This window comes from Pseudomonas sp. RL_15y_Pfl2_60 (assembly GCF_963970595.1).
GTDB lineage: Bacteria > Pseudomonadota > Gammaproteobacteria > Pseudomonadales > Pseudomonadaceae > Aquipseudomonas.
Genome location: NZ_CAXAOE010000001.1, coordinates 113,984 through 228,465 on the forward strand (window position 1 = coordinate 113,984; position 114,482 = coordinate 228,465).

Annotated in this window: 111 protein-coding genes, 2 tRNA genes and 5 pseudogenes (2 of these 118 running past the window's edge); 47 read left to right on the top strand and 71 right to left on the bottom strand. The window is 54.8% G+C overall.

Annotated features, from left to right (window positions below):
* Together AACY26_RS00575 and AACY26_RS00580 are read right to left on the bottom strand one after the other, a co-directional pair.
* Nucleotides 1-812 carry the 5' portion of a radical SAM protein gene (locus tag AACY26_RS00575; protein WP_339509914.1) on the bottom strand. 82 nt of this gene lie to the left of the window's left edge, so 812 of the gene's 894 nt are visible here — the first part of the coding sequence; its start codon is at nt 810-812; its stop codon lies off the left edge, out of view.
* Between the two features lie 144 nt (nt 813-956).
* On the bottom strand, nt 957-1,595 hold the full coding sequence (locus tag AACY26_RS00580) for a TetR/AcrR family transcriptional regulator (RefSeq protein WP_339509915.1): 639 nt from the start codon (nt 1,593-1,595) through the stop codon (nt 957-959).
* 74 nt (nt 1,596-1,669) lie between these two features.
* On the opposite strand from AACY26_RS00580, the gene AACY26_RS00585 reads away from it, so the two are divergent.
* Nucleotides 1,670-2,803, top strand: a complete 1,134-nt coding sequence (locus AACY26_RS00585) for an aminotransferase class V-fold PLP-dependent enzyme (RefSeq protein WP_339509916.1) — start codon at nt 1,670-1,672, stop codon at nt 2,801-2,803.
* Nucleotides 2,804-3,034: 231 nt separating this feature from the next.
* Here AACY26_RS00585 and AACY26_RS00590 read toward each other — a convergent pair whose 3' ends face one another.
* The 13 genes from AACY26_RS00590 to AACY26_RS00650 form a co-directional block, all read right to left on the bottom strand.
* A complete protein-coding gene (locus AACY26_RS00590; RefSeq protein WP_339509919.1) occupies nt 3,035-3,820 on the bottom strand; it encodes a TatD family hydrolase in 786 nt (261 codons plus the stop codon).
* Nucleotides 3,821-3,910: 90 nt separating this feature from the next.
* Nucleotides 3,911-4,267 (bottom strand): PilZ domain-containing protein, encoded by a 357-nt coding sequence (locus tag AACY26_RS00595; protein WP_003245164.1) that lies wholly within the window; start codon nt 4,265-4,267, stop codon nt 3,911-3,913.
* Between the two features lie 37 nt (nt 4,268-4,304).
* Nucleotides 4,305-5,291: a DNA polymerase III subunit delta' gene (locus AACY26_RS00600; protein ID WP_339509999.1), complete on the bottom strand. Its 987-nt coding sequence runs from the start codon at nt 5,289-5,291 to the stop codon at nt 4,305-4,307.
* Nucleotides 5,284-5,916, bottom strand: a complete 633-nt coding sequence (tmk, locus tag AACY26_RS00605) for a dTMP kinase (RefSeq protein WP_339510001.1) — start codon at nt 5,914-5,916, stop codon at nt 5,284-5,286. Before tmk ends, AACY26_RS00600 begins: the two co-directional genes overlap by 8 nt.
* Entirely contained in the window at nt 5,913-6,977 is a 1,065-nt protein-coding gene (gene mltG, locus AACY26_RS00610; protein WP_339510003.1) for an endolytic transglycosylase MltG, read from the bottom strand. Before mltG ends, tmk begins: the two co-directional genes overlap by 4 nt.
* Before the next feature lie 3 nt (nt 6,978-6,980).
* Complete coding sequence (pabC, locus tag AACY26_RS00615; protein ID WP_339510005.1) at nt 6,981-7,796, bottom strand: aminodeoxychorismate lyase; 816 nt, start codon at nt 7,794-7,796, stop codon at nt 6,981-6,983.
* On the bottom strand, nt 7,796-9,040 hold the full coding sequence (gene fabF, locus AACY26_RS00620) for a beta-ketoacyl-ACP synthase II (RefSeq protein WP_339510007.1): 1,245 nt from the start codon (nt 9,038-9,040) through the stop codon (nt 7,796-7,798). Before fabF ends, pabC begins: the two co-directional genes overlap by 1 nt.
* Nucleotides 9,041-9,278: 238 nt before the next feature.
* A complete protein-coding gene (acpP, locus tag AACY26_RS00625) occupies nt 9,279-9,512 on the bottom strand; it encodes an acyl carrier protein (RefSeq protein WP_010488922.1) in 234 nt (77 codons plus the stop codon).
* Nucleotides 9,513-9,707: 195 nt separating this feature from the next.
* Nucleotides 9,708-10,451, bottom strand: coding sequence for a 3-oxoacyl-ACP reductase FabG (gene fabG, locus AACY26_RS00630; protein ID WP_339510009.1), 744 nt, complete (start codon nt 10,449-10,451; stop codon nt 9,708-9,710).
* A gap of 14 nt (nt 10,452-10,465) precedes the next feature.
* Nucleotides 10,466-11,404 carry an ACP S-malonyltransferase gene (gene fabD / locus AACY26_RS00635; protein WP_339510011.1) on the bottom strand — a complete coding sequence of 313 codons (939 nt, stop codon included), beginning with the start codon at nt 11,402-11,404 and terminating at the stop codon, nt 10,466-10,468.
* Between the two features lie 107 nt (nt 11,405-11,511).
* Nucleotides 11,512-12,522, bottom strand: a complete 1,011-nt coding sequence (gene plsX, locus AACY26_RS00640; protein ID WP_339510013.1) for a phosphate acyltransferase PlsX — start codon at nt 12,520-12,522, stop codon at nt 11,512-11,514.
* Nucleotides 12,523-12,524: 2 nt separating this feature from the next.
* Nucleotides 12,525-12,707 (bottom strand): 50S ribosomal protein L32, encoded by a 183-nt coding sequence (gene rpmF / locus AACY26_RS00645; RefSeq protein ID WP_010488930.1) that lies wholly within the window; start codon nt 12,705-12,707, stop codon nt 12,525-12,527.
* 12 nt (nt 12,708-12,719) lie between these two features.
* On the bottom strand, nt 12,720-13,247 hold the full coding sequence (locus AACY26_RS00650; RefSeq protein WP_010488932.1) for a YceD family protein: 528 nt from the start codon (nt 13,245-13,247) through the stop codon (nt 12,720-12,722).
* A 269-nt stretch (nt 13,248-13,516) separates the two neighbouring features.
* Here AACY26_RS00650 and AACY26_RS00655 point away from each other — a divergent pair, with 269 nt between their 5' ends.
* The gene (locus tag AACY26_RS00655; protein WP_339510016.1) at nt 13,517-14,095 is read left to right on the top strand and encodes a Maf family protein; all 579 of its coding nucleotides are present in this window, start codon (nt 13,517-13,519) and stop codon (nt 14,093-14,095) included.
* A 135-nt stretch (nt 14,096-14,230) separates the two neighbouring features.
* Here AACY26_RS00655 and sppA read toward each other — a convergent pair whose 3' ends face one another.
* Genes sppA through rluC form a run of 3 tightly spaced genes read right to left on the bottom strand, consistent with a single transcriptional unit; the run spans nt 14,231 to nt 16,857 of the window.
* Nucleotides 14,231-15,229, bottom strand: a complete 999-nt coding sequence (gene sppA / locus AACY26_RS00660; RefSeq protein ID WP_339510018.1) for a signal peptide peptidase SppA — start codon at nt 15,227-15,229, stop codon at nt 14,231-14,233.
* Nucleotides 15,219-15,911 (bottom strand): HAD-IA family hydrolase, encoded by a 693-nt coding sequence (locus AACY26_RS00665; RefSeq protein WP_339510021.1) that lies wholly within the window; start codon nt 15,909-15,911, stop codon nt 15,219-15,221. Before AACY26_RS00665 ends, sppA begins: the two co-directional genes overlap by 11 nt.
* On the bottom strand, nt 15,904-16,857 hold the full coding sequence (rluC, locus tag AACY26_RS00670) for a 23S rRNA pseudouridine(955/2504/2580) synthase RluC (RefSeq protein ID WP_339510023.1): 954 nt from the start codon (nt 16,855-16,857) through the stop codon (nt 15,904-15,906). Before rluC ends, AACY26_RS00665 begins: the two co-directional genes overlap by 8 nt.
* Before the next feature lie 848 nt (nt 16,858-17,705).
* Between rluC and rne the strand changes: the two genes are divergently transcribed.
* On the top strand, nt 17,706-20,759 hold the full coding sequence (gene rne / locus AACY26_RS00675) for a ribonuclease E (RefSeq protein WP_339510026.1): 3,054 nt from the start codon (nt 17,706-17,708) through the stop codon (nt 20,757-20,759).
* Nucleotides 20,760-20,995: 236 nt separating this feature from the next.
* On the opposite strand, the gene AACY26_RS00680 is transcribed toward rne, so the two are convergent.
* From AACY26_RS00680 to AACY26_RS00695, 4 genes are all read right to left on the bottom strand, one after another.
* Nucleotides 20,996-21,961 (bottom strand): CobW family GTP-binding protein, encoded by a 966-nt coding sequence (locus tag AACY26_RS00680; RefSeq protein WP_339510028.1) that lies wholly within the window; start codon nt 21,959-21,961, stop codon nt 20,996-20,998.
* 52 nt (nt 21,962-22,013) lie between these two features.
* Nucleotides 22,014-23,750: an amidohydrolase gene (locus AACY26_RS00685; RefSeq protein ID WP_339510030.1), complete on the bottom strand. Its 1,737-nt coding sequence runs from the start codon at nt 23,748-23,750 to the stop codon at nt 22,014-22,016.
* Between the two features lie 132 nt (nt 23,751-23,882).
* Nucleotides 23,883-25,271, bottom strand: a complete 1,389-nt coding sequence (locus AACY26_RS00690; protein ID WP_339510032.1) for a YjiH family protein — start codon at nt 25,269-25,271, stop codon at nt 23,883-23,885.
* A gap of 80 nt (nt 25,272-25,351) precedes the next feature.
* Nucleotides 25,352-26,095 (bottom strand): class II aldolase/adducin family protein, encoded by a 744-nt coding sequence (locus tag AACY26_RS00695; RefSeq protein ID WP_339510034.1) that lies wholly within the window; start codon nt 26,093-26,095, stop codon nt 25,352-25,354.
* Between the two features lie 173 nt (nt 26,096-26,268).
* Between AACY26_RS00695 and AACY26_RS00700 the strand changes: the two genes are divergently transcribed.
* The 4 genes from AACY26_RS00700 (at nt 26,269) to AACY26_RS00715 (ending at nt 30,137) form a co-directional block, all read left to right on the top strand.
* Complete coding sequence (locus tag AACY26_RS00700; RefSeq protein ID WP_339510037.1) at nt 26,269-27,168, top strand: LysR substrate-binding domain-containing protein; 900 nt, start codon at nt 26,269-26,271, stop codon at nt 27,166-27,168.
* Nucleotides 27,169-27,301: 133 nt separating this feature from the next.
* A complete protein-coding gene (locus AACY26_RS00705; RefSeq protein WP_339510039.1) occupies nt 27,302-28,078 on the top strand; it encodes a (Fe-S)-binding protein in 777 nt (258 codons plus the stop codon).
* A complete protein-coding gene (locus AACY26_RS00710) occupies nt 28,078-29,511 on the top strand; it encodes a lactate utilization protein B (RefSeq protein WP_339510041.1) in 1,434 nt (477 codons plus the stop codon). Before AACY26_RS00705 ends, AACY26_RS00710 begins: the two co-directional genes overlap by 1 nt.
* Complete coding sequence (locus AACY26_RS00715) at nt 29,508-30,137, top strand: LutC/YkgG family protein (RefSeq protein WP_339510043.1); 630 nt, start codon at nt 29,508-29,510, stop codon at nt 30,135-30,137. Before AACY26_RS00710 ends, AACY26_RS00715 begins: the two co-directional genes overlap by 4 nt.
* Here the strand turns inward: AACY26_RS00715 and AACY26_RS00720 are convergent.
* The 10 genes from AACY26_RS00720 to AACY26_RS00765 form a co-directional block, all read right to left on the bottom strand.
* Nucleotides 30,134-31,150: a LacI family DNA-binding transcriptional regulator gene (locus AACY26_RS00720; RefSeq protein ID WP_339510045.1), complete on the bottom strand. Its 1,017-nt coding sequence runs from the start codon at nt 31,148-31,150 to the stop codon at nt 30,134-30,136. The two genes, AACY26_RS00715 and AACY26_RS00720, sit on opposite strands and share 4 nt — an antisense overlap.
* A gap of 112 nt (nt 31,151-31,262) precedes the next feature.
* On the bottom strand, nt 31,263-32,876 hold the full coding sequence (locus AACY26_RS00725; protein WP_339510047.1) for a 5-guanidino-2-oxopentanoate decarboxylase: 1,614 nt from the start codon (nt 32,874-32,876) through the stop codon (nt 31,263-31,265).
* A 153-nt stretch (nt 32,877-33,029) separates the two neighbouring features.
* Nucleotides 33,030-34,049, bottom strand: a complete 1,020-nt coding sequence (murB, locus tag AACY26_RS00730; RefSeq protein ID WP_339510050.1) for a UDP-N-acetylmuramate dehydrogenase — start codon at nt 34,047-34,049, stop codon at nt 33,030-33,032.
* A complete protein-coding gene (locus tag AACY26_RS00735; protein ID WP_339510052.1) occupies nt 34,046-34,510 on the bottom strand; it encodes a low molecular weight protein-tyrosine-phosphatase in 465 nt (154 codons plus the stop codon). The genes murB and AACY26_RS00735 overlap by 4 nt, the downstream gene beginning before the upstream one ends.
* Nucleotides 34,510-35,274, bottom strand: a complete 765-nt coding sequence (gene kdsB / locus AACY26_RS00740; RefSeq protein ID WP_339510055.1) for a 3-deoxy-manno-octulosonate cytidylyltransferase — start codon at nt 35,272-35,274, stop codon at nt 34,510-34,512. Before kdsB ends, AACY26_RS00735 begins: the two co-directional genes overlap by 1 nt.
* Nucleotides 35,275-35,460 (bottom strand): Trm112 family protein, encoded by a 186-nt coding sequence (locus AACY26_RS00745; protein WP_339510057.1) that lies wholly within the window; start codon nt 35,458-35,460, stop codon nt 35,275-35,277.
* 49 nt (nt 35,461-35,509) lie between these two features.
* Nucleotides 35,510-36,511, bottom strand: coding sequence for a tetraacyldisaccharide 4'-kinase (gene lpxK / locus AACY26_RS00750; RefSeq protein ID WP_339510059.1), 1,002 nt, complete (start codon nt 36,509-36,511; stop codon nt 35,510-35,512).
* Between the two features lie 13 nt (nt 36,512-36,524).
* Nucleotides 36,525-36,953 (bottom strand): ExbD/TolR family protein, encoded by a 429-nt coding sequence (locus AACY26_RS00755; protein ID WP_339510061.1) that lies wholly within the window; start codon nt 36,951-36,953, stop codon nt 36,525-36,527.
* On the bottom strand, nt 36,950-37,582 hold the full coding sequence (locus AACY26_RS00760; RefSeq protein ID WP_010488974.1) for a MotA/TolQ/ExbB proton channel family protein: 633 nt from the start codon (nt 37,580-37,582) through the stop codon (nt 36,950-36,952). Before AACY26_RS00760 ends, AACY26_RS00755 begins: the two co-directional genes overlap by 4 nt.
* 72 nt (nt 37,583-37,654) lie before the next feature.
* Nucleotides 37,655-39,865 (bottom strand): DNA internalization-related competence protein ComEC/Rec2, encoded by a 2,211-nt coding sequence (locus AACY26_RS00765; RefSeq protein WP_339510063.1) that lies wholly within the window; start codon nt 39,863-39,865, stop codon nt 37,655-37,657.
* Nucleotides 39,866-40,013: 148 nt separating this feature from the next.
* Between AACY26_RS00765 and AACY26_RS00770 the strand changes: the two genes are divergently transcribed.
* A complete protein-coding gene (locus tag AACY26_RS00770) occupies nt 40,014-40,544 on the top strand; it encodes a DUF2062 domain-containing protein (protein ID WP_339510064.1) in 531 nt (176 codons plus the stop codon).
* A gap of 52 nt (nt 40,545-40,596) precedes the next feature.
* Here AACY26_RS00770 and AACY26_RS00775 read toward each other — a convergent pair whose 3' ends face one another.
* From AACY26_RS00775 to AACY26_RS00785, 3 genes are read right to left on the bottom strand one after another with little or no spacing between them, the layout of a single operon-like run.
* Entirely contained in the window at nt 40,597-41,841 is a 1,245-nt protein-coding gene (locus AACY26_RS00775; RefSeq protein ID WP_339510066.1) for a lipoprotein-releasing ABC transporter permease subunit, read from the bottom strand.
* Nucleotides 41,841-42,524, bottom strand: coding sequence for a lipoprotein-releasing ABC transporter ATP-binding protein LolD (lolD, locus tag AACY26_RS00780; RefSeq protein WP_339511652.1), 684 nt, complete (start codon nt 42,522-42,524; stop codon nt 41,841-41,843). Before lolD ends, AACY26_RS00775 begins: the two co-directional genes overlap by 1 nt.
* Before the next feature lie 22 nt (nt 42,525-42,546).
* Nucleotides 42,547-43,797 carry a lipoprotein-releasing ABC transporter permease subunit gene (locus AACY26_RS00785; RefSeq protein WP_339510068.1) on the bottom strand — a complete coding sequence of 417 codons (1,251 nt, stop codon included), beginning with the start codon at nt 43,795-43,797 and terminating at the stop codon, nt 42,547-42,549.
* Nucleotides 43,798-43,893: 96 nt separating this feature from the next.
* On the opposite strand from AACY26_RS00785, the gene AACY26_RS00790 reads away from it, so the two are divergent.
* From AACY26_RS00790 to AACY26_RS00815, 6 genes are all read left to right on the top strand, one after another.
* Nucleotides 43,894-44,475 (top strand): PilZ domain-containing protein, encoded by a 582-nt coding sequence (locus AACY26_RS00790; protein ID WP_339510070.1) that lies wholly within the window; start codon nt 43,894-43,896, stop codon nt 44,473-44,475.
* 23 nt (nt 44,476-44,498) lie between these two features.
* The gene (locus tag AACY26_RS00795) at nt 44,499-44,801 is read left to right on the top strand and encodes a phosphodiesterase (protein ID WP_339510072.1); all 303 of its coding nucleotides are present in this window, start codon (nt 44,499-44,501) and stop codon (nt 44,799-44,801) included.
* Nucleotides 44,802-44,888: 87 nt separating this feature from the next.
* Nucleotides 44,889-45,626 (top strand): glycerophosphodiester phosphodiesterase, encoded by a 738-nt coding sequence (locus AACY26_RS00800; protein ID WP_339510073.1) that lies wholly within the window; start codon nt 44,889-44,891, stop codon nt 45,624-45,626.
* 234 nt (nt 45,627-45,860) lie between these two features.
* Nucleotides 45,861-46,265 carry an RNA polymerase-binding protein DksA gene (dksA, locus tag AACY26_RS00805; RefSeq protein WP_339511654.1) on the top strand — a complete coding sequence of 135 codons (405 nt, stop codon included), beginning with the start codon at nt 45,861-45,863 and terminating at the stop codon, nt 46,263-46,265.
* A gap of 92 nt (nt 46,266-46,357) precedes the next feature.
* Nucleotides 46,358-47,272 carry a GTP cyclohydrolase FolE2 gene (gene folE2 / locus AACY26_RS00810; protein WP_445261248.1) on the top strand — a complete coding sequence of 305 codons (915 nt, stop codon included), beginning with the start codon at nt 46,358-46,360 and terminating at the stop codon, nt 47,270-47,272.
* Nucleotides 47,273-47,493: 221 nt separating this feature from the next.
* On the top strand, nt 47,494-48,585 hold the full coding sequence (locus AACY26_RS00815) for an SMP-30/gluconolactonase/LRE family protein (RefSeq protein ID WP_339510074.1): 1,092 nt from the start codon (nt 47,494-47,496) through the stop codon (nt 48,583-48,585).
* Between the two features lie 38 nt (nt 48,586-48,623).
* Here AACY26_RS00815 and AACY26_RS00820 read toward each other — a convergent pair whose 3' ends face one another.
* The 7 genes and pseudogenes from AACY26_RS00820 to AACY26_RS21285 all read right to left on the bottom strand — a co-directional run.
* Nucleotides 48,624-49,220 carry a LysE family translocator gene (locus AACY26_RS00820; RefSeq protein ID WP_339510075.1) on the bottom strand — a complete coding sequence of 199 codons (597 nt, stop codon included), beginning with the start codon at nt 49,218-49,220 and terminating at the stop codon, nt 48,624-48,626.
* Between the two features lie 51 nt (nt 49,221-49,271).
* Nucleotides 49,272-50,108 (bottom strand): AraC family transcriptional regulator, encoded by an 837-nt coding sequence (locus AACY26_RS00825; RefSeq protein WP_339510076.1) that lies wholly within the window; start codon nt 50,106-50,108, stop codon nt 49,272-49,274.
* Nucleotides 50,109-50,254: 146 nt separating this feature from the next.
* The gene (locus tag AACY26_RS00830) at nt 50,255-50,434 is read right to left on the bottom strand and encodes a hypothetical protein (RefSeq protein ID WP_339510077.1); all 180 of its coding nucleotides are present in this window, start codon (nt 50,432-50,434) and stop codon (nt 50,255-50,257) included.
* Nucleotides 50,431-51,582, bottom strand: a complete 1,152-nt coding sequence (locus tag AACY26_RS00835) for a PepSY-associated TM helix domain-containing protein (RefSeq protein ID WP_339510078.1) — start codon at nt 51,580-51,582, stop codon at nt 50,431-50,433. Before AACY26_RS00835 ends, AACY26_RS00830 begins: the two co-directional genes overlap by 4 nt.
* A 559-nt stretch (nt 51,583-52,141) precedes the next feature.
* A complete protein-coding gene (locus AACY26_RS21280; RefSeq protein WP_445261249.1) occupies nt 52,142-52,243 on the bottom strand; it encodes a Fic family protein in 102 nt (33 codons plus the stop codon).
* Between the two features lie 8 nt (nt 52,244-52,251).
* The gene (locus AACY26_RS00840) at nt 52,252-52,491 is read right to left on the bottom strand and encodes a hypothetical protein (protein ID WP_339510080.1); all 240 of its coding nucleotides are present in this window, start codon (nt 52,489-52,491) and stop codon (nt 52,252-52,254) included.
* A 21-nt stretch (nt 52,492-52,512) separates the two neighbouring features.
* A pseudogene (locus AACY26_RS21285) lies at nt 52,513-52,584 on the bottom strand (hypothetical protein); the annotation flags it as partial.
* Nucleotides 52,585-53,234: 650 nt separating this feature from the next.
* Here AACY26_RS21285 and AACY26_RS00845 point away from each other — a divergent pair.
* From AACY26_RS00845 to AACY26_RS00860, 4 genes are read left to right on the top strand one after another with little or no spacing between them, the layout of a single operon-like run.
* On the top strand, nt 53,235-54,194 hold the full coding sequence (locus AACY26_RS00845; RefSeq protein ID WP_339510082.1) for a cysteine synthase family protein: 960 nt from the start codon (nt 53,235-53,237) through the stop codon (nt 54,192-54,194).
* A 33-nt stretch (nt 54,195-54,227) separates the two neighbouring features.
* On the top strand, nt 54,228-54,797 hold the full coding sequence (locus tag AACY26_RS00850; RefSeq protein ID WP_339510084.1) for a phosphoribosyltransferase family protein: 570 nt from the start codon (nt 54,228-54,230) through the stop codon (nt 54,795-54,797).
* Entirely contained in the window at nt 54,790-55,455 is a 666-nt protein-coding gene (locus AACY26_RS00855) for a YggS family pyridoxal phosphate-dependent enzyme (protein WP_339510086.1), read from the top strand. Before AACY26_RS00850 ends, AACY26_RS00855 begins: the two co-directional genes overlap by 8 nt.
* A gap of 40 nt (nt 55,456-55,495) precedes the next feature.
* Nucleotides 55,496-56,389, top strand: coding sequence for a DMT family transporter (locus AACY26_RS00860; protein WP_339510088.1), 894 nt, complete (start codon nt 55,496-55,498; stop codon nt 56,387-56,389).
* 3 nt (nt 56,390-56,392) lie between these two features.
* Here the strand turns inward: AACY26_RS00860 and AACY26_RS00865 are convergent.
* A protein-coding gene (locus AACY26_RS00865) for an IS3 family transposase (protein WP_339510090.1) occupies nt 56,393-57,555 on the bottom strand; the annotation gives its coding sequence in 2 pieces (ribosomal slippage) (nt 56,393-57,300 and nt 57,300-57,555; 1,164 coding nt in all).
* 63 nt (nt 57,556-57,618) lie between these two features.
* On the opposite strand from AACY26_RS00865, the pseudogene AACY26_RS00870 reads away from it, so the two are divergent.
* A pseudogene (locus AACY26_RS00870) lies at nt 57,619-57,771 on the top strand (integrase); the annotation flags it as partial.
* 86 nt (nt 57,772-57,857) lie between these two features.
* Here the strand turns inward: AACY26_RS00870 and AACY26_RS00875 are convergent.
* The 9 genes from AACY26_RS00875 to thrS form a co-directional block, all read right to left on the bottom strand.
* Nucleotides 57,858-57,934 (bottom strand) — tRNA-Pro (locus AACY26_RS00875).
* Between the two features lie 91 nt (nt 57,935-58,025).
* Nucleotides 58,026-58,382 carry a MerR family transcriptional regulator gene (locus tag AACY26_RS00880; RefSeq protein WP_087517316.1) on the bottom strand — a complete coding sequence of 119 codons (357 nt, stop codon included), beginning with the start codon at nt 58,380-58,382 and terminating at the stop codon, nt 58,026-58,028.
* Complete coding sequence (gene ihfA, locus AACY26_RS00885; RefSeq protein WP_003243414.1) at nt 58,363-58,665, bottom strand: integration host factor subunit alpha; 303 nt, start codon at nt 58,663-58,665, stop codon at nt 58,363-58,365. Before ihfA ends, AACY26_RS00880 begins: the two co-directional genes overlap by 20 nt.
* A 3-nt stretch (nt 58,666-58,668) precedes the next feature.
* The gene (gene pheT, locus AACY26_RS00890; RefSeq protein ID WP_339510092.1) at nt 58,669-61,047 is read right to left on the bottom strand and encodes a phenylalanine--tRNA ligase subunit beta; all 2,379 of its coding nucleotides are present in this window, start codon (nt 61,045-61,047) and stop codon (nt 58,669-58,671) included.
* A gap of 44 nt (nt 61,048-61,091) precedes the next feature.
* A complete protein-coding gene (gene pheS, locus AACY26_RS00895; protein ID WP_010489093.1) occupies nt 61,092-62,108 on the bottom strand; it encodes a phenylalanine--tRNA ligase subunit alpha in 1,017 nt (338 codons plus the stop codon).
* Nucleotides 62,109-62,239: 131 nt separating this feature from the next.
* Nucleotides 62,240-62,596 carry a 50S ribosomal protein L20 gene (gene rplT / locus AACY26_RS00900; protein ID WP_010489095.1) on the bottom strand — a complete coding sequence of 119 codons (357 nt, stop codon included), beginning with the start codon at nt 62,594-62,596 and terminating at the stop codon, nt 62,240-62,242.
* 25 nt (nt 62,597-62,621) lie between these two features.
* Nucleotides 62,622-62,816 (bottom strand): 50S ribosomal protein L35, encoded by a 195-nt coding sequence (gene rpmI, locus AACY26_RS00905; protein ID WP_087517320.1) that lies wholly within the window; start codon nt 62,814-62,816, stop codon nt 62,622-62,624.
* A gap of 60 nt (nt 62,817-62,876) precedes the next feature.
* Nucleotides 62,877-63,428 carry a translation initiation factor IF-3 gene (gene infC / locus AACY26_RS00910; protein WP_177408727.1) on the bottom strand — a complete coding sequence of 184 codons (552 nt, stop codon included), beginning with the start codon at nt 63,426-63,428 and terminating at the stop codon, nt 62,877-62,879.
* Nucleotides 63,428-65,350 (bottom strand): threonine--tRNA ligase, encoded by a 1,923-nt coding sequence (gene thrS, locus AACY26_RS00915; protein WP_339510096.1) that lies wholly within the window; start codon nt 65,348-65,350, stop codon nt 63,428-63,430. The genes infC and thrS overlap by 1 nt, the downstream gene beginning before the upstream one ends.
* A gap of 586 nt (nt 65,351-65,936) precedes the next feature.
* Here thrS and AACY26_RS00920 point away from each other — a divergent pair.
* Nucleotides 65,937-66,809 (top strand): prohibitin family protein, encoded by an 873-nt coding sequence (locus AACY26_RS00920; RefSeq protein ID WP_339510098.1) that lies wholly within the window; start codon nt 65,937-65,939, stop codon nt 66,807-66,809.
* Between the two features lie 357 nt (nt 66,810-67,166).
* On the opposite strand, the gene AACY26_RS00925 is transcribed toward AACY26_RS00920, so the two are convergent.
* A tRNA-Val gene (locus AACY26_RS00925) sits at nt 67,167-67,243 on the bottom strand.
* 184 nt (nt 67,244-67,427) lie between these two features.
* On the opposite strand from AACY26_RS00925, the gene AACY26_RS00930 reads away from it, so the two are divergent.
* Nucleotides 67,428-68,711 (top strand): NAD(P)/FAD-dependent oxidoreductase, encoded by a 1,284-nt coding sequence (locus tag AACY26_RS00930; protein ID WP_339510100.1) that lies wholly within the window; start codon nt 67,428-67,430, stop codon nt 68,709-68,711.
* Nucleotides 68,712-68,767: 56 nt separating this feature from the next.
* Here the strand turns inward: AACY26_RS00930 and AACY26_RS00935 are convergent, their stop codons facing one another.
* The 3 genes from AACY26_RS00935 to AACY26_RS00945 form a co-directional block, all read right to left on the bottom strand.
* Nucleotides 68,768-69,736 carry a PA2778 family cysteine peptidase gene (locus AACY26_RS00935; protein WP_339510103.1) on the bottom strand — a complete coding sequence of 323 codons (969 nt, stop codon included), beginning with the start codon at nt 69,734-69,736 and terminating at the stop codon, nt 68,768-68,770.
* Entirely contained in the window at nt 69,721-70,122 is a 402-nt protein-coding gene (locus AACY26_RS00940) for a PA2779 family protein (RefSeq protein WP_010489108.1), read from the bottom strand. The genes AACY26_RS00935 and AACY26_RS00940 overlap by 16 nt, the downstream gene beginning before the upstream one ends.
* Nucleotides 70,123-70,341: 219 nt before the next feature.
* Nucleotides 70,342-71,253: a LysR family transcriptional regulator gene (locus tag AACY26_RS00945; RefSeq protein ID WP_339510107.1), complete on the bottom strand. Its 912-nt coding sequence runs from the start codon at nt 71,251-71,253 to the stop codon at nt 70,342-70,344.
* 124 nt (nt 71,254-71,377) lie between these two features.
* Here AACY26_RS00945 and AACY26_RS00950 point away from each other — a divergent pair, with 124 nt between their 5' ends.
* The 3 genes from AACY26_RS00950 to AACY26_RS00960 all read left to right on the top strand — a co-directional run bounded on the left by AACY26_RS00950 (nt 71,378) and on the right by AACY26_RS00960 (nt 74,114).
* Nucleotides 71,378-72,616 (top strand): D-amino acid dehydrogenase, encoded by a 1,239-nt coding sequence (locus AACY26_RS00950; protein ID WP_339510109.1) that lies wholly within the window; start codon nt 71,378-71,380, stop codon nt 72,614-72,616.
* A gap of 30 nt (nt 72,617-72,646) precedes the next feature.
* On the top strand, nt 72,647-73,003 hold the full coding sequence (locus AACY26_RS00955; protein ID WP_339510111.1) for a RidA family protein: 357 nt from the start codon (nt 72,647-72,649) through the stop codon (nt 73,001-73,003).
* Between the two features lie 142 nt (nt 73,004-73,145).
* Complete coding sequence (locus AACY26_RS00960; protein WP_339510114.1) at nt 73,146-74,114, top strand: TAXI family TRAP transporter solute-binding subunit; 969 nt, start codon at nt 73,146-73,148, stop codon at nt 74,112-74,114.
* 38 nt (nt 74,115-74,152) lie between these two features.
* On the opposite strand, the gene AACY26_RS00965 is transcribed toward AACY26_RS00960, so the two are convergent.
* Nucleotides 74,153-74,935 carry a pyrroline-5-carboxylate reductase family protein gene (locus tag AACY26_RS00965; RefSeq protein ID WP_339510117.1) on the bottom strand — a complete coding sequence of 261 codons (783 nt, stop codon included), beginning with the start codon at nt 74,933-74,935 and terminating at the stop codon, nt 74,153-74,155.
* A gap of 161 nt (nt 74,936-75,096) precedes the next feature.
* On the opposite strand from AACY26_RS00965, the gene ampC reads away from it, so the two are divergent.
* Nucleotides 75,097-76,269 (top strand): class C beta-lactamase, encoded by a 1,173-nt coding sequence (gene ampC, locus AACY26_RS00970; RefSeq protein ID WP_339510119.1) that lies wholly within the window; start codon nt 75,097-75,099, stop codon nt 76,267-76,269.
* Nucleotides 76,270-76,376: 107 nt separating this feature from the next.
* Nucleotides 76,377-76,538, top strand: a complete 162-nt coding sequence (locus AACY26_RS00975) for a DUF2986 domain-containing protein (protein ID WP_339510121.1) — start codon at nt 76,377-76,379, stop codon at nt 76,536-76,538.
* 213 nt (nt 76,539-76,751) lie between these two features.
* Here AACY26_RS00975 and AACY26_RS00980 read toward each other — a convergent pair whose 3' ends face one another.
* Nucleotides 76,752-78,212 carry a DUF1254 domain-containing protein gene (locus AACY26_RS00980; RefSeq protein ID WP_339510123.1) on the bottom strand — a complete coding sequence of 487 codons (1,461 nt, stop codon included), beginning with the start codon at nt 78,210-78,212 and terminating at the stop codon, nt 76,752-76,754.
* Nucleotides 78,213-79,075: 863 nt separating this feature from the next.
* On the opposite strand from AACY26_RS00980, the gene AACY26_RS00985 reads away from it, so the two are divergent.
* On the top strand, nt 79,076-80,746 hold the full coding sequence (locus tag AACY26_RS00985; RefSeq protein ID WP_339510125.1) for an arylsulfatase: 1,671 nt from the start codon (nt 79,076-79,078) through the stop codon (nt 80,744-80,746).
* 687 nt (nt 80,747-81,433) lie between these two features.
* On the opposite strand, the gene AACY26_RS00990 is transcribed toward AACY26_RS00985, so the two are convergent.
* Complete coding sequence (locus AACY26_RS00990) at nt 81,434-82,111, bottom strand: Crp/Fnr family transcriptional regulator (protein ID WP_339510127.1); 678 nt, start codon at nt 82,109-82,111, stop codon at nt 81,434-81,436.
* Between the two features lie 166 nt (nt 82,112-82,277).
* Here AACY26_RS00990 and AACY26_RS00995 point away from each other — a divergent pair, with 166 nt between their 5' ends.
* The 4 genes and pseudogenes from AACY26_RS00995 to AACY26_RS01010 form a co-directional block, all read left to right on the top strand.
* Nucleotides 82,278-83,276 (top strand): HAD family hydrolase, encoded by a 999-nt coding sequence (locus AACY26_RS00995; RefSeq protein WP_339510128.1) that lies wholly within the window; start codon nt 82,278-82,280, stop codon nt 83,274-83,276.
* Between the two features lie 132 nt (nt 83,277-83,408).
* Nucleotides 83,409-85,079, top strand: a complete 1,671-nt coding sequence (locus tag AACY26_RS01000; protein ID WP_339510129.1) for an arylsulfatase — start codon at nt 83,409-83,411, stop codon at nt 85,077-85,079.
* 709 nt (nt 85,080-85,788) lie between these two features.
* Entirely contained in the window at nt 85,789-89,856 is a 4,068-nt protein-coding gene (locus tag AACY26_RS01005) for an autotransporter outer membrane beta-barrel domain-containing protein (RefSeq protein WP_339510131.1), read from the top strand.
* A gap of 118 nt (nt 89,857-89,974) precedes the next feature.
* Nucleotides 89,975-90,423: pseudogene (locus AACY26_RS01010) on the top strand (integrase core domain-containing protein); the annotation flags it as partial.
* A 252-nt stretch (nt 90,424-90,675) separates the two neighbouring features.
* On the opposite strand, the gene AACY26_RS01015 reads toward AACY26_RS01010, so the two are convergent.
* From AACY26_RS01015 to AACY26_RS01025, 3 genes and pseudogenes are all read right to left on the bottom strand, one after another.
* Nucleotides 90,676-91,044: a lysozyme inhibitor LprI family protein gene (locus tag AACY26_RS01015; RefSeq protein ID WP_339510133.1), complete on the bottom strand. Its 369-nt coding sequence runs from the start codon at nt 91,042-91,044 to the stop codon at nt 90,676-90,678.
* A gap of 115 nt (nt 91,045-91,159) precedes the next feature.
* Nucleotides 91,160-91,279 (bottom strand): annotated as a pseudogene (locus AACY26_RS01020) (IS30 family transposase); the annotation flags it as partial.
* 40 nt (nt 91,280-91,319) lie between these two features.
* A pseudogene (locus AACY26_RS01025) lies at nt 91,320-91,681 on the bottom strand (DNA adenine methylase); the annotation flags it as partial.
* Between the two features lie 284 nt (nt 91,682-91,965).
* Between AACY26_RS01025 and dusA the strand changes: the two are divergent.
* Both dusA and tal read left to right on the top strand, forming a co-directional pair.
* Nucleotides 91,966-92,964, top strand: a complete 999-nt coding sequence (gene dusA, locus AACY26_RS01030; protein WP_339510135.1) for a tRNA dihydrouridine(20/20a) synthase DusA — start codon at nt 91,966-91,968, stop codon at nt 92,962-92,964.
* Between the two features lie 54 nt (nt 92,965-93,018).
* Nucleotides 93,019-93,939 (top strand): transaldolase, encoded by a 921-nt coding sequence (gene tal / locus AACY26_RS01035; RefSeq protein WP_339510137.1) that lies wholly within the window; start codon nt 93,019-93,021, stop codon nt 93,937-93,939.
* Between the two features lie 264 nt (nt 93,940-94,203).
* Here tal and rssC read toward each other — a convergent pair whose 3' ends face one another.
* Complete coding sequence (gene rssC / locus AACY26_RS01040) at nt 94,204-94,686, bottom strand: anti-sigma factor antagonist RssC (RefSeq protein WP_339511658.1); 483 nt, start codon at nt 94,684-94,686, stop codon at nt 94,204-94,206.
* A gap of 8 nt (nt 94,687-94,694) precedes the next feature.
* Complete coding sequence (gene rssB / locus AACY26_RS01045; RefSeq protein WP_339510140.1) at nt 94,695-95,858, bottom strand: two-component system response regulator RssB; 1,164 nt, start codon at nt 95,856-95,858, stop codon at nt 94,695-94,697.
* Between the two features lie 212 nt (nt 95,859-96,070).
* Between rssB and AACY26_RS01050 the strand changes: the two genes are divergently transcribed.
* A complete protein-coding gene (locus AACY26_RS01050; RefSeq protein WP_339510142.1) occupies nt 96,071-96,370 on the top strand; it encodes a PilZ domain-containing protein in 300 nt (99 codons plus the stop codon).
* 92 nt (nt 96,371-96,462) lie between these two features.
* Here the strand turns inward: AACY26_RS01050 and AACY26_RS01055 are convergent, their stop codons facing one another.
* The gene (locus tag AACY26_RS01055; protein WP_339510145.1) at nt 96,463-97,167 is read right to left on the bottom strand and encodes an MlaA family lipoprotein; all 705 of its coding nucleotides are present in this window, start codon (nt 97,165-97,167) and stop codon (nt 96,463-96,465) included.
* 104 nt (nt 97,168-97,271) lie between these two features.
* On the opposite strand from AACY26_RS01055, the gene AACY26_RS01060 reads away from it, so the two are divergent.
* The 4 genes from AACY26_RS01060 to AACY26_RS01075 all read left to right on the top strand — a co-directional run bounded on the left by AACY26_RS01060 (nt 97,272) and on the right by AACY26_RS01075 (nt 99,389).
* On the top strand, nt 97,272-97,703 hold the full coding sequence (locus tag AACY26_RS01060) for an acyl-CoA thioesterase (protein ID WP_339510147.1): 432 nt from the start codon (nt 97,272-97,274) through the stop codon (nt 97,701-97,703).
* Between the two features lie 76 nt (nt 97,704-97,779).
* Nucleotides 97,780-98,406 (top strand): HAD family phosphatase, encoded by a 627-nt coding sequence (locus AACY26_RS01065; protein ID WP_339510150.1) that lies wholly within the window; start codon nt 97,780-97,782, stop codon nt 98,404-98,406.
* The gene (locus AACY26_RS01070) at nt 98,403-98,957 is read left to right on the top strand and encodes a phosphonate degradation HD-domain oxygenase (protein WP_339510152.1); all 555 of its coding nucleotides are present in this window, start codon (nt 98,403-98,405) and stop codon (nt 98,955-98,957) included. The genes AACY26_RS01065 and AACY26_RS01070 overlap by 4 nt, the downstream gene beginning before the upstream one ends.
* Before the next feature lie 165 nt (nt 98,958-99,122).
* Nucleotides 99,123-99,389, top strand: a complete 267-nt coding sequence (locus tag AACY26_RS01075) for a DUF4404 family protein (protein ID WP_339510154.1) — start codon at nt 99,123-99,125, stop codon at nt 99,387-99,389.
* Between the two features lie 58 nt (nt 99,390-99,447).
* On the opposite strand, the gene queF is transcribed toward AACY26_RS01075, so the two are convergent.
* The 4 genes from queF to AACY26_RS01095 all read right to left on the bottom strand — a co-directional run bounded on the left by queF (nt 99,448) and on the right by AACY26_RS01095 (nt 102,658).
* A complete protein-coding gene (gene queF, locus AACY26_RS01080) occupies nt 99,448-100,278 on the bottom strand; it encodes an NADPH-dependent 7-cyano-7-deazaguanine reductase QueF (RefSeq protein ID WP_339510156.1) in 831 nt (276 codons plus the stop codon).
* A gap of 27 nt (nt 100,279-100,305) precedes the next feature.
* Nucleotides 100,306-101,004 carry an orotidine-5'-phosphate decarboxylase gene (gene pyrF, locus AACY26_RS01085; RefSeq protein ID WP_339511660.1) on the bottom strand — a complete coding sequence of 233 codons (699 nt, stop codon included), beginning with the start codon at nt 101,002-101,004 and terminating at the stop codon, nt 100,306-100,308.
* Nucleotides 101,005-101,088: 84 nt separating this feature from the next.
* Nucleotides 101,089-102,315 (bottom strand): winged helix-turn-helix domain-containing protein, encoded by a 1,227-nt coding sequence (locus AACY26_RS01090; protein WP_339510158.1) that lies wholly within the window; start codon nt 102,313-102,315, stop codon nt 101,089-101,091.
* A 103-nt stretch (nt 102,316-102,418) separates the two neighbouring features.
* Nucleotides 102,419-102,658, bottom strand: a complete 240-nt coding sequence (locus tag AACY26_RS01095) for a DUF1127 domain-containing protein (RefSeq protein WP_339510161.1) — start codon at nt 102,656-102,658, stop codon at nt 102,419-102,421.
* A gap of 96 nt (nt 102,659-102,754) precedes the next feature.
* Between AACY26_RS01095 and AACY26_RS01100 the strand changes: the two genes are divergently transcribed.
* Entirely contained in the window at nt 102,755-103,609 is an 855-nt protein-coding gene (locus AACY26_RS01100; protein WP_339510164.1) for a LysR substrate-binding domain-containing protein, read from the top strand.
* Here AACY26_RS01100 and AACY26_RS01105 read toward each other — a convergent pair.
* On the bottom strand, nt 103,599-104,354 hold the full coding sequence (locus AACY26_RS01105) for a sulfite exporter TauE/SafE family protein (RefSeq protein WP_339510166.1): 756 nt from the start codon (nt 104,352-104,354) through the stop codon (nt 103,599-103,601). The two genes, AACY26_RS01100 and AACY26_RS01105, sit on opposite strands and share 11 nt — an antisense overlap.
* Before the next feature lie 110 nt (nt 104,355-104,464).
* On the opposite strand from AACY26_RS01105, the gene AACY26_RS01110 reads away from it, so the two are divergent.
* Nucleotides 104,465-105,421, top strand: coding sequence for a LysR family transcriptional regulator (locus tag AACY26_RS01110; protein ID WP_339510168.1), 957 nt, complete (start codon nt 104,465-104,467; stop codon nt 105,419-105,421).
* A 36-nt stretch (nt 105,422-105,457) separates the two neighbouring features.
* Here AACY26_RS01110 and AACY26_RS01115 read toward each other — a convergent pair whose 3' ends face one another.
* A complete protein-coding gene (locus AACY26_RS01115; RefSeq protein WP_339510171.1) occupies nt 105,458-105,898 on the bottom strand; it encodes a GlcG/HbpS family heme-binding protein in 441 nt (146 codons plus the stop codon).
* A 320-nt stretch (nt 105,899-106,218) separates the two neighbouring features.
* Between AACY26_RS01115 and gcl the strand changes: the two genes are divergently transcribed.
* The 7 genes from gcl to AACY26_RS01150 form a co-directional block, all read left to right on the top strand.
* Nucleotides 106,219-107,994 (top strand): glyoxylate carboligase, encoded by a 1,776-nt coding sequence (gene gcl / locus AACY26_RS01120; RefSeq protein WP_339510173.1) that lies wholly within the window; start codon nt 106,219-106,221, stop codon nt 107,992-107,994.
* 55 nt (nt 107,995-108,049) lie between these two features.
* Nucleotides 108,050-108,832, top strand: a complete 783-nt coding sequence (hyi, locus tag AACY26_RS01125; RefSeq protein WP_339510175.1) for a hydroxypyruvate isomerase — start codon at nt 108,050-108,052, stop codon at nt 108,830-108,832.
* An 11-nt stretch (nt 108,833-108,843) separates the two neighbouring features.
* Nucleotides 108,844-109,734, top strand: coding sequence for a 2-hydroxy-3-oxopropionate reductase (locus AACY26_RS01130; RefSeq protein WP_339510177.1), 891 nt, complete (start codon nt 108,844-108,846; stop codon nt 109,732-109,734).
* 389 nt (nt 109,735-110,123) lie between these two features.
* Entirely contained in the window at nt 110,124-111,398 is a 1,275-nt protein-coding gene (locus AACY26_RS01135; RefSeq protein WP_339510179.1) for a glycerate kinase type-2 family protein, read from the top strand.
* Entirely contained in the window at nt 111,395-112,810 is a 1,416-nt protein-coding gene (pyk, locus tag AACY26_RS01140) for a pyruvate kinase (protein WP_339510181.1), read from the top strand. The genes AACY26_RS01135 and pyk overlap by 4 nt, the downstream gene beginning before the upstream one ends.
* A 170-nt stretch (nt 112,811-112,980) precedes the next feature.
* Entirely contained in the window at nt 112,981-113,940 is a 960-nt protein-coding gene (locus AACY26_RS01145; RefSeq protein ID WP_339510183.1) for an urea transporter, read from the top strand.
* 33 nt (nt 113,941-113,973) lie between these two features.
* A protein-coding gene (locus tag AACY26_RS01150; protein WP_339510185.1) for an ion transporter crosses the window boundary here: on the top strand, nt 113,974-114,482 show its 5' portion. 331 nt of this gene lie beyond the right edge of the window; 509 of the gene's 840 nt are visible here — the first part of the coding sequence; it begins with the start codon at nt 113,974-113,976; its stop codon lies beyond the right edge, outside the window.

Genomic DNA, 114,482 nt, shown 5'->3' on the forward strand with positions numbered 1-114,482 from the left:
TGCTTATCAGCCCCCAGGTTGCCTTTGAGCACCAGGTAGTTCGAGGCATGGTCACTGCGGAACACCGTGTTTTGCAGTTCAAGCCCCTGCAGCAGTCGCTCAATTTCAACAAAGAGTTGCGCTTGGCTGAGCGGCTCGAAATCGGCAAAGCCACTTCGCAACCGCGCTTCGCCTTGGGGAAAGCTCACCACCAAGGTCGACAGAAACTCAGGTTGCCCAGCATTCATCAAACGCGCTGAATTGTCGGCATGTTGCTCACTCAGCACGCTGCCGCCAAGACCGTTAAGAATCATCACCGAACGCGTGATGCCCGCTTCGCCCAGCTTATCAAGCGCACTCAGGCTCGACTCATAGGTTTCGCCCTTGTTGATCCGCGCCAGGACTTCGTCGTCGCCTGACTCACAGCCTACGTAAGCCATCCCCAACCCTGCGTCTGCTAGCTCCTTCAGCTCGGCCACTGACTTTTTACGCAGGTTACGCGGCAGGCAGTAACTCGATACCCGATTCACCTCGGGCATATGCTCGCGGATTGCTGTGAGAATATTCAACAAGCGCCGTGTAGGCAGCACCAAGGCATCGCCATCAGCCAGGAACACCCGCTGAACGATTAACTGCTCACCAGCCTTGCGGATTTCTTCGAGCACCTGCGTTTCATCACGAGCGCGAAACTTCTTCTGCTCCTGGGTATACATTTCGCAGAAGGTGCAATTGTTCCACGAGCAGCCGTTGGTAACCGGCAGGATCAGTGAGTGTGCCTCACTGGGCGGGCGGAAGACCGGCTCGATGTAGTCGATAGGAAATGCGGCAGCCATGGCAAATCACTCTGCAGGATCAGTAATCTTGCTTGCGCAACACGAGCCACTAAGCTCAATAAATTCAAGTACGGCTGAGTCGTTAAATATGCAGGACATATAAGCTGGCCTCGGACTTATGTCCCAGGCCAGCTAAATGACAGCTTAGCTGGTCGGGTTATCACCATCGCGCTTGCGCTTGTTGCCCATGCGCACGCCGATGTCCATCAGGAACTGGAAGAAGCCTTCCTGATCTTCCAGCACATTGCTCCAGAAGGGGGAGTGATACAGCGCCACAGCGCCGTGTACCAAAGCCCATGCAGCGCAATAGTGGAAATAAGGCGGCACATCTTCGAGCTTGCCTTCGGCGATCCGACCCTTGATCAACAAGGTCAGGCGCTCAAAATTCGAAGCACGAATCTTGTGCAACTGCTCGACCATTTCCGGGACTTGGTTACCCTTGACCACCTTTTCTTCAAGGCGATCAAACAGACGATAACGCTGCGGGTCGCGCATGCGGAACTCAAAGTAGGCACGAGACAGGGCTTCCTGGTCACGGTCGACATCGGCCGAATGCAGCAACTCGTTCAAATCACGCTCGTAGTCGAGCATCAGGCGCAGATAGATCTCAGCCTTGGATTTGAAATGTTTGTAGATGGTGCCTTTACCAATTCCTACTGCGTCGGCGATCATCTCGACAGTCACGCTGTCTTCGCCTTGCTCAAGGAATAGTTTTAGCGAAGTGTCGAGAATTTCTTGCTCACGGCGACGAAACTCACGGACCTTACGGGGTTCTTTCTGCATAAAGGGACTAAGTGGTCAAAAATCGAGCCGACTATTATGCCTCAATAGCGCCAAATTGCACGGATCATCGGACCATGAACGCACTTCGTTACGAGTTTGAGCAGCTTTCTGCAATCAATTACCTTAATCATGCCGCTATTTCGCCATGGCCGCAGCGCACTGTAGATGCGGTAAATCGCTTCTCAAACGAGAACGCCAGGCTCGGTGCGCGTCACTATTCTGACTGGCTGGCAACCGAACATTTATTGCGCGAACGCCTGGCCCGCATGGTCAACGCGCCGTCGAGTGACGATATCGCCCTGGTCAAGAACACCTCGCAAGCGCTGTCCTATGTTGCCTTTGGGCTGGATTGGCAACCGGGCGATCAGGTGGTGATCAGCGATGAAGAGTTCCCCTCAAATAAAATTGTCTGGCAGGCATTAAGTGCGCAAGGCGTTGAGGTCAAACAGGTCAATCTAGCCAACAATGACCCGGAAGCCGCCCTGCTCGACGCTTGCGGCCCGCGAACGCGTCTGCTCTCAATCAGCGCGGTGCAGTTTGCCAGTGGCTTGCGTCTCAACCTGCAACGCCTCGGCCACGGCTGCAAGGGCAAAGACGTGCTGTTTTGTGTAGATGCGATCCAGCAAATCGGCGCCCTGCCCTTTGATGTTCAAGCCTGTGAGTGCGACTTCGCCATGGCTGATGGCCACAAATGGATGCTCGGCCCGGAAGGCCTTGGCCTGTTTTATTGCCGCAGCGAATTACGCGAACAGCTCAAACTCCACGAATACGGCTGGCATATGCTCGAACACGCCGGTGATTACTCGCGTACGGACTGGCAGCCGGCGAAAAGTGCGGTGCGCTTTGAGTCAGGCAGTCCAAACATGCTCGGCACCATGGCCCTGGAAGCCAGCCTGTCGCTGCTGGAAGAAGTGGGTATGGTAGCCGTTGGCCAGGCGCTGGAAGAGCGCGTGCTAGCGCTGACCACTGAGCTGGGGCGGATTTCGGGGGTTAACCTGCACAGCCCACTGAACCCAGAACGCCGGGCCGGTATTATCAACTTCAGCCTCGACGGTTGGGATACCCAGGCGTTGTTTGAAAAGCTCAAGCAAAACAACGTGGTATGCGCCCAGCGTGGTAAGGGTATCCGCCTCTCGCCGCACTTTTACACTAAACCCGAGGTAATCGAGTCAACGCTGCGCCTGATACGCCAAGCCAGTAGCCGCTGAGAACTGAGCAGTAGCTCGGGTATTCCAAATCCGTTTAAGAACCCGCCAAATTGGGCTGGACGATCGGAAAAGTTGACCAATACTCATAAGTACTGGCGAGGCATCTCCCCCCAAGTGACTCGCCAGCCGAGGTACCGTGGACCGCGTACCTTGATTACTCCTAATGGTCTTAACCCGGATTCATCCCCCAGAACCCGGGTTTTTTTTTGCGCTCTGGCCTAGCTGGTCGTGCTACCCGCCCACACGGGCCAGCGGAAACAAGCGCTTGAAGTTGTTGCCGGTCTGCTCGGCCAGCTGCTCGTAGCTAACGCCGCGCAGCACAGCCAAATATTCAGCTACGTCTCGCACATATTCCGGCAAGTTAGGTTTGCCGCGATGCGGTACCGGCGCGAGATACGGCGAGTCAGTCTCAACCAGTAGACGATCAACCGGAACCTGGCGAGCAACTTCACGCAGCGCATCGGCATTGCGGAAAGTGACAATGCCCGACAGCGAGATATAAAACCCCAGATCCAGCGCGGCCTTGGCCATGTCCCAGTCTTCAGTGAAGCAATGCAGCACACCGGCTTGCGGCAGCGCAGCCTCACGCAAGAGCTGCAAGGTATCGGCACGAGCGCCGCGGGTATGCACTATGACCGGCTTGCCGGTGGCCTGGGCCGCTTGCAAGTGCAGGCGGAACGAGGCCTGTTGCAACTCGGCAGCCTCTGGTTCGTAGTGATAGTCAAGGCCGGTTTCGCCGATGGCAACCACGCGTGGGTGCTCAAGCTCACTGAGCAGCCAGTCCATTGCCGGCGTTGCACCCGGTTCCAGATCCAGCGGATGCACGCCGACCGAGCAATCGACATCCTCATAGCGATCAGCCAGACCTTTGACCGCAGCGGCGTTATCCGCGCTCACCCCTATACACAGGAAATGGCCAACTCCACGCGCCCGCGCGGCATCAAGTGCCGCATCGAGCGAGCCGTTGTGGGCGCCAAGATCCAGTCGGTCGAGATGGCAGTGCGAGTCAATCAACATAAAAAAACCAATAATCTTCAGCAAAAAAAGTGAATGCAAAAGGCCGCACTCAATGCGGCCTTTGCGTTAGAGCATCCGAGGCAAGTCAGGCTACATGGTGTGTGTCGGACGATCCGACTTCAGCGCACCGGCCAGATAGGTCTCGATCTTGTTGCGGGCGGTGTTGTCACCGTCATTGAACTGCACGCCAACACCTGCGGCGCGGTTGCCTTGTGCGCCTTTTGGCGTGATCCAGACCACTTTACCCGCAACCGGAATTTTTTCAGGCTCATCCATCAGGTTGAGCAACATGAACACTTCATCACCCAGCTTGTAGCTTTTGTTGGTCGGGATAAACAACCCGCCATTCTTGATGAAAGGCATGTAAGCGGCATAGAGCACGGACTTGTCTTTGATGGTTAGAGACAAGATTCCATTACGCGGGCCCAGGTTAGGTGGCAAGCTCATGCGGCATTCCTGATTTTTTAATACTTAGTGGGCGATTCTAGCCCGGTCCGGGCAAGCTTGCCCACTGTACCAACAAGGCTTCGAGAAGCAGAACACGGTTAAGGTTAGCTTTGGCAATGACTTTTTGTCGTTGCAGCATGATCCAGTCCTGCATTTTTATCACATTGGCCTGGCTGGCCTTGCCCGCCATGTACTGCACAACCTTGCGCATATCCGCCTGGCCAAGGCCTTCTTCATCTTGCGTCAGCTGGAAGCGCAGCATCAACTGCGACCAGTCATAAAACCAATCAAACAGTAACTGCAAGGATACTGAGTTCCAACTTTCGGCCAAGGGGCTGACTGCAATCTGTTGCTTGAGCAGTTTTTTCACGCCATCAACGACCTGAGCGCGCTGTTCGCGCACGCCCTGCTCCTGCATGCGCACAGCCACCAATGGCGATCCGGCGGCCAAACACAGTAGTTCAGCACGCTCTTCGGCACTGGTGTCCGGCAATGCGCTAGCCATCCATTGCAGACTCATGGCTTCGCTGGGCAACGGACACGCCTGTTGCACGCAGCGGCTCTTTACGGTCGGCAGCAAACGGCTTGGCTGATGGCTGATCATCAAGATCACCGTATCACCCGAAGGCTCTTCAAGGCTTTTGAGCAAGGCATTGGCGGCGTTGAGGTTCATCGACTCGGCCGGTTCAACCAGCACGACTTTGCGGCCAGCGAGCTGGGCGGTCTGCACCAGAAAGTTAACCAGGCTGCGCACCTGATCCACCTTGATCGGCTTGTCAAACTCGTCTGGCTCCAGCACAGCCGAGTCAGGGTGAGTGCCCGCCGCCAGCAGATGACACGACTTACACTGGCCGCAGGCATCAAGACCTTGTGGCTGCTGACAGAGCAAGCGTGCACGCAAGCGCTCGGCCAATGCCCTTTTGCCAATGCCTGGAGCGCCGTGCAACAGATAAGCATGGGCATGCTGGGTGCGACCGGCCAATTGCTGCCACAGCGACTCTTGCCAAGGATAAGCCTCAGCCACGGCTCAACTCCAAGATAGTGGGCAACAATGCATCCAGTGCGACCTGTACCTGCTCCAGGGTCTGTGCAGCGTCGACAATGCGATACCGTTCTGGTGCCGCCTGGGCGCGCTTGAGGTAGGTCTGGCGCACCGCATTGAAGAAGTTCGAGCCTTCTTGCTCGAAGCGGTCCAGCCGTCCACGCGCAGCTGCACGCGACAGGCCCACCTCGATCGGCAAATCAAAAACCAGGGTCAGGTCAGGGCGCAAATCACCCTGGACAAAGTTTTCCAACTGGCTGATGCGCGCCTCGGACAAACCACGACCACCGCCTTGGTAGGCATAGGTCGCATCAGTGAAACGGTCGCACAGCACCACGCAGCCACGGGCCAGTGCTGGTGCAATCACCTGAGCGATATGCTGCGCGCGCGCCGCGAATACCAGCAGCAACTCGGTGTCTGCAGACATCGGCTCATCATTGGGCGTCAGCAGCAACTCGCGTACTCGCTCGGCCAACGGCGTGCCGCCAGGCTCACGGCTTAATACAACCTCTAAACCTTGTGCTTCGAGCTTACGGGCCAAGTAGTCACGATTAGTACTCTTGCCCGCACCTTCAGGACCTTCCAGGGTGATAAACAGACCGCTCACTGATTGTCCTTTTGATCATTAGGTGGAACCGGCGCAGGGCTCGAGCGGTAATCCGCCCGACGCTTGAGCTGATATTCGCGTACCGCCCGGTTATGCGCCTCAAGGGAATTGGAGAATGTATGGCTACCGTCGCCACGGGCGACGAAATACAAGCTTTTACCAGGTGCCGGATGCAGCGCTGCATGAATGGCTTCACGCCCCACCAGCGATATAGGCGTCGGCGGCATGCCGGTAATAACATAGGTGTTGTAGGGCGTTGGCTCACGCAGGTCCGCGCGGGTGATGCGCCCGGTGTAGCGCTCGCCCATGCCATAGATAACCGTCGGGTCAGTTTGCAGGCGCATGCCCAGCGCCAGGCGGCGGATGAATACCCCGGCAATCTGGTCACGCTCTTGCGGCACGCCGGTTTCCTTTTCGATCATCGAGGCCATGATCAGCGCCTCATAAGGCTCCTTGTAGGGCAAGTCATCAGCGCGCCCCTGCCACTCTTCATCAAGCACTTGCTGCAAACGTGCATGAGCCTGCTTGAGCAGTTCGTAATCCGTCATGCCACGCACATAGCGATAGGTATCGGGGAAGAAGCGCCCTTCAGGATTCATCCCTGGCTCGCCCAGGCGCTCCATCAACTGCTCATCGGAGACATCGCTCAAGGTCAGTTGCAAGGCATCCTGACGGGCCAAGGCCTGACGAACCTGACGAAAGTTCCAGCCCTCGACCAAGGTCAGGCTGTACTGCACCACTTCGCCGCGACGCCACAGGCCCAGCATGTCACGCACGGTCTGACCGGGCATTAGCCGGTATTCGCCACTGTGCAAGGGTTCGCCGCGCAGGTTGAAGCGCCAGTACAGACGCAACCAAAAAGCCTTGTCGATAACCCCTTCGCGCTCCAGTTGATTGAGCACACCGCCCGGCGTAGCACCTTTTGGCACTTCAAGCAGACGTTCCTGACTCAACTGCAAGGGCTGCTGCAACGCAGTGTGTTGTTGCCAGGCAGCCACGGCAAACGTCAGGCCCGCCAGCACCACACAGACTTCAAGAAACAGCAGTATTTTGCGTATCACGAATTAACTATCCAATAAATCACGAGCAATTGCCTGCAGTCTACGGGTCATGGGCCCGGCCAGCCAGCGACTATCAAGCAGTTCGAGCACCGGCCAGACACCATAGACACTATTACAAACAAAGACCTCGTCAGCACTGCGCAGTTCGTTGAGGTTGATATCCGTCACCGCGCAGGGGATCGACAACTGCCCGGCCTGATCCAGCAGCTCGGCGCGCATCACCCCCGCCACGCCGCAGCGGCTCAAGTCAGGGGTGAACAATTGCCCATCCCTGACCATGAAAATATTGCTGTAGACGCCCTCGATTATGCGCCCGCCAACATCGCACATCAGGCCTTCAGCGTAAGCTGGATCATCCCACTCGGCACGCGCCAACACCTGTTCAAGGCGGTTGAGGTGTTTCAGCCCAGCCAGCAAGGGTTGCTCAGCCAAGGTTGTCTTGCAGGCAAACAGACGCACACCCTCTTGGGCATTTTCAGGCGCGTAGCTGGCCGGTGGCGAACCCAGCAGGATACGCCGCGACTGAGCCGCCACAGGCGGAGCATAACCGCGCAAACCATCGCCACGGGTGATAATCAGTTTGGCGATGCCGTTACCCAATACAGCACAAAAAGCCTGCAGCTCATTGCGCAGCAGGCGCTGATCAAGTGCAATTTTCAAGCGTGCGCAGCCCTGAGCCAAACGACTTAGGTGACGCTCAAGCAACACCGGAGTGCCGGCGGTTACGGCGATGGTCTCAAACAAACCATCGCCATAGGCCAAGCCGCGATCCTTGATCGACAGCAACGCTTCAGGGTGACCGTCGACCCAGCTCAACATCAATCGTTAAACCGGCGGAACACCAGCGAGCCATTGGTGCCACCAAACCCGAAGGAGTTGGAGAGCACTACATCAATCGGCTTTTCTTTGGCGGTGTGCGGCACCAGATCAAGATCACACCCTTCATCAGGCTGATCAAGGTTGATGGTCGGGGGCGCGACTTGATCACGTAGCGCAAGGACACTGAAGATAGCTTCGACAGCACCTGCAGCGCCCAGCAAGTGCCCAGTCATCGACTTGGTCGAACTGACGCTGAGCTTGTAGGCGTGATCGCCGAAAACCGACTTGACCGCAGCAATCTCAGCCTTGTCACCGGCCATTGTCGACGTGCCGTGGGCATTGATGTACTGCACCTGATCCGGACTCAAGCCAGCATCACGCAAGGCATTGGCCATGCAACGGGCTGCCCCTTCACCGTCTTCTGGTGGCGAAGTCATGTGGAAGGCATCGCCACTCATGCCGAAACCAATCAATTCGGCATAGATGTGCGCGCCACGGGCCTTGGCATGCTCCAGCTCTTCAAGCACCAAGGTGCCGGCGCCGTCGGACAAGACAAAACCATCACGGTCCACATCCCATGGGCGACTGGCCTTGGTTGGCTCATCGTTGCGCGTTGACAGGGCACGCGCTGCGGCGAAGCCACCCATGCCCAAGCCGCACGCTGCCATTTCCGCGCCGCCAGCCAGCATTACATCAGCTTCGCCGTAGGCAATATTGCGCGCGGCCATGCCGATACAATGGGTTCCTGTGGTACAGGCCGTTGCGATGGCATAGTTCGGTCCCTGTACACCTAAGTGGATCGACAGGAAACCTGAAATCATATTGATAATCGAGCCCGGCACGAAGAACGGCGATATACGCCGTGGGCCTTGCTCCTGAAGCGCTTTGCAGCTGTTCTCGATATTGGTCAAGCCACCAATACCCGAGCCCAGCGCGACACCAATGCGCTCACGATTAGCATCAGTAACGTCCAGGCCGGAATCACGCATTGCCTGAAAGCTGGCAGCCAAACCGTATTGAATGAATAAATCGAGCTTGCGCGCCTCTTTGGCAGACAAGTACTGCTCGACATCAAAGCCTTTGATCGAGCCACCAAAACGAGTGGTGTAAGCAGAAAGATCAATATGCTCGATCGGGCCGATACCGCTTTTTCCGGCCAAAATGCCCTGCCAACTGCTCGGCACATCGTTACCCAGCGGCGACAGCATGCCCATACCGGTAACTACGACGCGTCTACGCGACACAGCAATCTCCTTTACTCTGTTTTATAAAGCACGGTGCAGTCCACGCGAGTGCAACAAACGCTTATTCACGTTGCTGTTGTACAGTGCTGTGAAAGCTTCGCGTATTACCAGGCAGGTTAAGCCGAGCATTTGCGCGCTGCAATCCAAAAAGAACGGGCTAACAACAGCCACTTAAAGAAAAGCCGCACGGACATGAAGACCGTACGGCTTTTTCTAATCGGGTAACCGACGATAAACGTTAGGCGTTAGCGGTAACGTAATCGATCGCTTCCTGAACAGAGGTGATCTTTTCAGCTTGCTCGTCTGGGATCTCGGTTTCGAACTCTTCTTCCAGAGCCATCACCAGCTCAACGGTGTCAAGAGAGTCGGCACCCAGGTCTTCAACGAAGGAAGCGCTGTTGGTTACTTCTTCTTCTTTCACGCCCAGTTGCTCAGCAACGATTTTCTTGACGCGTTCTTCGATGGTGCTCATACCGTATTTTCACTCCTAGTTGGACAAATCCAGGCAGCTTGTCTGTGCGGCCAGTATATAAAGGGTTTTTAGCATTTCAAGCTGAATGCGGGGTGGCCCCAAAAACACTTCAACGATCTGTCTATAAACCTGTTGCAGCTTTATAACGGATTTTAGACAAAACCTATGACAGTTTTCTGAAGACCGCCGTCACATTTAGCTCATGTACATCCCGCCATTCACAGGGATAGTAGCCCCTGTGACGTATGCTGCGCCATCAGAAGCGAGGAAAGAGACAACATTTGCGATCTCTTGTGCCTGCCCCAAACGACCCAGCGGAATCTGTGTCAGTAACGCCTCACGCTGTGCTTCCGGCAATTCACGGGTCATATCAGTATCGATAAAGCCCGGTGCCACTGCGTTCACTGTAATCGAACGCGATCCTACTTCACGTGCCAGTGCGCGACCAAAACCTTCTAGCCCCGCTTTGGCGGCGGCGTAGTTTACCTGTCCGCCGTTGCCCATGGCACCCACTACCGAACCAATATTGATAATACGACCAAAACGCGCCTTGGTCATACCCCGCAAAACAGCTTTCGACAGGCGATACAGGCTGTTTAGGTTGGTATCGATGACATCAAACCATTCATCGTCTTTCATCCGCAACATTAAATTGTCACGGGTAATGCCGGCATTGTTGACCAAAACCAGCGGCTGGCCGAACTGTTTCTGGATATTTTCCAGTACCGTGCTGACCGATTCGTCACTGCAGACATCAAGCATCATGCCGACGCCTTCGATGCCATTGGACTTGAGTGTTTCAGTGATACGACCAGCGCCCGACTCAGATGTCGCAGTGCCGATCACAATTGCGCCCTGACGCCCCAATTCAAGGGCAATAGCCTGGCCAATACCACGGCTGGCGCCGGTTACCAGTGCAACCTTACCTTGCAAACTCATACTTATTTCCTCAATCAGGCCAACGCCGCACGTGCAGCAGCGAAAGCGTCTGGGGTTTCCAGATTGTAGGTGTTGATGCCTTTGACACAACGCTTGTTCAGACCCGAAAGCACTTTGCCTGGGCCACACTCAACCAAATCGGTAACACCTTGCTCAGATAGGCAAACCATAGACTCAACCCAGCGAACCGGGCTGTAGAGCTGCGCCAAGAGATCAGCCTTGAGCACATCAAGATCAGCAACCACGGCCGCACTGACGTTCTGCACCAATGGAATCTGCGGCGCTTGCCAGTCGATTGCCGATACTGCCGCGGCAAAACGCTCAGCCGCCGGGCGCATCAAGGCACAATGCGACGGCACGCTGACCGGCAATGCCATGGCGCGCTTGGCACCACGCGCCTTGCAGGCTTCGATAGCGCGGGTTACTGCCGCAGCACTACCGGCGATAACCACCTGGCCCGGTGCATTGAAGTTCACCGCGCTAACCACTTCACCCTGCGCAGCTTCATCACAAGCGGCCAGCACATCAGCGTCTTCAAGACCGAGAATCGCCGCCATGCCGCCTTGGCCAGCAGGTACGGCCTGCTGCATTAATTGACCACGGTGCTCAACCAGTTTCACCGCATCAGCCAGCGTAACGCTGCCAGCAGCAACCAGGGCTGAATACTCGCCCAAACTGTGACCCGCAACAAAGGCTGGCTTGGCGCCGCCCTCAGCCAACCACAAACGCCACAGAGCGATAGACGCGGTGAGAATCGCAGGCTGGGTTTTGTCGGTTTGATTAAGTTGCTCTTCCGGCCCCTGCTGGGTCAGCGCCCAGAGATCGTAACCGAGTACAGTGGAAGCCTCGGCAAAGGTATCGGTAATGATGGTTTGCTGGGCGCCAAGGTCAGCCAGCATGGCCAAAGACTGTGAGCCTTGACCAGGAAAGACGAATGCAAATGATGCAGACATTAAACAGATCCCTAGTGTTGTTTTAACCTCGGGTAAGTCGGCGCAGGACGTAACCTGTGCGCAACACGCTGTCGCTTGGATGTCCGAGCATCCAGTGCAGTCACATTCTAGCGCAACAGATCGTCAAGGCGACCCTGCAATCGTTGCGGTAAATTTTCTTCGATCTCCGCCAAAGCTCGGCGAATTGCACTCTGAAAACCTATTTGATCAGCCGCACCATGACTTTTAACAACAATACCCTGCAATCCCAACAAGCTTGCACCATTATGCTGCGCTGGCGCCAACTCACCTTGCAGTCGCTTTAAAAGAGGCAAAACCATCAGTCCCAACGCACGGGTTAACAGGTTAGCCTTGAACAGGTCCGCCAAGCGCCCAGAGATCATATTGGCCAAGCCTTCGCTCGACTTGAGTACGATATTTCCGACAAAACCATCGCACACAACCACATCAGCCACGCCGCGATAGAGACCATCACCCTCAACAAAGCCGACGTAATTGAGCCCGCTGTTTTGTTGCAGCAATGCAGCAGCAGCCCTCACCTGCTGATTACCCTTGATCAACTCAGTACCGACATTGAGCAAGGCCACACGCGGCGTGCGAATTCCCTGAGCCTCGGCGGCGACAGCACCCATTACAGCAAACTGCGACAGGTTTTCAGCAGAGCAATCAACATTGGCACCCAGGTCAAGCAGGTAACACTCGCCCCGCTCCGTTGGCACCGCGGTAATCATTGCAGGTCGATCAATGCCCGGCAGCGTCTTGAGCACGTAGCGCGACAGCGCCATCAATGCACCGGTATTGCCCGCACTGACACAGGCATCTGCCTGACCTGAACCAACCAAGTCCAGAGCAATGCGCATGGAGGCATCGGTTTTGTTTCGCAAGGCATGCGCAGGCGACTCATCCATCGCAATGGTTTCGCTGGCATGAACAATTTTCAGGCGCGAGCGATCAATGCCAGGATGCTGGTCAATCAGACGTTGAATAACTGGAGATTGGCCGACGAGGACCAGGTGCAGCGAGGGGTATTTCTGCAGGCAAGCGATACTTGCCGGAACAATGCAGTGAGGACCGAAGTCCCCACCCATTGCATCAATCGCGATGATTGGAGCGGACAAGATTACTCGTCAGCGCCCTTATCAATCACTTTGCGACCTTTGTATACGCCTTCTGGCGATACGTGGTGACGCAGGTGAACTTCACCGGTGCTCTTCTCTACGGACAGAGCGTTGCCTTCGAGGGCGTCGTGGGAACGGCGCATATCGCGGGCGGAACGGGATTTTTTGTTCTGCTGAACAGCCATACTAATTAACTCCTAAACGTTTGGGTCACGCTTTAACTGTGCTAATACACTGAACGGGTTGGACCGCGTTACCTCGTCCTCGCTCGGCTCAGGCTCATCGAGCCCACCGGGCTGCTGGCAATCATCGGGGTCATGAGCTGGGACAATGGGCAAGGCAAGCAAAAGCTCATCCTCAACCAGCGCAAGCAGATCCAAAGGATCTTCACCCAACTCCAGCACGTCATAGCCTTGCGGCACAGACTGGGTATTCGCACCTTCTTTCACCACAGCGTAATCACATGCGCTTTGGATCGGCAGAGCGACCAGTTCCAGACAACGCTGGCAAACCATTTTGACATCAACCTCAAGTTCGCTATGGAAAACCACAGCATTGCGCTCGTCGCGCTCGAAGAAAAACTTCGCACGCACCTTACCGTCGTTGGCGGCAAGCGGGCTGCAGAGCCTTTGTAAATCGGCAAGCGCAATCTCACCCTCAAGGGTGGCAGTGCGATCTGCTAACTTACGCGGATCAACGTGAGGTGGAATCGGTCCATTCGACATAGGCGCCGCATTCTAGGGATGAGACCCGTACCTGTCAAAGGAAATTAGGCTTATCGACAGCACAAACGACCATCGACCCACGGCAAAGTCAGTTTAGCGCCAATTTACGCCCTGACAGACCACGAATTAATCAGGTTCAGCCACCGCGACCCAGGCCAGCAGAGCAGGCATATAAAGCAGCGAATGATTCGGCCTTTATATTAGAATTTTCGGTATTTAGTGAACACCGACTTATTTATAGCTGCTTTCAAAGGACAAACAGGCCTCACATGCTGCCACTGATTCTAGCTTCAAGCTCACCCTATCGCCGCGAACTGTTGGGCCGGCTTAATCTTGCATTCAGTTGCAGCTCGCCCGATATCGACGAAAGCCGGCTCGCTGATGAAACACCCTGCGATATGGTCAAGCGCCTGGCCCTTGAAAAAGCCCGCGCCCTGAGCAGCACCTATACGCAACACCTGATCATCGGCTCTGATCAGGTTGCAGTGCTTGACCAGCAGGTCCTTGGCAAGCCGCATACCATGGAGCGCGCCTTTAGCCAACTGAGCGCCGCCAGCGGCAAGAGCGTGAGCTTTCTGACCGGCCTGGCATTGCTCAATAGCGCAACCGGCCAATACCAGGTCGATTGCGTCCCTTTTACCGTGCACTTTCGCAACCTCAGCCCAGAACAGATCCAGCGCTACCTGGAAGCGGAACAACCACTCGACTGCGCCGGCAGCTTCAAGGCCGAAGGCTTGGGCGTGAGCCTGTTTCGCAGCACCGAAGGCAGCGACGCCAACAGCCTGATTGGCTTACCGCTGATTCGCCTGGTCGATATGCTGCATGAGGAAGGCTGGCAAATCCCTTGATCCACCAGGGCCTGGCAATGCAAAGCCCGCCCATCAAAGCGCTATCCTCCCGACGGAACCAGCTTGCCGAACACCGCACCCAGACAGCAAAAAGCCCGGAAAACCGGGCCTTTTGACTGACATCAAGCAATTCGACTAGCGCAAGGCTGGGCCTTGAAAGCCCATCCATAGCGCAACATTCTCCGCCACGCTTGCGCCCAACTTCTTGGCAAAGCGATCCAGCGGCGAATCCTGCACAGTAAAATCGACCAACTCTTTCTGGCCAATCACATCACGAGCCACATAGCTGGTGCTACCCAGGCCATCAATCAAGCCAAGCTTCAGCGCCTGCTCGCCAGACCAGATCAAACCAGAAAACAACTCCGGATTTTCAGCGACCTTGAGACGATCGCCACGCCCTTTCTTCACGCTGTCGATGAATTGCTGGTGAGTGGTATCAAGTACGCCCTGCCAGAACTCAGTTTCCTCGGCCTTGGGCGGCTGAAACGGATCAAGGAAAGCCTTGTGCTCACCCGAGGTGTACACACGGCGATCCACACCGAGCTTGTCCATCAGGCCAACAAAACCGAAGCTGGCTGCAGTCACACCAATGGAACCGACCAGACTGGCCTTGTCGGCGTAGATTTGATCTGCGGCGCTGGCGATGTAATAGGCGCCCGAAGCGCCAATATCACTGATCACGGCGTACAGTTTAACGTCCGGATGCTCACCGCGCAGGCGCTTGATCTCGTCATAGATATAGCCCGACTGCACCGGACTGCCGCCCGGGCTGTTGATGCGCAGGATCACACCCTTGGTGTTTTCATCCTCGAATGCGGCGCGCAGGCTACCAACAATATTGTCAGCACTGGCAGCTTCTTTATCAGCGATAACGCCACGCACTTCGATTAGCGCCGTATGGGCACCACCTACATCCCCCGCCCCCTTGCCGAGCTTGAGCATGGGCGAGAACAGCGCCAAAGCGACAAACAGATAAATAAAGGTCAGCAACTTAAAGAAAATCCCCCAACGCCGCGAGCGACGCTGCTCTTGCACGCCCGCCAGCAGCGTTTTCTCTAGCAACTTCCAGCTTTTCGCATCTTCTTTGGATTCTTTTGCTTCGCCCGACTCAGGCAAATTCCACTCATCCGACATAACTGCCCACCTCAACTCGTTGACTATCTACACGCCCTTGCAGCCAGGTACGCAGCTCAATGAACTCTTCAATCGCCAGCGTCGGAGAACACCCACGCAAAACGTCTAAGGGCTGCGCGCCATAACCTACAGCCACGCAATCCATGCCAGCATTGTGCGCCATCTGCAAATCAAACGAAGAATCACCCACCATCAGCGCCTGATTCGCCTGCAGACCAAACTCAGCCAACAACTGTTCAAGCATTAATGGCTGCGGCTTGCTCGCCGTTTCATCCGCACAGCGGGTGGCATCAAAATATTCCGTCCAACCTCGCCCCTCAAGCACACGTTGCAGGCCGTGTCGCCCCTTGCCGGTTGCCACGGCAAGCAAATAACCCTGCTCGCGAAACGCCTCAAGCGACTCCTCAACCCCGGCGAACAAGGGTGAAGGCTCGGCCTCAAGCGCCAAATACTGAGCACTGTAGACACCACGAAAGATCTCAATGGCAGCAGTATCCAGCTGCGCATAGAGGGTCGCGATGGCTTCCGGCAAACCCAGGCCGATTATGCCCTTGACCTGATCATCCGTGCAGCGAACCAGGCCACAGGCATCAGATGCCCGATGCATGGCCTCGACGATACGACCAATCGAATCAACCAGAGTGCCATCCCAATCAAAGATCAGCAGACGATAATCAGGCACTCAAGCGCTCCACTGTCCGCGCCCAAACCTCATCCACCGGGGCCGAGAGCTTAAGCTCGCCACCATCAAGCAACGGCACGATAAGCTCATAGGCGTGCAGAAACAGACGCTTGCCGCCCAAATCGCGAATTTCACGACTGAAATCGTCATCACCGTATTTTGTGTCACCAGCGATACAGTGCCCAGCGTACTGCGCATGCACACGAATCTGATGGGTGCGACCGGTTACTGGCTTGGCCTCGACAATGGTGGCGAACTCACCGAAGCGACGCAGCACGCGAAAGCGCGTCAGCGCCTCCTTGCCCTCGTCACTGACCTCGACCATGCGCTCACCAGAACGCAGGTTGCTCTTTTGCAGCGGTGCATTGACCGACTTCTTCGCTGCTGGCCAGTTACCGCGAACCAAGGCCATGTAGCGCTTATCGACGCCATCACCGCGCAAGGCTTCGTGCAAATGGCGCAACATGCTGCGTTTTTTCGCAATCATCAACAACCCGGAAGTATCGCGATCAAGGCGATGCACCAACTCGAGCTCCTTGGCATCAGGACGCAGCTGGCGGAAGGCCTCGATTACCCCATAATTGAGACCGCTGCCACCATGCACGGCAATGCCTGCCGGCTTGTTGATCACCAGCAGCGCCTTATCCTCATAGACGATAGACGCCTCAAGGCGCTCCAACAGGCCCTGAGCCAAGGGTGCAGGCTCATCTCGCTCAGCAAGACGCAACGGCGGGACGCGGACGATATCGCCCGCCTGTATTTTGTATTCAGGCTTGATCCGACCTTTATTCACGCGCACTTCGCCTTTACGCAAGATGCGGTAAATCAATGTCTTTGGCACACCCTTTAACTGGGTGCGCAGGAAGTTATCAATGCGCTGGCCGGCAAGTTCCGGCGCAACCTCGATCAGCTGTACGCCGGAGGTTGGAGGGGAAGGATTTGTCATCAAGGATCTGTTCTCGTTTCGTTCACGGCCGCGCCGGAGCCTGCTTTAGCGCGAGACAAGGCACGAGACACGAAGTTTGGTTGTTCCAAATAAGTGTCGAAAAACGCAGTATCGCACTAAAACAGGCCCGCCCCTTCGGGTTGCGCGTAAAATCTCGCCATGCGGTGCTGGAGAACTTGGCAAGGGAACAACCATTACCAGCGTCCTCCGCCTAGCCTCGCGAGATTTTACACTGCAACGCGGCTCGCGATGAAACGGGAGCAGACCCTCGGTCAATGATAACAATTTTTATGGATTTGAAGCACTTAATCATTGCTGTTATAGTCGCGAATGCCGCCAAAAGCGGTCTGGTTCGGAGATGTTCGCTAAATTGCCATCCCAGCCAACGCAACCCATTTGGGACGCAAGGCCGTCCGACGGGTTCTTCAGAGCTAGCAAGGCCACATGGGCCCTCGAAGAATTCGGAAATAAAGCCTCGAACATAATGATGCGCAACTCTCCCCTTTTGGTGAGTTGCGGTAATAGCCAACCCGCTACGGATTTTGCGAGCGGCACAGGATTTTCAGCGATACGTGTAAGGTGGAGATGTACAGCAACTGGTTTGCGTAGCAATGAGCTTGCTCAAGACGCCTTATCTCGTCCGCTACCAGTTACCGATTCCTCCTCCTGACTTAGTGCTTACTGTCACATACAGCAAGCAGGAGACGTCCGTCGCGGCCCAGCACAATTGGCTGACCGTCGCTCGACAATGAAACGCCTTACAACCGTTTCTGACGCGCCTAACACCGACTCTGAACGTCGTGTTTGCCGAACGCCGCTTCCGATGCAACGGAAACCGACGGTACTACATGAAAAGAATGCTGATTAACGCAACTCAACCGGAAGAGTTGCGTGTTGCTCTGGTCGATGGCCAACGCCTCTATGACCTGGACATTGAATCCGGTGCTCGCGAACAGAAAAAGGCCAATATCTACAAAGGCCGCATTACCCGCGTTGAACCTAGCCTGGAAGCCGCTTTTGTCGACTTCGGCTCAGAGCGTCATGGTTTTCTCCCCCTCAAAGAAATCTCCCGCGAGTACTTCAAGAAAGCACCCGATGGCCGCGTCAACATCAAAGATGTGTTGAGCGAAGGCCAAGAAGTTATCGTTCAAGTTGAAAAAGAAGAACGCGGCAACAAGGGCGCAGCCCTGACCACCTTTATCAGCCTGGCCGGTCGTTACCTGGTACTGATGCCAAACAACCCTCGCGCAGGTGGCATCTCGCGCCGCATCGAAGGCGAAGAGCGCAACGAGTTGCGCGAAGCCCTCAACGGCCTCAACGCGCCAGTGGACATGGGCTTGATCGTTCGCACAGCAGGCCTGGGCCGTAGCAGCGAAGAAATGCAGTGGGACCTTGATTACCTGCTGCAACTGTGGAGCGCGATCAAAGAAGCCTCCCAAGACCGCGCCGCGCCATTCCTGATCTACCAGGAAAGCAATGTCATCATCCGCGCCATCCGCGACTACCTGCGCCAGGACATCGGCGAAGTATTGGTCGACAGCGTTGAAGCCCAGGAAGAAGCCCTGAGCTTCATCCGCCAGGTGATGCCGCAGTACGCCAGCAAGATCAAGCTGTACGAAGACAGCGTTCCGCTGTTCAACCGCTTCCAGATCGAAAGCCAGATCGAAACCGCTTTCCAGCGTGAAGTGAAACTGCCTTCCGGCGGCTCGATCTTCATCGACCCGACCGAAGCATTGGTGTCGATCGACATCAACTCGGCGCGCGCCACCAAAGGCAGCGACATCGAAGAAACCGCACTGCAGACCAACCTTGAAGCAGCCGAAGAGATCGCGCGCCAACTGCGCTTGCGTGACATCGGCGGCCTGATCGTTATCGACTTCATCGACATGACGCCGGCGAAAAACCAGCGCGCCGTTGAAGAGAAAGTCCGCGAAGCACTTGAAGCTGACCGTGCCCGCGTACAAGTCGGTCGCATTTCACGCTTTGGCCTGCTGGAAATGTCGCGTCAGCGCCTGCGTCCATCGCTGGGCGAGACCAGCGGCATTGTCTGCCCGCGCTGCAACGGCCAAGGCATCATCCGTGATGTTGAGTCGCTGTCGCTGGCAATCCTACGCCTGATCGAAGAAGAAGCCCTGAAAGACCGCACCGCTGAAGTTCGCGCCCAGGTGCCAATTCCAGTTGCAGCCTTCCTGCTCAACGAAAAACGCAACTCGATCACCAAGATCGAACTGCGCACCCGTGCACGCATTGTCATCCTGCCAAACGATCACCTTGAAACGCCGCACTTTGAAGTGCAGCGCCTGCGTGACGACAGCATGGAAGCGCAAACAACTCAGTCCAGCTATGAAATGGCGACCGCTGAAGTTGAAGAAGAGAAGCCAGCGACCGGCACCCGCACCCTGGTTCGCCAGGAAGCGGCAATCAAGGCAGCACCGCCTCGCTCAGCACCAACGCCAACCGAAACCCTTGCGCCTGCTGCAGCTCCTGAGCCGAGCCTGTTCAAAGGCCTGGTTAAGTCGCTGGTGAGCCTGTTTGCGACCAAGGAAGAAGAAAAACCAGTCGTCGTCATTGAGAAGAAATCCGAGCGCCCAGCGCGCAACGATGAACGCCGCAATGGCCGCCAGCAAAACCGCAACCGTGGTGGCCGTCGTGACGGTCGCGATGAAGAGCGCAAGCCACGCGAAGAACGCGCCCCTCGTGAAGAACGCCAACCACGCCAGCCGCGTGAAGAACGTGCGCCACGTGAGGAGCGTCAACCACGCGAAGTTGTAGAAGTTCGTGAACCACAGGAAAACCGCCAGTCGCGCCCTCCTCGCGAGCGTAAGCCACGTGAAGAGCGTCAAGTGCGCGAGCTGCGTGAGCCGCTGGACGCGCCAAGCAACAACGCCACTGAAGAAGCTGCCAACGAGCGCCCGCAACGCGAACCGCGCCAGCCGCGTCAGCCACGCGAAGAGCGTCAACCGCGCAAAGAGCAGACTGCTGCAGCGACTGAAGACGAAGAGCTCAACAGCAACGAAAATGCTCAGGACGACGATCAAGACAACAACGAGAACGAGCGCCCACGTCGCCGTTCACGCGGTCAGCGTCGTCGCAGCAATCGTCGTGAGCGTCAGCGTGATGCAAACGGCAATGTGATCGAAAATACCGAGGAAAACACGGCCGACACGCTAGCCGCTACAGCAGTTGCAACTGCTGCCGCAACGCAAGTCGATCAACCGGCTGCCGCAACTGAGGCCACTGCCACTGAAGAGGCTCAAGCACCAGCTCAAGCCCCACAGCGTCAGAGCCGCAAGCCAGAAGCCGAGCAAGCACCTGCAGTTGAAACCGAAGCCGCTCCGGCCGAGGCAAAAACTGAGGAAGCACCGGCACCTGCCGAGTCAGTTATCGTGCTGCCTGCTACTGAAGAGGTCGCAACACCCGAAGCGCCAAAAGCAGAGCCAGTGGTTGAGGCTGTCGAGCCAAGCGCACCAGTAGCCGTTGAGCCGACGGTTGAAGCCAAAACTGAACAGGTTGCCGAAGCAGTCGCTGAAGTTAAAGCTCCTGAACCAGCAGCTCCTGTTGCTGAGCCGGCCGCCGAACCTGTGGTAGAAGCTCCGGCTCCTGCTCCAGCGCCAGTGGCAAGCAACGGCCGTGCACCAAACGACCCGCGTGAAGTTCGCCGCCGCAAGCGCGAAGAAGAACGCCTGGCGCGTGAAGCAGCGCAAGCTGCCGAAGCGGCTCCGGTTGTTGTTGAAGCTCCAGTTGAAGCGCCTGCTCCTGTACAAGCGCCTGTTGAAGCCGCACCTGAAGCGCCGGCCCCGGCCAAAGCTGATGAGACGACTGAAACAGCCGAACCAGAAGCAAAAGAAACTGAAAAAGCTGAAGAGCAACAGACAGATGATGCGCCTAAACCGCAAGTCTGAGGTTACTCGGTAAAATAAAAAGGGACGCTTCGGCGTCCCTTTTTTATATCCTGTGACCCGTCCTGAATAAGGCATCACTCAAGCACAGGCAAATACCTCGTAGGGTGCGACAACGCGAAGCTTGTCCTCCGCAAACCTAGCGAGCAAAGAGTCAATTATAGTTAAGCAACCGGTTTTTCGCAGTGGCAGATCGTGACTGAAAAGCATCAGTCACTCTCTACCAGTCAAACAAATGGCTAAGCAATACACCTGTCAAATGCTGCTTGCAGGCTCGCCGGATTGATCGCGTCGCGCGTACCAATAACAATCAGTTGGCTATAAGGCTTGGCATCGCGCCAATCTTCAGCCAGCTTGATCTCACTTCGACTACCGACCAGATGCAGCACGCTGCGCTGCTGTGGCGCTTCTGCGATATTGCAGATGCCTTTGGCCCGATAGATGTTCGCAGGCAAAGCCGCAAGCGCCTGACGCAGCGCTTTCAGCGACAATGGCTGATCTGATTGCCAACTCCAGGTCGAAAAAACCGAGGAATGATCAGGCTCAGGCACGGTTCCCAGCACACTGGCCATAGTGACCGGCTTGAGCTTAGGCCCCGCACTCAGGCGCCCTACTCCCAGCACTAATTCCAGCGGCACCTCACAATGCTGCGCCTGCAGCAAACGAACATTGGGGTACAACCAGCGCGCACGCAAAGCTGCAACCTGCTCATCGCTGACCTGATCGATCTTGTTAAGCACGATAATGTCAGCTGCATCGAGCTGATCCATGGCCAGTTGCGCCATTTCCCCCTTGAGCCCCTCGAACTGAGCGGCGTCAACCACAGTCACTATGCTGTCGATATTCAAGGCATTGCGAAACTGCGGATAACGCAGGGTGTTGGCGATTTTCTGCGGATTGGATACGCCGCTGGCCTCAATCACAATGTACTCGGGTCGATTTTCCCGGCTATCGAGCATGCGGCTTAATTGCTCGATCAAATCACTTTCCACGGTGCAGCAAATGCAACCATTGGTGAGGCTGACAGTGGTTTGGGTCTGGCTGACGATCAGTTGGCTATCGATATTGATCGCACCAAAGTCATTGACCATCACCGCCATGCGCAGACCGTGATCGCTATTGAGGATGCGATTGAGCAACGTGGTTTTACCGGCACCCAAAAAACCGGAAACTATGGTGACCGGAATGCTTGGTCTTCTGTTCATAAGCCTGAACCTCAACGCATGTAAGCAGGGTCAAGTGCCCTGCTTACATTGATCAAAAATTAGGGAGCTCGCCCTGCCAGATGGCCGCATGGTCGGTGTCTTCGAATTCGCCTTGGCGGTCCCACATCACCTCACCTTCAAGCAAGGTCAACTGCACTTGGGTGTTATGGATATTGCCCTTCGGATGCTGTGCGAACAGGTCACGGTCGAGCACGATCAAATCAGCCGACTTACCCACTTCGATAGAACCTGCCTTGTCATCAATGCCCATGCACCAGGCGCCGTTGATGGTCATGACGCGAATCGCCTGCTCCAAAGTGATCGGATTGCCATAGAAGCAACCTTCCATGTCACCAAACGGATTCTCGCGGGTGATCATCGCCTCGAAGCCGATCCAAGGGTTGATGCTGGAAACCGGCCAATCGGTGCCCATTACCGCCACGCCGCCAGCGTCCAGGACGCCCTTGAAGTTGTAGGCGCGCTGCATACGGTCTTCACCAAACACTGCACGGGCGTTGGCAAAGGAAGACGGGAACCAGCCCACCGGGGAAAACTCAGCGGTAACCTGCAACTCAGCAAAACGCGGCAGGTTGGCGTCGAGCAAAGTGGTGCTGTGCGCACACTGGTGACGCACGCCGCTGTCGCCGTTGCGCCGACGCGCTTCGGCCACGGCATCGAGGAACAGGTCAGATGCACCATCACCTGTACAGTGGGCAATCACCCGTACGCCCTTGCGATCCATATCCACAACCATGTCGCTGATGTGTTCAGGCGTCAGGTTGAGGTGGCCGCGCCAACTGCTTTCGCCAGGCCAGGCGCTCGACAGGTAAGACGATCGTGACTCATGGGTGCCGTCAAAGTGGAACTTCACGGCATTGGCATTGAGCCGGGCGCTGCGGTAGAAATGCCGCTCACCGGCAAGCAACTCCCAGCGCCGCTTGACCGGGAAGATGTCGTCCTGCCAGCTAATTGCCGCCTCGACGCGCACCGTCAGTTCACCGGCCTGATCAATCGACTTCAGCGCATTGAGGCGATGCTCGCAAACATGCACATACTTGGTGCCGACCACGCCATGGCCACTCTGGAACTGCACGCCTTCGCGATAGGCACGCTTCAATGCATGTTGCGGGGTTGGGGGCATGGCCGCGTGAATCAGTGCGTAGGCACCGTCAACCAATATTCCGGTTGGTTCACCGGTAATGCTGTCGCGCTCGATATACCCGTGGCGCGGGTCCATGGTGTCGGCATCGATACCGGCCAGTTCCAGCGCCTTGGAGTTGACCATCATGCAACCCCAGGAGCGATCCAGAATCGCCACGGGACGGTCCGGCATAAAGCTATCGAGCCACTCACGATCCGCGACCAAGCCAGCTTGCTTGAATGTGTAGCGCACAAAATATTGGCCATACACCCAGCCATCACCGGGGTTGGCGGCGGCATAATCAAGTACCGACTGCTTGACCTGCTCGGGTGTCGGGTCATCCAGACCAATTGCCAGATCACCGGAATAACCCGGCGCCAGAGCCAGATCGGGATGGGTATGCATGTCATACAGACCGGGCATCACGAAACGCCCTTTCAGGTCCAGTACCCGGGTCTGCTCGCCGATATAGGGCGCCACGCTGTTGTAATCGCCAACAGCAACAAAACGACCATGCTTGATTGCGACCGCTTCAGCCCATGGCTGCTGGTCGTCGACGGTATAAATTCGGCCGTTGATCAGTACCAATTCAGCAGCGCCTATTGCACCGCGAATATTGGAAGAAAGGTAGTTGTCGGACTTCGCCATCGCATTCGCCTCGAAGCAATTTGCTCCGCGGCTCAGCCGAGCCAAATCGGAGCAGACAGATTAGTGTCAAAGAAATAAAAGGGTGCTCCAGCATGCGGGACTAACCGCTGGAGCACCGAAAACAAGCTTGAGTTACAGCACCAGGTGCGCCATCAGCGACAGCACCGGCAGGGAGATCAGCACCCGTAGCAGATAGATCATGAACAGGTCGCGCAAACGCAAACCGAAGTTTGCCCGAACCAGAATGATTGCCGCTTCAGTGAAGAAAATGATCTGGGTAACCGCAACACCGACCAGTACAAAACGGGTGATTTCACTTTCGATCCCCGAAGCCAGGATCGACGGCATGATGCTGTCGACAATCCCGGCCAGCAACGCAGGTGCAGCCTCGGCGGCCTGTGGAATTTGCAGCAACTCCAAATACGGCACGAGTGGCAACGACAATACGTGAAACACCGTGGTGTACTTGATCAATGACAGGCCAACACAGCCGATCAGCATCATTGCCGGGTAGACCGAAATCGCAATGTCGGCACTGATGTGCACGCCTTGCTTGATCAACTCAAATGGGCCGCTGGCTTTTTCTGCGCGCTGGATTGCACGACGCAGGCCCAAGGCAAACAAGCCTTGGCTCTTGTCGTCATCCGTTACCAACTGCTTGCCAACACTGGGCTCGTAGCTATCGAGCTTGCCACGCAGCGGCGGCAGCTTCGGCACGATAAGGGCGCAGATAACGCCGGTAACGGCAACCGACAGATACCACTGGATAAACACATGCTCCATACCAATCAGCTTGAGCAGCAGGTAGGCATAGGCAATGGATACGATCGAAAAGTTGGTCGAGATAACGCAGGCTTCACGGCTGGTATAGAAGCCACCCCGGTATTGCTGGGTTGTCAGCATGATGCCCACGCTGGACGCTGACAGCCAGGATGCTGCGCAGTCGACCGCAGCGCGTCCAGGCAAACCAAACAGCTTCTCGAACACACGGCTGACCAAGGTGCCGATAAATTCCATCAGGCCAAAGTCTGTCAGCAGTGGCAGCAAAATGGCTGAAAGCAGGTAAATCGCTAGTACCACCGGGCCAACGTCATACAACATCACCCCGCCGGTATCGCGGCTCCAGATCCATTCAGGCCCCACCTTGAAGAACACCATCAGCATCAGCACCGCACCGATCACCCGGACTACAGTCCAGGGCAGGCTCGGGTTGAACAGCTGAACAAAGCGGTTGGGGTTGTGCCTCAGCGGGCTAAACCGCACCAACAAGGTAATCAGGCTGGGAACAGTGGCCACGACAACGGTGGCCGGCACCAACATAGGTTTAAGCACATCGTTTACATAGTCGATGATGAACGCGATCATCACCGTGATACGCCCATCAACACTCACAGGCGTCAGAAACAGCAACACGCCAAACAGGGTTGGAATGATAAAACGCAGCAATTGCTTGGTGGTATAAGGCCCCAAGGGTGCTCCATCTCGACTTGATGAGGGTTGTGTCTCGGTTGATTCCAGCATGTTGTCACCTTTTTATAGTTGTGGTGCTGCTTGGTTTGCACGCAGTTCTAATAGTTGAAGTCGGACGGTTGTACTGGTGTTCAGTCTCTAAATGAGCGGTCAAGACGATCCAGGCGGCGCAACTCTGCCTGCCAGACCAGGTCGACACTTTCCTGGTGATAGGCTGGATGCTCAAATTGGCGAGCCGTCATTTCGCAGTCTTCAGCGGAGGGAAGAATCAGGGGGCGCCCGGCCTTCATCGCTTCAAGCTGAATCTCACAGGCTTTGTTCAGGTAGAACATCAAGAAATAGGCTTCGGCAACACTGCGGCCGACAGTGAGCAAGCCATGGTTACGCATGATTGCGCAGTTCTTGTTGCCCAAAGCGCCTACGATGCGCTCGCGCACTTCCAGATCAAGCGGGATACCTTCGTAATCGTAATAAGCCACACGGTTATAGAAGGCCATGTTGGTCTGATTGAGCGGCAGCAACCCCTCTTCCAGCGCCGCAACGCCCATGCCTGCAAGCGTGTGGGTGTGCATCACGCACACTGCATCGTGACGCCGCATATGAATAGCGCTGTGCACGGTGAAACCGGCTGGATTGACTTCGGGGCTGCTGGGGTCGAGCTTCTTGCCGTTGATATCGATACCGACCAGGTTGGTGGCCGTGATCTCTTCAGGAAGCAAACCGTATTGATTGATCAAAAACGCCGGTTCATCCGAGGGCAGGCGCACGGAGATGTGGGTGAACACCTGATCGCCCCACCCGTTAAGTTGTAGCAGCCGATACGCGGCGGCCAAGTCGGTACGCAGGGATTGTTCTGTGGCCGGATTATTATTCATGTGAGCTCCTCAGGCGATTTGGCAGAGCTGAGAAAACCTGCGACCAGTCATTTGACCGCACGTGGTCTGCTTACAGCTGCGTGCTAATGTTATGCGCCGAGAGTAAGCGGCTTGTGGACTGACGAATATCGACTTATTCTTGTCTAAATCATTCCAAAACGTCATGAACTATTGTGCGCAGACAACTTCCCAGCATGATTTCCCTGAGCTGTTTTTCGGCCTTCGCTCGCCATATGAGCGTGACCAAGGCCGCAGAAGAGCTGAGCCTGACGCAAAGCGCAGTCAGCCGACAGATCAAGAATCTTGAGGAAATGCTCGGCTGCTCCTTGGTCGAACGGGTCAAGCAACGGCTACAACTGACAGACAATGGCCGCCAGTACGTGCAGGAAATCAGCCTGCTGCTGGATCAGATAGAAGCGGCGACGCACCAAGTACGCAGCAGCCATGCCGGGCACCTGCGGATCGGTGCCGAGCCCTCCTTCACCACCCGCTGGCTGCTGCCGAAACTACGTGACTACGCACGCCTGCACCCGGAAATCGACCTGGAGATCATGAACGACCTGCGCCGCCTCTATGACGGCCACGAAGGTTATGACGTTGGCATTCTCTATGGTGACGGCAACTGGCCCGAGTTCGACGCGCAGTTCCTGATGCAAGGCGAAATGGTTGCAGTGTGCACCCCGGAACTGCTGGAAAAGCATGGCGAGATCATCCAGAGGCGCGACATACTGCGTTACCCACTCCTGCATCACGCCGCTCACTCACCGCAATTCAGGTCATCGACCCAGCTGTGGCTGGATGACGCGGGCCTGAGCCACAAGGAAATTGAAATGCTGCCTGGCCAGCGCCTGGAACACTTCCAATTTGTCCTCGACGGTGCGCTCCACGGCTTGGGGGCTACCGTATTGCCGCGCCTCTTTGTAACCCAGGATGTGGAAGCCGGACGCCTGAAAATTGCCTGCAAAACCCCGCTCAATTGTGGCGAATATTACGTGGTGACCCCCAAGTTGAACCGTGACGCCAAGGCCAACCATTTCGCCCAATGGCTGCTGCAATGGCGCGAGCAGGCCTAACCCTTCCCCCAGTCAAGCCCTGCGGATAACAACTAGCTAAACCCCTACCAACGCCATTTAGGGCGACAAATTGACAGAAATGTTATCGATAACATAGACTCATTTCCCTTCTATAAATCGCCGAATGGCCTCTATGACCAGTCCCAGAACCAAGCCTTTAATCGGGCTTCTTCACACCTGCCTGGTTGATTTCTATCGTCCAAGTATTGGCTTCGCCAGCGTTCAACTGCTCGAGCAAGCGGGATGCGAGGTGCAGGTTCCGGGCTTGCAGACCTGTTGCGGTCAACCGGCCTTCAACAGTGGCAACCTTGCTCAGGCACGGGCGATGGCGCGCCAGGTTATCAAGACATTCGAAGCGTTCGACTATGTGGTAGGCCCTTCCGGCTCATGCATGAGCCAAGTCAAAGTGCATTACCCGCAGTTATTCAGCGATGATCCGCAGTGGCTGAAACGGGCGAAAAGCCTGGCTGAACGCAGCTTTGAATTAGTCAGTTTTCTTATCGATGTATTGAATACAACCGCTTTGCAATCCAGTTATCAGGGCACTGTGACCTATCACGACAGCTGTTCGGGGTTGCGCGAACTGGGTATCAAACAGCAACCGCGCAAGCAGCTTGAACAGGTGCAAGGGCTGAAGTTGGTTGAAATGCCAGAAGCTGAGACCTGTTGTGGATTTGGCGGAACATTTTGCGTCAAATACCCGGAAATTTCCGCCCGCATGGCCAGCCAGAAAGTCAGTAATATCCAGGCCAGCGGCGCCGACACCTTGGCCGGCGGTGACCTCGGTTGCCTGCTTAACATCAGCGGTCGACTCACCCGCCTGGGCAGCCCGGTACGAGTATTCCATGTGGCCGAAGTGCTGGCTGGCATGACCCAGATCCCGGCCATTGGCGAAGGAGAGGTGCACTGATGCAACTCTCGTCTGCTAATTTCAAAGCTGCAGCACGCGCAGCGCTGCATGAGCCAAATCTACAGGCGGCCATGGCCGAGAACCGCAAATTTGCCGCCCATGTTCGCGTGCAAGTCGACGCGACAGTTAATTTTCAGGGCTTGCGTGCACAAGCCAAGGCAATCAAGGACCATACCCTCGCTCACCTCGATCATTACCTCGAACGCTACGAAGCGGCCGCAATCAGGCAAGGCACTCAGGTGCACTGGGCACAAACGCCGGAACAGGCGCAACAAATCGTGCTCGATATCTGCCGCCAGGCTGATGCGCGCAGCGTGATCAAGGGTAAAACCATGATTGGCGAGGAAATGGGGGTCAACGATGCCCTTGCCCGCGCCGGTATCGAACGCTACGAAACTGATCTTGGCGAGTACATCTTGCAACTGGCTGATGAGCCGCCGAGCCATATCAATGGCCCTGCTATCCACAAAACCCTGGAGCAGGTGCAGGCCTTGTTCCATGAACATCATCACAACCTTGGCCGGGAAGGCTTTCTGCGCGAGCCTGCTGATTTGCTCGCCGAAGCCCGGCGCTTGTTGCGCAAGCGTTTTCTCGAAGCCGAGGTCGGTATTACTGGAGCCAACTTCCTGATCGCCGAAGACGGCAGCCATGTGCTGGTCACCAATGAAGGCAACGGCGATCTCACCAGCATCCTGCCGAAGGTGCGCATTGTTCTGGCAAGCATAGAGAAAGTCTTGCCAACCCGAGCAGATGCCGGGGTTCATTTACAGCTATTGGCCCTGAGCGCCACCGGCCAGCCCCTGACCAGTTACACCACCTTTTACGGCGGAGTGAAAACTGACGCTGAACTCGATGGTGCCGAGCAATGCCACGTCATCCTGCTGGATAACGGCCGCAGTGAAATGCTTGCCGGTGAGTTCCGGCCAATGCTGCGCTGCATCCGCTGCGCGGCCTGCATGGATAACTGCCCGGTGTACAACTGGGTCGGTGGCCATGCCTACGGATGGATTTATCCAGGGCCGATGGGCTCAATCTGGACGCCGCAACTTACCAACCTGGAGCAAACGGTCGACCTGCCTAACGCCTGCACCCTCAATGGTCGCTGCGCGGAGGTCTGCCCTATGCAAATTCCTCTGCCCGACATGATGCGTGTACTGCGCAGCCAGCACTGGCAAAAACAACTAACCGCGACCACCACGCGCTGGGGTATTGGCCTCTGGGCAGCACTGGCCCGCCGCCCACGACTTTATCGACTGTTGACAGCAATGGCCGCACGCACCATGAACTGGGCGAGTAACAAACGCGGGCGCTTCAGCCGCCTGCCACTTGCGCGCAGCTGGACTGAACAACGCGACATGCCCGCACCGCAAGGCGCGACATTCCAACAACTCTGGCAGCAACGCCAAGCTGACCAAAACGGAAGTGAACAATGAGCAGCTCACGCCAGGAAATTCTGGCCAACGTGCGCAAGGCGCTGGGGCGAGAGGCGTATTCAGTCATCAAGCCGCACCCTTATCACGAACGCATCGCCCTGAGCGAGGCCAGCGTCGATTTGTATCAACAGTTTCTCGCGCGCCTGAAAGTCACCGGGGTGACACTGGAAGAACTGACTGACATCACCCAGGTTCCCGAGGCCGTTGCAACATTCTGCACCCAACATCAATTGCATGGCCCGCTGGCGATTGCCCCAGCCCTGGCCAGTTTGCCTTGGCAACAAACTGGCTTGCAGATAGACGTCGGCACCACTCATGGCCATCACCCTATCGGTGTTGCTCAAGCCTTTGCCGGTATTGCTGCGACCGGCAGCCTGGTGATGCTGGCAAACGCAGATAACCCTGCCGGGCTCAACTTCCTGCCCGAGTATCATCTGGTTGTGTTGGCCAGGTCACACCTGCTCAGCCAGCTCGAACAGCTCTGGCCGCTGCTCAGCAGCCCAAGTGAGCGCATACCACAAGCGGTACACCTGATCACCGGCCCATCAAGCACTGCGGATATTGGCGGACAATTGCTCTACGGCGCACATGGGCCAAGGGCCGTGCATATACTGCTGACCGACTAGCGCGCAGTTGATTCGCGGGCGATCAATTCACAGCCAACATCAATCAGCCCCAAGCCTGCGCCCTCGCCCTTGATCATTTGTGTGAGCAACTCGACCGTCGCATTGGCAACCAACTCGGCAGGCACCTTGACGCTGGTCAGCGTTGGCGTGGCAACACGGGCAATAGGCAAGTCGCCAAAGCCGCAGATACCAAGCTCACCCGGCACATTGATACCTTTACGTTGACAACTGAACAGAGCGCCGATGGCGGGCATGTCGTTGGTAAAAAACGCCCCGTCAAACTCAAGCTCACCACGCGAAAAGCGCTCGATTACATCGACACCATCATCAATATGCGGGATCGCCGAAGTCTTGAAGCGCAGCGGCTCGACAGCCAGCCCTTGCATCACCGCATGGCGAAAGCCCTGCCAACGCAAGTCCTCACGGGCATCATCAAAACCAAAGAAGGCGGGATGCTGATAACCACGCTCAACCAGATGACGCCCCGCTGCAGCGCCCGCCTGCCAGTTCGAGAATCCGACAACTTGCCCCACGGGCTGGCGCGGGTTATCGCCCTCGGGTAAATCCCAGAGTTCAACCACCGGAATGCGCGCCGCCGCCAACAGTTCGTAAGTTTCAGGCGTGTGATAACCGTAGGCCAAAATCAAGCCATCCAACTGGCGCCCCAGAAAAGCACGGAGCATTTTGGTTTCTTCTTCCGGTGAGAAGCGGGTTTCACCAATCAACATATGCAGGCCAGCCTTGCTCAAGCCCTGCTGCAGGATTTCAATGGTGGTCGCCAGAATTGGATTGGTGATGGTGGTAATCAGCGCACCGACCACACCGCTGCGTCGCGTCACCAAGGCGCTGGCCGCGAGATTGGGCACATAGCCAAGCTCACGCACCGCCAGGTCGATGCGCTCACGCGTGGCTTGTGAAACCTTGTCGGGCTTGCTCAGCGCCCGCGACACGGTCATGCCGGAGACACCGGCTAACCGTGCAACATCCTGTACGGTTGGTTTGTTCTTGGTCACGCATTGGCCCCGTGGTATTTGCCTATTCCAAGTGCGGCTATTATCCATGCCGGCCATGCTGGCGACCATTGCAGATTGGCCGTGAACCAGTCGCGGCCAGTCGTTATATTGATCAAGCAGCCAGAAAGGCCGCGCTTTCCTGAATCTCAATCACCGTTGGCCGATCGGCCTTGGCCGCGCTCAGCAGCAACTCACGCAGTTGAGCAAAGCTCTCGGCGCGTTCGGCATTGCAACCGAAGCCCTTGGCCAGCGTTAGGAAATCCGGTGTGTAGATATCAACGCCAATGGTTGGGATATTGCGGTTCTGCATATAGCGCTTGATCTCGCCGTAACCGCTGTTATTCCACAGCAAGACGATAACCGGCGCGTTGGCCTCAACTGCCGAAGCCAGCTCAGGCAAGGTGAACTGGATGCCGCCATCGCCGATCAGTGAAACAACTGGCCGTTGTGGCGCGGCCAGTTTGGCGCCGATTGCAGCCGGTAAACCGTAGCCCAAGGTGCCGTAACCAGTGGACGAGTTGAACCAGGTGCGCGGCGAGTTGGCTTCAAACAGGTGATTGCCGGAGTAGACAATCTGCGTCGAGTCACCGGCAAAAATCATATCTGGCAAGGTGTCCTGCAATACATCCAACACCCGCTTCTGCGCATGCCATGCATCAGGAATCAAGGCTTCGAGCTGCTTGCGCACCTTCGCCGCCAGCTTGCAACCGGGGCTGTCCGCATTGAAAGCTGCGCCCTCGCCCAGTCCTGCCAACAATGCCTGAATAGCCAGGCGTGAATCACTGAGAATGGCGATATCGGCGGGATAGTTGCGGTTCAACTGTTCGGCGTCGATATCGATCCTGATCAACTGGCTGTCGATGCGGAAATTGCCATCAAACACCGCGTCATAATCGGTTTCGCCCAGTTCAGTACCGATTGCCAACACCACATCGGATTGCAACACCAGCTCACGCACCGGCACCAATGACTGGTTCGAGCCCAGTGCCAGCGGATGCCCCTTGGGCAACACACCTTTGGCATTGACGGTATAAGCGGTTGGTGCGTCCAGCGCCTCAACCAGGCGCACCGCTTCAGCGCTGGCACTTGCAGTACCGCCACCGAGCAGAACCAACGGCCGCTTGGCGGATTTAAGCATCTGTACCGCGCGGGAGATCGCATCCGGGCATGGCGCTGGACGGCTGGGTACGGCACCCAGTTTACGTTTGACATGGTCGGCAGGCGCGGTGATCACGTTAATCGGGATCTCGATATGCACCGGACGCGGCCGCGCACTGTTAAAGACGGCAAATGCCCGTGAAAGCACTTCAGGCAACTCATCCGGGCGCATCAGGGTATGACTGAACGCGGCAACGCCTGAGACCAGATTGCTTTGCGAAGGCAGCTCGTGGAGGCGACCGCCGCCCATAGCCAGTTGCTCGGTGTTGTTGACGCTGGAAATCACCAGCATCGGCACCGAATCCGCATAGGCCTGGCCCATGGCCGTGGTGATGTTGGTCATGCCTGGCCCGGTGATGATAAAGCACACGCCCGGCTTGCCACTGACCCGCGCATAGCCGTCGGCCATAAAGCCCGCGCCCTGCTCATGGCGCGGCGTAATGTGGTTGATATTGGTCGATGGCAGACCGCGATAAAGCTCTACGGTATGCACGCCGGGAATACCAAAAACAGTATCCACACCGCAGTCTTCCAACATCTCAACCAACAATTCTCCACACGTCAGCATGGCCAGCACTCCAAGGCAAAAATAACAGTGAGCGCTACTCTAACAGCATAATGTTATCGATAACATAGTCAGTTATGTTTCAACTTTCCAGGCAGCTTTAGGTGCAGCCGGGTCGGTCAGTAATTAATCCTGTTTTTTGCCTGGCTTGCAGAGTTAAACCACGTTGGGCTCTATCTCAAGCTCAATGGCGAAGCGCTGCTTGATGTCCGCTTGGATGCGTTTGGCTAAGTCGAGTATCTGCTCGCCACTGGCATGGCCGTAATTGACCAGCACCAAGGCCTGCAACTTGTGCACACCAGCATCGCCATCACGAAAGCCCTTCCAGCCCGCCCGTTCTATAAGCCAGCCAGCAGCGACCTTGAACTGGCCTTCGTCCTGCGGATATGCCACCAGATCAGCATGCAATTGGCGCAAATGCTCTACTTGCTGGGCTGAGACCACGGGGTTTTTAAAGAAACTACCGGCATTGCCCAACACCGCTGGATCCGGCAGCTTCTCACTGCGAATCGCACAGATCGCACGGCTGACATCCTGGGCTGTCGGTTTGTCGATACCCTGCTCGCTCAAGCGTTGTTTGACCGGGCCATAAGCCAGGTTCAAATGCGCGGCGCGGCTCAGGGCAAAACGCACACGCAAAATGATCCAGCGCCCAGCTTGGCGCTTGAACAAACTATCGCGGTAACCAAACTGGCAGTCTTGCAGGCTGAATTCACTGACTTCGCCAGTGTGTCGATCAAGGGCCGTAAGGCCGACAAAAACGTCTTTGATCTCAACGCCGTAGGCACCGATATTCTGCATCGGCGCAGCGCCTACCGTGCCCGGGATCAGGCTGAGGTTTTCCAGCCCGGCCAAGCCTTGGTCAAGGGTCCACTGCACAAATGGATGCCACGGCTCACCTGCTTCGGCCTCCACCACAACATGCTGGTCATCTTCACTGAGAATTCGAATACCAAGGCCGCTCATGCGCAGCACCAATGCCTGCACATCAGCGGTGAGCAGCAGGTTACTGCCGCCACCGAGCAACATCAGCGGCAGTTGTTGCACCTCGGCATAGGCAATCGCGGCGCGAACCTGATCATCGCTGCGCGCTTCGGCAAATTGCGCAGCGAGCACATCAATACCGAAACTGTTATAGGGTTTGAGCGAGACCCCGCGCTCGACGTGCAGACTCATAAGCGTCCCTTTACTTCGATGAGCAAGGCATCGCTGGCGCGCTCGATCAGATCGAGTACGTTCTCGAATCCTTGTTCGCCGCCGTAATAGGGATCTGGCACCTCGTCTACTTCAAGCTGGTATCGACGCAGAAATAGGTCTAACTCTGCGCCTTCATTGCTTGAACGCAGACGCTTGAGGTTGCCCAGGTTGCTGTTATCCATGGCCAGCACCAGGTCGAAGCGCTGAAAGTCATCGGCTTCAACCTGGCGACCGCGCAAAGCGGACATATCATAGCCACGCAATTGCGCCGCGCGCCGGGTGCGGGTATCCGCGGGTTTGCCAACGTGCCAGTCGCCGGTGCCCGCCGAATCGACCTGCACCAGCTCTGCGAGCCCGGCCTGTTCCAGCTTGTGGCGAAACACGGCCTCGGCCGTTGGTGAACGACAAATATTGCCCAGGCAGACGAATAAAACGCGCATCACTGGCTCAACAACTGACGCACACGGTCGAGGTCTTCTTGGGTGTCAACCCCGGCAGGTGGCGCCTCAAGCGCATCAGCTACATGAATGCGCACGCCATGCCAGAGCGCGCGAAGCTGTTCCAGGCACTCGGTGTTTTCCAACCAGCACGGGCCCCAAGCGACGAAGTCGTGGAGGAATTGGGTGCGATAAGCGTAAATGCCGATATGGCGACGATAAGGCACATCAGCTGGCAGTTGTTCGCGGCTGGCGGCGAATGCATCACGCGCCCATGGCAGCGGCGCGCGGCTGAAAGTCAGCGCCAAGCCGGTCACATCGGTGGCGACCTTGACCACATTGGGGTTGAACAACGCGGCAACGTCATCAATGGGTTCAGCGAGCGTGGCGATCGCCGCTTGCGGGTTGGCTGCCAGATTAGCTGCTACCTGGTCGATGATCGAAGGCGGGATCATCGGCTCGTCGCCCTGCACATTGACCACAATGGCATCGGGTTCGAGGCCCAGCGCGGTTGCGACCTCAGCCAAGCGATCTGTTCCGGAGTTGTGATCAACCCGGGTCAGCACCACTTGCGCGCCAAATGCCTTGCAGGCTTCGACAATGCGCGCATCATCGGTTGCCACAACCACGCGCTGCGCGTTGCTTTTGCATGCCTGTTCCCAGACGTGCTGGACCATCGGCTTACCGCCAATATCCTGCAATGGCTTGCCCGGCAGGCGGGTCGAGGCGTAACGCGCAGGAATGACAACGCTGAATGCTTGGCTCATTTATTTGTCCAGACGCTCGTCTACGTTGAGGGTCCTGGCTTCAGTTTCGAGCATTACCGGAATGCCATCGCGCACTGGAAACGCCAGCGCATCGGCCTTGCACACCAGTTCGGTTTTGTCGCTCACCAGCTTCAACGGGCCTTTGCACAGCGGGCAGGCCAAGATATCGAGTAATTTCGGGTCCATGGGTGATCCTTGAGGTAAAACGGCGTGCAGACAGCTTGCCAGTATAAAGCTAGCGAGCTGGCAATAAAGCCTTCAATTGTGCATCAAACCAGTTAGCGAATGCCTGCGAGGGCTGCGCATCAACGGCCAGATACCACCAATCATCCGCTGCAAAAGCGCGGCACTTCACTGCATCTTTTTCGGTCATGACCACCGGCAAGTCTGGGCTGAAACTCAGCAGCTCACGACTGTAGGCGGCGTGATCGGCAAAAACATGCGTATTTACCCGCCAGTGTAGCCCTTCAAGCGTGTTGAAGAAACGCTGCGGATTGCCGATTCCTGCGACACCGTGCAGCGCCTGTCCCGCCGGAAAGTGATTGAGCGGGCGTGACTCACCGCTGCGCAAATTGATTAACTGGGTCGGCTGCAAGGTAAATGCGAAAGCGTCTTGCGGATCGCTGGAAGCCCCGTTGTACAGGAGCGCATCGACACTTTGCAGGCGCTCTATCGGCTCACGTAGCGGCCCGGCAGGCAAACAGCGCTGGTTACCGAAACCTCGCGCGGCATCCACCAGCACCAGCTCCAGATCCCGGGCCAGCCGATAATGCTGCAAGCCGTCATCGCTGAGGATCAGGTCTAGCGGCTCAGCCTCAAGCAAGGCTTGCACCGCGCGACTGCGATCCGGATCTATCATCAAGGGCACGCCGCTGCGCTGGACGATCAACAGCGGCTCATCCCCAGCCACCGCTGCGCTCTGCTCTGCCGCCACCCGCCAGGGAAAGGACGGCGGTTTAGCGCCATAGCCCCGGCTGACCACACCGACCTTGAGGCCGCGCTGCTGGCATTGCTCGATCAGCCAGAGAATCATCGGAGTCTTGCCAGTGCCGCCGACCGTGATGTTACCCACCACAATGACGGGCACCGGCGCACGGTAGATTTCGCCCTCGCCCGCGACAAATCGCGCGCGCTTGCGCTGCACCACCTGGCGGTACAAGGCCTCCAGCGGCCCGAGAAGAGCCAGCGCCCGATGCCCGCTATACCAGGCATCGACCAGACGATCAGACAGAGCCATCAAGCATTCTCCATCAAGGCTTTGGCTGCGCCTCGACTGTGGTCATGCGCAAGTGAGCAAAGCCCAACTTGCCCGCAGCATCCATTGCGGTGATGACCGATTGGTGCGGGGTTTTACCGTCAGCACTGATGGTCAACGGCTGATTGAAATCGCCAGCCGCCTCTTTTTGCAATGCGGCGATCAAGGTTTCCAGGTCACTTTTCAGCAAGGCCTTGCCATTGATTGAAAAACTACCGTCCGCCGCAATCAAGACCTCCAGCGGCTTGGTTTCAGCATCCGTTAGCGGGGCGCCAGTAACCGCCTCGGGCAAATCGACCTTCATCTGGGTTTCACGAGTGAAGGTCGTGGTCACCACGAAAAACAACAGCAGGATAAACACCACGTCAATCAGCGGCGCCAGATTGATCTCGACGTTCTCCCGCGCTTTACGCCGGAACTTCACGCCTTATCTCCACCCAGATCAACTTCGCGGTCGCCCTGCACCACCTCAACCAACTTGATTGCCTCCTGTTCCATGCCAACCACCAGCTCGTCGACTCGACGCTGCAGGTAGCGGTGGAAGAACAGCGCAGGGATTGCCACGATCAGGCCCGCCGCCGTGGTAATCAGGGCTTTGGCAATACCGCCAGCGAGCACCGGCGCATTGGCCATGCCAGCGCCCATGAACGAACTGAAAATCTCAATCATGCCAAGCACCGTACCGAGCAAGCCGAGTAGCGGCGCAATACCGGCGATGGTGCCAAGTGCGTTGAGGTAACGCTCCATGTCGTGCACGACACGAGCCGCCGCCTCTTCAATGCACTCTTTCATGATCTCGCGACCATGCTTGGAGTTAGCCAGGCCCGCAGCCAAAATCTCACCGAGCGGCGAATCTGCGCGCAACTCCTTGAGCTTCTGGTTGTTGAGCTTTTTGTCTTTGATCCATTGCCAGACCTTGCCTAACAGGTTTGGCGGGGTGACACGGCTGGGCCGCAACGTCCATAGGCGCTCAGCCACGATGGCTGCAGCAACGATAGAACACATGATGATCGGCAGCATGATCCAGCCGCCAGCTTTAACCAATTCCCACACGGTGGCGTATCCCCTCAACAAAATTGGCGTCACTCTAGCATAGGGCTGTGACCTCGCCGACCGCCGCTGTTCTCATTTTTCTCGCCAAAATCGCGGTATTTTTCGCATTCCTTGCGCTGGCAGCAAAGAACCCAGCTGAATAATCACCGCCCCCTGCTCCACGCTGTCATAAAGCGTGGCGCCTGATTGCTGATAACGCCGCACTACATCCGGGTGCGGATGACCATAGGCGTTATGCTTTCCCCGGGCGATCAATACCGAATGCGGGGCAACGGCATCAATGAACAATTGCGATGACGAACTGCGGCTACCGTGATGCGGCGCCATAAGCCATTGCGCGCGCCAATCATTCCCCTGGCGCACCCATGCACGCTCGGCCTCGGCATTGATATCACCGGTCAACAGCAGGCGCTCGCCAGATGCCTCAACCATCAAGACGCATGACCAAGCGTTGGACTCAGTGGCGTCTGGCCATTGCCAGGTACTGAAGCGCACCTGATTCCATTGCCAAGCGGAGGGTGTGCAAGGTTGGGCATCAAGCGCCTCGGGCAAATCTGCCGGTTGCCCGCTAACCACTCGCCCCACCGTCATGCCTTGGTGGATCGCCAAGGCGCCACCGCTGTGATCATTGTCCGCATGGCTGATCAGCAAGATATCCAGGTCACTCAACCCAAGCGTTCTCAGCGACGGCAATACCACGCGTTCACCGATATCAAACCCAGGCGAGCGCGCCCCTGCGTCATACAGCAACGCATGCTCGCGGGTTTGCACCAGCACCGAGGAGCCTTGTCCGACATCGAACATGACCACCCGCGCCCGTCCCTCAGGTGGCAAGGGAGGTTTGGTAAAGAACAATGGCAAGACTAAAAACCACGCCAGGCTGCGCCCGGGAATGCCCCGTGGGGCCAGCAACAGCAACAGCGCAATGGCTACCAGCAACCAGGCCCACAGCGGCAAACCTGCCGGGAGCCAAGCCGGTAACCACAGGGCTGCAAACTCCAGTGATTTGAACAACAGTTCAAGCAAGGCACCGGCAAGACCCAGTACTGCAGTTCCCAGCCATGGCAACGGCAACAACAAGGTGCCCAGCAATGCCAGCGGCACAATCACCAGCCCAACCAGGGGTACAGCAAATAAATTGACCAGCGGGCCACTGATGCTGACCGGCAAGCCCAGGCCCAGCAACAAAGGCAATAAGCCCAGGGTCATTGCCCATTGCGCACGCCCCAGCGAACGCCAGCCGTTCAACTTGCCCAGCCGCCCGCCAAACACCAGCATAAGCAAGCCTGCAGCACCAAATGACAGCCAAAACCCCGGTTGCAGACTTGCCAGCGGCTGCCAAAGCAAAATGACCAACATCGCCGACAACAGAGGCAGCAACACGCCAAGATGACGAAATCGCCAGCGCCATAACAACAGCATGCCGACCATCATGCAGGCGCGCTGCACCGGCACCTCAAAGCCTGCCAATCCTCCATAAGCGATAGCGCCAGCGAAGCCGGACAAGCAGGCACAAGGCAACCAAGGCAGCGCTGCAGGCCAGTAGCCAAAGCGTGCGAGCCCTGCGACCAATCCATAAAGCAGCCCGGCCAACAGACCAATGTGCTGTCCGGAGATGACCATTAAATGAATCGTGCCGGTATGCTGCAGCGTGCGCCAATCATCAGTGCTCAGGCCTGAGCCGTCGCCCAGCACCAATGCAGTCAAGGCGCCTTCGCGGCCATAGGCCGGGGTGGCCAGAATGCGCTGACGAATCCGCTGGCGCCAGGTTGCAATACCATCACCAGCGCTCAGGCGTTCACCCGCTTTAATGGTGCCGGTGCCACCAATGCCCTGGGCGAGCAGCCAGAGTTCATAGTCGAACGACTGTGGGTTGACCAATGCATGGGGTCTTTTCAGGCGTACCGCCAGTCGCCAGGTTTCGCCCGCAGCAAGCGGCGGCCCACCGAACCAAGACAAGCGCAGCCGTTTTGGCAGCGTAGCTCGTCGCGAGTAGGCATCTGCCAATTGAAAGCGGATGACCTTGCCATCTTGCTCAGGCAGGCCAACCACTTTGCCTTGCAGCCACAAGGTTCGACCGTCCAATTGCGGGCTCAACCGATCATCAAGTGCCCATTGCGCACAGACACAAGCCCAGACAAAACCCAGCAAGAACAACGCCGGCAGCAATCGCTTACGCAAACAAAGCAGCAGTGCTAAGAGCAACGCCAGGAGCAAAATCCAAGGTTCAGGTAAATGCGGTAAAAAGCTTAACGTGAGTAGACCCGCAATCAGCGCTATCATCTGTGCCAGCATCCTTGCCTGCCCTCAGGATTTCTTCCATGAAATCCGGCGTAATTCGGTTGTGTAACAGACAGTCTCACAATCTGAGGCGGCACCTCATGATGAATGTGTGCATAATATTGCCGCTCAAGCCTGCCAGAGAACCTTCATGCCGCGTCGTTTATTCAAACGCTACATGCCTAACCCAGATCGAATCAAGGGCAACAAATCCCTGCGCTTTCTGGGGACGCTCATGCATGACCCGAACCTCTGGCACCTCAATCGCCACTCAGTCTCGCGGGCAATGGCTATCGGGCTTTTCTGGGCCATGATTCCAATGCCCATGCAGATGCTGGCAGCGGCGCTAACTGCTATTCCTGCCCGCGCCAATATGCCGATCTCCATTGGCCTGGTTTGGCTGACAAACCCCCTGACCATGCCGCCGGTGTTTTATTGCAGCTACAAATTCGGCGCCTGGTTAATCGACACACCGACCCTGCATATTCCGGAACACGTCACCCTCGCCTGGGTTGGCCAGGTGCTACAAACCCACTGGCAGCCACTTTTCCTAGGCTCCTTCACTCTCGGTGTGATCCTGGCTGTTATCGGCTATTTCGCCACCAACGCATACTGGCACTGGTGGGTCAGGCACGCTTGGCGTAAACGCCAGGAGCGTCGTCGCAACAAGCAATCAGACTGAAACAAAAAAGCCGCTCAAATGAGCGGCTTTTTATGTCTGGAACCCTGCCAACTTACTCGTAACGCAAGGCCTCGGCAGGCTGAATGCGCGATGCACGCCAGGATGGATACAGCGTCGCCAGAAAGCTCAGGCCAAATGCCGCTGCGCAAATCAGCAGTACATCGGACAGCTGCAGTTGCGAAGGCAGATTGCTGATGAAATACACATCAGAACTGAATACGTGCTGGCCGCTGACCCGCTCGATCCAGCCGACCAACTGACTGACATTCAGGGCGGCAACAATGCCAAGCGCACAGCCAATCAAGGTGCCAACAGTGCCGATCACAGTCCCCTGAACGATGAAAATACCCATGATTTGCCGTGGCGTTGCGCCAATGGTACGCAAGATGGCGATATCCGCACCTTTATCCGCAACCACCATGATCAATGTCGCGATGATATTGAATGCCGCAACGGCCACAATCAGCAGCAACAACAAGCCGATCATGGTCTTTTCCATCTTCATGGCGCTGAACAGGCTGCCTTGGGTGAGCGTCCAGTCACTGGCGCGGTAATCAGCGCCCAAGCTGGCGGCAACTGCTGCCGAAACCTGCGGCGCGGCATACAGATCCTTGACCTTCAAGCGCACGCTTTGGACCTGCCCCGGCTTGTAGCGCTGAATGTCTGCGGCATCGGCAACGTTAATCAGCGCCAGCGAGCTGTCCAGCTCTGCGCCAACTTTAAAGATGCCCACCACATTCAAGCGCTTCATGCGCGGGGTAATACCGCCCGGCACCGAACTGATCTCAGGCACGATCAACGCCAGCTTGTCACCGATATTCAAACGAAAACGTCGAGCGGTAATCTCACCAATCACCACGCCGTACTCACCTGGCTTCAGGTCCGCCAAGCGTCCTTTGACCATGTGATCGCCGATGATCGACACCTTGGGCTCAAGTTGCGGGTCAATTCCCTGCAACTGAATGGGCTGCATGGCGCCGCGAAAGGACAACATCCCTTCCAATTCTGCAAAAGGGACAGCGGCAATCACTTCAGGATTCTTTTGCGCCGCATCAGCCACGACTTTCCAGTTATCCAACGGTGTAACCGCTGAAATACTGGCGTGCGGCACCATGCCGAGAATCCGCGAACTCATCTCTTTTTGGAAGCCGTTCATCACCGATAGCACCACAATCATGGCCAGCACGCCGAGCGCCAGGCCAATCATCGAGGTCAGCGAGATAAACGAAATAAAATGGTTGCGGCGTTTAGCCCGCGTGTAGCGGGCACCGATAAAGATACTCAGCGGGCGAAACATCAGTTAGCCACCAACTTGCCGTCTTCAAGGCGCAGGATGCGATCCATCTGCTGGGCCAGCTCCAGGTCGTGGGTCACCACCAAAAATGCCGTTTGCGAAGAGCTGCTCAGTTCACGCATCAGCTCCTGGATACCTTCTGCGGTGTGGTGATCAAGGTTACCGGTTGGCTCATCAAGCAGCACCAGTCCAGGGCGGTTTACCAAGGCGCGGGCAATTGCCACGCGCTGGCGCTCACCACCGGACAACTCCGCAGGCTTGTGCGACAGGCGATGCCCAAGTCCGACACGCGTGAGCAATTGCGTGGCGCGGCTGCGTGCTTCGCTGATTGAGGTACGCCCGATCAGCAGCGGCATGCAGACGTTCTCCAACGCGGTGAACTCTGGCAACAGATGGTGAAACTGGTAAACGAAACCCAGCGAACGATTGCGCAACAAACCACGCTGCTTTTCATTCAGCGCCGACAACTCTTCACCGGCCAACCAGACACTGCCTGTGCTTGGCGTATCAAGACCGCCGAGCATATTGAGCAAGGTACTTTTACCCGAGCCTGAGCTGCCAACGATGGCCACGCGCTCACCCGGAAACAATTCCAACTGCAAGTCATCAAGCACCACAACCGACTGCGGACCTTCATCGTAACTTTTGCTGAGGTTGCGGCAACTTAGAACAGCCTGATCCTGCATGACGTGCTCACCTTTAATCTGATTACTCATATCGCAATGCCTCTGCAGGTTGGGTGCGTGCAGCACGCCAGGCCGGGTACAGGGTAGCGAGGAAACTCAACACCAGCGCAGCAGCACAGACCTGCACCACATCCGCGGGCAATAGCTGCGAGGGTAGATAGTCAATGAAATAGACATCGGCATTAAGAAACTTGATGCCTAGCAAATGCTCAAGGCCAGCGATTGCCGAACTGACATTCAGTGCGGCAAAGATACCGAGCACAGCGCCAATCGCGGTGCCAAATACGCCAATCACAGTGCCCTGCACCATAAATATGCGCATGATCTGCCCCGGCGTGGCGCCGAGTGTGCGCAAAATGGCGATATCCCCTTTCTTATCATTGACCACCATCACCAGGGTCGAAATGATATTGAACGCGGCGACCGCCACAATCAGCAGCAGCAGCAAGCCGATCATGGCTTTTTCCATGCGGATCGCCTGATACAGATTGCCGTGGGTGCGCGTCCAGTCACGAGCGTAATACTCACCATTACCCAAGCTTTGCGATATCTGCCAGGCCGTACGTGGCGCCTGGAACAGATCAGCAAACTTCAGGCGGATACCCTGCACCTGTCCCGGCTTCCAACGTTGCAGGCGGGCCAAGTCCTCAATATGGGTCATGGCCACATAACCATCAATCTCACCCGCCCCGACATGGAAAATGCCAACCACAGTAAAGCGCTTGAGCCGCGGGAACATCCCGGCAGGCGTCACCGTCATTTCAGGTGAGACAAAGGTAATTTTCTCGCCAAGGCCAACACCGAGCTTCTTCGCCGCGTTGTCACCAATGACGATGCCGAATTCGCCCGGCGCCAAGGCCTGCAAGCTGCCTTGCTTGAAGAAGTTATCAATGATCGAAACCTTGGCCTCCTCTTTCGGGTCGACGGCGTTGATCAGAACTTTTTGCACCTTGCCGTCGTGGGTCAGCAGACCTTGCATCTGGCTAAAGGGAGCAACCGCCAAGACTTGCGGATTGTTCTCGGCCTTGCCAGCCAGACTGCGCCAATCATCAATCGGCGTTGGGCTTTCAATAGTGGCGTGGGGCACCATGCCCAGCACGCGCGAACGCATCTCATGGTCGAAACCATTCATGACCGACAACACCACGATCATCACCAGCACACCCAGTGCCAGCCCGATCATGGACGTCAGGGAAATAAACGAAACGAAATGATTGCGACGCTTGGCGCGGGTGTATCGCGTACCGATAAATACGAACAGGGGTTTGAACATTTTTGAGGGCTTGTTCGAAGAAAAGAGAAACGTCCATGTGGCGAGGTCGGGTCAGCAGCCTTACACTCAGACAACCACTGCTGCTACGGGTTCGCCATGTCGACTCAAGATGATCAAGATCGCCGTGAATACTATCGTATCGAAGATACCTTAGCACTGGAATTTAGCTGCCTTTCAGACACTCAAGCGCTGTCAGGCGAGGCACTGCATGACAACTCCCCGCTGTTTAACCTGCTCAGCGAATTGCATGTGCTCGACTTTGAATCGCAGCATCTGCTACGCCATATCAGCGAGCGCGACCGCACGCTAGCCAGCTATTTAAAGGTGATCAACAAACGTATCGACCTGCTTGGTCAAGCCGTGGCACAGAGCCTCTTGGGCGATATTGGTCCGCCAAAAAAAGTCACAATCTCCGAAGGAGGCGTGAGCTTCAACAGCGCACAAGCGGTTGAAGCCGGGACACACCTTGCAATTAAATTGGTGCTAATGCCGCAGGCGCTGGGGCTGTTGTTGCGCGCCAAAGTCATCCATTGCCAAGCCATTGACGACGGTCAATTTGAAATCGGTACCGAGTTCGAATCGTTGACCGACGCACAGCGCCAATTGCTCGCTCGGCATATCCTTCAACGTCAAGCCCTGGAGCGTCGACAGGCGCTTGAACAACCCGATCCAAGCTGACGAACCCAATAGGATATCCTGCTATGCCTCGCCTACTGCCTAACCTGCTGGCGCTTAGCCTGATGCTGCCACTGACCAGCAGCTTTGCCGAAAACCTGACCATTCCAGTTGGCCAACAAGGCGACGCTAGCCAGGCGCAATCACTGCCCAAGCGTGGCGAATCACGCAGTTCAGTGCTTAATCGTTATGGCCTGGCCGATGAAGAACATAAGCCTGTCGGCCAGCCGCCGATCACCCGTTGGGACTACCGCGAGTTCAGCGTGTATTTTGAGTATGACCATGTCGTCGATAGCGTACGCCACATGCCTGTACATCCCGCGAATTAGCGCACTGCGCGCTTGACCCGCTGCGCAACTGGCTTTATCAATAGAGCATCGCTGACGCCGTGATCAGCCCGAACTCAAGGAGCAACTGTGACGCTGATCTATGGACACCGTGGCGCAAAAGGCGAAGCCCCTGAAAACACCTTGGCCAGCTTTCAACAATGCCTTGAGCATGGCGTCAACCGCTGCGAGCTGGATTTGCACCTGTCGCGTGACGGCGAGCTGATGGTCATCCACGACCCAACCCTCAAGCGCACCACTGGCCGGCGAGGCAAAGTGGTTGAGCACGACGCCCATGAACTGGTCACTTACGATGCACGCAAAGGCGGCCCAGGCTGGGTCAAGAGTTGCCCAATTCCCCCCCTGAGTGAACTGTTTGAGCACTGCGCCTTCGAGCATTGGCAGCTTGAAGTCAAAAGCGCCTCGAAAGTCCGCGCCGCACGCACAGTCGAAGCCATCGCCAAGCTTGCCGAGCAATACGGCCTCAGCGATAAAGTCACTGTCACCTCAAGCTCGCGGGAAGTGCTCAGCGCACTCAAGCGCCTGACTCCGCAGTTGTCACGCGGCCTGGTCGCAGAATACTCCTGGCTCGACCCGATCAAGGTTGCACAGCATTATGAGTGTGAGTATCTGGTGCTCAACTGGACCATCTGCACCCCGGAGCGTTTGGCCAAAGCACAGAAAGCTGGCTTGCATGTGTCTGTCTGGACCGTGAACGAACCCGCACTTATGCGTCGACTGGCCGATTTCGGGGTCGACAGCATCATCACCGACTTCCCCGGTATCGCCGTTAAAAGCCTCAAGGATCTAAACCCGGCACGCCCCTAGAACACTGACTTAACCAAGCAGGTCGATCTCGCCAACTCGCGAAATCGACCCGGCTTGCGCCAATTATCATCAACCGCCAACAAACCAAGCCACCAAGGAACAGCGCATAAAAGCTTTATCGTGGCTTTGATTTTGTTATGTTATAACCTAATTAACCTGAATATTGGCAACCCGACTAGAGCCGGAACACACATGAGCATCCCTGACGACTGCGCACACCCAACACAGCCCTGCTTGACCGAGGAACAGCTGCTCAAGCAACCGGCCGATGCCTATATGAACAAAGCCCAACAGGCCTTCTTTTATGCACTGCTAAACCGCCAGCGCCTGGCGCTGCAGCAGCGCATTGAAGAGGAAATGCAGGTGCTTCGCGAGCAACAGTCCAACAGCGACCCAATGGATGTCGGCAGCGCCGAAGAGCAGCGCCAATGGCAACTGCGCTTGCTTGAACGCGAAAAAAAGCTGCTAAACAAGATTGACCAAGCATTGCAACGTTTAGCACGTGGTGAATATGGCTGGTGCATTGAGACAGGCGAACCCATCGGCCTCAAGCGTCTGCTTTTCCGTCCTACGGCCTCACTCAGCGTCGAAGCCAAGGAACGCCAGGAGCAGAAAGAAAAACACCTGAGCAAAGCCTAATTAGCGCCCTGTTTGCACTTAAGTCGCCAGCGGATACAAGCAGCCGGGCGCTGAATTCCATACCTTTTCATATTGATCATCCAGAGCCTCCAATGAACAGCCAAGCCATGTACCACCAGACAATGCCTGATATCGCAGCGCAAACAGCCTCTGCACGCCAAACGCTGGATTGGGTCGGGATGAGTAATATCGATGTGCCGTTGCTGATCGAAGGGCAACCCTCAAGCGGCAAGGTGGATGCAGGCGTTAGCCTCGATGATGAATCTGCGCGTGGTATCCATATGTCGCGCCTGTACCTTGCGCTGCAAAAGCTTGCGCAAGAACCACTTTCACCTTGTTTGATCAAAGAAGTCCTAAACGACTTCCTGCTGAGTCATACCGGCTTGTCGCAGCGCGCATCACTGAGAATCAGCTCGGCTCTGCTGCTCCAGCGCCCGGCCTTGATCAGTGCTTTATCAGGCTGGAAAGCCTATCCAATCACCATTGACGCCAACCTCGATAGCAAAGGCCTGCACCTGGAACTCGGGCTGACACTGGCCTACTCCTCAACCTGCCCCTGCTCGGCAGCACTGGCGCGGCAATTGATCCAGCAACGCTTTGCCCGTGACTTCAACTCGGCGACTATCGACTTCGAGCACGTCCATGCCTGGCTCGGCAGCACCGACGGCATTCTCGCCACTCCACACAGCCAACGCAGCACCGCCCACATGCGGCTGCGCTTGGAACCACAAATGACCGACTTTGCGATACAAAGCGTCATTGATCGAGCTGAGCGAGCACTGGGCACGCCGGTACAAACCGCCGTCAAGCGCGCAGATGAACAGGCATTTGCCCTGGCAAACGGGCAAAACTTGATGTTCTGTGAAGACGCCGCTCGACGCCTTGATCTAACCCTGCGCGAACAACCGGGCATTACCGGCTTCACGCTTAAAGTTACTCATGCTGAAAGCTTGCATGCCCATGATGCAGTTGCCCACAGCAGTTGGAACTGGGGATTTCCTGCTTAAAGCAATACCAGCGTCATAGGTATAGCCATCGAGGGCTATGCGATTTATGCGGAAAATCAAATAGTCATCATACAACAATCAGGATTAATTCATTAATATTCAGGCGCTTACTAATTTATAATTTACATATCGCGCCACAAATAACCAAGTCATCGTACATCTTGTATCCTTACTCTCGCCTTATGCCGTTACGCAGATCAATAAAAACAAAAGGGATACCTATGAACGATAAGCCAATCATCGGCAACTCTCGCCGCCTGTTTCTCAAACACAGCCTCGCTTACTCGGCTGCCGCCGTCAGTATGGGTGCCTTACTGCCCCAACTTGCCCGTGCAGCGGAGCCATTAAGCGCCCGTTATCCAGACCCTGCTGTTGAAGCGCTGGATGATAGCTTTCTCGACCTGCGCCTGTTCAATGCCAGCGTCGAGAAACTGGCTACCGGGTTGCGCTGGGCTGAAGGCCCGGTCTGGATGGGCGCAGGTCGCTATCTGCTGCTCAGTGATATTCCCAATAACCGCATTATGCGCTGGGACGAAATCAGCCAGTCGCTTGGCGTATACCGCGACCAATCGAACTTCTCCAACGGCCTGGCCTGCGACAACCAGGGTCGTTTGATAACCTGCGAAGGCTCAACCACCCACGAGCTAGGTCGGCGCGTGACCCGCACCGAGCACGATGGCAGCATCACTGTGCTGGCGGACAACTTCGAAGGGAAACGCTTCAATTCGCCGAATGACATCGTGGTCAAGCGTGATGGCTCAATCTGGTTCACCGACCCACCCTTCCAGTCCGGCAACGAATATGAAGGTCATAAAATCCAGACTGAGTTGCCCCATGGCGTCTACCGCATCGACGGCGACAGCCTGAAAATCACCCAGGTAATCAATGAACTTGCTGGCCCCAACGGCCTGTGCTTTTCGCCGGATGAAAAGACGCTTTATATTGTCGAAGGTCGCGCCAAACCCAACCGACTCGTCTGGGCCTACCCGGTCAATGACGACGGCACCCTGGGCGGGCGCAAGAAGCACATTGAAGCCAGCGCATACGGCGCGCTTGATGGCATCAAGTGCGATGAAGCCGGCAATCTCTGGTGCGGCTGGGGCAGCAATGGCTCGCCACAGGGCAAGCCTGAAGAGCTTGATGGGGTGCGGGTATTCAACCCACAAGGCAAAGCCATAGGCCACATATCGCTGCCAGAACGCTGTGCAAACCTGTGCTTTGGTGGCCCGCAAGGCAATCGCCTGTTTATGGCCAGCAGCCACTCGATTTACTCGATCTTCGTCAACACCCGCGGCGCTACATTCGTCAAGTAAGCGCCTGGCCACGGCCTTAGGGTCGTGGCCTTTCTGATCTAGATCAATAGCGGCAACCAGGCCGACATGAACAGCAATAACGCCAGCACCTGATTCATCCGCTTCTGTGCCTGTGGCGAACTCAAAAGCTGAGCGCTGCCCAAACCAAGTACCGCCCACAACGTCATGCATGGCAAGGAGACCAGCAGAAAGGACAGCGCCAACAGCAACACGCGCACGCTCCTGTCATCATTGCCGGCAAACACACTCACCACAGCCACCGCCATCATCCAGACTTTAGGATTGACCACTTGCAGAGCTGCAATGCTGAGCACACTGACACCTTTGCTCCGTGGCGCATTCACTTCAAATGACGCAGGCGGGCTGTTAAAAATCTGCCAAGCCAACCAACTCAACCACAACACGGCGCACCAAGTCATCACCTGCTGTACGCGCGCAAAGCGCAGCAGTGTTTCACCCACGCCTAGGCCGACAACCAACACGATAAGCGCCGCCGTCATGCACGCACCCAAGATTATCGGCAACGTGGCCCCCAGCCCAAACCGGGAGCTATGGCTCAGCACCAGAATATTGGTCGGCCCCGGCGTGACTGAAGCCACAAAGGCAAACAACAAAAAAGGCAGCAAAAACTCCATGGCAAGGACTCCGATTCAATAAGGAAGCCCATGGTTGCAAGCCTGTAGCGATCAGTCTGGAAGCTTTGAGCAACGCTTGCGGTAATCCGCAGGTGTGAGTTGATAGGCTCGTCGGAACCAGCGACCCAAATGGCTTTGATCGGCAAAGCCAAGCGCACTGGCCACTTGTGCAGGTAACTCGCCGCGGGCCAATAATTGCCGGGCCCTGGCCAAGCGCAGCTGGATCAAATAGGCATGTGGCGCCAAGCCAAAGGCGGCTTTGAAGGCCCGGGTCAGGCGGAAGCGATCAACTGCGCAGGCCTGCGCCAGATCATCCAGCCCGATGTCTTCACAGATATTGGCATGCAGGTAATCACGGGCAACTTGGGCGACCAATGGCAGGCGTGGGTCCCGATATTGACGCTTTCGCCAATCAAGGTGACAGGTGAGAGAGTCCAGCAAGGCGTCGATCCTGCTCTGACGCACAATGCGTAAATCGCCGGTATGCAACGCATCAAAGGCCAGGTTAATGGCTGTCGACAACCTTGGGTCTTGGCTCAGGATGGAGGCAAACCCCAGTTGACTGTCAGCCGGCGCCTGCTCGAACAGTGCGCGCAGCTCTCGTTCCAGCCAATGCGGTTCGAGGTACAGCATGGAATAGGTAAAACCCTCCTCGGTCGGCGCATGGCCATCGTGGATTTCACCCGGCTCCAGCATGAATATCTTGCCGGGCGTGCTCAGATGGCGAACCCGCCGGCAGTTGAACTGCTGCACGCCCTGACCCGTCACGCCGACCAGAAAACTGTCGTGCCAGTGCGGATCGTAGGCATGACCCTGAAAATGAGCCCGAATCGATTCAATCCCGGTCTCGGCATCCTGGGCCAGCTCGATCCAGTTGCGTTTATCCACGAATGACTCCAGTGCTGGGCGTTAAGCTTAATCTGCGCGAAAGTCTAAATTACCTTGCTAGGGAAAATCCTGTTTAGAAGATTTGTGCAGTTAAAGCGACTGGAACAAGTAACACGGCAGCGCCGAGCAACAACGCTGCCGTGTATTTAAGTGCGGCGCGGCAAACACCAGCACACCCAGCCAACCAGTAGCAGCGGCAGCCCCAGACTCAGCCAAGAGAGCAAGTCGTAGACCTCATCTCCAACCAGCGCCGAGACCAGACCGAATAGACTGAGCAATCCCAGCAGCAACGGCCAACGGAAGATCATCCAAACTCCGCGTCTCATTGCCTGCCCTCCGCGACCAACCCACCTGCATCCAGTTCTGCCAAGCGCTTCTCCAGAGATGACTTTCTCCGACCCAGCCAGAGATAGAGGCCGCTGCCAAGAATGACAATTGAAATCACGTCCAGCAGGGTCCAGATGATTTTCAGCGGCATGCCGCCGTAGTCACCGAAATGCAGGGGTTGTGAGAGCAGCAGGGTTTTTACGTACCACGGCATCTCTCGCATATCAGTCAGTTCGCTGGTCTGGGCATCCACCAATACAGGCTTGAGCAGCCGTTCAGTGATCGGCGTGGCGCCGCGCATAAATACCGCATAGTGATGCTGACTGCTGAACTGAGTGCCCGGGAAAGCCACGATACTGACCGCCATGTCCGGCGCAGCCTTGCGCGCCGTTTCAAGCGCCGCATGCAACGAGCCCGGCGATTTAAGCGGTGGCTGATCCTTGTATGGCGCGGTCATTTCAGCCAACTGGCCCGTCTGCCACAAGCCTAGAATTGGGATCGACAAGGTGTTGATCACCCCGGTCAAACCGACCACCAGTACCCACGCCAGGGTAACGATGCCCAGTACGTTATGCAGGTCGAGCCACTTCAGGCGCTTGCTGCGCTGGGTACGTACAGTGGCGAAGTCCAGCTTACGCATAAAGGGGGTGTAGACCACCGCGCCAGACACCAAGGAAGCCACCAGCAACAAGCCCATGAAACCTAGAAACAGATAACCCGGCAGCCCCATGAACATGTCGGTATGCAGCTTGAGCATGATGTACATAAAGCCACCGGGCGGCGGCAGCGGATCAAAGAACTCGCCGGTGCGCGCATCGAACGGCTGGATATGACCATTCTCCGGCGGCGGCACTAGCGTCGGCGCAGTCAGCACCGCCCCTATCGGCTCATCCTTCTCAAAGAATACAAAGCGCGCAACCTCACCGGGACGTGCCGCCAGGGCACGGGCCATAACCTCGTCATAGTCAATCGCCGGTGTTTGTGCGGTGATTGGCTTGAGCTCCGGGTGCGGCTCAAAGTAGTGCTCGATCTCCTCATGGAAAATCAACGGCAATCCAGTCAAGCACAGCATCAACAGAAAGATCGTCGAGATCAGACTGGTCCACTTGTGCACCAGATACCAATTACGCAGGGTTCGGGGAGTCATGTTTTTTCTTCTTAGGTGTCACAGTTTTTACGGTTATTCAGCGGCTCAAACAGGCCAATAGCTGCTCGGCCAGCGCGAAGCCAGACCTGGATCTCATTGACATCACACATACGCGGAGAAAAGCAGATGCGGACGCTCTGCAAGCCGTTAACAGCGGCACAACACCCGCCCTATGCGCAGATAATCACGCGCGGCATAAAATGCATTTGAGAAGTATTCGCATATTAACCATTCACCCTCGTCTTCACAAGCTGAGCGCGCACGCCCCCCCCCTCCCTAACCCAAGAGCAATATGAGTTGTGGACTGTTCAGATGCTCAGCTTCTATTGGGCAGTTGCTGCCCATTACGAACGACAAAATTGGCCAGATACTGAGGCACCACCTGACATTCCGGGAGCCAGGAATGAAACCTGCCGAATGACAAAGGTACGGGTAGCTCTCCATCCTGCAAAAGAAATAGTCCGCATGGCTATCGCCCTCGCCACTGCTTACCCAACTCAGTCAGGTAATACCGTTGCCAGCGACTAATCAGCTTGTTAGGTAATGTCATGGCAATCAACTAGGCATCCAGCGCTGGGCGCAGATAGCGCTCACGGAAAGGTTTGCGGTCAGCCAAGTCCAGCGCGGCTTGCAATTCCTCGCAACTGACCTCGCCGACCACATACTTGATCAGCCCAGCGACTTTTGGGGGGGGACTTGAGGTGTGACTTGGGGAGTAATACTTAGAATCGCATCGCGCAACATGCTCAACATAAACACAATAAACGGCGCGCTGTCGGCTTGCCGGGTGCTGTCATTGATAGCCGCGTAGTACTCGGCTTGATACGCGTACACCAGGCTTTCTGCCGGCACATGCGCGATTAGTGGCTGCCAACGGCTCAGAATCAAGGTTTGCCACAGGCGTCCCATACGCCCATTACCATCGGAAAAGGGATCGATAAATTCGAACTCGTAGTGAAAAACGCAACTGGCAATCAGCGGGGGCTGATCGGTTATTCCCAGCTAATGCAGTAGATCGCGCATTAGCTTACTCACGCGATTGGCTGGTGGGGCCATATGCACCACCTGATCCCCTTCATCACGCCCACGCCGCCTTAGCGATAATGCCCGGGATCGTCGATCAGGCATTTCATCAGCAGCGCGTGTGGGTCGAATATCCCCCCTGTTGCTGACCCCGGCGCTAAAATGGAACCACTCGCATGTAAGTGAATCGCTATAGCCTCTGTAGCCATAATGCGACAAGTAATTTCTTATCTTGTGTTTTGAAAAAAAATAGAGAACTATCCCGGTGCACCTAAATGTCACTTTGCAAAAGCTGGTGACTCCCGAGTAGCTGTCCGAATTTGCGGCGTCTCCAGTCTTGCGCCCAGTTGTATCAGGCACGATACGAACTTAAGTCTCATAGGAATTGAGCTTCCAGCCACTGCGAAATTTGCAGGCAGGAGAAATCAAGGATGTACCCAATGACTAGTTTCCCCGCTAGCCCTGCGATCTTCCACTTTGCCTATTTGACCTCCGCAATGCGCTCATGGCCAGGAAGATCCATCTCATTAAAACCTCCAATAACGAAACTTTAATAAGGTTCGGTCCGGCTTTTTATGGACTGCATATTGAGTCGCTCGAGTCATCAAGGACGATGGAGTTATACATTTATGCTAACAAAGGCTGAGCTTCACCACGTCGGCAACACTCAACTGCATCGAGTGAATAGCGCCAATGCAAATGGCAACACAATTTTTGCAAAATGCGAGTTTATGAATCCAACAGGGAGCCATAAAGACAGAACGTTCCTGCACATGGTTGCGGAGCTTGAAGCTGCTGGCAAGATCACTCCAGGAATGACTCTGGTTGATTGCTCCACCGGAAACGGTGGTGCTGCCCTCGCATGGATTGGAAAGATGAAAGGCTATAGCGTCGTGATCTTTATGCCTGAGGGAATGACCGAAGAACGTAAGAATCAAATTCGCGAGCTTGGAGCTGAGATAATAGAAACCGACAAGGATCAGTTTCTAAGCGGTTCGGTGCTGGCCGCCAAAGACTACGTTACAGATAAGCCCGTAGACAAATTCTACTTCTTGGATCAAGGCTCTAGCTTACTCAATAAGTCAGCTTGGACCCAGTGTGGCAACGAAATTGTCGCCCAGCTAGAAGAGCAGAAAGTAACGCCCGATTATTTTGTGTGCTCAATTGGGACTGGCGGTACTTTCTCGGGAATATCTGAGGTTCTCAAAGCTAGATATCCCAATATAAAAACTATAGGTATTGAGGTAGATAAATCCGCACCTTTGTATGCTAAGAAGAATAAATTAGATTTCCAGCATAAGCCTCACAATATGATGGGGTTAGGCGCGGGCGTACTATCTTGCAATACCAATGAGCAAGTCATCGACGAGGTAGTTGTCGTCGACGGTACTCACTCGTGGAGCCGAATGAAGCAGTTCATTGAGGAGGAGCAGCTTGGCATAGGGCCTACATGCGGAGCTAACTTGTATGTCTGTGAACAGCTTTCCAGAGATATCACAGGCAAAGTGATAGTGACTCTATTCTTCGACTCTGCATGGAAATATAAGAGTCGTTGGTCAGGGGTTTACCCTGAATATAACGGTAGCTAATAAAGTTTATATTGATGCTCTAAGGAGGGATATATGCTTCTCAAGGACGTATACACATCTGCCAAAGTAGTTAAATCAGGTAATCATTTCACGACAGTCAACGAGTTCACAGATCAGCTGCCTGCACTACGGCCCAAGGTGCTCTGGGAAGCCGCTTTGGAGGTGGTCAAGGCTGGCAATTTCAATGTGGACAAGATCGTGACGGAGGAAGACAAAGGTGCGCCATTGGCCACGCTGGTCTCTGTCATGACAAACACTCCGCTGGCTATTGCTCGCTGGTATCCCTATAGCCTGGGTACTCACAACGAGGTAAAGGTAAAGATTGAATCCGAATACTTTCGAGGTGACTTGTACTTAAATGGCGTGCTTCCGGGAGATACCGTCGCGATCATTGATGACACCATAAGCACAGGTGGTGCATTGATTGCCTTAATTAAGGCAATTCGTGAAGCCGGTGGAACTGTTGGCGAAGTTGTTTGCGTGGTAGAGAAGGTCGACAACCGTGGAGTTGAACGGGTTCTCAAAGAGACCGGTATCACAGTTAAGACCATAATGAAGATATCCGTAGCTGAAGCTGGCGTCCAGGTGCTAGCCAATGAATGACGTAATTCGGAACTATCGAACTGTCAATAGCGAGATCAGCTCCGAACTCGAAGGCCGAACGGAGCAAGCTAGGAAAGTGCAGTTAGTCGTAGTATCAAAATTTCACGGTGTTGAGCGGATCCGTCCCTTGCTTGAAGATGGCCATCGCACCTTCGGTGAAAGCAGGTTAGAGGAGGCGCAGGAAAAGTGGTCAGTCCTTGCAATGGAATTCAATGACGTTAGTCTCCATTACATAGGCGCGATGCAGTCAAAGAAGGTTAAGGATATCGTCAAACTGTTCGATGTAATCCACTCCATAGATAGGCCAGAAACTGCAATGCGAGTCGCCAAAGAAATCGACATGCAAGGTAGAAATGTCAGTTGCCTGATTCAAATTAATATCGGCCAAGAGCCACAAAAATCGGGCGTGCTACCAGAGGACTTCGAAAAATTATTTCGTATATGCACGGAGGACTACAACCTGAACATATCTGGGGTTATGTGCATTCCCCCGGCAGGTCTTGATCCATCCCCATACTTCTTGCGTATGAAGGGAGTCAAGGATACATATGGGCTGCCCGAGCTTAGCATTGGTATGAGTAGCGACTATTTATGCGCAGTTTCGCATGGAGCAACCATGGTGCGAGTGGGAGCAAAAATCCTCGGGGCGAGAAACTAGCTTTGTATACAGGCAAGCCTATAGATGCATAGGGAGAGTCATGCAACAGGGAATTTCTAAGATGCCAATAATAGCCTATATATGTCTTGCGCTCTCAATGTGCATGGTGGGTAGTAATATCGGTATCGGCAAGATAGTTGTAGCAGAGCTTCCCGTGTTTCTCTTCGCGGCTCTGCGATTTTCGATTGCAACACTCATTCTTGCCCCAGGAATGCTAAAGCCGGCATTTCGCCAAGGGCTTAACACGTCTAGTTGGGGCGGACTTTTTATGCAGTCATTCTTTGGCTGCTTTCTGTTCAGTCTCTTTATGCTCTACGGTGTAGTTTATACGTCGGCGACAAGCGCAGGGATTATCACAAGCGCACTTCCATCAGTAATCGCGCTTCTAGCATGGCTATGGCTTCGTGAACGAGTAGATGGTAGAGGCGCAATTGCTATCGCACTTGCTGTGCTCGGCATTTCTCTTTTGAACTTGCAAGACGCAAGCTCCTCTGGAAAGAGCAGCATGTTAGGTAACGCGCTTGTACTAGGCGCGGTTCTTGCTGAAGCACTATTTGCGGTTTTCTCTCGTCGCCTGTCATTGTCTGTTCACCCTTGGAGCATGGCGTTTGGCGTTAACCTCGTAGGCGCACTGCTTTTCCTTCCTCTCGCTATTCCCCAGGCAATTGCTTTTGACTGGAGCGCTCCTGACGCAGAGCTATGGTATTGGGTTCTGCTCTACTCCATTACCGCTAGCGTGCTGTCCTTCCTGTTGTGGTACAGGGGTATCTCAGAAGTCCCAGCCAACGTGGCAGGCCTATTCACTGGGGTGATGCCTGTCAGTGCAGCATTGATCGGCATGCTCGTATTGGGCGAGTTATTGTCTGCAGGCCATCTGATCGGCATGGGCCTAGTGATCGCTTCTATATTGTTCGGTGCCAAGGCGAAGTTGTAGTGGTCAACTAATCCCGGACACGACGTTAAGTTTCTGCTCAGCCTGAGCGGGCGCTAGCCCGCCATTGAATAAATGAGGCCGTATCCAGTTGTAGCGATGCATCAAGTAATGGCTGATGTCCCGTTGCGCCTGCTGAACCGACATATAACCCACTGAAGGTATCCACTCGGTTTTCAAGCTTCGAAATACACGCTCCATCGGCGAGTTATCGTAGCAATTGCCCCGGCGACTCATGCTCTGGCTGATGCGGTACCGCCACAGGCGCTGACGGAAGTGGCGACTTCCATATTGCGACCCCTGATCCGAATGAAACAGCAGCCCTTGAGGCTTCCCGCGTTGCTCATAGGCCATATCCAGCGCCCTGGTGACCAAGTCAGCATCCGGGTTTCCTGACAACGCCCAACCCACTATCCGGCGAGCATAGAGATCCATAACCACGGCCAAGTAGTGCCATTTCCCTTGCGCCCAGATGTAGGTGATGTCACCGCACCAAACTTTGTTTGGCTCGGGAACGTTGAACTCACGATTCAGCGTATTTGGAATGTCAGGTCGCTCAATCGTTGCTTTTTTGTAGGCATGCGAGCCCGGCTGCTTGCTGATCAACCCCAGCTCCCGCATCAAACCACGCACCTTGAAGCGCCCGATTTGTTCACCTTCTTCCTGCATCATCGACACGATACTGCGGCTGCCAGCAGCGCTTCGACTCTGGGTGAACAGTTCGTTGACTCGACTGCGTAATCGAATTCTCTCAACACCCGGAGAACGCCGCCTGAGGCGATGGGCGTAGTAAGTCGAGCGGGTGATTTCGAACACCTCGCACAAACAGTCAACAGGTTCATGGGCGCTTAGCTGATGGATCAGCGCGAACGCTCGAGATCTTCCGACATCAAGAGCGCGGTAGCCTTTTTTAATATCGATTTCTCTCGCTCGAGCCGAGCAATCCGAGCTTCCAGCTCTTGGATTTTTTGCTGCTCTGGAGTCAGCGCCTTACTTTTAGGCGTCAAGCCTGTTCGCTCTTGCTGGAGCTGATCGACCCAACGACGCAGAGCTGTCTCACCAATACCCAGTGAGCGACTGGCCTCGATGAAGCTGTAGTTTTGCTTGAGCACGAGATCAGCAGCCTCGCGTTTGAATTCAGGGGAAAAGGTACGGCGTTGCTTGGTCATATGACACCTCGTTCTGACGAGTATTCTCGCCTAAATGGGTGTCCGGTTTCATTAGACCACTACACTCTTCACCTGTACAAGAAAGCCGGTAAGGACGGGCAGAAGATTGCGGGGCACACAACCGAGGGGATGACAAAAAACTACCAGAAAGACCACGCAGAAATCGTTTGCTCTGATGCAATCCCTGACCTAAATATCAGTGAAATCACTGGATAGTTTTGCGCGCATTTGCGCAAGTTTTTCGCGCCCCCTAAACCAAAAAAGGGATCAAGCCGCTAAGTGCTTGATCCCTCTTTATAATTTGGTCGGGACGGAGTGATTCGAACACTCGACCCCTTGCACCCCATGCAAGTGCGCTACCAGGCTGCGCTACGCCCCGACTAGGTGAGATCAGCTTTTACCCTAACCTTGAAAACGTCGAGAATCATACAATAAGGTCCTGAATTATGGAACCTTTTGCTTTCGATTCTCTAATGACGAAGCACATGCAAAACGTCTTCCAGCTCGGTAATAGTCTGCTTGATAAGCTGCTTATACTGAGTGGTGTCGTCTTTGGCTTCATCACCTGACAAGCGCTGTCGCGCGCCGCCAATCGTAAAGCCCTGGTCGTAAAGAAGCGCACGAATCTGACGGATCATCAGCACGTCTTGACGCTGATAATACCGGCGATTGCCGCGCCTTTTTACCGGGTTAAGTTGGGGAAACTCCTGCTCCCAATACCGCAATACATGCGGTTTGACAGCACAGAGTTCGCTAACCTCGCCGATCGTGAAATACCGTTTGCCTGGTATGACAGGTAATTCGTCGTTATGACTTGGTTCCAGCATAAGCCTCAACCCTGGCTTTAAGTTTTTGGCCGGGACGGAAAGTCACTACACGGCGAGCCGTGATAGGAATTTCCTCCCCCGTTTTTGGATTACGACCGGGACGCTGACGCTTATCGCGCAGGTCAAAGTTGCCGAACCCTGAAAGCTTGACCTGTTCGTTGAGCTCCAGCGCTTGCCGGATCTCTTCGAAAAACAGTTCAACCAACTCCTTGGCTTCCCGTTTATTCAGGCCTAGCTCTTCATACAGACGTTCGGCCATTTCAGCTTTCGTCAGAGCCCCCATACGCTACTTCCTTAACGTGGCGTTGAACCTTTGTTCTAGGGAGGTGAGGATATTCTGTGTAGTGGTACTCACCTCATCGTCATTAAGAGTGCGCGATGGATGCTGCCAGGTCAAGCCAACTGCAAGACTTTTTCTATGAGGATCAATACCTTTACCGTGATACACGTCAAATAGCTTGAGGTCTGTTAGCCATTCCCCTGCTGTTTCACGGATTAATCCCAGCAAAGCAGCCGCTGGAACCTCACGATCAACCACCAGTGCAAAGTCACGACGCACTTCTGGGAAGCGCGACAACTCGGCAAATGCCGGCATACGTCCCTGAACAACCTGGCTCAAGACCAACTCGAACATGAACACGCCTTGGTCGAGATCGAGCTTTTTAGCCAGCTCAGGGTGAATGGCACCCACATAACCAACCAGGCAGCCATCACGCTCAATACGTGCGGTTTGACCCGGATGCAGCGCCGGATGCTCGCCTGATACAAAACTGAACGCATCTGCAGCGCCGGCACTTGCCAGCAGCGCTTCTACATCAGCCTTGATGTCATAGAAATCAACATCATCACGGCCATGCGCCCAACCTTCAGGCAAGCGGCGCCCGGTAATAACACCCGCCAACATTGCCTCTTGCTTGAGCCCTTCCAACTGGCCAACAAAGCGTAGCCCGCTTTCGAATAAACGCACGCGCGGCTGCTGGCGATTGAGGTTGTGCTCAAGCGCCTTGATCAAGCCAGGCCACAAGGATGAGCGCATCGCTGCCATATCGGCCGAGATCGGGTTAGCCAGCATCAATGGCTCAACGCCCGGCGTGAACAGCTCGAACATTTTCGGATCAATGAAGCTGTAGGTGATCGCTTCCTGATAACCACGGGCAACCAGCAAACGACGCAACGCCGGTAACTCGACAGCAGCCTCGGCCTTGGTTTGCGGAGCCAGACGCGCTTGTGGGTAACGCACCGGCAAACGGTTATAGCCGTAAAGACGCGCCAGCTCTTCGATCAAGTCAACCTCAAGGCTGATATCGAAACGATGGCTTGGCACAGCAACCTGCCATTGACCTGCACCGGCAGCACTCACATCAAGGCCAAGCCCCGTCAGCAAGCGCGCCACTTCGGCATCATCCATCTTCAAGCCGAGCATTTGTTCGATACGCTCGGCACGCAGCGTGACCGGGGCAACCTTGGGCAGATCAGCTTCGCTGGCCACTTCAATAATCGGACCGGCTTCGCCACCGACGATGTCGAGCAACAGAGCGGTCGCGCGCTCCATGGCCTCGCGGGCCAGTTGCGAGTCAACGCCGCGCTCAAAGCGGTGCGAAGAATCAGTATGCAGGCCATAGGATCGCGCTTTACCGGCAATCGCAATGGTGTCGAAGAAAGCAGCTTCAAGGAACAGGTCACGGGTGGTGTCGGCAACACCGCTGTGTTCGCCACCCATCACGCCGGCGATTGCCAGGGCGCGTTGGTGATCGGCGATAACCAGCGTATCACTGCGCAGAGTCACTTCCTGGCCATCGAGCAGAACAAGCTTTTCGCCCTCTTCCGCCATGCGTACACGAATACCGCCATTGATCTGCTCAAGGTCGAACGCGTGCATTGGCTGACCAAGTTCGATCATCACATAGTTGGTGACATCAACCACCGCATCGATGCTGCGGATATCCGAACGGCGCAGACGCTCGACCATCCACAGCGGTGTGGGCTTGGACAAATCAACATTGCGCACAACGCGGCCTAGGTAACGCGGGCAAGCCTGCGGGGCCAGCACTTCAACCGGGCGCACCTGGTCATGGACGGCGCCGACTGCAGTCACTTCAGGACGTGTAACTGGCGCGGCATAAAGCGCACCAATTTCCCGCGCCAGGCCAGCGAGCGACAGACAGTCACCGCGATTAGGCGTGAGGTCGACTTCGATGCTGGCGTCGTTGAGATTCAGGTACTCGCGAACATCCTGGCCCACTGGCGCATCAGCCGGTAACTCAAGCAGGCCGTCATTTTCTTCGCTGATTTGCAGTTCAGCAGCCGAGCAGAGCATGCCGTTGGACTCAACGCCGCGCAACTTGGCCTTTTTGATCTTGAAATCGCCCGGCAATTCCGCACCAATCATGGCGAACGGGATCTTCAGGCCTGGACGCACATTCGGTGCGCCGCAGACGATCTGGAATGTCTCAGCACCATTGCTGACCTGGCATACACGCAGCTTGTCGGCATCCGGATGCTGCTCGGTGCTCAATACTTCACCAACAACGATGCCGCTGAACTCGCCTGCTGCGGCGCTGACACTGTCGACTTCCAAGCCCGCCATTGACAGGCGAGCGACTAAATCTTCACGGCTGACCTGAGGGTTAACCCAGCTGCGCAGCCACTGTTCACTGAATTTCATCCTGCCTTCCTCATCAATTCGATTAACTACTTACAGCGGTAGAGCTAGCGGAATTGCGCTAGGAATCGCAGGTCGTTATCGAAGAACAGGCGCAAGTCATTAACGCCGTAACGCAGCATAGCCAGACGCTCAACACCCATGCCAAATGCAAAGCCGGAGTATTTTTCCGGGTCGATGCCGCTCATGCGCAGAACATTCGGATGAACCATGCCGCAGCCCATCACTTCAAGCCAACCCGTCTGCTTGCACACCCGGCAACCTTTGCCACTGCACATCACACACTGCATGTCGACTTCAGCCGATGGCTCAGTGAAGGGAAAGAATGATGGACGGAAACGCACGCCCAGCGGCTTCTCGAAGAACACACGGAGAAACTCTTCAATAGTGCCTTTGAGGTCGGCAAAGCTAATGCCCTCATCGACCAGCAACCCTTCAACCTGATGGAACATCGGTGAATGGGTGATATCCGAGTCACAACGGTACACACGACCTGGGCAAACGATGCGGATCGGTGGCTGCTGCGACTCCATGGTGCGTACCTGTACCGGTGAGGTATGGGTGCGCAACAACATATTCGCGTTGAAATAGAAGGTGTCATGCATTGCCCGCGCCGGATGGTGGCCGGGAATGTTGAGCGCCTCGAAGTTGTGATAGTCGTTCTCGACCTCGGGGCCTTCAGCAATGCCGTAGCCTATCCGAGTAAAGAACTGCTCAACACGCTCCAAGGTGCGCGTAACCGGGTGCAGGCCACCCGAGGTCTGGCCACGGCCTGGCAGGGTGACATCGATACGTTCCGCGGCGAGCTTGGCGCTCAGCGCAGCGTTTTCCAGAAGATCCTTGCGGCTGCTCAGGGCTTCCTGAACACGCTCTTTGGCCGCATTGATCAGAGCACCGGCTTGCGGGCGCTCTTCTGCAGACAGGCTGCCCAGTGTCTTCATCACCTGAGTCAACTCGCCCTTTTTACCCAAATAGTGAACCCGCAGTTGCTCCAGGGCATTCACATCATCGGTGTTGCGCACGGCCTCAAGCGCTTGCGAGACCAGCACATCCAGATTTTCCATTTACAGACTCCAGATACGAAATAGGGGAAGAGCTAAAGCTCTTCCCCTATCGGTGACGTTTCGAACGAGTTCAAGGACTACTGCCCTTGACCCCGCTCTTGCACCGGGCGAGCCCGGTGATTGTCGGGGACTTAAGCCAGTTCGGCTTTCGCTTTCTCGACAATCGCAGCAAACGCCGCTTTTTCGTTCACTGCCAGATCAGCCAATACCTTACGGTCGATCTCGATGGACGCTTTTTTCAGGCCAGCAATGAAACGGCTGTAAGACAGACCGTTTACACGTGCGCCAGCGTTGATACGAGCGATCCAAAGGGCACGGAACTGACGCTTCCGCTGACGGCGGTCGCGGTAGGCGTATTGGCCTGCCTTGATCACAGCCTGCTTGGCAACACGGAATACGCGTGAGCGTGCGCCGTAGTAGCCTTTAGCCAGTTTCAGAATTTTTTTGTGACGCTTACGAGCAATTACGCCGCGCTTAACACGAGCCATGAGTTATTTCCTCTACCTAACCGAATTAACGAACGCGCAGCATGCGCGCCACTTTTGCCACGTCAGACGGATGCACCATGGTGCTGCCGCGCAGATGACGCTTACGCTTAGTGGACATTTTGGTCAGGATGTGGCTCTTGAAAGCGTGCTTGTGCTTGAAGCCTGAAGCTGTCTTCAGAAAGCGCTTCGCTGCACCGCTCTTGGTTTTCATTTTTGGCATGTTCGGATACTCCGCATTCAGTTAATAAATATAATCGCAAGGCCTGCCGTGCCCTGTTGATTACTTCTTCTTTTTGGGGGCGATGACCATAATAAGCTGGCGTCCTTCCATCTTCGGGTGCTGTTCAACGGTGCCGTATTCAAGCAAGTCACCTTCAACTCGCTTCAACAACTCCATGCCCAACTCCTGATGCGCCATCTCACGACCACGGAATCGCAATGAAACCTTGGCCCTGTCCCCCTCACTAAGGAAACGTACCAGGTTGCGTAGTTTTACCTGGTAATCCCCTTCCTCCGTCCCTGGACGAAACTTGATTTCTTTGATCTGTACTTGTTTCTGGTTCTTCTTCGCCGCTGCTACCTGCTTCTTCTTTTCGAACAGGTGCTTGCCGTAGTCCATGATGCGACATACGGGGGGCAAAGCGTCAGCAGAAATCTCAACCAGATCCAGCTTAGCTTCTTCAGCTATGCGTAGCGCTTCATCAATAGAGACGATGCCAATCTGCTCGCCTTCAGCGCCTATTAACCGAACCTCGCGTGCCGAGATATTCTCATTGATCGGCGCTTTGGGTGCAGCTCGTTTATCTTGTCTCATTTCACGCTTAATAGTGATTACTCCAAATCTTGGCGACCACGCCGGGAAACCGCCTGCGTAACGAAATCAGCGAATTGGGATAGGGACATTGAGCCCAGATCAGTGCCTTCACGGGTACGCACGGCGACAGTTTGCGTTTCAACTTCCCTATCTCCAATAACCAAGAGATAAGGAACCTTGAGCAAAGTATGCTCGCGGATTTTAAAGCCTATTTTTTCATTTCTCAAGTCAGACTTGGCACGAAAGCCGCTTTGATTGAGAGTTTTTTCCACTTCAAGGGCAAAATCGGCCTGTTTATCGGTGATATTCATCACCACAGCCTGAACTGGAGCAAGCCACGCTGGAAATGCACCAGCATATTGCTCGATCAACATTCCGACAAAACGCTCGAACGAACCCAGAATTGCACGGTGCAACATCACCGGACGACGACGACTGTTGTCTTCGGCGATATAGCTGGCATCAAGACGCTCTGGCAAGTTTGGATCGTACTGCAAAGTACCGCACTGCCAGTTACGACCCAAGCAGTCTTTGAGAGTGAACTCGATCTTCGGACCGTAGAAAGCCCCCTCGCCCGGCTGGTATTCCCACTCCAGACCCGACTCATTCAAAGCATCGGCCAGCGCACCTTCAGCACGATCCCACAACTCTTCAGCACCCACACGCTTGGCCGGTCGTGTAGACAGCTTCATGGCGATGTCAGTGAAACCGAAGTCGGCATAGACCTGCAGCGTCAGCTTGATGAAGTCAGCCGCTTCCTGCTTGACCTGATCTTCGGTGCAGAAAATATGCGCATCGTCCTGGGTAAAGCCGCGTACACGCATAATGCCATGCAGCGCGCCAGACGGCTCATTGCGGTGGCAGGCGCCAAACTCAGCCAAGCGCAGCGGCAGGTCACGGTAAGACTTCAAGCCCTGGTTGAACACCTGCACATGGCACGGGCAGTTCATTGGCTTGATCGCGTAATCGCGGCTTTCCGACTCAGTGGTGAACATGTTTTCCGCGTAGTTGGTCCAGTGCCCGGACTTCTCCCACAGAATACGATCTACCACTTGTGGCGTCTTGATCTCTTGGTAACCGTGCTCACGCTGCACCTGACGCATGTATTGCTCGATCACCTGATACAGGGTCCAGCCATTGGCATGCCAAAACACCATGCCCGGCGCTTCTTCCTGCAGGTGGAACAGGTCAAGCTGCTTGCCGATGCGGCGGTGATCGCGTTTTTCAGCTTCTTCAATGCGCTGGATATAAGCAGCCAACTGCTTTTTATCCGCCCAAGCGGTGCCGTATACGCGCTGCAATTGCTCGTTCTTGGCATCGCCACGCCAGTAGGCGCCCGACAACTTGGTCAGCTTGAAGGCTTTGAGAAAACGCGTGTTCGGCACGTGCGGGCCACGGCACATGTCGACATATTCTTCGTGGAAGTACAGGCCCATCGACTGTTCGTCAGGCATGTCCTCGACCAGACGCAGCTTGTAATCTTCGCCGCGGGACTTGAACAGCTCAATGACTTCAGCGCGCGGCGTGACCTTTTTGATCACGTCGTAATCTTTTTCGATCAACTGCTGCATGCGCTTTTCGATCGCCGCTACGTCTTCCAAAGTAAAAGGACGTGGCGAAGCGATATCGTAGTAAAAGCCGTCATCAATGACCGGACCGATCACCATCTTGGCTTCCGGGAACAACTGCTTAACCGCATGACCGACCAAATGCGCACACGAGTGGCGGATTATCTCAACGCCCTCTTGGTCTTTTGGCGTGATGATCTGCAGCGTTGCGTCGTGATCGATCAGATCACAGGCATCAACCAGCTTACCGTCAACCTTGCCGGCAACAGTGGCTTTAGCCAGACCTGCACCGATAGATTGCGCCACCTCAAGTACGGATACCGGGTGATCGAATGGACGTTGACTGCCGTCGGGAAGAGTAATGATGGGCATGGCGCCTCCTCTCCTAGTGGTGACCTCTACCAAAGGCCACATGGGTTGGGATGAGCCAGTAAGCGATTCGGCGGAATTCCTGCCTTACTATGGCAGCGGCATTAAGCCGACCTGATCGAACCGCAGTCACTGGAGGTTTACGTAACGAAAAACGTGAACATACAACACAAAAAACGGCCGCCTAAGCGACCATTTTAGTAATTACCTTTAAGCATACCCGCCAGCATTGCTGAAAACGCCTGCAAGCACACCTAGACGACTGAAACGCAAAGAAAAAGATATGCCGTCGCAGTCAGGGCCGCACTATAACATTAAAACCTAATGCTCATGGCAGTTTTCAGATTATCCAGCCTGCACATCAATCACCTCAAGCCGCATCAGGCATGAGATGCGCAGCGACCTGCCTCACAACTCAAACCAAACGCATCGACGACAAAAGCAAACTTCAGTACCCTGCGCCACCGCAGGCGTAGGCAACGGAAGCACAGCCCGGCGAACAGGTATGAAACAGTGCACTGCTGCATCGATCGACCTTCCAGACTGAAACCTGCTCATTCTGCCAAAACGACTAATAAAGGGAATTAAGATGAACCCCATTGAACTAAAACCCAAATCCATCATTGGTTATGTAGTCGCCTTTGTGGTTGGCCTTCTGGTACTTGGCGTCCTGTTTGGAAGCTGGTACACCGTTGATGAAACTGAGCGCGGTGTTCTATTGCGCAACGGCGCACTGGTCGGGATCGTTGATCCAGGCCTATCGTTCAAGATGCCCTTTATTGAATCAGTGAGCTTCATCTCCATCCAAAGCCAAGCCACCACTTTTAACAAGGTTCAGGCGTACAGCAAGGATCAGCAAACCGCCGAGCTGAACGTATCGATTTCTTGGCATGTCCCAGCCAGTGAAGTGGCCAAGGTCTACACCCAATACAAGGATCTTGACGGGCTCTTGACCCGACTGATATCTCGCCAGGTAGGCACGCAAATCGAAAATGTATTCGGCCAATACAACGCGGTAACCGCAGTACAGCAACGCGGTCGGTTTGGTGCCGATGTCTCCAAGGCAATCACCGAGTCAATCAAGGGGCCAGTGGTCATCGACAGTGTTCAAGTCGAGAACATGGACTTCAGCGATGACTATGAACGCTCAATTGCCCAACGCATGAAAGCCGAGGTGGAAGTCAAGACCCGCGAACAAATGCTGGCCACCGAGCAGGTTCAAGCGCAGATCCGCGTAACCCAAGCTCAAGCTGAAGCTGACTCCAAAGTTGCCCAGGCCAAAGCCGATGCAGAAGCAACTCGTCTGCGCGGCGAAGCTGAAGCGGATGCAATCAAGGCCCGCGCCCAGGCCCTGGCGAGCAATCAAAACCTCGTGGAACTGACTAAGGCAGAAAGATGGAATGGTGTGCTTCCAACCACAGTCCTGCCCAACGGGACCCTGCCATTTATCGACGCCAAGTAACCCGCTCTACGCAGCCAGACTTTGGATGACTGCATCCAAGGTCTGGCCTCGACCTCAGCGCATTCAACAAAATTGAGTCAGGCGAGCCTCACCAAGGCCGTACCCGCATGATGCGAGCAACAGTCAGCCCCATCAAACCAGCACTCAACTCCTGACACCAGTGCATCAAGCTATAACGAGAACGAGAACGAGTGCGCGCTACCGGCACAGGCACACCGAAAAATCAGTGGTTTTCCAGAAGGTATCTGCCGGGCTTAAGATTTTAAATCGCAAATCGTTTGCCCAAAATATTCCCAAAACAAAAAAGGGCAACCCTTTCGAGTTGCCCTTCTAAGTACCGCCCTAGAGCGGTTTGTTTGGTAGGCACAATTGGATTCGAACCAACGACCCCCACCATGTCAAGGTGGTGCTCTAACCAACTGAGCTATGTGCCTGCAATGGGTGCGCATTCTACGTCCGAGCGCAAAACTGTCAATAGTTTTTTCGCTAACCGACTGAATAAAGGCATTTTTTAGCCATAAAAGGGCTGTTGAAGATTTCTTAAAGACCACTAGCCGGGCATTTTCAACTCGGGTAGCATCTGAGTATTCGTAAAAAATAAACAACAGAGGTTGCAAAATGGCGCACACGGAATATCCACAATCCTATTACGCGGCTTCCGCGAATCCCGTCCCTGCCCGCCCTGAACTCAATGGTGACGTCGAAACTGACGTGTGCATTGTTGGCGCTGGCTACACGGGGTTATCGACTGCAATCTCGTTGCTCGAAAATGGCTTCAAAGTCTGCATTGTCGAAGCTGCAAAAGTCGGTTTTGGCGCCTCCGGCCGTAACGGCGGCCAGATTGTTAATAGCTACAGCCGCGATATCGACGTAATCGAGCGCAGCGTTGGCCCCAAGCAAGCGCAACTACTTGGCCAGATGGCATTCGAAGGCGGTCGCATCATTCGTGAACGAGTCGCCAAGTACAACATCCAGTGCGACCTCAAGGACGGCGGTGTTTTTGCGGCCAATACCAGCAAGCACATGGCCCACCTTGAGTCGCAAAAGAAGCTCTGGGAACGCTACGGCCACACGCAGCTGGAGTTGATGGACGCCAAGCGCATTCGTGAAGTGGTTGCCACAGACAACTATGTCGGTGGCATGCTCGACATGAGCGGCGGGCACATCCACCCCCTGAACCTGGCATTGGGCGAAGCTGCGGCTGTTGAGTCCTTGGGCGGTGTTATTTACGAACAATCGCCAGCTACACGCATAGAGCGTGGCGCAAATCCCGTGGTGCACACGCCAAAAGGCCGCATCAAGGCAAAGTTTGTGGTGGTCGCAGGTAACGCATATTTGGGCGACCTGATGCCCGAACTCAGCGCAAAATCGATGCCGTGCGGCACTCAAGTTATTGCCACCGAGCCACTGTCAGATGAAATGGCCAAAAGCATCCTGCCGCAAGACTATTGCGTAGAAGACTGCAACTACCTGCTCGATTACTACCGCCTGACAGGCGACAAGCGCCTGGTCTTTGGTGGCGGTGTGGTTTACGGCGCTCGCGATCCGGCCAATATCGAGGCCATCATTCGTCCGAACATGATCAAAACCTTCCCGCAGCTTAAGGACGTGAAGATTGACTATGCCTGGACCGGTAACTTCCTCCTGACCCTTTCGCGTTTGCCGCAAGTCGGCCGTATTGGCGATAACATTTACTATTCACAAGGCTGCAGCGGACACGGTGTCACCTACACCCACCTTGCGGGCAAAGTGCTCGGCGAAGCGCTGCGCGGCCAAGCGGAGCGCTTTGATGCCTTTGCTGGGCTACCGCATTACCCATTCCCAGGTGGCCGCTTGCTGCGCGTACCCTTCACGGCAATGGGCGCTTGGTATTACAGCCTGCGTGACAGGCTTGGTTTCTAAGCACTGCCAACAAAAAACGGCGCCAATTGGCGCCGTTTTTTATAGCGCTCAAAACACTAGTGCGTAGCTGAGCAAGCCTGTAATACCGAGCACTGCCCCGTCGCCTGGGTAGCAACCTTCAATGGCGAGCTAAAGCGCTCATCCTTGGGTGCCAGCTGTTTTGCGCACGCCTGCGCCTGCGCCGCTTGCTGGCCACAGCCGCGCTCGGCCAAGACCTGAGACAGGTTGAACCAGCCGGCAGCAAAGTCCGGTTTGTGCTGCACACTTTTGCGCAGGTCCGCCTCTGCCCCCGCAACATCCCCGCTGGCATGACGACTGTTGGCCATGGCAAACCAGGTCAGCGCTTCATTCGGCCACTGCCGTGTTGCTGTGCGATAAGCGCTCAGGGCTGCCTGCTTGTGATCAGTCTCCTCAAGATCACTCGCCGCCTTCAACCAAGTTTGCAACGCTGGATTGGCAGGCAACTTGTTGGGCGGCATTGTCACCACCGCCCAACGCTTGGCACGCGCCCAGCTTTCATCAAATCCGGCGAAATCGGTGATCCAGCGACGCGTCGTGCCGGAGCGCAGAATCAGGGTTTTGGCACGCAAATCAAAGCCGACAACCACCGCAAAGTGCCACTGCGGATACCAGTCAAACGCCATGTTCTGCAGCACCAACACCGGATTACCGGCAGCAACTTCGCTCAGTATTGACTCCAGCTTTGGCTGCAGCGGATACACCAGCATGTCGTGCGCCCGCGCAGCTGCCACCATTTCTATCTGCAGGCTGCCTTCGCGACCTGGAATGTAAACCTGGTCCTTGAGCAAACCGGGGCTGGTTGCCACGCCCCGCTGATTCAGCATGGTCGACAACGCTGCCGGGCCACACTGGTACTTGGTTTGCGGGAAAAAAGGGACATCACTGAGTTCAACCCGTTCAGGCAACTGCGCAGTCTGCGGTGATAACACCGGAGACTGCGCACAAGCTGAAAGGATGATAGTGAGTACGCTTGGAACCAATAGCCTGATTATCGATTTATACATTTCACAAAACTGAAGATGTCGGTAGCGCAGAGCATATCGGTAACGATGAAGATCACAAAGAACAACACGATAATACCGATAACACCGCTGCCCGCAGGCGCCTGATCCAGTTGCTGGTTGAACTGGGCCAACTCAGCATTGGTCAGGCTATTGATGCGTTTTTCAACAGTGTTGCGATCAACTCCGAGGCTGTGCAATTTATCCTGCACACCTTGCTCATCGAGCATGCTCAGCAACTGCTGGCGATCAACTTGTTGCTGATGTTCAGCCAAGACTTCAGAAGTGCCGATCATCGATGCATTGGCCAGCGGCACCTGGGCCACCATCAGCAGATGGAATACTGCCAGGCTTGCTGCTAGTCGACGAAAAACGGAACCTTTACTCATGACGCTTACCTCTCGATTTATTTCACTTTATGACTAAATCAACAAGCAAGGGTTCATCGCCGTGAACTTAAAATAAACCGCTGCTGAAAAGGCTCTGTTTGCGCAACCAGCAGCCTCGCCTGCGCAATAAATGCGCTTGCCCCACAACAAACTGCGGTCAAGCGGCCTTACTCAAACATGCTATCTATTTCAGCGAACCCATTAACCGTAATAAGAAGTCTAGCCAAGGTTTCTTTCACTCATCAGCCGATCCGCGACTTGGCTGATCTGTTCGATCAACGCTTGCTGAGACTTAGGACACTCTTCGCCCGCTCGGCGCAAGAGATACAGGCCAACCATCAGGTTTGGCTCAAGCACACGCACCTGAGCGCCGCCCATGGCTGCAACTCTTGCCGTCAGCGGGTCGACCAAGGCCATGCCCTGCCCCGCAGTGACCAAGGCACCCGCCAGTTGATAGGTCTGAACCCAGGTATTGATTTGTGGTGCAGGTTGCAGCGCGCGGAGGTGTTCGCCTATCAAGCCGCCCAAGGCATCGCGCGTATCCAAGCCAATCAGCACCGCGCCAGCAAGGTCCTGCAAATAAACCGGCTCCATGCACTGCTCTTGACTCCAACTCCCTGCGGGGGCGATCAACTGCATGCAGCCCAGGGCAAGCACCTTGCACTGCAAGCCCGGGTGCTCAACAAGCTGCAAGGTCAAGCCAATATCCGCCTCGCGCAATAACAAGCGCTGGATCATCTCGGCAGAGTGCTGGGTCGCCAACTCGCAATTGACGCCTGCGTGCCGCTCACGCCATTGGCTCAACGCCAAAGGTAAAAGCTGCTGCGCCAGGGCCGGAGTAGAGACCAGGCGCAGGCTATCTTCTGCCCCTCGCCTGAGATTGCCAGCCAAGCGCCGCAGGCTTTGCAAGTCCGCCGACAGGCTTTCAGTCTTGTTGCGCAGGATTCTCGCCTCAACAGTTGGCTCCAACTTGCCGCGCACGCGATTGAATAACCTAAAACCCAGCTGCTGCTCTGCATGCTTCAACGCTTTGCTGGCTGCCGGCTGAGAAATATTTAACAAATCTGCGGCCGCAGTGACGCTGCCGGTTTGCAAAATGGCCTGAAACACTTCGATATGACGCAGGTGCATGCTGTGTTCCTCCAAGTACAGGGCAATAGCATAGCTTTTGGTTATGGGCTACCTGCAATCTTTCATTGGTTTCAAGCCAATGCATTTACATACCCTGAAAATCAATTTGGTATGAGGTGTATGCATGCGAGTCGCGGTGATCGGAGGAGGCGTCATTGGCTTAACGACAGCCTATGCCCTAATACGCCAAGGTCATGAGGTCGATTTGATTGAGCGACGTGACGAGGTCGGGCTGGAGACTAGCTTCGCCAATGGTGGCCAGCTTAGTTATCGCTATGTATCTCCGCTGGCCGATGCAGGTGTGCCACTGGAGGCGCTGAGCTGGATGTTACGCAGCGACGCGCCCCTGCGCTTCAAACCGCAATTCAATCTGCAGCAATGGCGCTGGTGCCTGCAATTTCTGGCGGCGTGCAGGCGCTCGGTCAACCAACGCAACACAGCCCACTTGTTGCGCTTGGCCCTGCACAGCCAAGAAACACTGAGTACTTGGCGCGAACAAGACGAACTCGATGACTTCGGCTGGCGCTCAAACGGCAAGCTGGTGGTTTACCGCACCCCTGCTAGCTGGGCCAAAGCGAACAAGGCGCCTGAGGACGATAACCGCCAGCTACTCAGCGCTGAGCAGTGCCTGAATACCGAGCCCGCACTTGCTGGGATTGCCAATGAACTGCTCGGCGGCGTTTACGCACCCGGGGATGAAGTCGGCGACTGTTATCGATTCTGCCAGCAATTGCTTAAACGACTTCAAGCCAATAGCGCATTCAAGCTGCACGCCAACTACGACGTTAAAGGCTTGCGCATCAGCAATGGCAAGGTCAAGGCGCTGCAATTGAATGGCGGCGATGACCATCTGGTGGATCATCTTGTGGTCGCGGCAGGCGTTCATAGCCTTGCGTTGCTCAAGCCCCTGGGTATTGATGTACCGCTCTACCCGCTCAAGGGCTACAGCCTCAGCCTGCAACTCAATAACGCCAAAGCGGTGCCTGAAACCAACGTTACCGACTACGACAACAAAGTCGTTTACGCCCGCCTGGACGACCAACTTCGAGTCGCGGCCATGGTTGATGTCGGCGGCTGGGATAGCCAGCTAGATGCCAGTCGAATCAAGCAATTACGCGACCTCGCTGCCCGTAGCTTTCCCGAGGCTGGCGACTTCGAGACAGCAACGCCTTGGGCAGGACTACGCCCGGCCACTCCGCAAGGCACACCTTGGCTTGGGGCCAGTGGCATCAACAACCTCTGGCTAAACCTGGGTCATGGCAGCCTGGGTTTTACCCTTGCCTGCGGCAGTGCCGACGTGTTGGCGCACCTGATTGCCGGCTCACCCGCCCCGATCGCTCTGGACGGTCTCACGCGTACATAACTCAGTCATCATCACGTAATAGGGAACTTTATGAATATCCAACGCATGCAAACCAATGACCGCTTGTCAGGCGCCGTAAGCTTTGGCGAACTGGTATTTTTGTCAGGCCAAGTCCCCACGAACCGCTCGCTTGATGTGGCGGGTCAAACCCTTGAAGTTTTGGCCAAAATCGACAGTTTGCTGGCAGAAGCGGGCTCTGATCGCGGCCAATTGTTAAGTGCACAAATATGGCTAAAAGACATTGAGCAAGATTTTGCAGCGATGAACAAGGAGTGGATCAACTGGCTGCCACAAGGCTGCGCGCCAGCCCGGGCAACCGTTGAAGCGCGCTTGGCCTCAGGTGACGTGCTGGTTGAAATTATGGTTATTGCCGCCCGTAAGCAATAAGCCAGCCCAGCCTGTGGCGCGGCAAATGCTTACAGGCGGGGTTTATGAGTCTGTTTAAACGCAGTAGGCCTTGCTCATTTAGAGCGTTGAAACTGAACACAACAAAACGCTGTTCCTATTATTAAAACGAGAGGACATACCGATGAAAAATAACAAAACCCGGTTTCTTATCAGTGCGCTAGCCGGACTCTGTCTGGCCGCCCCAACCTTCGCAGCAGAACGCTATGTAACCATTGGCACCGGTGGGCAAACCGGTGTGTATTACACCGGTGGCCAATCCATCTGCAGGTTTCTCAATCGCGCAGACGTGCAGCCACCCATCAAATGCAACGCCACCTCAACGGCAGGCAGCGTAAGCAATATTGTCGCGCTCAATGGCGGTGAATATGACTTTGGCTTTATCCAGTCCGACCACCAATACAAGGCCCAGAAAGGTCTAGCGCCTTTCGATAAGCTCGGCCCACAAACCAAGCTACGCGCACTCTTCTCGCTGCAAAGCGAGATCCTGACCATCGTCGCCCGCAAAGACAGCGGCATCAATACCGTCGAAGACCTCAAGGGCAAGCGCGTAAACATTGGTGTGCCTGGCTCGGGTAGCCGAGATACAGTCGATGAAGTCATGGCCGCTGAAGGTTGGACAAACGCCAGCTTCTCCCTTGCGGCTGAACTCAAGCCTGCAGAGATGGCGGCGGCGCTCGGCGACAACAACCTGGATGCCATTACCTATGTGGTTGGCCATCCAAGCGGCGCAATCCAGGAAGCCTTGGTCAATGTCGATGCTCAGCTTATTCCGGTCACAGGCCCTGCGATCGACAAACTATTGAGCAAAGCCCCTTACTTCAGCAAGGAAAGTATCCCTGCTGGCATTTATCCAGGTGTCGACAAGCCGGTACCCTCGATTGGCGGCAAAGCTGTACTGGCAACCATGTCGACCACCGACCCAGAACTGGTCTACCAGTTGGTTAAATCGGTGTTCGACAATATTGAACGCTTTAAGCGCTTGCACCCAGCGTTCAAGGACCTCAAGGCACAAGACATGATCAAAGTCGGCCTTACTGCACCTCTGCATGAAGGCGCAGTGCGTTACTACAAAGAACAAGGCTGGATGTAGACCCGTTTACCGATGCCCTGCAACCCAGGGCATCGTCATCATTCAACACTGTCACTTGCATCTGCCGTAAGCCATTGCAGCGTCGCGTCGCACGCGGTGGACCAAGGTCGGCTCATCTCATGATTTCGAAGCAACTCAACACCCCTTGCGGTGAACGTGCCCGGGGACGCGATAGCATTGCCCATGGATGCCAAGTCTGCATCGGGATTGTGTTGAGCGCTGGCAAGGCAGTCCTGCATATTGCTAAGAACCAACTGCTTTGCCTGGGCTTCTGGCAACCCTTGATCAACAAACCATTGCTGAAGATCCTGTAGCCAGAAATAAAACCAGCCATTCATGCAAGCCGCGACAGTCGCCAGTTCAAAAGCAGCCTCGTCGTCCATAACCACTGTGGTTCCCAATGGCGCCATACACTCCTGAACATGGTCGTTACGTGGATGGATGACAACCGTGGTGCTATTGATCTCGGCCGCATAGGAAAGCATCACCCGAACCACTTGCGCCCCGGGAAAGTGTTGCGCCAAGGCAGCGAGCTTCATGCCCGCGACCAGCGAGATCAGGGTTTTACCAGGCGCGAGCCTTACTTCTTCAGCAAGCTGCTCAACGACGTCAGGGCGAACGCCAAGGATAAGAATATCCGAGTGATCAATCACTGATTGGTTGTCTGGCATCACGTGGCAGCCAGACGCTTCAGACAATGCCTGCGCACGTTGCTGGTTACGCGGAGACAGCCTTATGGCGCCGCTGTAGCCACTGCGCCGCAAGCCGCGGACGACCTTCTCAGTGAGCGCCCCTACTCCCAAAACCCCAATATTTTGCATACCGCTTCCATTATTGGTTTGTTCAAATTCCAGTGTTGCACATTTGCTCGAAGGCTTGGGTTAACAGGCTAAATAGACGATGATTTACCCACCTGCCCTGCTGGCAAGAGTCAATATGGCTGCATTGATCAGCTCAGTAATGAATGGAGACTTGCGAGAACATGCTCAGTAAAAATCGCTTTGCAGTTGCCCTGTTAACCAGCGCCTTATGGACCTTGGGTGCCGGTAACTGCCTTGCCGCGCAGACTTCATCGAACACACTGAAAACCTCTGTAGATTCGGTTATCCAGCCGCTGATGCAAAGCCAGGGCATTCCCGGAATGGCCGTGGCGGTGCTCGTCGATGGCAAGGCGCATTATTTCAGCTACGGTGTTGCATCCAAAGCCGATAATCAGCCGGTAACGCCCGACACCCTCTTTGAAATCGGCTCGATCAGCAAGACCTTCACCGCGACACTCGCCGGCTACGCCGTCGCCAAAGGCAAGTTATCCTTGTCGACCAACGCCAGCCATTACGTGCCGCAGATACAGGGCAGCGCTTTTGACCATATCAGCGTGCTTAACTTGGGAACCTACACCGCTGGCGGGCTGCCATTGCAGTTTCCGAGTGAAGCCGACGCCTCGGACAAAATGATGGGCTATTACCAACAGTGGCAGCCTAGCTTTGCGCCCTCCGAACAACGGCTGTATTCGAACCCAAGCCTGGGCCTGTTTGGTTACGCGGCTGCCGAAAGCCTTGGACAACCTTTTGACGACCTGATGGAAAAAACGCTGTTCCCCAAGCTGGGCCTCAAGAGCAGCTACATCCAGGTTCCACAAGAGCACATGAGCCGCTACGCCCAAGGCTATACAAAGGATAATAGCCCCGCCAGAGTTGGCCCGGGCGCGATGGCATCGCAAGCCTATGGCGTGAAGACTACAGCCAAGGACATGCTGCACTTTGTTCGCATGAACCTGCAGCCACAGAAACTCGACTCTGCACTGCAACAGGCGATCAACTTGACGCACACTGGCTACTACCAAGCCGGGCCGCTTATCCAAAGCCTGGGCTGGGAGCTTTACCAATATCCGGTTGCGCTAAATACATTGCTGGAGGGGAATTCAGCACAGATGGCACTTGAGCCACATAAAGCCAACTGGTTTAAGTCACCCCGTCCGCCTCAGGTCAATTCCTTGATAAACAAAACCGGTTCAACCAATGGCTTCGGTGCCTACGTCGTCTATATACCGGCCAAGCAAATCGGCATTGTTCTGCTGGCTAACAAGAACTACCCAATCCCGAGCCGGGTTAAGGTGGCGTATGAATTACTCGGCATATTGGGCGCAGACAGCTAGCCCGGTCAGCAAACACAGGCTGATTGCATTCATCGTGCAACAGGGCTAGAAACAGGCACTGATTGAGTAGTGACCGTTGAATAACTTACACATCAAGTAGAAAAACCATGAATCGTCGGAAAAAAATCAAGCAGCTACTAGAAGCCCATGCCAAAAAGGCTAACGCTAAAAAGGCACCACGAAAAAAATCCACTTACGTTAGCAAGGCAGACCGGCTGAAACTTGCTGCTCAAGCCACACAAGACTCAGTCACTCCCGCAGAGGACTGATGAGCGGCATGAAGTAGTCACTGCACTTGCTTTAATTGCTGTACCGCTTACACACCGTCCAAACCAGAGAAACACTATATTCCCGTGTTTTGGTTATCGCTGTTCAACCTCAGGTTCTTTGTATTCTTGCCAGGCTTTTCGCCCAACCAGCACAGCAAGAAAAAGCCGCCCACTTCAAGTAAGAAGTAAGCGGCTTATCTCGTCTCTCTGTTGCTATTTAACTTGAACTGCTGCTGGTGGCGTCCACTTACCACTGAGCACTTCAGGTTTTGGCCAATAGGTGCGGATCGTCATTTCGAACTCAGACTCAGGCGCCGGCAACCAGTTGGCTTCCTTGTCTTTACCTGGTGAATCGTGCTGGATGTAGATGGTCAGCGAACCATCTGCATTAAACTTCATGTTCTTAACGTTCTTGGTGCCAACCGAGTAACGCTCCATATTGTTAGGCGCAAAGAAGTGTTGCGGGTCATACATGGTTAACGACCAGAAACCATTGACTGGAGGCGTCTGCCCCTTGGCGAAGGTCACGGTGTAGCGATTATCACCATGCAGGCGCTGATTACTGCTGTCGACCTCTAAGAAGAAGTAGCGCGTCTCCTCCGGCTGATTGGTGTACATATTAGACTTTGCCGTGGCGAGGCGTGTCAGGTAATCGTTACCCCACCGGGCAACATTAGTGGGCGAGTTCCAACCGTTGGGCAAAACCGATCCATTGGTACGAAAACTAAACAACGGAGAAACAACCTTCTCTTCTGCCTCAGTCGCCGCCTTGACCATTGCCTCTTTCACAGCCGGATCTTTAGAGGCTTCGAGCAAGGCTTTCATCATCGCATAGCGACTTTCTTCACCCGCTAATGGAGGAACCTTGGCCAAAACTTCAGGGAGTTGATCGAAGAACTTGGCAGGATCGACCCAAGATGTTTCTGTCGAGGTCTTCTCACCGGCAGGGAAATGCGGCAGGTTTTTCCAATCCATTTTTTTGATCTTGCCGTCATAGGTGCTCAGTGGATAGATCGACATACCGTTGAGCACTGTCTGTACTGCTTTACGATCTTCACTGCTGTCATCCATAAACACCCGCGGCCCCATCGCAACCAGCTCAGTCGGCGCTTTGATTACAGCAGTAATGCCATCAGGAACGGTGCCTTTCCAATTAGGCCCCACAACCAAGTAGTTACCAGGCTTGGTGCCGTATTGCTTACCAATCTGCGAGAACTCTTCGCTGCGAGCGTCATACAACGCATAGACCCAATAACGATCACCGAAATCTGGAACTTGCAGCACAACAGGGTCATCGTCTACTGCGGCATAGCCAAAGCCGTAAACAACATCTTGATTGGGGTGTGCGACCCAACGTTGCTCTGGCGAAATATAGTTACTCAGCATGGCAACATAACCAGTCGGCGCGGCTGGCAAAATACCACCAACCAAGCCCGGTTTAGGTGCAGAGGCGAAAGAGGCGCGACGATTAAATGCATTAACCAGTGGCCATCCCCAAAGATAGGTGTCCTGGGCGATAACCGCAGCACTGGCGGGCGTGATCACTGTGCCGGCAGGTATGCCCGCTACTTGCGTTGCAGTCTTACCTGCTGAATTTTCTGCCGCATGGCTTATCCCTGCCAGAGAAGCGCTGAGGGCCAGGGCGATTAGGGTGTAGCCAACTCTATACTTCATAAATCTCAAACTCCGTTTGCTGTTACGCGGACAAGAACTATCCGTCGGACTGATAAATCACATGCTGCGCAAGGCTCCTACTTAAGGAGCGACTGGACCAAAAGTAGTATAGTTCCCAGTTGCTGCAAAGAGACAACAACGAGAGCCAGGATGTTCACCCATTCCCCGGACTTGTACGACCGCGGGCCTTGGCTACATTGTTTCCGGATACATCAACCTTGATATCCATACTCTTATGCTGCCCTGCACAGCCTTTACCCAGCACTGATGGAATATCACCATGCGTATTGCTTCACCCACGGCAGCAGACTCCACACCGCCCGCCCTATCCCGCCGCTTTAGCGTTGCGCCGATGATGGATCGAGTTGATTAAATAGAAATATCCATATATTTCAGCAGGTTAGAATATACAATTGTTTTGCTGTAGCAAAATTCAAGCAAGGCCGAAACTGGCCAATAAATTACTGGCCGAACTTCCCTGCTAAGCAACTTCTCATACGCAACCCAACTATCAGATAATCAATGCTGGCGTTTATCTACTTCATTTCGCCTGGCGCTACTAGAAAAACGAAACTGTGCTGAAGAAAATAACGGAACGTCCAATTATGATTTTTAAGCTTTAAATTTATTGCTCTTCTAAATATTATAAGCGTTAAACTCATTGCCCTTGTAAATAGTAGTTTGCATATCTCCCCCTAAGCTTGTGTACCTTTTTGTACCTACCGCCTCCATCGATCTCACATATCTAGTTGAATCAGAATCGATTCTTACAGGCAAATCGACTTGCCAAAAGCATCCGGTCTACTAGATTTACTCTGCTGGAACTGATCAATTTTTTAAGTCTTCACAAGGGAGCGTGGATTATGGTGACCTCTAAACCGGGGCTATGTAAGTTTGCACTGTCGGCACTGCTATTGGGTTCTACATGGCTAGGTATGGTTTCGCCCTCTTTAGCTGCCGAGGCTGCGGCCAAAGGTCAAGAGAGCAAAAAGCCGAACATAGTGGTTATCTGGGGTGACGACATCGGCATGTGGAACGTAGGTGCATACACCCACGGAATGATGGGCCGCACCCCAAATATCGATTCAATTGCCAAAAACGGCATGATCTTTACCGATCACTATGGCCAGCCCAGTTGCACGGCTGGTCGCGCTGCGTTTATTACCGGCCAAATGCCAGTGCGCACAGGCATGACAACCATTGGTATTCCGGGCTCGGAACGAGGCATCCAGGCCAGCGATCCGACACTCGCGGAGGTGATGAAATCCCAAGGCTATGCCACAGCCCAGTTTGGTAAGAACCATTTGGGTGACCGCAATGAATTTTTGCCGACTGTCCACGGTTTCGATGAGTGGTTTGGCAATTTGTACCACCTCAACGCAGAAGAGGAACCAGAACAACTCGATTACCCAGGCCAGAAGAACCCTGAGTATTTGAAAAAATTTGGACCTCGCGGGGTTTTGCACGCTTGGGCCACAACCGAAGACGACCCCACTGTCGACCCTAAATTTGGCCGTGTAGGCAAACAGAAAATCGAAGATACCGGCCCTCTCACCCGCAAGCGGATGGAAACCATCGACCAAGAAGTGACCGATGAAACACTCAAGTACATGGACAAGGTCGGCAAAGGCGATAAGCCTTTCTTCTTATGGTTCAACTCCACGGCCATCCATATCTGGTCCCACCCAAAACAGGAATACATCCAAAGAGCTGTTGACGAAGGACGTGCCGAGGAAGATCTGGTGCGCGCCAGAATGCTCGAACATGATGATCAGGTGGGCATGATCCTGCAAAAGATCAAAGACCTGGGCATAGAAGACAACACCATCGTCGTTTACAGCACCGATAACGGTAATGAGTTCATGTTCTACCCAGACGGTGGCTACGCCCCGTTCCGCGGTGAGAAAGGCACCACCTGGGAAGGCGGGCTGAGGGTTCCTGCGCTGATCAAGTGGCCGGGCCATATTCCTGCTGGCCGTGAAGGCAATGGCATCCAGAGCCACGAGGACCTCTACGTGACATTGGCCGCTGCCGCTGGTCTACCAAACCTGAAGGAAGATTTGCTCAAGAGCTACAAGCTGGGAGCCACTAACTACAAGGTGCATCTCGATGGCTATAACAACCTCGACTACTGGACCGGGAAAACCGAAAAGTCAGCACGTCGTGAACTGTTCTACTACGACGAAACTGATTTGATGGCTGTTCGCGTAGATGGCTGGAAAATGCATATCGGCGTTAAGCACAAGGGCAACTGGTTCGACGAGAAATCCTACCCAAGCGTGCCTTACGTGGTGAACCTGCTGATGGACCCAATGGAGAAAGTCACCCCGGACTCCGAAGAGTATGGCTACGCGGGACGTAAGTTCGTCGCCCAAAAACTCTGGGCTCCGACAGCTGCCGTACCTTTCCTGGCTGCACACTTGAAGAGTCTTGCTGACTATCCGCCAAGCCAAGGCGCTGACACACTCAGCATGAAGAAAGCGATTGATGGGGCTATGCAAAAAATGCAGAACATTCGCGGTAGCAGCAACTGATAAGTGACTGAAGAAATGAAAATGCCGCCTGAACGGGCGGCATTTTTTTATCCAACATAAAGACTTGTTCGGATTTTTTAGCAAGAATGGGCTTAGTCTTTTTGGCAGGCAATGCTTGACCAATCAATTAATATTGATGCGATTTCAAACCTCCCCTCGCGGCCTTGGTTGATGAGCAAGGACCATTACGCTTATGCCCCTGAACGCACGTGAGACACTTATGCAAAAAAACGGATTACCCAAGCTTTCCCACCGCTTTTGCACTGCCCCGCTGATGGATCGGGCTGATAAAATAAAAAACCAATGCATTTCAGCAGGTTAGAATCTCTAATTGTTTTGCTGTAGCAAAATTCAAGCAAGGGCGGATCTACCCAATCAATTACTGGGATATCTTTACTGCTAAGCAGTCCCCTTCCTATACTCGACCCAGCTATCAGAGAGTCAATGTTTGAATGTCACAGTGTCACTCCGCATAGCGTGACTGGAGAAGCGAAAACTAGGTAAAAGGGATGACAAAGCCTCAAAAAATGAATTGGAACAACTAAAAATCAGAGTCTCAAAATAAAAGTTTTCAGAACGCCTAATAATTTCGAGTACCACTTTTGTACAACTAAAACCCGTTAACCAAGACACTGTGCGCACTTTATGCGACGGAGGTGCATGCATAATATCTGTAGAGTCAGCAACTCACAGACCTAATGCAATGGCTAGTAGTTTCGTATGGCACAGCACCTCAATATTGCGGTGCCCCCTCCTCAATACTCCTTGCTGCTCAAAATGCTTAAGTACCTCATGCGCAGCTTTTCGGGAAAGACCACACATTGCGCCAATATCCGCTTGAGAAGTTTTGAGCAAACAGCTTTGCTCGTTAATAGCCACCAACCTCACCAGTGTCTTAGCAACTCGTGACTTACCGTCCAGAGCTGTAACTGCTTCAAGCGCATGAAGGGCTACATCGCACGACATCACTGTCAGAATATTACACCAGCGCCAATACCCGGGATTCTTATCGAGAATCTTATTCATGCTTGTCTTAGTAAGTCGAAGACAGTAACTATCAGCATGAGCGACGGTGTCGACCCGTCGAACGCCCCCGGCAAAAAATGCTAGCTCCCCTGTCCAAGCGCCGGGCGGAAACAAGTGGATCAAGCTGGAGCACTCTGAACGTGGGGGAAGTCTACAAGCAAGACTTCCGCTAACCAGTCCAACAATGGCGTCCCCTTCTGTCCCATTACGCAGTATCACCTCTCCCTGCGCATAGAATTGCAGCGTACAAAGACTCAGCACCTCCTTTTGGAAGGTCTTTGGAGTTTGAGCTAACCAACCTTTGGTTCGTAGCATGGAAGAGGCTTTCTGAAAATCCATCTCACTTCCTTCTGTTGAAAGTAACGTTCGTTACAGCTCCATCGGCTTTGAGCAAATACAATGCTTCGAGTTTGTACTTAGCGATGCCGAGGCTAATATGCACTTGGCTCCCTTAGAGAAATAGCTGAGCGTACAAATCGGCCCGACCTAATTGAAGGTTTCTATCATGCAGCAAAAAAAATCATCGTATCAGCTCCATTATTTTTTATTTTTGCTGCTCATGCTGCCGCTACTATCGCAGGCAGCTGACCCAATACCGTCATGGAACAAGGGCCCCTCGCGCCAAGCTATTGAGCGATTCGTTCAGGCCGTTACAGAAGAAGGCAGTAAGGACTATGTGCCGGTTGCTGAGCGCATCGCAGTCTTCGACAACGACGGCACCTTGTGGAGCGAGCAGCCTATTTACTTTCAAGTATTGTTCGCTTTCAGTGAAGTTAAACGCTTGGCTCCGGAGCGTTCGCAATGGAAAACCGAGCAACCCTTTAAAGCTGTGCTTGAGAACGACCAAAAGACATTAGCTGCCAGCGGTATGGATGGCCTAATGCAAATTGTTGGCGCCACTCATACAGGCGTATCCACTGATGAGTTTAGTGAGAATGCAAAGCGCTGGCTAGCCACTGCCAAACATCCCCAAAGCGATAAACCCTTCACCGAAATGGTATTTCAGCCGATGTTGGAGTTGCTTGATTATCTCCGCGCCAACGGCTTTAAAACCTACATAGTTTCTGGTGGAGAAGTGGAGTTCATGCGGGCCTTCGCTGAAGAAGTTTACGGTATACCACCCGAGCAGATTATAGGGACAACCTTCGTCACCCAGTTTCAGGATCGGGATGGCCATTACTCAATCCTGCGTGAGCCTAAGCTTGCGCTTAATGACGATGGCCCCGGTAAACCGGTAAGTATTCAGTCTGTAATAGGCCGCCGACCCATTCTGGCGTTTGGTAACTCAGACGGCGATCTACAAATGCTGCAATGGACGATGGCAGGCAAGGGCAAGCGCTTTGCTGGTTTAGTACATCACACTGATGCTAATCGTGAATGGGCCTACGACCGCGGCAGCAAAATAGGTCAGTTGAATAAGGCCCTTGATGAGGCTCTGAAAAACAACTGGATAGTTGTGGACATGGCAAGCGAGTGGAAACGCATCTATCCATTTAGTAAATGAAGTAAGTGACGATACAAAGGAGGTTTAATCTTACATAATTACTAAATTGGTCGCTGACCAACACGCTTTCTCTTGCAAGGTTATATTGGAATCGTTTTAAAAATTGACGGTGTTCGTGAAGGAGCATGATTAATGGATAAATTAAAGCCGCGACTGGGCAGAATCTCTCGGTCACTATTGCTACTCAGCTCTGCATGGTTGGGGATTATTTCACCTGCAATGGCGGCGGATTCCCCTGCCGCCGATAAAGGTCAGAAGAAGCCAAACATAGTGGTTATCTGGGGTGACGACATCGGCATGTGGAACGTAGGTGCATACACCCACGGAATGATGGGCCGCACCCCAAATATCGATTCAATTGCCAAAAACGGCATGATCTTTACCGATCACTATGGCCAGCCCAGTTGCACGGCTGGTCGCGCTGCGTTTATTACCGGCCAAATGCCAGTGCGCACAGGCATGACAACCATTGGTATTCCGGGCTCGGAACGAGGCATCCAGGCCAGCGATCCGACACTCGCGGAGGTGATGAAATCCCAAGGCTATGCCACAGCCCAGTTTGGTAAGAACCATTTGGGTGACCGCAATGAATTTTTGCCGACTGTCCACGGTTTCGATGAGTGGTTTGGCAATTTGTACCACCTCAACGCAGAAGAGGAACCAGAACAACTCGATTACCCAGGCCAGAAGAACCCTGAGTATTTGAAAAAATTTGGACCTCGCGGGGTTTTGCACGCTTGGGCCACAACCGAAGACGACCCCACTGTCGACCCTAAATTTGGCCGTGTAGGCAAACAGAAAATCGAAGATACCGGCCCTCTCACCCGCAAGCGGATGGAAACCATCGACCAAGAAGTGACCGATGAAACACTCAAGTACATGGACAAGGTCGGCAAAGGCGATAAGCCTTTCTTCTTATGGTTCAACTCCACGGCCATCCATATCTGGTCCCACCCAAAACAGGAATACATCCAAAGAGCTGTTGACGAAGGACGTGCCGAGGAAGATCTGGTGCGCGCCAGAATGCTCGAACATGATGATCAGGTGGGCATGATCCTGCAAAAGATCAAAGACCTGGGCATAGAAGACAACACCATCGTCGTTTACAGCACCGATAACGGTAATGAGTTCATGTTCTACCCAGACGGTGGCTACGCCCCGTTCCGCGGTGAGAAAGGCACCACCTGGGAAGGCGGGCTGAGGGTTCCTGCGCTGATCAAGTGGCCGGGCCATATTCCTGCTGGCCGTGAAGGCAATGGCATCCAGAGCCACGAGGACCTCTACGTGACATTGGCCGCTGCCGCTGGTCTACCAAACCTGAAGGAAGATTTGCTCAAGAGCTACAAGCTGGGAGCCACTAACTACAAGGTGCATCTCGATGGCTATAACAACCTCGACTACTGGACCGGGAAAACCGAAAAGTCAGCACGTCGTGAACTGTTCTACTACGACGAAACTGATTTGATGGCTGTTCGCGTAGATGGCTGGAAAATGCATATCGGCGTTAAGCACAAGGGCAACTGGTTCGACGAGAAATCCTACCCAAGCGTGCCTTACGTGGTGAACCTGCTGATGGACCCAATGGAGAAAGTCACCCCGGACTCCGAGGAGTATGGCTACGCGGGACGTAAGTTCGTTGCCCAAAAACTCTGGGCTCCAACAGCTGCCGTGCCTTTCCTCGCAGCACACCTGAAGAGTCTAGCTGACTATCCGCCAAGCCAAGGTGCTGACACACTCAGCATGAAGAAAGCGATTGATGGTGCCATGCAAAAAATGCAGAACGTGCGCGGCAGCAGTAACTAACCAACAACTCGGTAAATAAAATGCCGCCTCAATGGGCGGCATTTTTATTCCAATCCGACAACCTGTACGAGCTGCCAAATAAAAATAAAGTCTGACACTCGAATAGCTAGACCTTCGCTCAATTAGGAGTATTAGAGCTGTAAACTGAGCAATGATGCGCTGTGTTTTAAAAACCCCATAACACATACCCGTCAGGGCATCCTAAAGATACTTAAAATATATTTATAAAATACATAAAAACCCGGGGCTATTCAGGGTACTGGAACGCACTACCGACAGATCTGCACCCTATGCATTTAAAGAATCTGAACAAATCTCACAAGAAACTTCTGCGCCATATGAACACCGGTATGATTTCAGACTGTAGTGCGCACAAACACAGGAATCCTTCGTATTAAATCACTTCCTGGCTCTAGAAATTGCTACCTCATGCAGTGATCTCACCTGGATTGTGCTCAGGCGCACCACAGTCGATTTTTAGCTGCCTAAAAATAAGACTTGCAGTCCGTCGAACCCTACGCGGAGTGAGACCCAATGGTCAAAGCTCTACCGGATAAAAGCCAAGATTCTGACGCCAGCCGACTAAAAAGCTGGACTATTAAATTCAATCGAAATTGCATCGCAATTAAAATTATAAGACTACACTTAAACTGTCGCGCTTGTAACAAATCATCTTTATATCAAGATCGAACATCAAAGGAATATCACCGTGCCAAACATTATAAGCACCCCTCATTACCACTCGGAGCTTAAACACCCCAACAGCTACCTTATGCATAGCCTTTTGGCCACATCTATTCGATCAGCACTAGGCTTAGCAGTGTTTTTTATGGGAGGCGCAGGCGTTGCAAATGCGGCAAACGAATGCGGTATTGACGGCGTTGGACGTGACACAGTTTCCTGCACAACCGGATCTTTTCCTAACGGAATTACATATAAAGACTCCGATGGACTGGAGTTGGTATTTGATTCTCCCAGCTTGGTGATAACCAAGCAGATTATTGCGTCATCATCATCGTCTGGTACAGGTGACATCACTATTTCAGGTAATAATTTTGGCTCTGTAGATACCGGAACTCTAAGCAGCGTAGGGGTAGTGGCAAGTATTATCAATACAGAGAGCCAGGCTACTACCTCAGTCAATATGAAGGAAGGAGAAATCACTAGCATTCGAGCTGGACTCAGCTCGTTAAATTCCGGCCTGGGGGGCGCATCTATTAAAATGGAAGGCGGGCGAATTACAATAACTAAATCATACTCCACCCCTCACCTTTACTCCCTGGTAGACAACAGCAAAGCTACAGGGACAGCAAGTGTACTAATGACGGGCGGTGAGCTTATTGGTACTGATACATCTACAATAGCTACTCCAACCGGTATGGGGGCTAGGAACTATGGAAGTGGTGATGCCTTAGCTCGACTTGAAGGGGGATCAATATCTGGAAACCTAGGCACTGGTGTATCCTCGTACAGCCCGACATCATTCGCCAAAACGGAAATGACCGGTGGCACTATATCTATAACCCCAGTAGGTAATTATGCGAATAATCGTAAAGGTATATATTCAGGGGCACGAGAAACAGGTTCAGCACTAACCCATCTCATTGACGGTACGATAACGGTTAAAGGCTACGATGTTACTGGTGTAGAAAGCTGGATTACCAACCCCACCAGCGGCACAGAGAGTGCAACTGCACTCATGTCAGACGGAAGCGTAACTCTTGAGGGCACAAAGCATGTAGCTGGCGTCCGTGTGAGCACCGTTTATGGCAATAGCAGTGTGTTAGCGCAAATGGACGGAGGTAGTATTCAGGCTACTGGTGGTAGTGGGAGCGACACCGTCAAAGGCATATATGCATTAGGATCAACGGATACAAGTACATCTTCAGTTACCGCACGAATGACTGGTGGGGACATTGTGCTCAATGGCACTAGTAAATCAGGTCATACAGGTGTTTACGCACTAAACTATACCCTAGGGAATACGCTCGCTCAAATGGACGGAGGTACCCTTAGCATTAACAGCGGCGACTCCAGTTTATCAGATAGTAACGCCGGAGTAGCCTCAGTTATTAGTCACGCTAGATCCTCAGCCGCATCGACAGCACTCCTAACCGGAGGAGAAATATCAACACTCTCATCTTTCACTCAAGGTATTTATGCCCGCAATAGTGGCCTTGGCGAAGCTCTTGCGCAAGTTAGCGGCGGCTCTATATTAACCTCAGCGACATATGGCCATGGCATGCGGTCCTCTGTTCAGAACACCTCAAGCTCTGCAGCGGCTATTGCCCGACTGATTGACGGGACTATAACTACTATCGGCGGTGAGAGCCTTTCTCCTTTCAACCCGAATACTACATACACAGGCAATGCCCATGGTATCTATGTAACAAATACCGGCACAGGTGATGCGTTAATCGAAACGATAAGCGGTAGCATAACAACTTCAGGCGAGACCTCTCATGGTATATATGCCTCCACAAGAGCGGGGTCAGCAATTATTAATATGGGAGCAGATACTGCAATTAATGCCAGCGGAAAAAAATCTGATGGTATTCGTGCGCAAACTTCATCGGGCGGCATATTTGATATCGACATTGCTGGAACTGTAACCGGGGGCTCCGACACTGCATCGGGTATCGCAACCAGTAACTCCAGTACCGGTACGATTGATATCGCGCAGACGGCAAGTGTAAGTGCCGCATCTGGTATTGCAATTACTGATGGAAATGGCAGTGTGCTGATAAACTCCCTTGGCCAGTTGAACGGTGATATCAACACCAATGCAGGTGATGACCAACTGACTCTAGGCACCACCAGCGCTACGAGCGGCTCCATAAATATGGGCAGAGGCTCAGATACTGTCTTCGTCGCCAACACCGCTGACATCAATGCAGTGAGTGGTTTTGATGGTGGTGATGATGTGTATAGCGCTGACAACTTCATTGACACGCTGACGCTCAACGGCGGCGAACGCACGCTGAATGCCAATACCTTAACCAACTGGGAATCGATCTTTCTCAATGGGAGCTCCAACTTTGTCTTTTCAGGTAGCGACCTACTCGTTGGAGGTGGCTCTGATGCAGCAGGTGAAGCACTGGGTTTAACCATTCAATCCGGCTCGGAACTCTCTTTCAGCCAGCCTTTGTTTACCGTTATGGGTGATCTGCATAACAATGGCAGCATCAACTTGCAAAATGGCTCTGCCGGTGATCGTCTCCTGGTTGCTCTTGATCCGAATGGACCAAGCGGGGCCTCGGGAAATTACTCCGCCAACAGTGACCTAAAAATCGACACAGTCTTAGGTGATGACAACTCTCTTACCGATAAACTGGTGGTTCAAGGCAATACATCTGGCACAACTACATTAAGCGTCAACAATATTGGCGGTACTGGCGCTGCGACAGTTAACGGCATACAGGTTGTACAGGTTGATGGAGCATCAAGCGGTACATTCGCACTCAACGGTGACTATGTAACATCGGACAACCAGCAAGCCGTGGTTGGTGGTGCATATGCTTATACTCTACAAAAAAACAGCCCAGCTGATGCAGCTGACGGTGACTGGTATTTGACCTCACTGGTAGTTCCGGCAACCATACCGCCCGTTGATCCTGTTACGCCTGTTGATCCTGTTACACCTGTTGATCCTGTTACACCTGTTGATCCTGTTACGCCTGTTGATCCAGGTACGCCTGTGGCCCCTGTTACACCAGTTCCTCCAACTCCACCCACCACCCCAGTCCAACCATCCGGCCCACGCTACAGCGCAGGCACGCCACTTTACGAGCAATATGGCCAAGCACTCCTCAACATGAACAGCTTGCCAACTATGCAGCAGCGGGTAGGTAATCGCTATTGGCCAATAGCTGCTCAACAAAATGCCCTTGCTCCAAGCACTGAGGGTCTTGAGACCGATGAACCAAGCATTCAAAACGGTGCCAGCTGGATTCGAGTAGAAGGTAGCCATAGGCGTGAGCGCTATAACGTATCAACTACAGAGTCAGACTCAGTTAGCAATAGCTCTAGAATGCAAGCAGGTATCGACGCATTGCTTAATGAAAATAATGACGGTAGCAAGTTATTGGGTGGCCTTACCGCTCATTACGCTAAATCGAACAGTGAAATCGACTCTTTTCACGGTGACGGTGACATTGATATTCGTGGCTATGGCGCTGGAACTACCCTTACCTGGCTTAGAGACGATGGGTTCTATGTTGACGGCCAAGCAGCTGTAACATGGTTCGACACAGATATAAGCTCTGACACCGCAGACCGCGGCCTGACTGATGGCAACGACGGCATCGGTTACGCAGTATCAATTGAAACCGGTAAAAAACTACAAATAGACAATGAGGTAACTGTAACTCCCCAAGCACAGTTGATCTATTCTCAAGTTGACTTTGATGACTTCACTGACCCATTCGGCGCTGATGTTGCCTTGGATGATGCCGATAGCTTACGCGCACGCGTAGGGGTTTCAGTGGATCACAGTACCCTGTGGAAGGATGATGCGAATCAACTACGTCGCAGCCATGTCTATGGACTCAGTAACCTTTACTACGAATTCCTTGACGGTACTCAGGTAGATGTTGCTAACGTCAAATTCACCGAGCGCCCTGCACGCATGATGGCCGATGTTGGGGTGGGCGGTAGCTATAATTGGAACGAAGACAGAGCCTCCCTTTACGGCGAAGTATCAGTTGACTCGAGCCTAGACAATTTTGGAGACAATACTGGTCTTAATGGCACCGTAGGTGTTCGTTTTAGGTTCTAAGTAATCTCTTAAAGACAAGTCAGGTAAACGACTGATTACATGGCCGCCTTGTAATCAGTCGTTCCCGCGTTCGGCTCTTGGTACCGGCACTATATATACACAGAAAGGCCCATATTGTCGCAGCTTTCGCCTGTTCAATTTGATCGACGACTTCAATCGCGAGGCATTGGCCATGGATGTTGACCTGCCTCAGCCCCAGTGCGCGTGGTACGTGCACTAGATCAAGTGATCGAATGGCGCGGAAAACCACTAGCTATCCGCAGCGACAACGGGCCTTAATACATCAGCAGCAAGATCTTGCTGTGGGCTGAAAAACATGGCATCCGCCTGGAGCATATCCGGCCTGGCAATCCGCAGCAGAACGCTTATGTCGAACGTTACAACCGCACGCTGCGCTACGACTGGCTCGGGCATTACTTGTTCGAGTCCATCGCTGAAGTGCATGAGCATGCAACTCGCTAGGTCTGGACATATAATCACGAACGGCCAAATATGGCCCTGGGAGGCATCACCCCAAAACAGAAATTGGCACTTACGTGCCTGGCCTCTATTTCTGGCGAATACTAAAAACGGGGAATTACCCCCGAGCTAGACGCATTCATGAATGCTTACTGGTGCGGCCTTTATCCAGCATCGATGCCCAGTTAACTACTTCGGAGGCTTGCGAAAGCAAACGTTGCATAGATATTCATGTAGATTAAGAGACATCGAAATAAGTCGCCTGCGCCAACGGCTAGGTTGCCGAAATGAATCGTTGGATATGCGTCAGTAACAAGCACACATAGGCTGCTCGCGTAGGCAGCCTATGTACTCGCGTGGCTACAGTTTGCTGGCCTGACAACCAGTGGATTTGCACTCTCGAATGCGGTCGTTGATTTCGTTGGTTCTGGCGACAGTGCGGTCGTTAGCACAACGGATATTCACGTAAAAACTCGAACCTTCGCGGCGACTGCAGGCGTCATTACGCTGGTTGATCCACGCAATTTGAGTGCGTTTTAGTGTGTTTTTCTGCTCGTCATTAAGTTGCGCTCGAAGCTTGCCATAGGCGCTGTTTAGCTCTTTGTCGGCTTCCTGATAGACCTTGTTAAGGCAGTACAGGTTGTCAAAGTCATCCCGCGCCTTATCGCAGTTGTCCGCGAGGGCTAGTGATGAAAAAGCAGTGAGCGCTACAAATACGATGGATTTCATATCAAGTCCCTTTGAGTGAGCGTTTGCGGTATCGCCGCGATGGTTTTCGACACGTTTAATGTTGAAACTATAAGCCGTTTATTACAGGCGGTTGCAGAGGCTGAGTGCAACACGGCTATTGAATTGACGCTGGAGCATCATATCGCATAGCCATGGCGTCCTGCATCACCTTGCCTATAACTTCGATTGGGCATTTGAAGTCGAAGCGCTTACGTGAGCGCATATCAAGTTGCAGTGGACTACCCCCGCTCTGGTGCGAACACATAGCAAGCGAATCAGATGCCATCGAACAGCCCGCCCAGATCAGCCGGTTTCCAGTTTGTGATTACCAGCTCCCCCGTGGTTTCGGCTACGCCTTGGCGTTGGTTTGTGCAGTTGTAACGGATATCCAGGCTCTCCATGTGAAAGCCTTCAAACGCTTTGCGGATATCCGGGTGATCGTTGATGCTGACCATCACCTTGCCTTTACAGCGCCGCATGAAGTCAGCCATCGCAAGTACTGGTCGTAGGGGAAGTCCACGCCATAGCCTTCGGTTTCCCAGTACGGCGGGTCCATGTAATGAAAGGTGTGCGGACGGTCGTAGCGCTCAGCGCACTCAAGCCACGACAGGTTTTCAACGTAGGTTCCAGCCAGGCGTGGACGTTTAGACTCTTTATAATCGCGGTCTGTACCCAATTGTTTCTCTTGCCGTTTCTCTTCAGAGTTCTTTTGAGCTTGATCTGTTCGCCCGCTTAAACACCAAGGTTTCCTGATAAACTAGCTCTCCACTCCGTTGCACGGATGCTGCACGGTGTAACCCGTTTCTCGGTTTTGCTTTAGCTACGTAATCGATTTACTACTTGCCTGTTTGATTACCCTGATCGCAACAGGTTGCTAAATTCATGCTTAAACAGCAAACCGGTATTGATAGATCACATGCCATGCCCATTGATTCAACTTTAAACTCCGCCCTATCCCGCCGCTTTAGCGTTGCGCCGATGATGGACTGGACGGATCGTCATTGCCGGTTCTTTCTGCGTCAGCTGTCACGCAATGCCCTGCTCTACACCGAGATGGTGACAACCGGGGCGCTGCTGCATGGTGATACGCAACGGTTTCTGCGCCATGACGAGGCTGAATATCCGCTTGCGCTGCAATTGGGCGGCAGCTCGCCAGCTGATTTAGCGGCGTGCGCCAAGCTGGCTGAGGCGGCGGGCTTTGATGAGGTGAACCTCAATGTGGGCTGCCCGAGTGATCGCGTGCAGAACAATATGATTGGCGCATGCCTTATGGCTCACCCGCAATTGGTCGCCGACTGCGTCAAAGCGATGATCGATGTGGTCGATATCCCGGTCACGGTCAAGCACCGCATTGGGATTGATGGCCGTGACAGCTATGCAGAGCTGTGCGACTTTGTAGGCACGGTTCGCGATGCGGGTTGCAAGAGTTTCACCGTACATGCACGAATCGCAATTCTTTCCGGCCTGTCGCCGAAGGAGAACCGTGAAGTACCGCCTTTGCGTTATGAGGTAGCGGCGCAATTAAAGAAGGACTTCCCCGATCTTGAGTTGATCCTCAATGGCGGCATCAAGACGCTGGAAGACTGCGCAACGCATCTCGAAACCTTCGACGGCGTGATGCTCGGCCGCGAGGCGTATCACAATCCCTATTTGCTAGCCCAGGTTGATCAAACACTATTTTCCAGCGACGCCCCGGTGATGAGTCGCTTTGAAGCCATGCTGAGCATGCGCGATTACATTGCCCGTCATTTAAAGGAAGAACGCGCGGCCATGCATCACGTCACGCGTCATATGCTGGGCCTGGCCCAGGGCTTCAAGGGCGCAAGACGTTTTCGCCAGTTGCTCTCGGTGGATATTCACAAGGCCAGCAATCCGCTGGAACTCTTCGATCAGGCCGCTCAATTGCTCGAAGGACATTGAGCCTGGATTCACGCTCGGGTAATGTCAGGGAATCCGCAACGACAAGGTTCCGTCATGACTAGCAAGCTGGATCAACTCAAACAGTTCACTACAGTTGTCGCTGATACTGGCGATTTAGATGCCATTGGCCGCTTAAAGCCGGTTGATGCCACCACTAATCCATCGCTGCTGCTTAAAGCCGCCGCCATGCCGCGCTACGCTGAGCTGCTGAAAAGCTCAGTCGAAGGCTGCAATGGCGACCTGAACCTTGCCTGCGACCGTTTTGGGGTTGCCGTTGGCCAGGAAATCCTGAAAATCATTCCGGGGCGTATTTCTACCGAAGTTGATGCACGCCTGTCGTTCGACACCGAGGCCACGCTGCGCCGCGCCGAGCGCTTGGTCGATCTGTACGAGCAAGCCGGGATTGGACGCGAGCGCATCCTGATCAAAATCGCATCCACCTGGGAAGGTATACAGGCAGCCGAGCAGCTTGAGAAGGCAGGCGTACAAACCAACCTGACCCTGCTCTTCTCTTTTGCCCAAGCCCAGGCATGCGCGGATGCTGGCGTGTTTTTGATCTCGCCATTCGTGGGGCGTATTTACGACTGGTACAAAAAAGCAGAAGGCTGCGATTTTGTTGGCATGGCTGATCCCGGCGTGCAATCGGTCACACGCATCTACAACTACTACAAAGCCAATGGCTATGACACTGTGGTCATGGGCGCCAGCTTCCGCAACCTGGGCCAGATCGAACAACTGGCAGGCTGCGACCGCCTGACCATCAGCCCGGACTTGCTGCAACAACTTGCCGATGACCAAGGCAACCTTGAGCGCAAGCTTAATAGCGGCGCCGCGGGTGAAGCCAAGCTAACATTGACGCAAGCACAGTTTCGCTGGGCAATGAACGAAGACCCGATGGCCACTGAAAAGCTGGCCGAAGGCATTCGCCAGTTTGCCAAAGACCAGCAAAAACTGGAGCAACTGCTGAGCAGCTAGCCAAGGACCACTTCGTAGTGGTGCGACAAGCGAAGCTTGTCCACCATGCATCCAGACACGGCAGCCATTGGTGGAAGGATGAAGCGCCTTCCACCCTACGCATCAAGGCCCGTAGGGTGCGACAAGCGAAGCTTGTCCACCGTGCATCCAGACGCGGTGGCCTATGGTGAAAGAATGAAGCGTCTTGCGCCCTACAGATGAATCTACGGAATGAAAAACGGGGCATTGATCAACTCAATGCCCCGTTTTTATATGCGAGTTCGGCTAGCTGTGTTCCAGAGCGTTGACTAGGTCGTGGAAGGCTTCGCGGTTGGAGTCGTTCAGGCCCATCAGAATCCGGTGAGCTTCAAGCACTTTGGCTTTAACCACCTCTTCGGTCTGGTCTTGGGAAGGCAGATCATCCAAGGCTTCTGGGCAAGGAATCGGTCGGTCGACGATATTAAACACCTGATCAAAACCCATCGACTGCAAAAGCCGAGTAATGTCAGCATGAGTCGTAACAACCGTGGGCAACAAACCGACCTTCTGCCGCGACAAAATCGACAGCTTCGCCAGCAAGCCCAGCGTGGTGCTGTCGATGCTACGCGTTTCGGTAAGGTCAATAACGATCGCGGAGAAATTCATTGAAGTGAAGATTTTCTCGATCGTGTAGTCGAGCGCTGAACACAGGGTCAGACGTACTTCACCTATGAACTTGAGGACAAATGTTCCGTCCTGCTCTGCAAATTGGATGCGGCCAGGGCCTATCCCAGGGTTCATGCAAGATTCCTGCTTAACACAAGCAATGCAATATCATCCGGCATCTCTGCCAAGTTGGCCAGTCCTAACACATCCCGCAGACCTTCAAGGGTGCCGCCCGCCTTTTCAATGAGCTGCGGAAGCACCGTTTCTTTATCTTTCAGGGTGTCGCCTGGCAACAAGTCGAGAACACCATCGGACAACAACGTCAGACTGAAGCTTTTCGGCAGTTGCATAGTTTGATCACTGTACTCTGCCTCTTCAAACAAACCAACCGGCAGACCGCGACCTTCGATGTAATTGGCCTTACCTTCGCTAAAGATCACTGGCAGCGGCAAATGCCCGCCAATGCTGTAAATCAAGGTATCGGTTTCTTCGTCAATGACCCCGCCAAGCATGGTCACATGCTTGCCCAGCTTGCAGTTAATCAAGCCACGGTTGATATGCCCAAGCACTTCCGATGGCTTGAACTCAGGTAGGCGCCCAGCCCTTTTTGATTCGTAGAGCAGGCGCGTGGTCATGAACTTGAGAAGCACGGTGACGAAAGCTGATGAGGCTCCATGCCCGGACACATCCGCCAGATAAAAGGCAATTCGCCGGTCATCCACACGAAAGTAATCAACAAAGTCGCCCGACAAGTACAACGATGGGATTATCTGATGCGCAAAGTGCACACCGCTGATTTCCCAGGGCGTTTCAGGCAGCATGTTCATCTGCACCTGACGGCCAGCATTCTGGTCTTCCTGCAACAGGTGCAAACTGGCTTCAAGCTGCTCGGCGTAATGCTTGTTTTCCAGGCGCAACCTAACGCGATCAAGCGCACGGTTGACCGAATGCTCAAGCACGGCGAGGTCTTCGAGGGGCTTGATCAGGTAGTCCGCAGCGCCAAGGCGTAGAGCCTCGACCACGTCGGTCATCACACCGGCGCCAGAGACCACAATGATTGGCGTCTCGGAGCCCAAGGCATTAATGCGGCGGATGAGCTCCAAGCCATCAACTTGGGGCATGCGCAGATCACAAATCACCAAGTCTGGATGTTTCTGCTCGAAGACTTCCAACCCCTGCAATCCATTCGAGGCCTGCAAGACAATAAAGCCGCTGTCTTCTAGATAAGCCGCAAGACTGGCGCGGACTACTTGGTCATCATCAATGATCAGCAGTGTAGAACTGGTTTTCTGCATGGGGTATCCAGGCAAACTGCGTCGCGGTGGTTTGACCTATACGTCAAAGCAAAACCGGTACGCGCGCACTCGGTTCGGATTAAGGCGCAGACGGTACTCCCATCCGTACCTCGATTCAAGCACCCCCGAGCGGCAATAAGTGACTTTACACCCTAAACACACGGGGGCTATAAACCCTAGGTACAAGTCCCAATGACAAGAGAATAGCCCGTATGAGCCAAAGCAATCACGATTACAGTGAAAAACGCGAATACATTCGGATGCAGGTAGAAACGCCCGCCACACTGCACCATGCTGGCCAGGCCATCCCGGCACTCTGCCGAGACCTCTCTGCCACGGGGATGCAGCTGGAAGCCGCTTGCAATCTGCAGGTCGGTGACAAGGTTAAAATCAGTATCGAGTCCGACCATCCACAGTTGAAAGGCCTGACGGCTGAAGCCGAAGTGGTGCGTGTCAACAGCAGCGATGACGCTAAGCAGATCATCGGTGTGAACGTGTTATCGATGCGCTGATCAGCCAGCTAAATATTTTCAAAACGTAAAAATGCAAAAGGCGCCATCGCAGGCGCCTTTGTTATTGAGCCGATTCTATCGGCCATCACGTATTAAAAATCGTCTTCAACCACACCATCGTTGATTTTGAACTCACGATTCTGCAGGTAGGCGTTGCGCACAAATGTATAGCGATCGCCGACAATCAAACGTTCAGCCGGGAAAAGGCTCGCCCGAGTGTCGATCAGGTTGACGCCATAGACCACATTACGCGTCGGCACGTGATCAATGAACAAACCGGTGGCCAACAAGCCGTCAGGCACACGGGCTGCGGCATCGCGCACGGTACTTGGGCCAAACAACGGCAACACCAGGTACGGGCCACTACCAACCCCCCAGACGGCCAGGGTCTGACCGACGTCTTCATCGTTACGTTGCAAGCCCATGCGCGTTGCCACATCGACAAAACCCAGCAAACCCAGGGTGGTATTGAAGATAAAACGGCTGGTATCGATGCCGGCATCGTAAACCTTGCCTTGCAGCAGGTTGTTGGTCAGGTTGCCGACTTCACCGATGTTATTGAAAAAATTATGCACGCCATCTTCTAGAAACTGCGGGGTCACCGCCTGATAGCCTTTAGCCAATGGTTTCAAAGTGTAGGTGTCAATCGTGTCATTGATGTCAAACATCACACGGTTATAACCAATCCAGGGGTCATCCTCTTCCGAGGCTTGCGCTGCAACAGTGAACAACGCCACGCTCGCGCAGGCAGTCCACAGGCTCAGTCGCTCCAACCAGCTCTTTGTGGTCTCTCGCATTAATCAATCTCCTTGAAAATTAAGCGCCGCTGTCGGAGCCTGCATTTAAAACCGCGCAGTATAATGCTTATCACCTTAGCGTGGCAGCATAGTGACCTTTCCAGATGACTGAATACAAGCAAGTACTTCACACGGCATTAATCCCGGTTCGCTGGGGCGACATGGACAGCTACGGTCACGTCAACAACACCCTTTACTTGCAATACCTGGAAGAAGCCCGGGTCGCCTGGTTCGAATGCGCCGGGATCAGTCTCACCAACAGCACCATTGCACCGGTGGTATTGCAGACATTACACACCTACCTGAAACCGGTCACCCATCCAGCCACAGTCAAAGTCGAGCTGTTTTTAGGCGCAATAGGTCGTAGCAGCCTGGTGCTGGAACATCGCTTATCGACCCTGGAAGAGCCTGAAACCAAGTACGGCGAAGGTCACTGCAAGTTGGTCTGGGTTGACCACAGCAGTAATACGTCCGTCCCCCTGCCCGAGCACTTGCGCCTTGAACTCAACACACTGGGCACAGGCCAAGCGACTTAATTCTGTCACATACCGTTCATCCCCCCGTCACCTTGGCTGTTTAATCTCTGGACTAGACCATTTCAAGGATGACGGAATGAACGCGCCAGCAAATCACCCTCAATTCACAGCGGTTTTATTCGGCCTGAGCGGTTGCCTGGTCGATTTTGGTGCCCGCGCACAATCATTCAGCCTTGGCGCTGGCACGGACGCCAACGCCGAGTTGACCCGCCATGCCGAATTAGCCCCCGGCGCCCATGAACTGCTCAATAATCTGCAGCAGCACAAAGTCCCCTGCGCCTGGCTTGATGAACTACCCGATCAGACTTGCACCCAGCTGAGCAGCCAACTGCCCCAGTGGATCCAAGCCGGTAAGCGCCCTGCTCGCGCCTGGCCAGCCCCCGATGCCTGCTGGCAGGCATTGATGGCACTGAACGTCAATCAACTCGACGGCTGTGTGCTTATCAGTAGCGAGCCACGTTTACTTCAAGCGGGCCTTAATGCGGGGCTGTGGACCGTTGGCTTGGCGGCCTGTGGCCAACTCTGCGGTAAAGCCTTGAGCGACTGGCAGGCACTTGAAGCCACAGAACGCGAACAACTGCGCGCCCAAGCAACCCTGGCGCTTTATCGACTTGGCGTGCACGCCGTGACCGATCAACTCACAGAGCTGGGCCCATGCTTGAGTGATCTTAATCTTCGTAGGCTCAAGGGAGAGCGGCCATGAGCCTGTGCCTGACACAATTTACCAAGAAAATCAGCACCTTATTCGCAAACCGCGGCAGTCTGCCCTATGGCGAAGCCATCAGCCAGACCCAACATGCGCTGCAGTGCGCAACCTTCGCTGAGCGTTCGGGCTGCAGTAACAGCTTGATCGTCGCCGCATTGCTGCACGACATTGGCCACTTGCTTGATGACCCTGAAAGTGGCTTGCATGAAGATTTGCGCCATGAAGAGCGTGGCGCCGAGCTGCTGCGCGCGCTGTTTGCCGACTCAGTCTGGCAACCCATTCGCCTGCATGTCGCCGCCAAGCGCTATTTATGCGCAGTAGACCCGCTGTACCACGCAGGTTTGTCCGACGCATCACACCATAGCTTGCAACTGCAAGGCGGGCCTTTTAATGATCGCGAGATAGAGGCCTTTCTGCGCGCGCCTTACGCGCAGGATGCACTCACCCTGCGGCGCCTGGACGACATGGGCAAAGACCCGCAGATGAAAACCCCAGATCTTGAATATTTTTATCCCTGCATTGAGAAAGCCTTGCTGGCTGCAAACTGACAGCACAACTCTGCAGCGCTGGTTACCAGCCCTGGCTAAATTGTGTCAAAGCTTGATCCCAAACAAGCAAAGCAGCTGCGGGTGGATTATCCTGATGCTGTAGGCAAGGATCTTTCGCAGCTGCCTAAGGTCTATTGTTTTATCTATTTGAAAAGGGAGCACCCTATGCCTGCTAGCCGTTTGCAGCAGCAACTCGATGAACTGCGTGAGCAGCTATCCCAAGATTCACCCCTGAGCGAGGAAGAGCGTGCTGAACTCTACGTTCTGTCTCAGGAGATCGAACTGCAACTAGCGCGCGAGGCAGCTGCTTCGCCTGATGCGACCCTTGTTGATGGTGTCAACCTGGCAGTTGAGCGCTTTGAAGTCAGCCACCCAACCCTGGCGGGCACCCTGCGCAATATTGTGCAGAGCCTGGCCAACATGGGCATTTAATCTTCGCCAGATATGCGGTGAAACCAAGAAAAAGCCCAGCATTTGCTGGGCTTTTTGCTTACTGGCGAACCAGCCGGCGGTTATCCGGATTAACCGCTCCAGTGCTGCGATAAGGATTGATATCCAATCCGCCACGGCGCACATAACGCGCATATACAGTCAATGCATCCGGCTTGAGCAAACGCTGGATATCGAGAAATATCCGTTCGACACACTGCTCATGGAAGTCAGCATGCTGGCGAAAGCTCACCAAGTAAGCCAGCAAGCTGCCTTGATCCAGCGCGGGGCCACAATATTCGATGACCACTGTGCCCCAATCCGGTTGCCCAGTGACCGGGCAATTTGATTTGAGCAAATGGCTGTACAGGGTTTCGCTGACCACACGCTGCGCATCACAACGCAACAACTCCGGTTGAGGCTGCTCGTAGTTGCTGATGCTGATGTCGGCATCGTCAATACACAAACCTGGCAGCGATGCGACACCATCGGCGGCCACATCATCAAGGCTACGCACCTTGACTGACACTGGCTTACCGGCAGCCGCAGACAAGTCCTTGCTCAGCACATCAACCAGTTCAGTAGTGCTTGCAAAAACGCTCTGATTCAGCGAGTTGAGGTACAGCTTGAATGACTTTGATTCGATGATGTTCGGGGAGTCAGCTGGAATTGCAAACTCACCAATGGCCACCACCGGCTTACCTGAAGGCAGCAGCCAGGACAGTTCGAAACAGTTCCAGAAATCCACACCTTGATAAGGCAGTGTTTCGGCGCTCAAACCCAGCTCGGCCCACTTGGGCGCGCGCGGGATTGGAAACAGCAACGAGGGTGTATAGGTGGCGATGTACTCGCTGGATTTACCCAGCGGCGAATCTTCAGCAGCAGGATGCATATCTATTACCTAGGAATCGTGCAGCGATTAAGACAGCTCGGCAACAACGTCAATCAGCGCCTGCGCGGGGTTGGCCGCCTGGCTGATTGGACGACCGATTACCAGATAGTCCGACCCCGCCGCCATTGCCTGGCTTGGCGTCAAAATACGGCGCTGATCATCCTGGGCACTGCCCGCTGGACGGATACCAGGGGTGACCAGCTGCAACTGAGCAAAACGCTGTTTGAGGATCTGGGCCTCCTGGGCCGAGCAGACCAAACCATCCATGCCCGCCTGCTGCGCTAGACCGGCAAGACGCAACACCTGTTCCTGCGGCGCAATATCAAGGCCGATGCCAGCCAGATCCTGCTGCTCCATGCTGGTCAGCACGGTCACACCAATCAACAGTGGCTTCGCCCCGCCCAGGCTGTCTAGGGTTTCGCGGCAGGCGCTCATCATGCGCAAGCCGCCAGAGCAATGCACGTTGACCATCCACACCCCCATTTCAGCGGCGGCCTTGACCGCCATGGCCGTGGTGTTGGGAATGTCGTGGAATTTAAGATCAAGGAAGACTTCAAAACCTTTATTGCCCAGCGCCGAAACGATTTCAGGCCCGCAACGGGTGAACAGCTCTTTGCCGACCTTGACCCGGCACAGCTTAGGATCGAGCTGATCAGCCAGGGCAAGCGCGGCGTCACGGGTCGGAAAATCCAAAGCAACGATGATTGGAGTCTGGCAGTCGGACATAGTCGGGCTCTCGTGGTCAATTTCGCCGCGCATTGTAGCCGAACCGTACGCCAGTTACCGCCTCATTGATCGGACGCTGACCAACTACTCACCCATAAGACGCAGCTGCACCTGCAATCGCTTGGCTTCGGGCCGTGGGCAACTGACCGCCACATGCGACAAACCCAGCCACCCCGCCATGTTCTGCAGTTGCTCGGCCATGGCTGCAATGGCGCTGTCATCCAGCCCACCCGGCTCGCTGTGCAATCCATGCAAGGCCAGACAAGAATTCTGTCGCTCGGCACGCAGATCCAGCCGTGCGCACAGTTGTTCATTGTGTAAAAACGGCAGCACGTAATAGCCATACACCCGCTTGTGCTGCGGGGTATAGATCTCCAAGCGGTAGCGAAAATCGAACAGGCGCTCGGTGCGCTGACGCTGCCAAACCAATGAATCAAACGGCGACAGCAATGCACTTGCGGTCACCTTGCGTGGAATTTTTAAACTATCGCTCGGGTGATAACCGGGCTTGCTCCAGCCCTGCACGGCAATCTCGGTCAGTTGGCCAGACTCCAGCAGTTCGCTGATGCGCGCCTTGCTGTCACGCGGGTCCAGGCGAAAGTAGTCACGCAGATCAACTTCACTGGCAACGCCGAGGGCCTGCGCTGAATGCATCAATAATTGGCGCTGCGCCGTGGCTTCATCTATCTCCGCGTGATTAAGTACCGCAGCGGGCAAAACCCGCTCCGGCAAATCGTATAGACGCTCGAAACCATTGCGCCCGGCGACGGTGACATGCCCGGCAGCGAACAACCATTCCAGCGCATGTTTTTCATCGCTCCAGCCCCACCAAGGCCCTTTCGACTTATCACCCGCTGCCAGGCTGCCGGCGCCCAAAGCACCGCGCTCCCTGACCGATTGCAACACTGAACGAATCAAGGGCTGTTGTTCGCGACCGAATGTCGCCAACTGTTTGTAGATACCTTCACCGCGCTCTGCACGCTGCATGCGCCAACGCATTAGCGGATAGAACGACAAGGGCAGCAAGGAAGCCTCATGCCCCCAATACTCGAACAGTTTTCGCTGGCGTCCGGAACTCCAGGCCGCTTGCTCAAGCAGTGCTGGCGAATAATGACCGAGACGCGAATACAGCGGCAGGTAGTGCGAACGCACCAACGCATTAACCGAATCAATTTGCACCACGCCGAGGCGCTCGATTGTGGCATTGAGGTGAGCAGCTTTGACGCTCCTGGGTTGTCGCGTATTGAAGCCTTGGGCAGCCAATACCAGACGGCGTGCCTGCTTGAGTGATAGCGATTGGGTTTCGCGCATGCGGCTCTCCTCAGCTGAGCGCTTTACCCTAGCTGAGCGAAGCACAACTGAACAGACGCAGCTGGTTTAAGCAGGCGCGCCTGTTCAGGTTTACAGGCACCCATTAAGAGCGGTGCTTGAGCGGATCATCCCAGAATGGTCGCTCGACTTCCTGCATGACATCGGCACGGCTCAAGCCTATGTCTTTAAGCGCGTGATCTCCCAATGCCGCCAGTTGATGACGCTCTTTAGCCAGTTGGTTCCAGCGCTTGATTTGCGCCCAAACCAGCTTCACATAAGCGCGAACTGGCAAGCCTTTTACCGACCCTACACTTGCGATTGCGTAACCTTTTTGAGCTTTCATTTTGTCGCCCTCCTTTGGGGATGGCGACAGTCTCCAACTTGCCCTATGATCAATCCAACGAATGTTTCTTATGCAATACATCTCCAGGATTGATCAATGGCCAACTACCCCAGCATCGACAGCGAATTGTTGCGTACCTTCGTCGCCATTGCCGATTACGGCGGTTTTACCCGGGCCGCCGAGGTGGTGAATCGCACCCAGTCGGCGGTGAGCATGCAAATGAAGCGCCTTGAGGATGATGTGATGCAGCGCCCGCTGTTCCAGCGCGATGGTCGTCAACTCAGTCTCACTGCCGAAGGCCATGTATTGCTGGGCTATGCGCGGCGGATTCTCAAACTGCATGGTGAGGTGATGACCACCTTGCGCGAGCCACATATGGTCGGTTCAGTGCGCATTGGCACGCCAGATGACTACGTGATGCGCTTTATGCCCGGGATTCTCTCGCGCTTTGCCCAGGCATACCCGCTGATCCAGGTCGAGCTGCACTGCGAGCCCTCATTCCAGTTGCTGCAACGCCAGGATCTGGACCTGACCATTGTCACCCGCGAGCCGGGCACCGAAATTGGCCAGCTATTGCGCCAGGAGCGTATCGTCTGGGCCGAGGCGGAAGGGTTCAATCCCCATGAACAAACGCCGCTGCCCCTGGCAATGTTCAACTCCGAATGTTTTTGCCGCTCATGGGCCTGCAATGCCCTGGACTCGATTGAACGCGAATACCGCATGGCCTATACCAGCCCAAGCCTGTCAGCCATAATGGCGGTGGTCAGTGCCGGGCTTGCCATCACCGCACAGTTGCAGAGCCTGATCACTCCCAACATGCGAATTCTCGGTGAGCATGAGGGCCTGCCAGCAATGCCGATGGCCAGTATCGTGCTTTTGCGCAATGGCAGCCATCACTCACCCGTGACTGAAACGCTGGCGGAGCACATCATCGAAGGCTTTAAACTTTAAACGCCAGCAGCACCGCGCAGACCACCAGAAAACCTGCAAACATGGCGCGTAGCACCCGCTCAGGCAGGGCGTGAGCAAGCTTGACCCCCCAGCTGATGCTGAGCAAGCCGCCAATGGCCAGCGGCAAGCCCATCATCCAGTCAACATGATCGTGCAACCCATAAGTAACCAATGTCACCGCGGTGCTTGGCGCCGCCAGCGCCAGAGACAAACCTTGAGCGACCACCTGCGTGGTACCAAAAATACTGGTCAATATTGGCGTGGCCACCACTGCCCCGCCGACGCCAAGCAAACCTCCCAGCAAACCAGCGCCACCACCCAACACTCCCAGCCACGGCCAAGGGTGACGCAATTGGGTGCTGCCTGGCACGGGCCGATAGAACAAGCGCGAAACGTTGTACGCTGCCAGCGCCAACAAAAACACAATAAAGCCAATCCGCATGCGTTCTGCATCGATATTTACAGCCCAACCCGCACCGAGCAGCGCAAAACAAAAGCTGCTGACGGCCAGTATCAAGGCATGGCGGATATCGATACGGTTGCGTTGGTGGTAGCGCCAGAGCGCCAATAATACGTTTGGCACAACCATGACCAAGCCTGTGCCTTGCGCCAATTGCTGATCGAGGCCGAACAAGATCCCCAACGCAGGAATCGCGATCAAACCACCGCCGATGCCGAACAGGCCGCCAAGTGAGCCGAGCATGGCACCCAATACAACATTTATCGCAAAATCAAACAGGCTCATAACTCTCTGCATTCTGGTGAAGATGCTGCACATGCTATAGCCTTGCCACTACTCCGGAAACGCACAACAGCGCACAATGGCTATGCACAATTCGCACAAGCGAGCTTGAGATGAACCCCGACGCCCTCACCCATCAGCTGATTATCTTTCTTGACGTGCTCGAAACCGGCAGCTTTTCGGCAGCCGCAAGACGTCATCCGCTGACACCTTCAGCTGTCGCCCGGCGCATTGATGCGCTGGAGCAGTCGTTGGGCAGTTGCCTGTTTAGCCGCACCACTCACGCGGTACGGGTAACGCCAGCCGGCATCGCCTTCGCCGAGCGGGCAAAGCGCATCCTCAATGAGTTGAATCTGGCCCGCGCCGAAGCGGTGTCCCTTAGCAGCGAGCCAGAAGGTTTGATTCGCATTGATGCGCCCTCACCCTTTGGCCGCCGGCACCTGGCCCCGGCGATTGCCGACTTCCTGCAGGCCTACCCTGGGCTGGATGTACAACTGCGCCTGATCGACAGCTTTGTAGACCTGCACGGCGCGCATTTGGGGGAAGTGGATGTTGTGTTGCGCATTGGTCCATTGCAGGACACACGCCTGGTCGCCACCGCGCTGTCGCCATTGGTACGGATTGTCTGCGCCAGCCCCGACTACCTTGAGCAGCACGGCGTGCCACGCAAACCGAGCGAGCTTATTGAACACCACGGCCTCGACTGGGACAGCCTGGCACCGCCCTACGCCTGGCGCTTCGAGCAAGATGGCAAGCTCAATATCTTCAAGCCCCAACGCATGCGCATGACCGCCAACAATGCTGAAACCTTACTGTTCAGCGCGCTATCCGGTCTTGGTATCGCCCACTTGCCAAGCTGGTTGATCAGCGAGCATCTGCTGCGTGGCGAACTGGTGCCACTGTTCTGTGATGACGGACTCCCCGCGCCCGAGCCCAGCGGCATCTATGCCCTGCGCCTGGACCGCGAAACCGGTTCGCGAAGCAGACTGCTGCTGGAATTCCTGAAGTCGCGTTTTGGTCCAGTGCCGCCGTGGGACGCAGCCTTGCACAGCGGCTTGAACCACGACTAATACAGGTCGATGCCAGCGCCTCGACCTGCCTGCCCGTTAAGCTGCAGCGCCAGCATCTGCCTGTAATCCTGCCGATTCGACAGCACCTATCGCACATTGCTCGTCAATATCGGAGGTATCGCCAGTAATCCCGATTGCCCCGAGAATCACACCGCCGCTACTGCGAATCAGCACGCCGCCCGGCGCTGGCACCAGATTGCCATCCGCCAGGTTATTGACCGAGCCGATAAATGCCGGACGCTGTTGTGCGTCCAGTGCAATGGCCCGCGAGCCTTTGCCCAACGCCAGCGCCCCCCAGGCTTTGCCCACTGCAATCTGCGGACGCAACAAACTCGCGCCGTCCTCACGCTGCAGACTGATCAAGTGGCCGCCTGCGTCCAACACCGCAACCGTCAAGGGTGCAGTTTTGATCTCGCGGGCGATCGCCAGCGCCCGCTGGCTAATGGTTGTAGCAATGTCCAGGGTCAAGTTGTTCATGGCAAAGCCATCCTTATCAAGAACGAAATAGAAGAAACGCCCTACAAACCCACCAGATCGGTAAGACAATCAAAAATCGTTTTCACTATCGCACCAGATACAAAAAACTCAACACCTAAATACAATTTATTTCACGATTGTATACAACTTATAAGCTTGCTAACTAATCTTGCGAAATCCTGCTTTAAAACGTCCGTTTTAAAAGAGAATCCACTTAAAACCCCTATCTACTCAAAAATAGTTGACCACAAAGTCATGTCATGAATAGAATCAGGCCACAGCAACTTGTATACAATTTAACAATAAAAGAGGCACAAGAAATGGCCAGAATGAGAGCAATCGAGGCCGCCGTACTGGTGATGCGTCGCGAAGGTGTTGACACCGCGTTTGGCATCCCCGGCGCTGCAATCAACCCGCTGTACGCAGCACTGAACAAAGTTGGCGGTATCGACCACGTCCTGGCCCGTCACGTTGAAGGCGCTTCGCACATGGCCGAAGGCTATACCCGCACCAACGCTGGCAATATCGGCGTCTGCATCGGGACTTCCGGCCCGGCAGGCACCGACATGGTGACTGGCTTGTACTCAGCCAGCGCAGACTCCATCCCGATCCTGTGCATCACCGGCCAAGCGCCGCGTGCACGCATGCACAAAGAAGATTTCCAGGCCGTTGATATCACCAGCATCGTCAAGCCAGTCACCAAGTGGGCAACCACGGTGATGGAGCCTGGCCAGGTGCCGCGTGCATTTCAGAAAGCCTTTTATGAAATGCGCTCAGGTCGTCCCGGCCCTGTGCTGATCGACCTGCCGTTTGATGTACAGATGGCCGAGATCGAATTTGATATCGACGCTTACGAGCCAATGCCTCTGGCTAAGCCAGCGGCCACTCGCGTACAAGCTGAAAAAGCCCTGGCAATGCTCAATGAGGCGGATCGTCCGCTATTGGTTGCCGGCGGCGGTATTTTCAATGCGGACGCGGCTGACAAACTGGTCGAATTTGCCGAACTGACTGGCGTGCCGGTTATCCCGACATTGATGGGTTGGGGTTCGATCCCGGACGACCACAAGCTGATGGTTGGCATGGTTGGCCTGCAGACCTCGCACCGCTACGGCAACGCCACCTTACTGGAATCCGATTTGGTATTCGGTATCGGTAACCGCTGGGCTAACCGCCACACCGGCACCGTTGAGGTCTATACCGAAGGTCGCAAGTTCATCCACGTCGATATCGAACCGACGCAAATCGGTCGTGTATTCAACCCGGATCTAGGCATTGTTTCGGATGCAGGCGCAGCGCTTGATGCATTCCTTGAGGTTGCCCGCGAATGGAAAGCCGCTGGCAAACTGAAGGACCGCAGCGCTTGGGTTGATGCCTGCCGCGAGCGTAAGCGCACCCTGCAGCGCAAGACTCACTTCGAAAACGTGCCAGTAAAGCCGCAGCGCGTATACGAAGAGATGAACGAGTTTTTCGGCAAGGACACCTGCTACGTCACCACCATTGGCCTGTCGCAGATTGCGGGCGCACAGTTCTTGCACGTCTACAAGCCGCGTCATTGGATCAACTGTGGCCAAGCGGGCCCGCTCGGCTGGACAGTCCCGGCGGCATTGGGCGTGGCCAAGGCTGACCCAAGTCGCAACATTGTCGCGCTGTCTGGTGACTATGACTTCCAGTTCATGATTGAAGAACTGGCTGTCGGCGCGCAATTCAACCTGCCGTACATCCACGTTGTAGTGAACAACTCATACCTGGGTCTGATTCGCCAGGCGCAGCGCGGATTCGAGATGGATTACTGCGTGCAGCTGGCGTTCGAGAACATCAATGCCCCGGAACTCAACGGTTACGGCGTCGACCACGTTGCAGTGGTTGAAGGCCTGGGCTGTAAAGCCATTCGCGTATTCGAGCCTGATGACTTGCAAGCTGCGTTCGCCAAAGCCAAGGCGTTGATGGAAGAACACCGTGTACCGGTTGTGGTTGAAGTGATTCTGGAGCGCGTAACCAATATCTCCATGGGCACTGAAATCAACGCAATTAACGAGTTTGAAGAGCTGGCTGCGCGTGGTGCTGACGCGCCGACCGCCATCTCCATGCTCGACTAAAACTGATCAAACCTCCCTCTTCCACCAGAGAGGGAGCCAACCAGAGGAGTCATTTATGCCTCGTTTCGCTGCCAACCTGAGCATGCTGTTCACTGAAGTGGATTTCATGGAGCGTTTCGCTGCCGCCGCCGATGCCGGTTTCAGCGGTGTTGAGTATCTGTTTCCGTACGACTTCGCTGCGGGCGATATCAAAGTCGAGCTCGACAACAACAAACTTGAACAAGTGCTTTTCAACCTGCCCGCCGGAGACTGGGCCAAGGGTGAGCGTGGCATCGCCTGCCACCCGGACCGGGTTGAGGAGTTCCGCGCCGGTGTCGACACCGCAATTGCCTACGCAAAAGTACTGGGCAACAGCCAGATCAACTGCCTGGCCGGTATTCGTCCGCAAGGTTACGACTGCGCCACCGTCGAGCAGACCTTTGTCGACAACCTCAAGTTTGCCGCCGAAAAACTGGCTGACGCCGGAATCAAGCTGGTCATGGAAATGATCAACACCCGCGACATTCCAGGTTTCTACCTGAACACCACGGCCCAAGCCCTGGCGATTCGCGACAAAGTCGGCAGCAGCAACCTGTACCTGCAATACGACATCTATCACATGCAAATCATGGAAGGCGATCTGGCCCGCACCGTGAGCGACAACCTTGCTGTGATCAATCACGTACAGCTGGCCGACAACCCGGGCCGCAACGAGCCGGGCACCGGCGAGATCAACTATCGCTTCATGTTCGAACACCTGGACCGCATTGGGTACCAGGGTTGGATTGGCTGTGAATACAAGCCAGCCACCACCACCGCTGCCGGCCTCGGCTGGATGAAAGCGCATAACGCAATTTAAGGAGCACTGTCATGGCTAAAATCGGATTTCTCGGTACTGGCATCATGGGCAAGCCCATGGCCGAAAACCTGCAAAAAGCAGGTCACCAACTGTTTCTTTCAACCCACCACGACGAAGCCCCCGCTGACCTGGTCGCCGCAGGCGCTATCGCGCTGGCCAACCCAAAGGAAGTGGCGCAGGAAGCTGAATTCATCATCGTCATGGTTCCGGATACCCCGCATGTTGAAGACGTACTGTTCCGCGAAGATGGCGTTGTCGATGGCGTTGGCCCCAATAAAGTCGTGATCGACATGAGCTCGATCTCGCCAAGCGCGACCAAGACCTTTGCTGAAAAGATCAAGGCAACCGGCGCCGCTTATCTGGACGCACCAGTGTCCGGCGGTGAAGTGGGCGCTAAAGCAGCGACCTTGTCGATCATGGTCGGTGGCTGTGAAAAAGCCTTTGAGCGCGTCCTGCCGCTGTTCCAGTCGATGGGTAAAAACATCACCCGCGTTGGCGGTAATGGTGATGGCCAGACCGCTAAAGTCGCGAACCAGATCATCGTTGCCCTGAATATTCAGGCAGTTGGTGAAGCCTTGCTATTTGCGGCCAAGAACGGCGCAGACCCAGCCAAGGTGCGCGAAGCCTTGATGGGCGGCTTTGCTGGCTCGAAGATCCTTGAAGTACACGGCGAGCGCATGATCAAGGGCACCTTTGACCCAGGCTTCCGCATCAGCCTGCACCAGAAAGACCTCAACCTGGCACTGGCTGGCGCACGTGAGCTGGGCCTTAACCTCCCAAACACCGCCAACGCCCAGCAAGTGTTCAGTACCTGCGCAGCGATCGGTGGCAGCAACTGGGACCACTCCGCGCTGATCAAAGGCCTGGAGCACATGGCCAACTTCTCGATCCGCGACAAGTAAGGCCCGTAGGGTGAGACAACGCGAAGCTTGTCCACCGCAATGCATGGCAACTCGAAGATTGCTTGTACAAATGGTGGCCGAAAAAAGCGTTGCCCACCCTACGAAAGCGACATCTGCACCCTTGGGCGGGACAAGGTAAAACTTCCCCGCTCAGGGCTTCGCAACAGAGCAACAAATCAGGCGGTGCGTCCAAGGTAGGTTGGACAAGTCGCCTGACCCTTTCGACCTCCCCGGGGCGCGGTGTCACGGCCTGCAAACCGGGAGGGTCGATTCCAATCCAGAGTCGTCTTGAATGACGCCTGCGGACTGCAATCGACAAAACCGTACGCGCAAAAGCTTAAACACTCTAACGACAACAAATTCGCCCCTTAGAAATAAGAGAGTCTGCCATGTCCATCGACCCGCAAAACCTGTTGCGTGACCTCTTTAACACCGCCATTGACGCAGCCCATCCTCGTCACGTGCTGGCCGACCATTTACCCGCAGACCGCAGTGGCCGGGTGATTGTCATCGGCGCGGGCAAAGCGGCCGCAGCCATGGCCGAGGTGATTGAGCGAGAGTGGCAAGGCGAGGTGTCTGGTCTGGTCGTGACGCGCTACGAGCACGGCGCCAACTGCAAGAAAATTGAAGTGGTCGAGGCTGCACACCCGGTTCCGGATGACGCTGGTGAACGTGTCGCCAAGCGCGTATTGGCGATGGTCAGCAACCTGACTGAAAGCGACCGGGTTATTTTCCTGCTCTCTGGCGGTGGCTCTTCCCTGCTCGCCCTGCCCGCTGAAGGCATCAGCCTGCAAGACAAACAAGCGATCAACAAGGCCCTGCTCAAATCCGGCGCCACCATCGGAGAAATGAACTGTGTGCGCAAGCATCTCTCCGCCATAAAGGGCGGTCGTTTGGCCAAAGCCTGCTGGCCCGCCACGGTGAACACCTACGCAATCTCCGATGTCCCCGGCGATGAAGCCACGGTCATCGCCTCAGGCCCAACGGTTGCAGACCCCAGCACCAGCGCCGAAGCATTGGCGATTCTGGCCCGCTACAGCATTGAGATTCCCGCCAATGTTCGCCAATGGCTGCAAGACCCACGCTCAGAGACCGTCAAACCCGGCGACCCGTGCCTTGCACGCAGCCACTTCCAGCTGATCGCCACGCCGCAACAGTCCCTCGATGCCGCAGCTGCCAAGGCCGAGGCCGCCGGTTTCCCGGTGTTGATCCTGGGTGATCTTGAGGGAGAATCGCGCGAAGTAGCCAAGGTCCATGCCGGGATCGCCAAGCAGATTCGCTTGTACGGCCAGCCGATCAAAGCGCCGTGCATCATCTTGTCCGGCGGGGAAACCACGGTCACCGTGCGCGGCAACGGTCGCGGCGGACGCAACGCCGAGTTCCTGCTGAGCCTGACCGACAGCCTCAAAGGCATGGCGGGGGTCTATGCCATCGCGGGTGACACCGACGGCATCGACGGCTCCGAAGACAACGCCGGCGCCATCATGACGCCCTTCAGCTACGCCCGCGCAGGGTTACAAAATCTCAGCGCCAGCGACGAACTGGATAACAACAATGGCTACGGCTACTTCGCGGCGCTCGATGAATTGATCATGACCGGCCCAACCCGAACCAATGTGAACGATTTCCGCGCTATTTTGATTCTTGAGAGCACTGACCAATGACACCTGACAAGAACGTAAAAATCCTCGCAACACTGGGCCCGGCCATCAAAGGCATTGACGATATACGTCAACTGGTCGAGTCAGGCGTCAACCTGTTCCGTCTCAACTTCAGCCACGGCGAGCATGCCGATCATGCCGAACGTTTCAACTGGGTTCGTGAAGTCGAAAAACAGCTGAACTACCCGATCGGTATTCTGATGGACCTGCAAGGTCCAAAGTTACGGGTCGGGCGCTTCGCCGACGGCAAGGTCATGTTGCAACGCGGCGACAGCTTGCGCCTGGATCTGGATAAAACACCGGGTACGGCCCAGCGCGTGAACCTGCCGCACCCGGAAATCATCGAAGCCCTGCAACCGGGCATGAGCCTGCTGCTCGACGATGGTCGCCTGCGCCTGCAAGTTACCGCCAAGCACGCCGATGCGGTGGATACCACGGTGATTGCCGGCGGCGAATTGAGCGACCGCAAAGGAGTCAACGTACCCGAGGCGGTCTTGCAGTTGAGCCCGCTGACCGAGAAAGATCGCCGTGACCTGAGCTTCGGCCTAGAGCTGGGTGTCGACTGGGTCGCGCTGTCTTTCGTGCAGCGCCCGGAAGACATCATCGAAGCACGCGAGCTGATTCAGGACAAAGCCTTCCTGATGGCTAAAATCGAAAAGCCATCGGCTGTCGAACACCTTGAGGAGATCGCCAAGCTGTGCGATGCGATCATGGTTGCACGCGGTGACCTCGGGGTTGAAGTACCGGCTGAAAACGTGCCGCGTATCCAGAAAGATATTATCCGCACCTGCCGCCAGTTGGGCCGTCCAGTCGTTGTCGCCACGCAAATGCTCGAATCCATGCGCTTCTCCCCGGCCCCAACCCGCGCTGAAGTCACCGACGTGGCCAACGCAGTTGCCGAAGGTGCAGATGCAGTCATGCTTTCTGCTGAAACAGCCTCGGGTGATTACCCGATGGAAGCGGTCAGCATGATGAGTAAAATCATCCGCCAGGTTGAAAACGGCCCTGACTTTCAAGCCCAGCTGGACGTCAGCCGTCCCCATGCCGAAGCCACTGCATCGGATGCAATCAGCTGCGCGATCCGGCGCATCAACGCCATCTTGCCAGTCGCCACCTTGGTCAACTACACCGAGTCTGGCGCATCGAGCCTGCGCGCCTCACGTGAGCGGCCAAAGTCGATGATTCTTAGCCTCACGCCGAACCTCAATACCGCGCGCCGCCTAACCCTTGCCTGGGGCATCTATTCCGTGGTCAACGAGCGCCTGCACAAGGTCGAGGAAATCACCAGCACCGCACTTGAAATCGCCCAGGCGCAAGGCATGGCCAAGCGCGGGGATACCGTGGTGATTACCGCTGGCGTACCGTTCGGCCAACCTGGCAGCACCAACAGCCTGCGGATCGAAACACTGCACTAACAACGTTGTTTGCTTCACGGCGCCTCAAGGGAAGGACACCTTAAGGCTCCACCGGACAGGGATGTTCACCTAAGACTGACAAGCCGCACAAACATGAATACCGAACGCTCGCAGCTGCAACTGCGGGCGTTTTTTGATTTAACAGCAAACTCATCCGAGCGGTTTAACAGATGCCCACCCGGCCAGTCCCAACGCCAGCCCTGCGCGGCTTCAGAGCATTATTGAGCGGCTTCAGCCAGGTATTCCTGCAAAACGATCCGGGTTGTGGATTGCTCATTTTGCTGGGCATCGCAGTTGGCGCTCCAGAGCTGCTTGGCGGCGCACTGCTCGGCGCTTTAACCGGCACGCTCACGGCACAACGTCGCGGCTATGCCAGCGCCGACATTGAACAAGGTTTGTATGGCTACAACGGCGTACTGCTGGGTATGCTGATCAGCATGCAGTTTCAATGGTCGGCGAGCGTGCCGTTGCTGATTATCGTCAGCGCAGGCCTGTCGAGCCTGATGCTTGCCCCGTGGATGGCGCGGATGCGCAATCGCCAATGGCTGCCAGCCTTCACCTTCCCCTTTGTCGCACTCAGCTGGCTGTTGCTCGAACTGGCAACGCCGTTACAACTGCAACTGCGCTCAAGCATCGCAGTAGAGCCACAGCATCTGGATCTGATCAACAGTATGGTGGCCATGGCCCGTGGACTGGGGCAAGTGTTGTTTATTGAGCGACCCTTGTCCGGCTTGTGCTTGTTGCTTGGCCTGTTTGTCGCGGACAGTCGCGCCGCCGTTTGGGGGTTAATCGGTTCAGCCTGCGGCCTGGGTTTTGCGCTTTACCAAGGCTGGGAGCAGCACAGCGCCCTCGCTGGCCTGTATGGCTACAACGCAGCTCTGGCGGCAATTGCCGTCAGCCAGGTCAATCGCAATATGGCTTTGCCTTTGCTGGCGATTTTCCTGGCCCTTGTATTACAGCCAGGCTTTACCTCACTCGGCCTACCCGCCTTGACCATGCCGTTTATCCTCGCCTGCTGGCTGATCAGCGCCAGCCAGCGCCTGCTCAAACAAGGCGCGGCTCACACCGCCCCGCGCAATACTTGCATCAAGCAGGCTAAACTCCCTAGGCTGACAAACAGCGACGATTAGAATATCGCCAACAAGGGAGCACGCCAGCAACATATGGACAACACATTGAGTTTGCGCCGCCGGATTTACCGGATCATTTTCTTTACCGACACCCCGGCCGGACAACGTTTCGACAATATTCTGCTGATTACCATTGTCGCCAGCCTTATCGTGGTAATGCTCGACAGCATCCAAGCCATACACAGCCAATACCGGGCCTGGATGTCTGGCCTGGAGTGGATGTTCACCGCGCTGTTTGCAGTTGAGTACCTGGTGCGGATTTACTGCTCGCCCAAACCCTTGCGCTATATCTTCAGCTTCTATGGCTTGATCGATCTGCTGGCCATCCTGCCCGGCTTGTTGACGCTGTTCTTCCCCAGCGCGCAATACCTGCTTATCGTCCGGGTGATCCGCATGATGCGGGTATTCAGGGTGCTCAAGCTCAGCCCCTATTTGCGCCAGGCCAATTTCTTGATGACCGCGCTACGCGGCAGCAAACAGAAGATCATCGTGTTCTTCTCCTGCATCGCCATATTGGTCACGGTGTTCGGCACCCTGATGTA

What these genes read in the sequence shown, in the direction of transcription:
- AACY26_RS01070 (WP_339510152.1), top strand. Translation starts at nt 98,403, where the DNA reads ATGAGCCTGTGCCTGACACAATTTACCAAGAAAATCAGCACCTTATTC.
- pabC (WP_339510005.1), bottom strand. Translation starts at nt 7,796, where the DNA reads ATGTTGAGCTGGGTCGACGGTCACCCTGAAGCGTTGCTGTCGATCAAG.
- AACY26_RS00930 (WP_339510100.1), top strand. Translation starts at nt 67,428, where the DNA reads ATGGCGCACACGGAATATCCACAATCCTATTACGCGGCTTCCGCGAAT.
- murB (WP_339510050.1), bottom strand. Translation starts at nt 34,049, where the DNA reads ATGAGTCTGCACGTCGAGCGCGGGGTCTCGCTCAAACCCTATAACAGT.
- AACY26_RS00860 (WP_339510088.1), top strand. Translation starts at nt 55,496, where the DNA reads ATGCAACAGGGAATTTCTAAGATGCCAATAATAGCCTATATATGTCTT.
- AACY26_RS00585 (WP_339509916.1), top strand. Translation starts at nt 1,670, where the DNA reads ATGAACGCACTTCGTTACGAGTTTGAGCAGCTTTCTGCAATCAATTAC.
- AACY26_RS00735 (WP_339510052.1), bottom strand. Translation starts at nt 34,510, where the DNA reads ATGCGCGTTTTATTCGTCTGCCTGGGCAATATTTGTCGTTCACCAACG.
- AACY26_RS00950 (WP_339510109.1), top strand. Translation starts at nt 71,378, where the DNA reads ATGCGAGTCGCGGTGATCGGAGGAGGCGTCATTGGCTTAACGACAGCC.
- AACY26_RS00945 (WP_339510107.1), bottom strand. Translation starts at nt 71,253, where the DNA reads ATGCACCTGCGTCATATCGAAGTGTTTCAGGCCATTTTGCAAACCGGC.
- folE2 (WP_445261248.1), top strand. Translation starts at nt 46,358, where the DNA reads ATGAACAGCCAAGCCATGTACCACCAGACAATGCCTGATATCGCAGCG.
- fabD (WP_339510011.1), bottom strand. Translation starts at nt 11,404, where the DNA reads ATGTCTGCATCATTTGCATTCGTCTTTCCTGGTCAAGGCTCACAGTCT.
- AACY26_RS00650 (WP_010488932.1), bottom strand. Translation starts at nt 13,247, where the DNA reads ATGTCGAATGGACCGATTCCACCTCACGTTGATCCGCGTAAGTTAGCA.
- AACY26_RS00840 (WP_339510080.1), bottom strand. Translation starts at nt 52,491, where the DNA reads ATGGGACGCCTGTGGCAAACCTTGATTCTGAGCCGTTGGCAGCCACTA.
- AACY26_RS00725 (WP_339510047.1), bottom strand. Translation starts at nt 32,876, where the DNA reads ATGCTGACGTGTGGAGAATTGTTGGTTGAGATGTTGGAAGACTGCGGT.
- AACY26_RS00715 (WP_339510043.1), top strand. Translation starts at nt 29,508, where the DNA reads ATGAGCAGCTCACGCCAGGAAATTCTGGCCAACGTGCGCAAGGCGCTG.
- gcl (WP_339510173.1), top strand. Translation starts at nt 106,219, where the DNA reads ATGGCCAGAATGAGAGCAATCGAGGCCGCCGTACTGGTGATGCGTCGC.
- rssB (WP_339510140.1), bottom strand. Translation starts at nt 95,858, where the DNA reads ATGCAGAAAACCAGTTCTACACTGCTGATCATTGATGATGACCAAGTA.
- rne (WP_339510026.1), top strand. Translation starts at nt 17,706, where the DNA reads ATGAAAAGAATGCTGATTAACGCAACTCAACCGGAAGAGTTGCGTGTT.
- AACY26_RS01095 (WP_339510161.1), bottom strand. Translation starts at nt 102,658, where the DNA reads ATGAAAGCTCAAAAAGGTTACGCAATCGCAAGTGTAGGGTCGGTAAAA.
- AACY26_RS00830 (WP_339510077.1), bottom strand. Translation starts at nt 50,434, where the DNA reads ATGAGACGCGGAGTTTGGATGATCTTCCGTTGGCCGTTGCTGCTGGGA.
- AACY26_RS00980 (WP_339510123.1), bottom strand. Translation starts at nt 78,212, where the DNA reads ATGAAGTATAGAGTTGGCTACACCCTAATCGCCCTGGCCCTCAGCGCT.
- AACY26_RS01065 (WP_339510150.1), top strand. Translation starts at nt 97,780, where the DNA reads ATGAACGCGCCAGCAAATCACCCTCAATTCACAGCGGTTTTATTCGGC.
- pheT (WP_339510092.1), bottom strand. Translation starts at nt 61,047, where the DNA reads ATGAAATTCAGTGAACAGTGGCTGCGCAGCTGGGTTAACCCTCAGGTC.
- AACY26_RS01015 (WP_339510133.1), bottom strand. Translation starts at nt 91,044, where the DNA reads ATGAAATCCATCGTATTTGTAGCGCTCACTGCTTTTTCATCACTAGCC.
- pheS (WP_010489093.1), bottom strand. Translation starts at nt 62,108, where the DNA reads ATGGAAAATCTGGATGTGCTGGTCTCGCAAGCGCTTGAGGCCGTGCGC.
- AACY26_RS01060 (WP_339510147.1), top strand. Translation starts at nt 97,272, where the DNA reads ATGACTGAATACAAGCAAGTACTTCACACGGCATTAATCCCGGTTCGC.
- AACY26_RS00965 (WP_339510117.1), bottom strand. Translation starts at nt 74,935, where the DNA reads ATGCAAAATATTGGGGTTTTGGGAGTAGGGGCGCTCACTGAGAAGGTC.
- ihfA (WP_003243414.1), bottom strand. Translation starts at nt 58,665, where the DNA reads ATGGGGGCTCTGACGAAAGCTGAAATGGCCGAACGTCTGTATGAAGAG.
- AACY26_RS00680 (WP_339510028.1), bottom strand. Translation starts at nt 21,961, where the DNA reads ATGAACAGAAGACCAAGCATTCCGGTCACCATAGTTTCCGGTTTTTTG.
- AACY26_RS00815 (WP_339510074.1), top strand. Translation starts at nt 47,494, where the DNA reads ATGAACGATAAGCCAATCATCGGCAACTCTCGCCGCCTGTTTCTCAAA.
- AACY26_RS01130 (WP_339510177.1), top strand. Translation starts at nt 108,844, where the DNA reads ATGGCTAAAATCGGATTTCTCGGTACTGGCATCATGGGCAAGCCCATG.
- AACY26_RS01110 (WP_339510168.1), top strand. Translation starts at nt 104,465, where the DNA reads ATGAACCCCGACGCCCTCACCCATCAGCTGATTATCTTTCTTGACGTG.
- AACY26_RS00790 (WP_339510070.1), top strand. Translation starts at nt 43,894, where the DNA reads ATGTCGACTCAAGATGATCAAGATCGCCGTGAATACTATCGTATCGAA.
- pyrF (WP_339511660.1), bottom strand. Translation starts at nt 101,004, where the DNA reads ATGTCCGACTGCCAGACTCCAATCATCGTTGCTTTGGATTTTCCGACC.
- AACY26_RS01055 (WP_339510145.1), bottom strand. Translation starts at nt 97,167, where the DNA reads ATGCGAGAGACCACAAAGAGCTGGTTGGAGCGACTGAGCCTGTGGACT.
- rpmI (WP_087517320.1), bottom strand. Translation starts at nt 62,816, where the DNA reads ATGCCAAAAATGAAAACCAAGAGCGGTGCAGCGAAGCGCTTTCTGAAG.
- kdsB (WP_339510055.1), bottom strand. Translation starts at nt 35,274, where the DNA reads ATGAGCCAAGCATTCAGCGTTGTCATTCCTGCGCGTTACGCCTCGACC.
- AACY26_RS00590 (WP_339509919.1), bottom strand. Translation starts at nt 3,820, where the DNA reads ATGTTGATTGACTCGCACTGCCATCTCGACCGACTGGATCTTGGCGCC.
- tal (WP_339510137.1), top strand. Translation starts at nt 93,019, where the DNA reads ATGACTAGCAAGCTGGATCAACTCAAACAGTTCACTACAGTTGTCGCT.
- AACY26_RS00820 (WP_339510075.1), bottom strand. Translation starts at nt 49,220, where the DNA reads ATGGAGTTTTTGCTGCCTTTTTTGTTGTTTGCCTTTGTGGCTTCAGTC.
- AACY26_RS00770 (WP_339510064.1), top strand. Translation starts at nt 40,014, where the DNA reads ATGCCGCGTCGTTTATTCAAACGCTACATGCCTAACCCAGATCGAATC.
- hyi (WP_339510175.1), top strand. Translation starts at nt 108,050, where the DNA reads ATGCCTCGTTTCGCTGCCAACCTGAGCATGCTGTTCACTGAAGTGGAT.
- AACY26_RS01050 (WP_339510142.1), top strand. Translation starts at nt 96,071, where the DNA reads ATGAGCCAAAGCAATCACGATTACAGTGAAAAACGCGAATACATTCGG.
- AACY26_RS00710 (WP_339510041.1), top strand. Translation starts at nt 28,078, where the DNA reads ATGCAACTCTCGTCTGCTAATTTCAAAGCTGCAGCACGCGCAGCGCTG.
- AACY26_RS00920 (WP_339510098.1), top strand. Translation starts at nt 65,937, where the DNA reads ATGAACCCCATTGAACTAAAACCCAAATCCATCATTGGTTATGTAGTC.
- AACY26_RS01090 (WP_339510158.1), bottom strand. Translation starts at nt 102,315, where the DNA reads ATGCGCGAAACCCAATCGCTATCACTCAAGCAGGCACGCCGTCTGGTA.
- AACY26_RS00960 (WP_339510114.1), top strand. Translation starts at nt 73,146, where the DNA reads ATGAAAAATAACAAAACCCGGTTTCTTATCAGTGCGCTAGCCGGACTC.
- AACY26_RS00765 (WP_339510063.1), bottom strand. Translation starts at nt 39,865, where the DNA reads ATGATAGCGCTGATTGCGGGTCTACTCACGTTAAGCTTTTTACCGCAT.
- AACY26_RS00690 (WP_339510032.1), bottom strand. Translation starts at nt 25,271, where the DNA reads ATGCTGGAATCAACCGAGACACAACCCTCATCAAGTCGAGATGGAGCA.
- AACY26_RS00745 (WP_339510057.1), bottom strand. Translation starts at nt 35,460, where the DNA reads ATGGACCCGAAATTACTCGATATCTTGGCCTGCCCGCTGTGCAAAGGC.
- AACY26_RS00880 (WP_087517316.1), bottom strand. Translation starts at nt 58,382, where the DNA reads ATGCTGGAACCAAGTCATAACGACGAATTACCTGTCATACCAGGCAAA.
- AACY26_RS00695 (WP_339510034.1), bottom strand. Translation starts at nt 26,095, where the DNA reads ATGAATAATAATCCGGCCACAGAACAATCCCTGCGTACCGACTTGGCC.
- lolD (WP_339511652.1), bottom strand. Translation starts at nt 42,524, where the DNA reads ATGCAGGATCAGGCTGTTCTAAGTTGCCGCAACCTCAGCAAAAGTTAC.
- AACY26_RS00685 (WP_339510030.1), bottom strand. Translation starts at nt 23,750, where the DNA reads ATGGCGAAGTCCGACAACTACCTTTCTTCCAATATTCGCGGTGCAATA.
- AACY26_RS00655 (WP_339510016.1), top strand. Translation starts at nt 13,517, where the DNA reads ATGCTGCCACTGATTCTAGCTTCAAGCTCACCCTATCGCCGCGAACTG.
- AACY26_RS00990 (WP_339510127.1), bottom strand. Translation starts at nt 82,111, where the DNA reads ATGGATTTTCAGAAAGCCTCTTCCATGCTACGAACCAAAGGTTGGTTA.
- AACY26_RS00795 (WP_339510072.1), top strand. Translation starts at nt 44,499, where the DNA reads ATGCCTCGCCTACTGCCTAACCTGCTGGCGCTTAGCCTGATGCTGCCA.
- AACY26_RS00580 (WP_339509915.1), bottom strand. Translation starts at nt 1,595, where the DNA reads ATGCAGAAAGAACCCCGTAAGGTCCGTGAGTTTCGTCGCCGTGAGCAA.
- pyk (WP_339510181.1), top strand. Translation starts at nt 111,395, where the DNA reads ATGACACCTGACAAGAACGTAAAAATCCTCGCAACACTGGGCCCGGCC.
- thrS (WP_339510096.1), bottom strand. Translation starts at nt 65,350, where the DNA reads ATGCCCATCATTACTCTTCCCGACGGCAGTCAACGTCCATTCGATCAC.
- AACY26_RS00785 (WP_339510068.1), bottom strand. Translation starts at nt 43,797, where the DNA reads ATGTTCAAACCCCTGTTCGTATTTATCGGTACGCGATACACCCGCGCC.
- rpmF (WP_010488930.1), bottom strand. Translation starts at nt 12,707, where the DNA reads ATGGCTGTTCAGCAGAACAAAAAATCCCGTTCCGCCCGCGATATGCGC.
- rluC (WP_339510023.1), bottom strand. Translation starts at nt 16,857, where the DNA reads ATGACAAATCCTTCCCCTCCAACCTCCGGCGTACAGCTGATCGAGGTT.
- lpxK (WP_339510059.1), bottom strand. Translation starts at nt 36,511, where the DNA reads ATGGCTCTGTCTGATCGTCTGGTCGATGCCTGGTATAGCGGGCATCGG.
- AACY26_RS00705 (WP_339510039.1), top strand. Translation starts at nt 27,302, where the DNA reads ATGACCAGTCCCAGAACCAAGCCTTTAATCGGGCTTCTTCACACCTGC.
- AACY26_RS01075 (WP_339510154.1), top strand. Translation starts at nt 99,123, where the DNA reads ATGCCTGCTAGCCGTTTGCAGCAGCAACTCGATGAACTGCGTGAGCAG.
- AACY26_RS00855 (WP_339510086.1), top strand. Translation starts at nt 54,790, where the DNA reads ATGAATGACGTAATTCGGAACTATCGAACTGTCAATAGCGAGATCAGC.
- AACY26_RS00935 (WP_339510103.1), bottom strand. Translation starts at nt 69,736, where the DNA reads ATGTATAAATCGATAATCAGGCTATTGGTTCCAAGCGTACTCACTATC.
- AACY26_RS00995 (WP_339510128.1), top strand. Translation starts at nt 82,278, where the DNA reads ATGCAGCAAAAAAAATCATCGTATCAGCTCCATTATTTTTTATTTTTG.
- AACY26_RS01145 (WP_339510183.1), top strand. Translation starts at nt 112,981, where the DNA reads ATGCCCACCCGGCCAGTCCCAACGCCAGCCCTGCGCGGCTTCAGAGCA.
- rplT (WP_010489095.1), bottom strand. Translation starts at nt 62,596, where the DNA reads ATGGCTCGTGTTAAGCGCGGCGTAATTGCTCGTAAGCGTCACAAAAAA.
- AACY26_RS00975 (WP_339510121.1), top strand. Translation starts at nt 76,377, where the DNA reads ATGAATCGTCGGAAAAAAATCAAGCAGCTACTAGAAGCCCATGCCAAA.
- AACY26_RS01105 (WP_339510166.1), bottom strand. Translation starts at nt 104,354, where the DNA reads ATGAGCCTGTTTGATTTTGCGATAAATGTTGTATTGGGTGCCATGCTC.
- sppA (WP_339510018.1), bottom strand. Translation starts at nt 15,229, where the DNA reads ATGTCGGATGAGTGGAATTTGCCTGAGTCGGGCGAAGCAAAAGAATCC.
- AACY26_RS01115 (WP_339510171.1), bottom strand. Translation starts at nt 105,898, where the DNA reads ATGAACAACTTGACCCTGGACATTGCTACAACCATTAGCCAGCGGGCG.
- AACY26_RS00940 (WP_010489108.1), bottom strand. Translation starts at nt 70,122, where the DNA reads ATGAGTAAAGGTTCCGTTTTTCGTCGACTAGCAGCAAGCCTGGCAGTA.
- AACY26_RS01135 (WP_339510179.1), top strand. Translation starts at nt 110,124, where the DNA reads ATGTCCATCGACCCGCAAAACCTGTTGCGTGACCTCTTTAACACCGCC.
- AACY26_RS00775 (WP_339510066.1), bottom strand. Translation starts at nt 41,841, where the DNA reads ATGTTTCGCCCGCTGAGTATCTTTATCGGTGCCCGCTACACGCGGGCT.
- AACY26_RS01100 (WP_339510164.1), top strand. Translation starts at nt 102,755, where the DNA reads ATGGCCAACTACCCCAGCATCGACAGCGAATTGTTGCGTACCTTCGTC.
- fabG (WP_339510009.1), bottom strand. Translation starts at nt 10,451, where the DNA reads ATGAGTTTGCAAGGTAAGGTTGCACTGGTAACCGGCGCCAGCCGTGGT.
- AACY26_RS00835 (WP_339510078.1), bottom strand. Translation starts at nt 51,582, where the DNA reads ATGACTCCCCGAACCCTGCGTAATTGGTATCTGGTGCACAAGTGGACC.
- AACY26_RS00985 (WP_339510125.1), top strand. Translation starts at nt 79,076, where the DNA reads ATGGTGACCTCTAAACCGGGGCTATGTAAGTTTGCACTGTCGGCACTG.
- AACY26_RS00845 (WP_339510082.1), top strand. Translation starts at nt 53,235, where the DNA reads ATGCTAACAAAGGCTGAGCTTCACCACGTCGGCAACACTCAACTGCAT.
- AACY26_RS00955 (WP_339510111.1), top strand. Translation starts at nt 72,647, where the DNA reads ATGAATATCCAACGCATGCAAACCAATGACCGCTTGTCAGGCGCCGTA.
- queF (WP_339510156.1), bottom strand. Translation starts at nt 100,278, where the DNA reads ATGCATCCTGCTGCTGAAGATTCGCCGCTGGGTAAATCCAGCGAGTAC.
- AACY26_RS00850 (WP_339510084.1), top strand. Translation starts at nt 54,228, where the DNA reads ATGCTTCTCAAGGACGTATACACATCTGCCAAAGTAGTTAAATCAGGT.
- ampC (WP_339510119.1), top strand. Translation starts at nt 75,097, where the DNA reads ATGCTCAGTAAAAATCGCTTTGCAGTTGCCCTGTTAACCAGCGCCTTA.
- acpP (WP_010488922.1), bottom strand. Translation starts at nt 9,512, where the DNA reads ATGAGCACCATCGAAGAACGCGTCAAGAAAATCGTTGCTGAGCAACTG.
- dusA (WP_339510135.1), top strand. Translation starts at nt 91,966, where the DNA reads ATGCCCATTGATTCAACTTTAAACTCCGCCCTATCCCGCCGCTTTAGC.
- AACY26_RS01000 (WP_339510129.1), top strand. Translation starts at nt 83,409, where the DNA reads ATGGATAAATTAAAGCCGCGACTGGGCAGAATCTCTCGGTCACTATTG.
- AACY26_RS00595 (WP_003245164.1), bottom strand. Translation starts at nt 4,267, where the DNA reads ATGAGCTTGCCACCTAACCTGGGCCCGCGTAATGGAATCTTGTCTCTA.